The 115,343-nt window shown below is 48.8% G+C and carries 112 protein-coding genes and 4 pseudogenes (1 of these 116 running past the window's edge); 77 read left to right on the forward strand and 39 right to left on the reverse strand.

From position 1 onward, the window contains the following. Window positions 1–893, reverse strand: an 893-nt coding sequence (locus tag ACIFQM_RS16545) for an IS110 family transposase (RefSeq protein ID WP_430044608.1), incomplete at its 3' end; no start/stop codon positions are given. A gap of 744 nt (window positions 894–1,637) precedes the next feature. On the opposite strand from ACIFQM_RS16545, the gene ACIFQM_RS16550 reads away from it, so the two are divergent. The 4 genes from ACIFQM_RS16550 (at window position 1,638) to ACIFQM_RS16565 (ending at window position 4,591) form a co-directional block, all read left to right on the forward strand. Continuing rightward, entirely contained in the window at window positions 1,638–1,766 is a 129-nt protein-coding gene (locus ACIFQM_RS16550) for a hypothetical protein (protein ID WP_430040637.1), read from the forward strand. An 89-nt stretch (window positions 1,767–1,855) separates the two neighbouring features. Then, a complete protein-coding gene (locus ACIFQM_RS16555; RefSeq protein ID WP_430040638.1) occupies window positions 1,856–2,338 on the forward strand; it encodes a hypothetical protein in 483 nt (160 codons plus the stop codon). Between the two features lie 611 nt (window positions 2,339–2,949). Further along, window positions 2,950–3,462, forward strand: coding sequence for a hypothetical protein (locus ACIFQM_RS16560; protein ID WP_430040639.1), 513 nt, complete (start codon window positions 2,950–2,952; stop codon window positions 3,460–3,462). Between the two features lie 256 nt (window positions 3,463–3,718). Then, entirely contained in the window at window positions 3,719–4,591 is an 873-nt protein-coding gene (locus tag ACIFQM_RS16565) for a DNA-binding protein (RefSeq protein ID WP_430040640.1), read from the forward strand. A gap of 610 nt (window positions 4,592–5,201) precedes the next feature. Here ACIFQM_RS16565 and ACIFQM_RS16570 read toward each other — a convergent pair. Together ACIFQM_RS16570 and ACIFQM_RS16575 are read right to left on the reverse strand one after the other, a co-directional pair. Further along, entirely contained in the window at window positions 5,202–5,414 is a 213-nt protein-coding gene (locus tag ACIFQM_RS16570; protein WP_430040641.1) for a helix-turn-helix domain-containing protein, read from the reverse strand. A 35-nt stretch (window positions 5,415–5,449) separates the two neighbouring features. Next, a complete protein-coding gene (locus ACIFQM_RS16575; protein WP_430040642.1) occupies window positions 5,450–5,665 on the reverse strand; it encodes a helix-turn-helix domain-containing protein in 216 nt (71 codons plus the stop codon). Window positions 5,666–5,840: 175 nt separating this feature from the next. Between ACIFQM_RS16575 and ACIFQM_RS16580 the strand changes: the two genes are divergently transcribed. Beyond that, window positions 5,841–6,500: a hypothetical protein gene (locus ACIFQM_RS16580; RefSeq protein WP_430040643.1), complete on the forward strand. Its 660-nt coding sequence runs from the start codon at window positions 5,841–5,843 to the stop codon at window positions 6,498–6,500. A 261-nt stretch (window positions 6,501–6,761) separates the two neighbouring features. Here the strand turns inward: ACIFQM_RS16580 and ACIFQM_RS16585 are convergent, their stop codons facing one another. The 3 genes from ACIFQM_RS16585 to ACIFQM_RS16595 all read right to left on the reverse strand — a co-directional run bounded on the left by ACIFQM_RS16585 (window position 6,762) and on the right by ACIFQM_RS16595 (window position 9,388). Beyond that, window positions 6,762–7,502: a GTP pyrophosphokinase gene (locus ACIFQM_RS16585; RefSeq protein WP_430048988.1), complete on the reverse strand. Its 741-nt coding sequence runs from the start codon at window positions 7,500–7,502 to the stop codon at window positions 6,762–6,764. 113 nt (window positions 7,503–7,615) lie between these two features. Beyond that, window positions 7,616–8,425, reverse strand: coding sequence for a histidinol-phosphatase (locus ACIFQM_RS16590; RefSeq protein WP_430040645.1), 810 nt, complete (start codon window positions 8,423–8,425; stop codon window positions 7,616–7,618). A gap of 60 nt (window positions 8,426–8,485) precedes the next feature. Further along, entirely contained in the window at window positions 8,486–9,388 is a 903-nt protein-coding gene (locus tag ACIFQM_RS16595; protein WP_430065784.1) for a LysR family transcriptional regulator, read from the reverse strand. 425 nt (window positions 9,389–9,813) lie between these two features. Here ACIFQM_RS16595 and ACIFQM_RS16600 point away from each other — a divergent pair, with 425 nt between their 5' ends. From ACIFQM_RS16600 to ACIFQM_RS16620, 5 genes are all read left to right on the forward strand, one after another. Beyond that, entirely contained in the window at window positions 9,814–10,272 is a 459-nt protein-coding gene (locus tag ACIFQM_RS16600) for a chemotaxis protein CheX (RefSeq protein ID WP_430048986.1), read from the forward strand. 39 nt (window positions 10,273–10,311) lie between these two features. Continuing rightward, the gene (locus ACIFQM_RS16605) at window positions 10,312–11,091 is read left to right on the forward strand and encodes an SDR family NAD(P)-dependent oxidoreductase (RefSeq protein ID WP_430065786.1); all 780 of its coding nucleotides are present in this window, start codon (window positions 10,312–10,314) and stop codon (window positions 11,089–11,091) included. 153 nt (window positions 11,092–11,244) lie between these two features. Continuing rightward, the gene (locus tag ACIFQM_RS16610) at window positions 11,245–12,636 is read left to right on the forward strand and encodes a DEAD/DEAH box helicase (RefSeq protein ID WP_430040649.1); all 1,392 of its coding nucleotides are present in this window, start codon (window positions 11,245–11,247) and stop codon (window positions 12,634–12,636) included. A gap of 18 nt (window positions 12,637–12,654) precedes the next feature. Continuing rightward, a complete protein-coding gene (locus tag ACIFQM_RS16615; protein ID WP_025685414.1) occupies window positions 12,655–13,401 on the forward strand; it encodes an ABC transporter ATP-binding protein in 747 nt (248 codons plus the stop codon). A 2-nt stretch (window positions 13,402–13,403) separates the two neighbouring features. Beyond that, entirely contained in the window at window positions 13,404–14,627 is a 1,224-nt protein-coding gene (locus ACIFQM_RS16620) for an ABC transporter permease (RefSeq protein ID WP_430040651.1), read from the forward strand. 112 nt (window positions 14,628–14,739) lie between these two features. Here the strand turns inward: ACIFQM_RS16620 and ACIFQM_RS16625 are convergent, their stop codons facing one another. Next, the gene (locus tag ACIFQM_RS16625) at window positions 14,740–14,856 is read right to left on the reverse strand and encodes a YjcZ family sporulation protein (RefSeq protein WP_209440990.1); all 117 of its coding nucleotides are present in this window, start codon (window positions 14,854–14,856) and stop codon (window positions 14,740–14,742) included. Between the two features lie 149 nt (window positions 14,857–15,005). Between ACIFQM_RS16625 and ACIFQM_RS16630 the strand changes: the two genes are divergently transcribed. Then, entirely contained in the window at window positions 15,006–16,340 is a 1,335-nt protein-coding gene (locus ACIFQM_RS16630; protein WP_430065789.1) for an ATP-binding protein, read from the forward strand. A 118-nt stretch (window positions 16,341–16,458) separates the two neighbouring features. Here ACIFQM_RS16630 and ACIFQM_RS16635 read toward each other — a convergent pair whose 3' ends face one another. Continuing rightward, complete coding sequence (locus ACIFQM_RS16635; RefSeq protein ID WP_430040653.1) at window positions 16,459–17,757, reverse strand: aminotransferase class I/II-fold pyridoxal phosphate-dependent enzyme; 1,299 nt, start codon at window positions 17,755–17,757, stop codon at window positions 16,459–16,461. Window positions 17,758–17,937: 180 nt separating this feature from the next. On the opposite strand from ACIFQM_RS16635, the gene ACIFQM_RS16640 reads away from it, so the two are divergent. Continuing rightward, window positions 17,938–18,723, forward strand: a complete 786-nt coding sequence (locus ACIFQM_RS16640; protein WP_430040654.1) for a helix-turn-helix domain-containing protein — start codon at window positions 17,938–17,940, stop codon at window positions 18,721–18,723. A gap of 27 nt (window positions 18,724–18,750) precedes the next feature. On the opposite strand, the gene asd is transcribed toward ACIFQM_RS16640, so the two are convergent. Both asd and ACIFQM_RS16650 read right to left on the reverse strand, forming a co-directional pair. Beyond that, entirely contained in the window at window positions 18,751–19,548 is a 798-nt protein-coding gene (gene asd, locus ACIFQM_RS16645; protein WP_430040655.1) for an archaetidylserine decarboxylase, read from the reverse strand. 88 nt (window positions 19,549–19,636) lie between these two features. After that, window positions 19,637–20,764, reverse strand: a complete 1,128-nt coding sequence (locus tag ACIFQM_RS16650) for a YheC/YheD family protein (protein WP_430065791.1) — start codon at window positions 20,762–20,764, stop codon at window positions 19,637–19,639. A 223-nt stretch (window positions 20,765–20,987) separates the two neighbouring features. Between ACIFQM_RS16650 and ACIFQM_RS16655 the strand changes: the two genes are divergently transcribed. Both ACIFQM_RS16655 and ACIFQM_RS16660 read left to right on the forward strand, forming a co-directional pair. After that, complete coding sequence (locus ACIFQM_RS16655; protein ID WP_430040657.1) at window positions 20,988–22,148, forward strand: glycosyltransferase family 4 protein; 1,161 nt, start codon at window positions 20,988–20,990, stop codon at window positions 22,146–22,148. A 116-nt stretch (window positions 22,149–22,264) separates the two neighbouring features. After that, the gene (locus tag ACIFQM_RS16660) at window positions 22,265–23,017 is read left to right on the forward strand and encodes a WIAG-tail domain (protein ID WP_430065793.1); all 753 of its coding nucleotides are present in this window, start codon (window positions 22,265–22,267) and stop codon (window positions 23,015–23,017) included. Window positions 23,018–23,181: 164 nt separating this feature from the next. On the opposite strand, the gene ACIFQM_RS16665 is transcribed toward ACIFQM_RS16660, so the two are convergent. The 3 genes from ACIFQM_RS16665 to ACIFQM_RS16675 all read right to left on the reverse strand — a co-directional run bounded on the left by ACIFQM_RS16665 (window position 23,182) and on the right by ACIFQM_RS16675 (window position 29,519). Then, window positions 23,182–24,984 carry a M4 family metallopeptidase gene (locus ACIFQM_RS16665; protein ID WP_430040659.1) on the reverse strand — a complete coding sequence of 601 codons (1,803 nt, stop codon included), beginning with the start codon at window positions 24,982–24,984 and terminating at the stop codon, window positions 23,182–23,184. A gap of 510 nt (window positions 24,985–25,494) precedes the next feature. Then, window positions 25,495–27,210: a M4 family metallopeptidase gene (locus tag ACIFQM_RS16670; RefSeq protein WP_430040660.1), complete on the reverse strand. Its 1,716-nt coding sequence runs from the start codon at window positions 27,208–27,210 to the stop codon at window positions 25,495–25,497. Between the two features lie 533 nt (window positions 27,211–27,743). Continuing rightward, window positions 27,744–29,519, reverse strand: coding sequence for a M4 family metallopeptidase (locus ACIFQM_RS16675; protein ID WP_430040661.1), 1,776 nt, complete (start codon window positions 29,517–29,519; stop codon window positions 27,744–27,746). A 564-nt stretch (window positions 29,520–30,083) separates the two neighbouring features. On the opposite strand from ACIFQM_RS16675, the gene ACIFQM_RS16680 reads away from it, so the two are divergent. The 18 genes from ACIFQM_RS16680 (at window position 30,084) to ACIFQM_RS16765 (ending at window position 46,597) form a co-directional block, all read left to right on the forward strand. Continuing rightward, window positions 30,084–31,022 carry a glycosyltransferase family 2 protein gene (locus ACIFQM_RS16680; RefSeq protein ID WP_430040662.1) on the forward strand — a complete coding sequence of 313 codons (939 nt, stop codon included), beginning with the start codon at window positions 30,084–30,086 and terminating at the stop codon, window positions 31,020–31,022. Next, complete coding sequence (locus tag ACIFQM_RS16685; RefSeq protein ID WP_430040663.1) at window positions 31,019–31,954, forward strand: glycosyltransferase family 2 protein; 936 nt, start codon at window positions 31,019–31,021, stop codon at window positions 31,952–31,954. The genes ACIFQM_RS16680 and ACIFQM_RS16685 overlap by 4 nt, the downstream gene beginning before the upstream one ends. Then, a complete protein-coding gene (locus tag ACIFQM_RS16690; protein WP_430040664.1) occupies window positions 31,951–32,751 on the forward strand; it encodes a glycosyltransferase family 2 protein in 801 nt (266 codons plus the stop codon). The genes ACIFQM_RS16685 and ACIFQM_RS16690 overlap by 4 nt, the downstream gene beginning before the upstream one ends. Continuing rightward, window positions 32,748–33,479 carry a sugar phosphate nucleotidyltransferase gene (locus ACIFQM_RS16695; RefSeq protein ID WP_430040665.1) on the forward strand — a complete coding sequence of 244 codons (732 nt, stop codon included), beginning with the start codon at window positions 32,748–32,750 and terminating at the stop codon, window positions 33,477–33,479. Before ACIFQM_RS16690 ends, ACIFQM_RS16695 begins: the two co-directional genes overlap by 4 nt. A gap of 72 nt (window positions 33,480–33,551) precedes the next feature. Then, window positions 33,552–35,033: a glycosyltransferase family 2 protein gene (locus tag ACIFQM_RS16700; protein WP_430040666.1), complete on the forward strand. Its 1,482-nt coding sequence runs from the start codon at window positions 33,552–33,554 to the stop codon at window positions 35,031–35,033. 119 nt (window positions 35,034–35,152) lie between these two features. Continuing rightward, complete coding sequence (locus tag ACIFQM_RS16705) at window positions 35,153–35,440, forward strand: nucleoside-diphosphate sugar epimerase (protein ID WP_430040667.1); 288 nt, start codon at window positions 35,153–35,155, stop codon at window positions 35,438–35,440. A 29-nt stretch (window positions 35,441–35,469) separates the two neighbouring features. Next, window positions 35,470–35,802: a restriction endonuclease subunit S gene (locus tag ACIFQM_RS16710; protein ID WP_430040668.1), complete on the forward strand. Its 333-nt coding sequence runs from the start codon at window positions 35,470–35,472 to the stop codon at window positions 35,800–35,802. After that, window positions 35,802–36,101 (forward strand): hypothetical protein, encoded by a 300-nt coding sequence (locus tag ACIFQM_RS16715; protein ID WP_430040669.1) that lies wholly within the window; start codon window positions 35,802–35,804, stop codon window positions 36,099–36,101. The genes ACIFQM_RS16710 and ACIFQM_RS16715 overlap by 1 nt, the downstream gene beginning before the upstream one ends. Next, entirely contained in the window at window positions 36,098–36,457 is a 360-nt protein-coding gene (locus ACIFQM_RS16720; protein WP_430040670.1) for a hypothetical protein, read from the forward strand. The genes ACIFQM_RS16715 and ACIFQM_RS16720 overlap by 4 nt, the downstream gene beginning before the upstream one ends. Before the next feature lie 181 nt (window positions 36,458–36,638). Continuing rightward, window positions 36,639–37,730: a CgeB family protein gene (locus tag ACIFQM_RS16725; RefSeq protein ID WP_430065795.1), complete on the forward strand. Its 1,092-nt coding sequence runs from the start codon at window positions 36,639–36,641 to the stop codon at window positions 37,728–37,730. A 33-nt stretch (window positions 37,731–37,763) separates the two neighbouring features. Beyond that, complete coding sequence (locus ACIFQM_RS16730; protein WP_430040672.1) at window positions 37,764–38,882, forward strand: CgeB family protein; 1,119 nt, start codon at window positions 37,764–37,766, stop codon at window positions 38,880–38,882. 60 nt (window positions 38,883–38,942) lie between these two features. Further along, on the forward strand, window positions 38,943–40,622 hold the full coding sequence (locus ACIFQM_RS16735) for a glycosyltransferase family 4 protein (protein WP_430040673.1): 1,680 nt from the start codon (window positions 38,943–38,945) through the stop codon (window positions 40,620–40,622). 123 nt (window positions 40,623–40,745) lie between these two features. Further along, entirely contained in the window at window positions 40,746–41,837 is a 1,092-nt protein-coding gene (gene wecB / locus ACIFQM_RS16740; RefSeq protein WP_430040674.1) for a non-hydrolyzing UDP-N-acetylglucosamine 2-epimerase, read from the forward strand. Then, window positions 41,830–42,816 carry a polysaccharide biosynthesis protein gene (locus ACIFQM_RS16745; protein ID WP_430040675.1) on the forward strand — a complete coding sequence of 329 codons (987 nt, stop codon included), beginning with the start codon at window positions 41,830–41,832 and terminating at the stop codon, window positions 42,814–42,816. Before wecB ends, ACIFQM_RS16745 begins: the two co-directional genes overlap by 8 nt. Beyond that, window positions 42,813–43,670 carry a dTDP-4-dehydrorhamnose reductase family protein gene (locus ACIFQM_RS16750; RefSeq protein ID WP_430065797.1) on the forward strand — a complete coding sequence of 286 codons (858 nt, stop codon included), beginning with the start codon at window positions 42,813–42,815 and terminating at the stop codon, window positions 43,668–43,670. The genes ACIFQM_RS16745 and ACIFQM_RS16750 overlap by 4 nt, the downstream gene beginning before the upstream one ends. Beyond that, window positions 43,628–44,656 (forward strand): NAD-dependent epimerase/dehydratase family protein, encoded by a 1,029-nt coding sequence (locus ACIFQM_RS16755; RefSeq protein ID WP_430065799.1) that lies wholly within the window; start codon window positions 43,628–43,630, stop codon window positions 44,654–44,656. Before ACIFQM_RS16750 ends, ACIFQM_RS16755 begins: the two co-directional genes overlap by 43 nt. Beyond that, window positions 44,653–45,366, forward strand: coding sequence for a glycosyltransferase (locus ACIFQM_RS16760; RefSeq protein WP_430040678.1), 714 nt, complete (start codon window positions 44,653–44,655; stop codon window positions 45,364–45,366). Before ACIFQM_RS16755 ends, ACIFQM_RS16760 begins: the two co-directional genes overlap by 4 nt. 31 nt (window positions 45,367–45,397) lie before the next feature. Further along, window positions 45,398–46,597, forward strand: coding sequence for a glycosyltransferase family 2 protein (locus ACIFQM_RS16765; RefSeq protein WP_430040679.1), 1,200 nt, complete (start codon window positions 45,398–45,400; stop codon window positions 46,595–46,597). On the opposite strand, the gene ACIFQM_RS16770 is transcribed toward ACIFQM_RS16765, so the two are convergent. Then, on the reverse strand, window positions 46,594–46,971 hold the full coding sequence (locus tag ACIFQM_RS16770) for a hypothetical protein (protein ID WP_430065801.1): 378 nt from the start codon (window positions 46,969–46,971) through the stop codon (window positions 46,594–46,596). The two genes, ACIFQM_RS16765 and ACIFQM_RS16770, sit on opposite strands and share 4 nt — an antisense overlap. 174 nt (window positions 46,972–47,145) lie before the next feature. On the opposite strand from ACIFQM_RS16770, the gene ACIFQM_RS16775 reads away from it, so the two are divergent. From ACIFQM_RS16775 to ACIFQM_RS16790, 4 genes are all read left to right on the forward strand, one after another. Next, window positions 47,146–47,469 carry a hypothetical protein gene (locus tag ACIFQM_RS16775; RefSeq protein ID WP_430040681.1) on the forward strand — a complete coding sequence of 108 codons (324 nt, stop codon included), beginning with the start codon at window positions 47,146–47,148 and terminating at the stop codon, window positions 47,467–47,469. A gap of 181 nt (window positions 47,470–47,650) precedes the next feature. After that, window positions 47,651–48,160: a hypothetical protein gene (locus tag ACIFQM_RS16780; RefSeq protein ID WP_430040682.1), complete on the forward strand. Its 510-nt coding sequence runs from the start codon at window positions 47,651–47,653 to the stop codon at window positions 48,158–48,160. A gap of 29 nt (window positions 48,161–48,189) precedes the next feature. Then, window positions 48,190–49,410 carry a glycosyltransferase family 4 protein gene (locus ACIFQM_RS16785; protein WP_430040683.1) on the forward strand — a complete coding sequence of 407 codons (1,221 nt, stop codon included), beginning with the start codon at window positions 48,190–48,192 and terminating at the stop codon, window positions 49,408–49,410. 22 nt (window positions 49,411–49,432) lie between these two features. Continuing rightward, window positions 49,433–49,606 carry a hypothetical protein gene (locus ACIFQM_RS16790; protein ID WP_200893401.1) on the forward strand — a complete coding sequence of 58 codons (174 nt, stop codon included), beginning with the start codon at window positions 49,433–49,435 and terminating at the stop codon, window positions 49,604–49,606. A gap of 310 nt (window positions 49,607–49,916) precedes the next feature. Here the strand turns inward: ACIFQM_RS16790 and ACIFQM_RS16795 are convergent, their stop codons facing one another. Beyond that, a complete protein-coding gene (locus ACIFQM_RS16795; protein WP_430040684.1) occupies window positions 49,917–51,116 on the reverse strand; it encodes a macrolide family glycosyltransferase in 1,200 nt (399 codons plus the stop codon). 194 nt (window positions 51,117–51,310) lie between these two features. On the opposite strand from ACIFQM_RS16795, the pseudogene ACIFQM_RS16800 reads away from it, so the two are divergent. After that, a pseudogene (locus tag ACIFQM_RS16800) lies at window positions 51,311–51,490 on the forward strand (IS3 family transposase); the annotation flags it as partial. A gap of 66 nt (window positions 51,491–51,556) precedes the next feature. Here the strand turns inward: ACIFQM_RS16800 and ACIFQM_RS16805 are convergent. Together ACIFQM_RS16805 and ACIFQM_RS16810 are read right to left on the reverse strand one after the other, a co-directional pair. Then, window positions 51,557–51,979 carry a hypothetical protein gene (locus tag ACIFQM_RS16805; RefSeq protein ID WP_430040685.1) on the reverse strand — a complete coding sequence of 141 codons (423 nt, stop codon included), beginning with the start codon at window positions 51,977–51,979 and terminating at the stop codon, window positions 51,557–51,559. Window positions 51,980–52,004: 25 nt separating this feature from the next. Continuing rightward, window positions 52,005–52,352, reverse strand: coding sequence for a hypothetical protein (locus ACIFQM_RS16810; protein WP_430040686.1), 348 nt, complete (start codon window positions 52,350–52,352; stop codon window positions 52,005–52,007). Between the two features lie 205 nt (window positions 52,353–52,557). On the opposite strand from ACIFQM_RS16810, the gene ACIFQM_RS16815 reads away from it, so the two are divergent. The 5 genes and pseudogenes from ACIFQM_RS16815 to ACIFQM_RS16835 all read left to right on the forward strand — a co-directional run bounded on the left by ACIFQM_RS16815 (window position 52,558) and on the right by ACIFQM_RS16835 (window position 57,617). Continuing rightward, on the forward strand, window positions 52,558–53,205 hold the full coding sequence (locus tag ACIFQM_RS16815) for a DUF1796 family putative cysteine peptidase (RefSeq protein ID WP_430047803.1): 648 nt from the start codon (window positions 52,558–52,560) through the stop codon (window positions 53,203–53,205). Further along, window positions 53,198–53,824: a DUF1796 family putative cysteine peptidase gene (locus ACIFQM_RS16820; RefSeq protein WP_430040688.1), complete on the forward strand. Its 627-nt coding sequence runs from the start codon at window positions 53,198–53,200 to the stop codon at window positions 53,822–53,824. The genes ACIFQM_RS16815 and ACIFQM_RS16820 overlap by 8 nt, the downstream gene beginning before the upstream one ends. A gap of 126 nt (window positions 53,825–53,950) precedes the next feature. Continuing rightward, window positions 53,951–54,879 (forward strand): annotated as a pseudogene (locus tag ACIFQM_RS16825) (NAD-dependent epimerase/dehydratase family protein). Between the two features lie 145 nt (window positions 54,880–55,024). Continuing rightward, window positions 55,025–55,789, forward strand: coding sequence for a M15 family metallopeptidase (locus ACIFQM_RS16830; protein ID WP_430065803.1), 765 nt, complete (start codon window positions 55,025–55,027; stop codon window positions 55,787–55,789). A gap of 100 nt (window positions 55,790–55,889) precedes the next feature. After that, on the forward strand, window positions 55,890–57,617 hold the full coding sequence (locus tag ACIFQM_RS16835) for a methyl-accepting chemotaxis protein (RefSeq protein ID WP_430047800.1): 1,728 nt from the start codon (window positions 55,890–55,892) through the stop codon (window positions 57,615–57,617). 97 nt (window positions 57,618–57,714) lie between these two features. Here the strand turns inward: ACIFQM_RS16835 and ACIFQM_RS16840 are convergent, their stop codons facing one another. The 6 genes from ACIFQM_RS16840 to ACIFQM_RS16865 form a co-directional block, all read right to left on the reverse strand. Continuing rightward, the gene (locus tag ACIFQM_RS16840) at window positions 57,715–58,038 is read right to left on the reverse strand and encodes a PTS sugar transporter subunit IIB (protein ID WP_430065805.1); all 324 of its coding nucleotides are present in this window, start codon (window positions 58,036–58,038) and stop codon (window positions 57,715–57,717) included. Window positions 58,039–58,068: 30 nt separating this feature from the next. Next, the gene (locus ACIFQM_RS16845) at window positions 58,069–59,505 is read right to left on the reverse strand and encodes a glycoside hydrolase family 1 protein (protein ID WP_430040693.1); all 1,437 of its coding nucleotides are present in this window, start codon (window positions 59,503–59,505) and stop codon (window positions 58,069–58,071) included. Then, on the reverse strand, window positions 59,498–60,556 hold the full coding sequence (gene uxuA, locus ACIFQM_RS16850; protein WP_430047823.1) for a mannonate dehydratase: 1,059 nt from the start codon (window positions 60,554–60,556) through the stop codon (window positions 59,498–59,500). Before uxuA ends, ACIFQM_RS16845 begins: the two co-directional genes overlap by 8 nt. Window positions 60,557–60,645: 89 nt before the next feature. Beyond that, window positions 60,646–61,941 carry a PTS sugar transporter subunit IIC gene (locus tag ACIFQM_RS16855; RefSeq protein WP_430040694.1) on the reverse strand — a complete coding sequence of 432 codons (1,296 nt, stop codon included), beginning with the start codon at window positions 61,939–61,941 and terminating at the stop codon, window positions 60,646–60,648. Between the two features lie 18 nt (window positions 61,942–61,959). Beyond that, on the reverse strand, window positions 61,960–62,328 hold the full coding sequence (locus tag ACIFQM_RS16860; protein ID WP_430040695.1) for a PTS lactose/cellobiose transporter subunit IIA: 369 nt from the start codon (window positions 62,326–62,328) through the stop codon (window positions 61,960–61,962). Window positions 62,329–62,525: 197 nt separating this feature from the next. Beyond that, window positions 62,526–64,451 (reverse strand): BglG family transcription antiterminator, encoded by a 1,926-nt coding sequence (locus ACIFQM_RS16865; protein ID WP_430047796.1) that lies wholly within the window; start codon window positions 64,449–64,451, stop codon window positions 62,526–62,528. A gap of 163 nt (window positions 64,452–64,614) precedes the next feature. Between ACIFQM_RS16865 and ACIFQM_RS16870 the strand changes: the two genes are divergently transcribed. Together ACIFQM_RS16870 and ACIFQM_RS16875 are read left to right on the forward strand one after the other, a co-directional pair. Further along, window positions 64,615–64,992, forward strand: coding sequence for an ArsR/SmtB family transcription factor (locus ACIFQM_RS16870; protein WP_430065807.1), 378 nt, complete (start codon window positions 64,615–64,617; stop codon window positions 64,990–64,992). An 84-nt stretch (window positions 64,993–65,076) separates the two neighbouring features. Next, window positions 65,077–66,372, forward strand: a complete 1,296-nt coding sequence (locus tag ACIFQM_RS16875) for an arsenic transporter (RefSeq protein WP_430040698.1) — start codon at window positions 65,077–65,079, stop codon at window positions 66,370–66,372. A 127-nt stretch (window positions 66,373–66,499) separates the two neighbouring features. Here ACIFQM_RS16875 and ACIFQM_RS16880 read toward each other — a convergent pair whose 3' ends face one another. Continuing rightward, window positions 66,500–67,534, reverse strand: a complete 1,035-nt coding sequence (locus ACIFQM_RS16880; protein ID WP_430040699.1) for a glycosyltransferase family 4 protein — start codon at window positions 67,532–67,534, stop codon at window positions 66,500–66,502. 487 nt (window positions 67,535–68,021) lie between these two features. Between ACIFQM_RS16880 and ACIFQM_RS16885 the strand changes: the two genes are divergently transcribed. Genes ACIFQM_RS16885 through ACIFQM_RS16900 form a run of 4 tightly spaced genes read left to right on the forward strand, consistent with a single transcriptional unit; the run spans window position 68,022 to window position 72,116 of the window. After that, window positions 68,022–69,062, forward strand: coding sequence for an ABC transporter ATP-binding protein (locus ACIFQM_RS16885; RefSeq protein ID WP_430047820.1), 1,041 nt, complete (start codon window positions 68,022–68,024; stop codon window positions 69,060–69,062). Further along, entirely contained in the window at window positions 69,059–69,781 is a 723-nt protein-coding gene (locus ACIFQM_RS16890; RefSeq protein ID WP_430040701.1) for an ABC transporter permease, read from the forward strand. Before ACIFQM_RS16885 ends, ACIFQM_RS16890 begins: the two co-directional genes overlap by 4 nt. Before the next feature lie 5 nt (window positions 69,782–69,786). Further along, window positions 69,787–71,178, forward strand: coding sequence for a GldG family protein (locus tag ACIFQM_RS16895; RefSeq protein ID WP_430040702.1), 1,392 nt, complete (start codon window positions 69,787–69,789; stop codon window positions 71,176–71,178). Then, window positions 71,175–72,116 (forward strand): DUF4340 domain-containing protein, encoded by a 942-nt coding sequence (locus ACIFQM_RS16900; RefSeq protein ID WP_430040703.1) that lies wholly within the window; start codon window positions 71,175–71,177, stop codon window positions 72,114–72,116. The genes ACIFQM_RS16895 and ACIFQM_RS16900 overlap by 4 nt, the downstream gene beginning before the upstream one ends. Window positions 72,117–72,220: 104 nt before the next feature. Here ACIFQM_RS16900 and ACIFQM_RS16905 read toward each other — a convergent pair whose 3' ends face one another. Further along, complete coding sequence (locus ACIFQM_RS16905; protein WP_430040757.1) at window positions 72,221–72,418, reverse strand: hypothetical protein; 198 nt, start codon at window positions 72,416–72,418, stop codon at window positions 72,221–72,223. Window positions 72,419–72,609: 191 nt separating this feature from the next. Between ACIFQM_RS16905 and ACIFQM_RS16910 the strand changes: the two genes are divergently transcribed. Beyond that, window positions 72,610–72,972, forward strand: coding sequence for a sigma-70 family RNA polymerase sigma factor (locus ACIFQM_RS16910; protein WP_430040704.1), 363 nt, complete (start codon window positions 72,610–72,612; stop codon window positions 72,970–72,972). A 23-nt stretch (window positions 72,973–72,995) separates the two neighbouring features. Beyond that, window positions 72,996–73,127 (forward strand): hypothetical protein, encoded by a 132-nt coding sequence (locus ACIFQM_RS16915; RefSeq protein ID WP_252361499.1) that lies wholly within the window; start codon window positions 72,996–72,998, stop codon window positions 73,125–73,127. Between the two features lie 110 nt (window positions 73,128–73,237). Here the strand turns inward: ACIFQM_RS16915 and ACIFQM_RS16920 are convergent, their stop codons facing one another. Beyond that, on the reverse strand, window positions 73,238–74,818 hold the full coding sequence (locus tag ACIFQM_RS16920; protein WP_430040705.1) for an esterase/lipase family protein: 1,581 nt from the start codon (window positions 74,816–74,818) through the stop codon (window positions 73,238–73,240). A gap of 191 nt (window positions 74,819–75,009) precedes the next feature. Here ACIFQM_RS16920 and ACIFQM_RS16925 point away from each other — a divergent pair, with 191 nt between their 5' ends. Beyond that, window positions 75,010–75,984, forward strand: coding sequence for a YhcN/YlaJ family sporulation lipoprotein (locus ACIFQM_RS16925; RefSeq protein ID WP_430065809.1), 975 nt, complete (start codon window positions 75,010–75,012; stop codon window positions 75,982–75,984). Between the two features lie 98 nt (window positions 75,985–76,082). Here ACIFQM_RS16925 and nagA read toward each other — a convergent pair whose 3' ends face one another. From nagA to ACIFQM_RS16940, 3 genes are read right to left on the reverse strand one after another with little or no spacing between them, the layout of a single operon-like run. Next, on the reverse strand, window positions 76,083–77,303 hold the full coding sequence (gene nagA / locus ACIFQM_RS16930) for an N-acetylglucosamine-6-phosphate deacetylase (RefSeq protein ID WP_430040707.1): 1,221 nt from the start codon (window positions 77,301–77,303) through the stop codon (window positions 76,083–76,085). Continuing rightward, window positions 77,300–78,028, reverse strand: coding sequence for a glucosamine-6-phosphate deaminase (gene nagB, locus ACIFQM_RS16935; RefSeq protein WP_430040708.1), 729 nt, complete (start codon window positions 78,026–78,028; stop codon window positions 77,300–77,302). The genes nagA and nagB overlap by 4 nt, the downstream gene beginning before the upstream one ends. 2 nt (window positions 78,029–78,030) lie before the next feature. Next, on the reverse strand, window positions 78,031–78,897 hold the full coding sequence (locus ACIFQM_RS16940) for a MurR/RpiR family transcriptional regulator (protein ID WP_430065811.1): 867 nt from the start codon (window positions 78,895–78,897) through the stop codon (window positions 78,031–78,033). A gap of 556 nt (window positions 78,898–79,453) precedes the next feature. Between ACIFQM_RS16940 and ACIFQM_RS16945 the strand changes: the two genes are divergently transcribed. The 12 genes from ACIFQM_RS16945 (at window position 79,454) to ACIFQM_RS17000 (ending at window position 91,670) form a co-directional block, all read left to right on the forward strand. Further along, window positions 79,454–79,732, forward strand: a complete 279-nt coding sequence (locus ACIFQM_RS16945) for a phosphopantetheine-binding protein (protein ID WP_014277736.1) — start codon at window positions 79,454–79,456, stop codon at window positions 79,730–79,732. A 49-nt stretch (window positions 79,733–79,781) separates the two neighbouring features. After that, window positions 79,782–80,975, forward strand: a complete 1,194-nt coding sequence (locus ACIFQM_RS16950) for a radical SAM protein (protein WP_430040710.1) — start codon at window positions 79,782–79,784, stop codon at window positions 80,973–80,975. A 49-nt stretch (window positions 80,976–81,024) separates the two neighbouring features. Beyond that, entirely contained in the window at window positions 81,025–82,401 is a 1,377-nt protein-coding gene (locus ACIFQM_RS16955; protein WP_430040711.1) for a peptide ligase PGM1-related protein, read from the forward strand. Window positions 82,402–82,418: 17 nt separating this feature from the next. Then, window positions 82,419–82,664: an acyl carrier protein gene (locus ACIFQM_RS16960; protein WP_025682535.1), complete on the forward strand. Its 246-nt coding sequence runs from the start codon at window positions 82,419–82,421 to the stop codon at window positions 82,662–82,664. Next, window positions 82,657–83,787, forward strand: a complete 1,131-nt coding sequence (locus tag ACIFQM_RS16965; protein WP_430040712.1) for a hypothetical protein — start codon at window positions 82,657–82,659, stop codon at window positions 83,785–83,787. The genes ACIFQM_RS16960 and ACIFQM_RS16965 overlap by 8 nt, the downstream gene beginning before the upstream one ends. A gap of 82 nt (window positions 83,788–83,869) precedes the next feature. Next, the gene (locus ACIFQM_RS16970) at window positions 83,870–84,862 is read left to right on the forward strand and encodes an ABC transporter ATP-binding protein (RefSeq protein ID WP_430040713.1); all 993 of its coding nucleotides are present in this window, start codon (window positions 83,870–83,872) and stop codon (window positions 84,860–84,862) included. Continuing rightward, window positions 84,852–85,658: an ABC transporter permease gene (locus tag ACIFQM_RS16975; RefSeq protein ID WP_430065813.1), complete on the forward strand. Its 807-nt coding sequence runs from the start codon at window positions 84,852–84,854 to the stop codon at window positions 85,656–85,658. Before ACIFQM_RS16970 ends, ACIFQM_RS16975 begins: the two co-directional genes overlap by 11 nt. Window position 85,659: 1 nt before the next feature. Further along, window positions 85,660–86,472 carry an ABC transporter permease gene (locus ACIFQM_RS16980; RefSeq protein WP_430040715.1) on the forward strand — a complete coding sequence of 271 codons (813 nt, stop codon included), beginning with the start codon at window positions 85,660–85,662 and terminating at the stop codon, window positions 86,470–86,472. Window positions 86,473–86,564: 92 nt separating this feature from the next. Continuing rightward, window positions 86,565–88,058 (forward strand): hypothetical protein, encoded by a 1,494-nt coding sequence (locus ACIFQM_RS16985; protein ID WP_430040716.1) that lies wholly within the window; start codon window positions 86,565–86,567, stop codon window positions 88,056–88,058. Window positions 88,059–88,075: 17 nt separating this feature from the next. Beyond that, window positions 88,076–89,236: a UDP-glucuronosyltransferase gene (locus tag ACIFQM_RS16990; RefSeq protein ID WP_430065815.1), complete on the forward strand. Its 1,161-nt coding sequence runs from the start codon at window positions 88,076–88,078 to the stop codon at window positions 89,234–89,236. Beyond that, window positions 89,233–90,279 carry a Gfo/Idh/MocA family protein gene (locus ACIFQM_RS16995; RefSeq protein WP_430065817.1) on the forward strand — a complete coding sequence of 349 codons (1,047 nt, stop codon included), beginning with the start codon at window positions 89,233–89,235 and terminating at the stop codon, window positions 90,277–90,279. The genes ACIFQM_RS16990 and ACIFQM_RS16995 overlap by 4 nt, the downstream gene beginning before the upstream one ends. Before the next feature lie 29 nt (window positions 90,280–90,308). Beyond that, the gene (locus tag ACIFQM_RS17000) at window positions 90,309–91,670 is read left to right on the forward strand and encodes a type III PLP-dependent enzyme (RefSeq protein WP_430040719.1); all 1,362 of its coding nucleotides are present in this window, start codon (window positions 90,309–90,311) and stop codon (window positions 91,668–91,670) included. A gap of 139 nt (window positions 91,671–91,809) precedes the next feature. Here the strand turns inward: ACIFQM_RS17000 and ACIFQM_RS17005 are convergent, their stop codons facing one another. From ACIFQM_RS17005 to efeO, 3 genes are read right to left on the reverse strand one after another with little or no spacing between them, the layout of a single operon-like run. After that, window positions 91,810–93,624, reverse strand: a complete 1,815-nt coding sequence (locus ACIFQM_RS17005; protein ID WP_430040720.1) for an FTR1 family iron permease — start codon at window positions 93,622–93,624, stop codon at window positions 91,810–91,812. Window positions 93,625–93,648: 24 nt separating this feature from the next. Next, on the reverse strand, window positions 93,649–95,034 hold the full coding sequence (gene efeB, locus ACIFQM_RS17010; RefSeq protein ID WP_430040721.1) for an iron uptake transporter deferrochelatase/peroxidase subunit: 1,386 nt from the start codon (window positions 95,032–95,034) through the stop codon (window positions 93,649–93,651). Window positions 95,035–95,038: 4 nt separating this feature from the next. Beyond that, window positions 95,039–95,908, reverse strand: coding sequence for an iron uptake system protein EfeO (gene efeO, locus ACIFQM_RS17015; RefSeq protein ID WP_430040722.1), 870 nt, complete (start codon window positions 95,906–95,908; stop codon window positions 95,039–95,041). A 303-nt stretch (window positions 95,909–96,211) separates the two neighbouring features. On the opposite strand from efeO, the gene ACIFQM_RS17020 reads away from it, so the two are divergent. From ACIFQM_RS17020 to ACIFQM_RS17030, 3 genes and pseudogenes are all read left to right on the forward strand, one after another. Then, window positions 96,212–96,439, forward strand: a complete 228-nt coding sequence (locus tag ACIFQM_RS17020; protein WP_007431813.1) for a helix-turn-helix domain-containing protein — start codon at window positions 96,212–96,214, stop codon at window positions 96,437–96,439. Window positions 96,440–96,880: 441 nt separating this feature from the next. Further along, a complete protein-coding gene (locus ACIFQM_RS17025; RefSeq protein WP_430040723.1) occupies window positions 96,881–97,879 on the forward strand; it encodes a virulence RhuM family protein in 999 nt (332 codons plus the stop codon). 31 nt (window positions 97,880–97,910) lie between these two features. Continuing rightward, a pseudogene (locus ACIFQM_RS17030) lies at window positions 97,911–98,009 on the forward strand (helix-turn-helix domain-containing protein); the annotation flags it as partial. Window positions 98,010–98,173: 164 nt separating this feature from the next. Here the strand turns inward: ACIFQM_RS17030 and ACIFQM_RS17035 are convergent. Then, complete coding sequence (locus ACIFQM_RS17035) at window positions 98,174–98,422, reverse strand: hypothetical protein (protein WP_430040724.1); 249 nt, start codon at window positions 98,420–98,422, stop codon at window positions 98,174–98,176. 669 nt (window positions 98,423–99,091) lie between these two features. Here ACIFQM_RS17035 and ACIFQM_RS17040 point away from each other — a divergent pair. From ACIFQM_RS17040 to ACIFQM_RS17050, 3 genes are all read left to right on the forward strand, one after another. After that, entirely contained in the window at window positions 99,092–99,574 is a 483-nt protein-coding gene (locus ACIFQM_RS17040) for a hypothetical protein (RefSeq protein WP_430040725.1), read from the forward strand. A 136-nt stretch (window positions 99,575–99,710) separates the two neighbouring features. After that, on the forward strand, window positions 99,711–100,202 hold the full coding sequence (locus tag ACIFQM_RS17045; protein WP_430040726.1) for a hypothetical protein: 492 nt from the start codon (window positions 99,711–99,713) through the stop codon (window positions 100,200–100,202). Window positions 100,203–100,308: 106 nt separating this feature from the next. Continuing rightward, window positions 100,309–100,695 (forward strand): hypothetical protein, encoded by a 387-nt coding sequence (locus tag ACIFQM_RS17050; protein ID WP_430040727.1) that lies wholly within the window; start codon window positions 100,309–100,311, stop codon window positions 100,693–100,695. A 76-nt stretch (window positions 100,696–100,771) separates the two neighbouring features. Here the strand turns inward: ACIFQM_RS17050 and ACIFQM_RS17055 are convergent, their stop codons facing one another. The 3 genes and pseudogenes from ACIFQM_RS17055 to ACIFQM_RS17065 form a co-directional block, all read right to left on the reverse strand. Beyond that, a complete protein-coding gene (locus tag ACIFQM_RS17055; RefSeq protein ID WP_430040728.1) occupies window positions 100,772–102,127 on the reverse strand; it encodes a dipeptidase in 1,356 nt (451 codons plus the stop codon). Window positions 102,128–102,316: 189 nt separating this feature from the next. Next, window positions 102,317–102,493 (reverse strand): YjfB family protein, encoded by a 177-nt coding sequence (locus ACIFQM_RS17060; RefSeq protein WP_137060033.1) that lies wholly within the window; start codon window positions 102,491–102,493, stop codon window positions 102,317–102,319. A 37-nt stretch (window positions 102,494–102,530) separates the two neighbouring features. Next, window positions 102,531–104,516 (reverse strand): annotated as a pseudogene (locus tag ACIFQM_RS17065) (methyl-accepting chemotaxis protein). A 165-nt stretch (window positions 104,517–104,681) separates the two neighbouring features. Between ACIFQM_RS17065 and ACIFQM_RS17070 the strand changes: the two are divergent. After that, entirely contained in the window at window positions 104,682–105,098 is a 417-nt protein-coding gene (locus ACIFQM_RS17070) for a hypothetical protein (RefSeq protein ID WP_430040730.1), read from the forward strand. 160 nt (window positions 105,099–105,258) lie between these two features. Here the strand turns inward: ACIFQM_RS17070 and ACIFQM_RS17075 are convergent, their stop codons facing one another. Continuing rightward, window positions 105,259–106,386, reverse strand: coding sequence for a GDSL-type esterase/lipase family protein (locus ACIFQM_RS17075; protein WP_430040731.1), 1,128 nt, complete (start codon window positions 106,384–106,386; stop codon window positions 105,259–105,261). A 226-nt stretch (window positions 106,387–106,612) separates the two neighbouring features. Beyond that, on the reverse strand, window positions 106,613–107,326 hold the full coding sequence (locus tag ACIFQM_RS17080) for a GT-D fold domain-containing glycosyltransferase (RefSeq protein WP_430040732.1): 714 nt from the start codon (window positions 107,324–107,326) through the stop codon (window positions 106,613–106,615). Between the two features lie 202 nt (window positions 107,327–107,528). On the opposite strand from ACIFQM_RS17080, the gene ACIFQM_RS17085 reads away from it, so the two are divergent. The 5 genes from ACIFQM_RS17085 to ACIFQM_RS17105 all read left to right on the forward strand — a co-directional run bounded on the left by ACIFQM_RS17085 (window position 107,529) and on the right by ACIFQM_RS17105 (window position 112,613). Further along, window positions 107,529–108,236, forward strand: coding sequence for a glycosyltransferase family A protein (locus tag ACIFQM_RS17085; RefSeq protein WP_430040733.1), 708 nt, complete (start codon window positions 107,529–107,531; stop codon window positions 108,234–108,236). Window positions 108,237–108,255: 19 nt separating this feature from the next. Then, on the forward strand, window positions 108,256–109,236 hold the full coding sequence (locus ACIFQM_RS17090; RefSeq protein WP_430040734.1) for a polysaccharide biosynthesis protein: 981 nt from the start codon (window positions 108,256–108,258) through the stop codon (window positions 109,234–109,236). Window positions 109,237–109,238: 2 nt separating this feature from the next. Further along, window positions 109,239–110,588 (forward strand): nucleotide sugar dehydrogenase, encoded by a 1,350-nt coding sequence (locus tag ACIFQM_RS17095; protein WP_430040735.1) that lies wholly within the window; start codon window positions 109,239–109,241, stop codon window positions 110,586–110,588. Beyond that, window positions 110,581–111,411 (forward strand): class I SAM-dependent methyltransferase, encoded by an 831-nt coding sequence (locus ACIFQM_RS17100; protein ID WP_430040736.1) that lies wholly within the window; start codon window positions 110,581–110,583, stop codon window positions 111,409–111,411. The genes ACIFQM_RS17095 and ACIFQM_RS17100 overlap by 8 nt, the downstream gene beginning before the upstream one ends. An 89-nt stretch (window positions 111,412–111,500) precedes the next feature. Beyond that, window positions 111,501–112,613 (forward strand): tetratricopeptide repeat-containing glycosyltransferase family 2 protein, encoded by a 1,113-nt coding sequence (locus ACIFQM_RS17105; RefSeq protein ID WP_430040758.1) that lies wholly within the window; start codon window positions 111,501–111,503, stop codon window positions 112,611–112,613. Here the strand turns inward: ACIFQM_RS17105 and ACIFQM_RS17110 are convergent. Continuing rightward, a complete protein-coding gene (locus ACIFQM_RS17110; RefSeq protein ID WP_430040737.1) occupies window positions 112,605–113,483 on the reverse strand; it encodes a DUF72 domain-containing protein in 879 nt (292 codons plus the stop codon). The two genes, ACIFQM_RS17105 and ACIFQM_RS17110, sit on opposite strands and share 9 nt — an antisense overlap. A gap of 231 nt (window positions 113,484–113,714) precedes the next feature. Between ACIFQM_RS17110 and ACIFQM_RS17115 the strand changes: the two genes are divergently transcribed. Further along, window positions 113,715–114,458 carry a class I SAM-dependent methyltransferase gene (locus tag ACIFQM_RS17115; protein WP_430065819.1) on the forward strand — a complete coding sequence of 248 codons (744 nt, stop codon included), beginning with the start codon at window positions 113,715–113,717 and terminating at the stop codon, window positions 114,456–114,458. Between the two features lie 23 nt (window positions 114,459–114,481). Continuing rightward, window positions 114,482–115,343 carry the 5' portion of an MBL fold metallo-hydrolase gene (locus ACIFQM_RS17120; protein WP_430065821.1) on the forward strand. Its footprint extends 161 nt past the window's final position, so only the first 862 of its 1,023 coding nucleotides appear in the window; it begins with the start codon at window positions 114,482–114,484; the stop codon falls past the right edge of the window.

The following is a 115,343-nucleotide window of genomic DNA, read 5'->3' on the forward strand; positions in this document are numbered from 1 at the left end:
CCCGGCACGGTGAGCATCTCTTTGGTGCCTGGGATTTGCGAGAGGAGACGTTCCACCTCGGCCAGAATCTCTTCCAGTTGTCTGGCGAACATGTCGTACTGCTCCAGAAGCGTTTTAATTTCGATTTGGGCTGCGGGAAGCCCTTCGGTCAGACCAATCGAACTTCTCGCCGTTTCAACCAGCAGCTCGGCTCGCTTCGTTCCGATCGCTCGTTTCACGTCTTTCTTCCATCGCTGAGCGATGGCTTCTGCGCCAAGGGTTACAATCTCACTTGGGGTCGGAAATTCACCTAGCGTAATGAGTGAGGCTTTCCCTTCCCAGTCTTTAAATACCTGTGTATATTCCGGGAAAAAGCGGTCCTGCCAGTTCTGTACCCGCCGTTGTACCTGTCCGAGGTTCACCATGATCTTCTCTCGAAGGTTCATGAGAATCCGCAGATCGGCGTAGATATTCGTCGGCAATTTCGGTTCGCTGTACTTCCCGTTTCGCACCAGATCGGCAATGACCTTTGCATCTTTATAGTCATTTTTCGTGGGCGAGTTATCTTCTAGTTCTTTGGTTTTGTGTACATGATGTGGATTGACAATGACCAATGGAATGCCTTGCTGTCCCAAATACTCGGCCAAGGTGAACCAGTAGTGTCCGGTGGGCTCAATGCCGAAGAGGACGTCACTCTTGGCATGCTTCTGCTGAAGCTCCTTCATCCACTCCACCAGTTGCTCCAGTCCGGTGCGGGTATTGGAAAACACGCAATCCTTTCCAAGTTCAATCCCCCGAAAGTCGATGGCACGGGCCACGTGGGTTTCTTTGGCGATATCTGCGCCAACCACCAACGTTTTTTCGGAAATTCGTGTAATTCGTTGATTCTGTTTCTTCGATTGTTTATACTTCATAGTGAGCGTCCTCCTTTTAATTCGGGCAGTGAATGGTCCACATTCCATGACCCAGCATACAGGAGGCGCTTTTTTTGTTCAAACCTCAAATTAATTCATTACAGGAATGGCTCCTTAAGGGATTGGTTTTATTAAGGTAAACGGAATAACGATCTCAAAGGATACGGAACGATGGCTAGCATAATGTCATTGTGATTGAGCCCCATGATGAAGAAAAAAATCATATTGAAATCATCGTTTTTAACTATCCATTAAAAATACACTAATGTTCTCATGTATTATTTTTTTACACAGTTACTTATTCATTTTGGGCCGTTCTTCACTTTCTACCTAGTTCTTCTGATATTCCAGTTCATTTATGAACACTTCTGAAATACTAATTTTGTCCTATGCTAGCTTGGGTGTGCAACCCTCCCGGGCTGTTCCACAGTGCGGTGGTCGATCCCCCCGGCTGAAGACCACCTATGCAAGTTTAGTCATGTAGAGTTTCTGGTCGAGAGATCCTCGCCGCGTCGTAGGCGCAGACATCGCCAAGAACCGTGTGCCCGAGCCATCGACTACCGGGGGATTGAACTCGGAAAGGACTATAAGACGTTCGCTGTCGTCGATAATCTGTACGTTATCGGCCAGACTATGCGGAATGCATTCGTCCGGCCGTTAGGGAAACCGCACCGCATCTGGATGACTATCCGGATGGAACCCGCGTGGAGTTTATGATCCAATAATACGTACCGCGTCGGGACATTGATTACGGCTGCTGGTACGGAGCTGCTACCTGGTGCAAGCCGCCCAGCAGCCTGGATGTGGCGAAGCGGGTTGGACGCTGGTCTGTGGGAGCAGAATGTAGCCGGTCCGTTTGATCTGCATCTGTAACTCATCCGGACGTTCACCTACCGATGCGAATATGGTTCGCCGCCATCCAGGTATCTACTTGAGAACAAAATGATCAAGGGAGTATTATTATGACATTGGAAAACATAAAGAAAGGGATTAAGTATTTTTTAATCATCCTTTCCGCATTTTTGGGGACTTGGACCGTTTCTGCTTTAATTGCGTTTTATATTTTTAAGAAGTATGAATCCATTCCGGAATCTACTGTCGAAAGAATCAGATACATATTCAATGATCAGGATGAAGTAAATAGAATTCTGCTAAGTAAATCGTTTATTATTGGATATAAGATAGGAATCGTGGCAGTATTGTGTATTGTGGTGCTTGTCATATTGAAGAAAATGAATCTAAATAATTTAGTGGAAAAGTTGTTCAGTTTTACCCTTATGATAGTAGGTACCTTCAATATAGGTGCTTGCTTAGTCGGTCTTGTTGTTTTGGCCACAATTCATTTTGCTGAAGGGTTTAGTATATTGTTCTGGCGATGTCTTGCTGTGGAAGCTTTTCTAATCTGGTTAATGTTTGCTTTTAAGCGACTTCGCATATGGGAATGAATATTTTTGGAAGGTGAACTTCTTAGAGAGGGAGGGCTTCATAATGGGTAAGGTACCTGCAGATGGACAAGAAGGTATTCAGCGGGACATTTTACGGCTGATGAAATTGTACAGTTTATGAAGTTTAATCCCCATAACATGTTTGAAAACGTTGATCTGGAATAGAGCGAAAGAACTGCGAAATACGCTGCAATATGAAAACTTAGGTAATCTGCGTTTTGTCATTTCAGCTGTAATGGATCGCATATGACTCTGAGAGCAATTATTGCTATTTGTTTGTCCTTTGATCTCAATATGGATAGATATTGTAATTATATAAAACACGCAATTCCATGAAAAAAAGGGCGGCCTTGGTCGTCCCTTTTTTCTATTTTGCATCAGAGCTGCTTCAGCCTTGCAGACTGGCTCGGACCGTCTGTATTTGAAGCGATTTTTTAATAAGTCTTACGTGTGGACATAGGTAAATACGAACAATTAAATTCAGGATTAATATGGAATTAAATAATATATTTAATACTATATTACTATTTTTTTGTCGAAACATTACAATACGTGGAATCTTTTGGTATGATGAGGTGGTAGTTTTATACAAATATAAGGAGGAATAATCTGTGAAAAAGAAAAATTTATTGATTGCATCAGCCTTATCTGTTAGTTTGCTGGGGGCTGTTGCTTTACCAAGTGCGATTTATGCGGATTCAGATGTAACTGATTCTGCGAATACATCCACTACGGCGACCCAAGATGCTGGTACAACAACTACTGGTGATCATGTAGTAACTCCACAAAAAATCGGAAATTCTTTCGGCAGTAGAGTTCAAGGAGGAGCAACTGTCCAAAGCGCCTTTGAGATTCCTAAAGGCTATGGGCATGTTAAAATTACTCTGAAAAATAATGCCAGCACTCCAGTCAAGGTAAGTTTAACGCACAATGAGTCAGGTAAAGTATATATCGACGGATCTACAACAATTTACCGTGGCCAACCACTTGTTTGGAAAAGTACTTCTAAAGGTTTCTCAGATGGTTTGCGTTCGGGAAGCTACACCCTTCAATGGCGTGGTGCCAATAATGACGTTAATGCGGAATTCGATGGAATTGCCGGTTCAGATCCTGGCGACCTCTAATAGCTGAACAACACAAAGAGAGTTCCAGACCTTCATCGGCGGTCTGGAGCTTCCTTTGTGTTGTTGCTTAGGGTTCATTTTGTAGTTTGAACAAACCTAAATCATATCAAATAATTAAAAAAATAGTATTTATGTAAAAATTAATTGACCACAGGTAAATGAATGTCTATATTTGTAATAGATGACTCTAATTTCTGGAACTTGCATCTTAGCGTACATACTCCATAGCCCGAATAAAACAATGGGAGGAAGTAGGATGGAAGAAGTTTTGGAAGGGAAAGATGCTACTTATTTATTGACGGATCACCACAGGTTAGATAAATGCGTGGAATTACTGCATTTGAGATTCTCGCAACATGCCTGGGAAGAAATATCAACCATATCTGACTATCTACACAACTCGGTTGAAAAAATGTATAACGAAGCGCAAGAAGCAAGCTTTCAAAATTTTCCTTATCTCTTTAAGGCAGCACGGCCATTGGTATTCTATTACGGGTTCGGTTACCTGGCCAAGGGAACGGCTCTTCAAAAACTCGGTCTATACGATCAGGCCAGAGAATACATTTTGAAGTATTCGGAATTGGGCTGGTTTGCGGGACTAGATAAAAATGGACTTGAAGAAGTAGAGCGATTCAAATTTTTTGCTAAAGCAAATCTGTATACCAATGATTTGCTGTCCGGAGAATTGAGCGTGCTGCCTGAGTATGTTCAATTTTTAGAAGATAATCCGGAAGAGTTATTACCCGGACTCGTCACGATCATGGAGACTGCTTCGCTTCATTCGGTTAATGTAGATGAGCTACTTGAAAGATTCTCAGAAAAAATTGAGGATTTTGGAAATCTCGAAGATGCTACAAATAGAACTCACTATTTCAGATTCTTGTATCATCGGGCTACTTACTATGCTAAACATCAAAGGTATCAAGATTCTGTACAGCTTATTTTACTGTTTTTAACATCATATAATATGATTAATGATGCGGACTTCAGAAAGTTTGTTGTACTATTTGAAGTTTATCGGCAGTATGCTTCAAACGAGCAGACAGAGCAGTATCAAAATCTTTGTAAGGAGCTGTTGAAGCATGAAGAAGGCATTAGTATCTGTGATGGTGATATTCGCTCTTGTTAGTATTGTACCCCTAAGTAGTTTTACCAGCGGATCAATCACAACTTTTTCACCTTCTAATCACGGCTGGAACTAAATGTGATTATCTGTAATGAGAACCATCAGTGTTGGGGAAGTCCTCCTGACATCGATGGTTCTTTTATATTTGGGATGTTAAGCTCAAAGTGTTGAGATGGAGTGATTGGCCATGCGCCTAATCCGAGCCTTTATATGTAAATATAAGCGACCTCATTTATTTAAAGCTATAAGGTACTAAAGGGACGGGAATTCCTATTGTTCTTTACTGAAGTGAAATCGTGGAGCGTTTTTACTTCCATCAAGGTATGCGCCAAATGTATGTAACAGGCTATTTTCACATAAGAATAGAGAGGTGGACTCTGGACGTTTGAGCATTATTAGGCTTGCTCGTTGCAATTTGATTATTTTGTATTGAAGTTGTAATACATCATCATGCATGAAGACGTTAATAACTTTCAGAAGTATACATATAAGGTATCATGAGTTTTTATCATAGATGTAATGTTTCTTTAAACCTCATTCATTTAAATTCGGTCGTCTGTCCAAAAAAACATGGAGTTTTATCTAATCCTTCCAGTTTCCCTGTAGAATTTCTCTACTCTGTCTCATCGAATTGCATTAATTCTGATATGTCCTTAATATCTAAAGCGATGGCGATCCTTGTTAGCATAGCTAAATTCACTTCTTCCCGAGCATTTCTGCATAATTCCGATATTGCAGCTTGCCGGACATTTGCCATTTTTGCTAATTGTAACTGAGTGATGCCTCTTTCTTTCATAACGTCTTTAAGTTTTATGATCAGTTCCATCTTAGATTTTTCTCCTGACTTGAATTAAGAAGTCATTAGTTATCTTCTTCTAACTGAATTAATTCGGATAAGTCTGTGATCTCCAAAGCGTGAGCGATTTTCTCTAGCATGAGCAGGTTAACTTCTTGTCGATTACCGCTACAAAGAGTAGATATTCTGGATTGGGGTATTCCTGTCATAGCTTCTAAGTTTTTTTGAGTGATTCCTTTTGTTTTTAATACTTCCTTTAGCTTAATTTTGATTTTCAACATTTAAATAGATGCCTCCGGGATTTTTTTATTGATAATTTATATCTTCAAGAGTATATTTTATTTATAGCTATAAGAGTATATATTTACTATAAAATTCATCCTAAACAAGGAGATATGCTTCATATCCTTGGCTTTACTATTGCCATTTTACCAAAAAGAATCGGGGGAAATACATATGACTACACTAGGAAACAAAGTCAACAAACAATACATTCTGGACATTGTTCGCATGGAACCAGTTTGGCCGCAAGAAGTGGGAAGCGATGACCAAGTGATGCATTATTATCACATCACCGATGCTCTGAACCGTAAATGGCAAACGATTGGCTATAATGTCTCGGACGCTATTGAAGTGTTTGAGACAGGAAACACTAATGTGTGGACACGAATCATAGAGCTAGCCCCGTTTAACCCCAAATTGACCACGAACAATCTCATTCAAATGTTTCTTATCAGTCCCGAAGACGAGCACATCCGTAACGCTATGCAAATCATACTGAACTCGGTTGAAAGGCGCAATGAATTCATTGCCCGTTCTATTTATATTAACGAACAAGACACTTTTAATCTACTCTGCAATATGAAAGGTGAATATCTTCGGCAGCATCAGCTTACAGACAAGGAATTTATGGACTTGTATGCTGCAAATCCTGTTGAAGCCTTATCTGTATATTTTCTGGAGTCTGTAGACATTCATCTGTATTGGGAGTGGGCAGGGGCAGGAGGTACGTGTGAGAAGGCCATTCAATATAAACAGGAGGAACCTGAAATGCCCTTGATTCAAGCGATTGAGAAGGCTGAGGACGAAATCGACCGCTATGTATCCGGTTATTAACTGTTTACTAAGGAGGGGTGTGTATGTACAGAACGGGAAGATTAATTAACGGCAAACTGTTTCTAAAGACACTTTCAGGCGATTGGATCAGCCTACAGATGCTTATTGATAATCAATTTTATAGAGGTGTCGAATATGCGTAAGCGTTCGCCTTTGCACTGGGATTCTACCCTTTAAAGGGTTTATACCATCCTGAGAATCCCGTTGCAACAGCGAACGTAAGATCAAATCATTTGCGTAATGGTGGATCACTACATAATCTTACTCTCCGAGCAGCTTCAAAAAGTTGGCTGGCACCGAAAATTGCTGATTGTTAATGATAATTTTCCGAATCTCTTCAATAGAGTCATCTTCACCTTGGGCGTCTTTAATCTCCTTGATTTCACGGTGGAGACGCTCCATTTGGAGGTCAAGCGCATTGGCTGAATCTGCCGCATTTTTTAATTCGCGTGTCAGGCTTTCGGGAACGGACTGGTTGTATTTATAAAAGATTTTATGCTCCAGACTGGCCCAGAAATCCATCGCAATCGTCCGAATTTGTACCTCCACGCAGACCAGCTCCTGACAGTCGGACATGAATACAGGAACCTGGATCAGCAAATGCAGACTTTGGTAACCGTTTGGTTTGGGATTTTTGATGTAATCCTTGACCTCCAGCACCTTCAAATCACTTTGTCTCTGAAGCATGTTGCTGACATCATAAATGTCCGAAATAAAAGAGCAGGTAATGCGCAGTCCCGCGATATCCTTAATGTGAGCCTTGGCGGCAGCAAGGGAAAGCTCACTATTTTTACGAAGCATTTTGTTCATGATGCTCTCAGGGGATTTGAGGCGCGATTTGGTATGCTCAATAGGGCTATAATCGTGCAACGCCTGAAATTCCTGCTTTAGTATTTCAATCTTGGTTTCCATCTCGTCGAGCGCAAATTTATAGATCAGCATAAAACGCGTGATATCATGTTTTAGCTTTTTGATCTTGTCCATCGGGTCTTCCAGATACATATGTAATTCTCCTCACACATAGATGTCGTAAAATGTAAATCATATTTAAAATAATGGAGCCGTACAGTTTAAGGTGGTTGGCAGCGAAGAGCAATTCCCACCCTAAACAAATTTTAAAGCGGCACCGGAATTTTACGTTTTTGTTTAAAATAAACCCATTCACGGAAGCCAATATTCTTCAGCATAGCCTTTACATCGTCCCAATCTTCGCCTACCCGCGCAGGTTTATGGGCATCTGAACCAAAAGTGACCTCTACGCCAAAATGATGCGCTCTTTCCAAAATGGAGACTGACGGATACCACCCGCCACTGAGCTTGGTTTTGCCTGAAGTGTTAATTTCAATCGCCACACCAGACTCTGCAATCACTCTCAAGGTTTCATCAATCGCTTCATCGGCAGGAATATCTGAGAAAGCCGGGAAATTCCCCTTCATGGCGTCGATATGACCCAAGATCTGAAACATACCGCTCCGCGCAGATTCTTGAATGAGCGCATAGTAGGCTTGCTTGACTTCAATTTTGCGAGCATCACTTACATCGTTCCAACGGTTACGGTTAAAAATGCTGTCTCCCTCAACATTGTGGATCGACCCAATAAGGTAGTCAAACGGATAAGGGGCCAGGGTGGAACGGTATAGTTCTGCAAAAGCAGGGAAATAATCCGTTTCCAATCCGAGCAGCACATCAATACGGCCTTCATATTCCTTCTGTAGCTGCTGTACCTCTTCTACATACTCGGCAAGCTGTGATTTCGCCATATAAATGTTTGGAAAAGCCTGATCCTGCTCGCTGCATAAGTAGGGGGAATGGTCCGAAATACCAATAGCCTGTAAACCGGACTGAATGCCGGCTTCGATATAGTCTCGAATATTACCGTCTGCATGACCGCAGCGGAAATGATGGGTGTGCAGATCAAATTTCATAGGATTTCGTCCTCTCGTATTTAACGTTTGTATTTCGGATGGTGTTCCTAGCGGAGTGCACTATTCAGAACTGATAAAATTGGCCTCTGGCATACCTTTTAAATCGCTTAGAAACTGCTGCATGGCGGAATTCAGATATCGGCCGGATTTGTAAATGACCCCTACCGGATGGCTAACCTCTAACTCGGTAATGTGAATCATTTTCAACGTACCCGCGCGTAGCTCAGGAGTGACTGACAGCCTGGAGATAATGGCAGCACCAAGATTAATCTCGACCATCCGTTTGACTTCCTCGCTGCTGGACAACTCGATCACGACATGAGGCACAATTTGGTGTTTTTTAAATACATCATCCACGAATTTTCGTCCTACCGTATCGGGTGAGAGCAAAATAAGTGGAATTTCACGAAGGGCTTCAATGGTGGCATGCGGTTGGGAGGCCAATGGATGGGTGGGCGATACGACAAGCTCAAAGGAATCGTAATACAAAATCGAAGTGCTCAAATTTGGATTGCGTTCGATCAAGTAACCAATGCCAACATCAATAAGCCCGTTTTCCACCTGCTGATAAATCATGGAGGAAGCCATGGATTGAATGGAGGTTTTGATGAGCGGGAATTGATCCTGAAAGTAGGAAAGTACACGCGGTAAAATTTGAATGGCGATGGACGTTGTAGTGCCCAGTGCAATATGACCCTGTGGCGTTTCGTTCAGATCGTACAATTTTTGCCGTAGTTCTTCGACAACACTCAAGATCCGCTCTGCATGTTCCAAAAAAACAGCCCCTCGGTCGGTCAGGGTGACGGGTTGGTTGCGGTCGATCAGAATGGTCTTGAACTCGTCCTCCAGACTTTTGATTTGGGCGGATACCGCCGGCTGCGTCAAGTTGAGAAGTTCTCCGGCTTTGCGGAAGCTCATCGTTTTGGAAATCATGATAAGTGTTTCAAGTTGACTGATGTTCATGAAGTTCCTCCTCTCTTTTCTTAATTCTGTCGCAGCAGTACAGGCTGAGGATTTTCACAAATCCACATGCGCATATGTAAAACCATCGTTATGCTTATTTCATTAAATTATAGGTTATTCGAGCGGGAAGGGCAATGAATCGAAGCAGAACACTGTAAAGTATGGTATATTGGAAAATAAAGACTAAAGTCCTGCTATACATCAAAAGTAACCCATTCGAACTCGATGGCAAGCGATGGAATAGGACATTATTCACATTTTTTGTGATTCGGCTATAAAAAATTGCTGAATAGCTGTCGATAAGTGATAGAGAGAGTATTTTACTGAAGGTTGATTCGTTATGCATCATTTATTTAAAAAAATTCTAATTAAAATGGGACTTTTGTTGTGTGTCTAAAAGCCCATCGTAAAGGGGCGCAATGATCGTGAAGGCAGAAGTGATAAATCCTTTTTTGGAGTCGGCGCAGCGGGTCATTGAACAATTGATCCAAATCTCTCCCTCACCCGGCGATCTCGGTGTGAAAAATGTCGAGCTGGTGGATGACCATATTTGGATTATGATCGGGATGACCGGACAGCTTAGCGGAAATATTGTGTTCGGCCTGAATGAACAGGTAGCGTTGCGCATGGTATCGGCGATGATGGGCGGATTCGTTTTGACTGAAATTGATGAGATGGGCAAAAGCGCCATTTCTGAATTGGGAAATATGATCAGCGGTAATGCCAGCACGATTTTATCCAATCAGGGGATTGTAGTCGACATTACGCCTCCGCAGGTTATGAAGTCGGAAAACTTAACCTCCTTCGTACCTCAGCGTGCCCTTTATATTCCGCTTACGATGGAAGGTATTGGTGAGCTGGATATTCAGGTGATGATCTCTTAATATTAAAGAAGCAGGTTTCTTTAATATGGAGGGATGTCCATGAGTACATTGCAAAACAAGGTGGTTGTCATTACAGGTGCATCCAGTGGAATTGGTGCCCTTTGCGCACGGTTGCTGAGCGAAAAGGGCGCGATTCCTATTTTGACTGCGCGTTCGCAGGAACGGCTGGAGCAAGTGTCGGCGGGAATGAGTGGCAGGCATGAGCTGATCCCTCTGGACGTCACTCGTCAAGAGCAGGTAGAGGCCGTGGCTGCCCGTGTGCTGGAGCAATACGGACGGGTCGATATTTTGCTCAACAACGCAGGTTACGGGAAGTTTGATTATTTTCATGAGACAGACCTGTCGGAGTTTGAACAAATGATGGATGTAAACTATATGGGCGCTGTCCGCTGTATCAAGGCATTTCTGCCGCAAATGACAGCAAGAGGTATGGGGCAGATCGTCAATGTGGCATCCATGGCAGGCAAAATCGGGACAGCCAAATCGTCCTCCTACACAGCAACGAAGCATGCGCTGCTAGGGTTCAGCAATGCGCTTCGGCAGGAGCTGCGCGGGAGCGGAGTTACGGTAACAACGATTAACCCCGGACCGATTGACACGCCGTTTTTTGACCTCGCTGATCCTTCGGGCGGATATGTCCGTAATGTAGGCTGGTTTATGCTAAAGCCGGACAAGGTCGCGCAGCACATCGTGAGAGCGATGGAGCTTCGCAAGGAGGAGGTTAATCTGCCACGGTGGATATCTCCTTTTCTCAAGCTGTACCAGCTTGCTCCCAGACTGACCGACAGGCTGGGCCATGGCGTGATGAACAAAAAATAAAGGATGTCCCGCAAACCATGTGATGGTGGAGGGACATCTTTTTTGTCATTTTGTATTAAAGGGAGGTGGGACTAAAGATCTGCATTTGGTTGCAGGGCAGTTTTCGCATATAATGGAGAGTAACGAATTTACGTATAGGGGTTGGACCTTTTCATGACATTGAATTTTGAATCGCTCGGCGTTGAACAAGACCTGTTGACCAAGCTGGCTGAGCATGAGATTACGCAGCCTTCGCCAGTTCAGGCGCAGGCTATACCAGAAATGATCAAGGGCAGGCATGTATTGGCGCGTTCGCAGACCGGCACAGGGAAGACGCTGGCTTATTTGCTGCCGCTGCTGCAAGCCATTGACCCGCAGAAAAAGGCTACGCAAAAGCTGATCCTGGCTCCCAGTCAGGAGCTGGCAATGCAAATTGTACGCGAAGGCCAGCGTTATGGGGAGCATCGCGGCATCCGTGTGCTCGGCCTGATCGGTGGAGCGGCCATCAAACGGCAGATCGAGAAGCTGAAGGACCATCCGCAGCTTGTGGTCGGCACACCGGGACGTGTACGGGAGCTCATCGCTTCCAAGAAGCTGAAAATGCACAACATTACAACCATCGTCATTGACGAGGTGGATCAGATGTTCCAGCTCGGGGGAGCAGGCGATGTCACGAACATCTTGGGCACCGCCCAGCGTGACCGTCAGCTCGTATTTTTGTCCGCGACGCTGAACGACGAAATTCAAGGGCTGGCCAAGCGGGAAATGCAGGATTACGTGGAAATCGGGATTGATCCTGACCAGAAGACGGCCAGCGGTCTGGAACACTATTACTTTGTATCCGAAGAACGGGATAAGGTGGACATGCTGCGCCGACTGGTGCGTCATTTTAATCCGAGAAAAGCACTGGTGTTCGTCAATACCACCAATGCCATCGGGGAGATTGAGGCCAAGCTCAAGCATATGGGACTGACTACAGCATCCCTGTACGGTGATGCGGACAAAGTTACACGTACCAACGTGCTGGCCCAGTTTCGTGCGGACAAGCTCAAGGTGCTGATTGCTTCCGATGTGGCAGCCCGTGGTCTGGATATTGAGGGACTGGAAATGGTGATCCATTTTGATCCGGCTACGGACAGTCAGGCTTATGTTCACCGTGCAGGACGGACCGGACGAATGGGGCGCAAAGGATTGGTTGCGTCGGTTGTTACCGACCGTGAAACATTCATCATGCGTAAGTTTTCCCGTGAACTGGGCATCGACATTGCAGAGCGTGCGTTGCACGGAGGGCGGGTTGTCGTGCCGCGTCCGGTGGATGCCAAGCGTGCGCCTGTAAGGCCATCCGAAGCCAGACCTACTTCTGATGGAGCACCAGTGGAAAGCCGCAAGGCACCTGCCCGCGGTGAGAACGGTCGTCCTGGCAGAACTGCGGCAAATGGCTCGGCTCCAGGCAAGAGCAAAGGGGCAGCTTTGTCCAAAGCAGGGAAAGCGCAGCGCGAGCGTGATCGTAAAAACAAGGGAGCGCCAAGATGGCTGAAGGAAAAAGGGTCAAAACCGAACGGATAAGTGAGAAGAGGGGGAGCCATGGAACAACAGCCTGTATTGCAAATTAATGGACTGACAGGCGGATACAGCGCCAAGCGCCCGGTGCTGCACCAGATTTCTCTGGATGTAAAGCCGGGCGAAATGGTGGGGCTGATCGGTCTGAATGGAGCCGGGAAAAGTACGACGATGAAGCATATTTTGGGACTGATGACACCGCAGGCGGGAGAAATCCGCGTGCAGGGACATAAGCAGGCGGAAAATCCCGAGCAGTATCAGGGAGCCATTGCTTTTGTACCCGAGTCTCCAGAACTGTATCCCGAAATGACCGTGATGGAGCATATGGAATTCACCGCCAGAGCGTATGGAGTCAGTGAAGCTGATTTCCGCACCCGCAGTGACCAAATGCTGGACTTGTTCCGTATGCGGGATAAGAGCGGAAGCATGTCGATGCATCTCTCCAAAGGGATGCGTCAGAAAGTGATGATTATGTGCGCATTTTTGGCGGGACCGCCGCTGTATGTGATTGATGAGCCGTTTTTGGGTTTGGACCCGCTTGGTATTCGTTCCCTGCTTGATTTTATGCTGGAAATGAAGCGCTCGGGCTCGTCCATTTTACTAAGTTCTCATATTTTGTCCACGATTGAAAATTATTGTGATCGTTTCATTGTGCTTCATCAGGGTGCCATCATTGCACAGGGCACGCTGGACGAAGTGACAGCACAGGCAGGTAAGCCGGGCATGCCGCTGGAAGATGCATTTTATGAGCTGGTACAGGGCAGGGAATGAGCATGGATTTGCAACGTTTGCATAAAGAAAGACGTGTTGCGTTCTGGGGACAAGTGCTGCCTTATCTCGGCTATGTCATTCAGAGCGGCCTGGCGGTTGTCTTCGGCTTTGCGCTGATTGCCTTTGCCGCGTGGTACACGTCGCTGATTATGCATATCCCGCCGGATTTGCCCATCCGCTGGATTATGCTCATTGTAGCCGTTCCGGTCGCTCATGTGAGCTTCCGTACGTATTTGAATGAAGCCGATATCGTCTTCCTGCGCCCGCAGGAGCATGCGATGCACCACTATTTTAAGTCCAGCCGTATCCGTGGCGTGGTGTATAAAATATTCGGCCTGCTGTTGCTGCTAGTGATCGCGTGGCCGCTGTATATCCGCAGCGATACTGCGCCTAAGCCACTGCTGCTGACCCTACTGCTGTTCGTGCTGCTGAAGCTGCTGTTCAGCTATGGCGGCTGGCAGGAGCTGCGCATGGTATCGCGCGGCGCAAGTATGGGGTATCGTCTGCTTCGCTGGGCGCTGGCAGTGCTGCTGGTAGCCGCATGGCTGTGGCAGCCCCCGCTGCGCAGCTTGCCGTTTATCGTGCTGGTGGGTGTGGTGTACGTGCTTGTCCTGCGTTTTCCGGTCAAGCTGCTGGTGGCATGGGAAAACCTGATCCGTACAGAAGGAGTTCAGGCTGCCCGTGTGATGCGTACTTTGGGCTGGTTTGTTGATGTGCCGGCCCTTACGCAGAGAGTGACTCCGCGTCGCTGGTTGTCCTGGTTGGGTGGTAACATACCGTGGGACAAAAGGGGAGCTTATCGTTACCTGCTGTTCAAAACCTTTGTGCGCACAGAGCCTGTGGGGATGGTGATACGACTGGGTATCCTCGGCTTGTTGATTATATGGATCACGCATACGAGCTGGATCGGTATCGCTGTGTATATATTTTTTATATTCCTGATCGGCGTGCAGATTACTTCGCTAAGGCAGTACCACAAGGATTCGTTATGGCTCCAGCTCTATCCGCTTCCTGCACATACCCGCCGTGCGTCTTTCCTGGACTTTGTTGTCCGGCTGCTGTTGCCAGTTGCGGTCGTCCTGTGGCTTCCTTTTTTGTTAAGAGGAACTGAAGGGATGATCTCCACGCTGCTTACGCTGGCTGGTGGAACGTTGGTAGTATACCTGGTACGAGGCGCTCAGGCGAAGAAATGGCGCCTGGACGGTCAAGAGGAAGAAGAGGTTTAATCCTGTGTGGATAAAGCAAAGGTTATTCCGCAAGCAGCAAGGGCTGCTTGCGGAATAACCTTTTTTCGTGGGAAGCTGCATTTGTCAGCCGTGGGTGCAGATGTCCGTCTGCTTAAATGAAAATTGTTTTGCTGATGATCACTAACAAAATGAACAGCACCAGAATCGTTCCTGTGCTCGTAAATGCGCCGAAACCACCGTAACCGCCTCTTGTTTCTTCTGCTCCCATGCTCATTCTCCTCTCGGTCATCGTGATGTAGGATACACCGTATATTATGAAGCGCATTTTCGTATTGCGTGGGCCAATGTGGAGGTACATTGCCGGATCGCCTTATTTTTTTCAGCGGATAGGGAGGGATAGAGAGGAAAAGCCACGTTTTGTCGAGAATAGAAGAAGTACGTAATTATTATCACTTGGAAAGTGGGAACGACGAGATGCTGGTAGACAAGCTGCTCGTGAATATATTTCTGGTTTTTGTACCCTTGCTGGTGTATAGCACTTTATCGGATCATCGACATATGAAACATGCCTCATTGCTCATGGGAGGGGTGCTGGGTATCTCTTCTGTGCTTTGTCTTATTTTCTCGTATAGCTGGTACGGCTTTTTTTGGGATCTCCGATATGTTCCGCTGATCCTCTCCGTTTTATATTTTGGACCCGGAGCAGGACTGGTGAATATAACACTCATGGTGATGGCACGCATCTATGTTGGACCTGATTCCATCGGGGTGGGGCTGATTAGCATGGTGCTATGTTATCTTGTACCTCTCCTGGTGAGAAAAAGATTTATGCAGCTTAAAGGCATGCTGCCCCGGGTGTGGATAAACTTGCTCATGAGTGTATGGATGAATGTGATCATGCTGGTTATTCTTATGATGCATTCCTGGGCCAATGGCAGACTGGATGAGGATGAAGTCGAGCTGATCAAGGGAGTTCTCTGGTTTGCTATAATTCAATTGGTAAGTATCGGAGCTGCCTCTTGCTGGATGGAATTTAGCCTCGAACGGGAAGAGATGAGAAAAAAGATCAAGTATGCTGAGCGTCTCAATACGTTAGGGGAACTGGCCGCCTCCATGGCTCACGAAGTTCGTAATCCGTTGACAGTCGTTAAAGGATTCCTGCAAATGGCCCAGTCAGGGCTGGAAGGAAAAAACCGCAGATATATGGCGCTGGCGCTGGCGGAGGTAGATCGGGCTGAAAGAATCATTAGCGACTATTTGAATTTATCGAAGCCGCAGATTGGGAAGACAGAGCTGATGGATCTGTCCGGCATGGTTCAACAGATTGTTCTGCTCCTGAAACCGATGGCGGCCAAGCAAGGCGTAAGAATGCAGACGGAGCTGAGGGATGATATATATCTACATACGGATCGTAATCAATTGTTGCAGGCGTTAATTCATATCACGAAAAATGCGATTGAGGCTGCGGAAGATGGAGGCAAGGTATACATAAAGCTGGCAGTTCAGGAAGAGAAGGCATATCTGAATATCAAGGATACTGGAAAAGGCATGAGCCCGGAGCATCTGGAGCGGGTGGGCACTTTGTTTTTTTCGACCAAAGAAGTAGGGACAGGGCTGGGAACGGCAGTCTCCTTTCGCATGATTGAAGCGATGAACGGTAGCATACGATATGAGAGCGAGCCGGGAGCCGGTACGGAGGTTATCATTTTACTGCCGCTGGCACAACAATCTTTGCTGGTTGCTGAGGGATAAGTGCTTCGAGTTGTGAATGAATCGTTCGCAAGGGGGATATAAAACAACGGTATGCCGCAACATCCGGCACACCGTTCCATCAGCTATAAGTCTAACCAGTTCATACCGACCGATTAGATTAGGCGTTCAATAAGTCCTGCACACCACGATACACAATGTCGTACAAGTCTTCCAGATATTCTTCCTCGATACAGGAGAATGCGATACGGAGATCATGCTCACCCAGTGCAATCGTTCCCACCCCATATTGCTCCAGCAGATGTGTGCGCAATTGTTCTGCGGACAAGCCGTTCAGCTTGAGACACATGAAATAGCCCGAGTTGAAAGGATAGTAACTCCATACATCTCCGTATTTTCCGCTATCAAGTAATGCCTTGACCTTGTTGGCACGGCCTTTCATGATTTGGAACTTTTCTTCCTTCTGTTGCTCAAAATCCGGCGATTTGAGAGCATCCAGCACGAAGGTTTGCGACGGGTGAGGGCCGCTGGAAATCGTTGCCCGTATAATTCCCAGTGTTTTTTGCTCCAGTGCGCTCAGCACGTCCTGATGTTCCGAAGCAAAGGTAATAAATCCGACACGGAAGCCCCAAACGAATTCTTCTTTGGTAGCTCCGTCAATTTTGACTGGTAAAATTCTTGGATGAAGTCCAGCCAACGGACCGAATAGCGATTCATGCAGGGAGTCTTCGAAGAACAGGCCAAAATAAGCGTCATCTGTTACAACTACGACATTGATGCCTGCTTCCGCAGCTTCCTGAATGGCAGCAACAATGGCTTTGCCCTCTTCGATTCCCGGTGTATACCCGGTCGGGTTGTTCGGGAAGTTCAGTACAACGATGGCTTTGCCGTATTCCTTCTGCGCTAGCAGCGCTTCACGTAACCCCTCACTATTAAAACGTTGATCCTCTGTGAACAACGGGAAATTTACCAATCGTCCATGACGGCGAATACCGAAGGTCAGCTCATAATTTTCCCAGTTTTTGTCCGGATAAATGACAGCATCCCCTTCATCCGTAAACAGGTCGGCAACGATGCTCAAACCATGAGTCAGCGCGTTCGTAACCACAGGTAGGCCATAGCTTTTTCCAGCGAGCGACGGGTTTTCCTTCAGCATTTTTTCCCGCCATACACTACGCAGTTCAGGCTTGCCCGCAGGGGGGGCATAGGGGTAAAGGTCCTTGGGGCTGTATGCGGACAGCTTCTCCTGAATGACCTCCAAATGCATTGGGCCGCTGCCCTCGGTAGCAATACCAATCGTAGCGTTGTATTTCTTGGCAAGTTTCCCAGCCTCTGCTGATTGACTCAAAATTCCTTCTTTTGGGAAATAAATCTCTTTACCTAAAAGAGAAAGCATTTCATATACATGCTCGTTGCCTGCCTGAATGTTGCGGTTTAACTGCGCTGCAAGTGGATTCATTCCGGTTTCATCCTTCCAAGTCATTTTGATTACATATTATAGCATCACACACGGTAAGCGTCACGCAAAAGCGTCCATGAAAAAGAAGGCGTTATTTTTTTGCGTAATGGCTGTTCTGCGCTTATATTATAATTTAACAGGATCAGGGACAACGAAGAATAGCATAAGGAGGTGCAGATTTTGCTGGATACGTCTGCGTCATCGTTCATCCTGTTGTCCGCCTTTGCCAAAATTGTGTGCGAGCCGGGCTGGAAATGGCAGGTACGCGAAAGGCCGATGCCAAACTATGATTTATTTTATGTATGGAGCGGTGAAGGAACGGTTGTATTGAACGGGGAGTCCTATCCGGTAAGCAAAGGAAGCTGCTTCCTGTTCAAGCCGGGGGATGATACTCGTGCCACACATAACCCGCAGAAGCCGCTAGTACTTACCTATATTCATTTTGATCTTACCGAGCAGCCGGAGATCATCCCTGCAAGCTATCGTATGCTGGAGGAAATGGTCGAGGTGGAGCATATGCTTGCCAGGTACGTCCGTCTGCGCCTGGAACTCGCTTACGGGGCCGAGGAGGAGGGTAGGCTAATCCTGAAGCAGCTCATGATACATTTGCTGCGTGCCGACCGCAAGGAGCCGCAGGAGCAGCCGGCCAGCCATCAACTCACCGAGGTTATCCGGGAAACGGCCAATTATGTGCGCCAGCATCCGGGGCTTCCTCATCGCGTCGAGGATTTGGCGGCACGAGCAGGACTGTCACCGCGCTATTTTTCAATCAAATTCAAGGAGCTGCTGGGTGTTTCCGCTCAATCTCATATCATCAGCATGCGAATTGAGCGCGCACAGCATCTGTTGCTGCATGCCGGGATGAATGTGACTGAGGTGGCAGAGGCTTTGGGATACCGCGATATTTTTTTCTTCAGCCGCCAATTCAAGCAGTACACGGGGAAAAGTCCATCCGAGATCAGGTGAAGGAATGAACTGTGACAGCAAACTCGCTTATGCTTTGGGATTGTGCCGGAAGCAACCGAGACGCTGTCCCATTCTAACTACATCTCCCAGCTTCAGCGCAGGGTCAGGATCAAATGTGGCGCTTTCGGTCAACAAAACGACGGTTGATCCAAACTCGAAATAGGCGAGATCCTCGCCCTTTTCCCATGAGACAGCTTCATCATCGGTGTATCTGATGCTGCTTACATTCATCGCGCCAACCTTGACGACCGCCACCTCGCCGTATTCATGGGCAATGTACGTAATCTGTCGTTCATTGCGGCTCAGAACCGCTCTCATGTGCTGTAAGCCGAAGTCATTCACCGGATATACCTTGCCGCGCAAATGCTCCTTCTCCACCAGTGTACCGGATACCGGCGCATGAATACGATGATAATCGGTCGGGCTGAGATACAGCACAAAGGCATAGCCGTGCGTGTATTTCTCAAGACGCGGCGAACGGTTAAGCAGCTCATTTAGCGTATAGTCCTGACCTTTGACATTCAAAATCGTGCCGGACGTAATTGGGCCAGTGAACGTAATCCGCGCATCCACTGGACTGGTCATCACCTCGGCGTTCGCATCAATCGGGCGCATGCCCGCTTTTAATTTGCGTGTAAAATAGGCGTTCAGGGAACGGTATTCCTTCCATTCCTGTTCGGCCTCATGCGTCTGGATCTGGTACGTACGTATAAAGGTGGGGATAAAAAGTCGGCTTGCACCGCTTTGCGCGAAGGAACCCACAACGCGGCACACCCACTTGCGCGATGATAGCTCAGTCATGAGCCGCAGCCACTGTTTTGCCATTTCAAATCCCCCTTGTTCATTTCCGAGCCGTCTTGGCCGGAACATGTCCGGCCGCTCTGAACTATATTGACACAGAATGTGACGTAAATCAATACAGTGGACGGTCGAGTGAACGGGCGGTGTCCGCCGAGGGCATCCGTTCGAGAAGCCAACGTGCGTAAGCCATCGGCTGAGTGTACGTTTCCTTCCAGACATTGTTCATTCCCGCCTGGCTGAATCCGTAGCGCTGATCGCGGCCGTTGCATTCGATAAAAACAATCTTGCCTTCTTGCGTAATGCCCAGGTCCAGACCGACATCGGCGAGCCGGGGAAGTTTTTGTGCCAGCCTATGGACGATTTGCAACGCGAGCCTTTCCAATTCATTCATCAGACGGGCTGCGTTCATTGGCTGAGCCGTTTGTACCTGTGACAGCACCTCTGGCAAGAAACGGGCTGAGCCACCCTGCGCCACATTGGAAACGAAGGTGTGGGAGGGAGCAATTTTGGCAAACATGCCCGTTACGCTCCAAATGCTGCCATATCCGCGTTGAACCGTCACGCGAATATCAAAAGGGCGGTTGTTATACAAAGCGAGCGGTAAAGTTTCCTGCACGATATGAGGACTATGCAACAGCCGCTTGTGCAGAAATGAAGGCAGTTCTCCGGCATGCATGCGCAGTGTAGTCCAGCGATCGGGTACAGCGGGATGTGCGCATTGTAAAGTCCAGTTACCACGGGAATGTCTTAGGCGCATAATTCCTCTGCCGATGCTCCCGCTGCTTGGTTTGATGATGACATCTCCGGTCTGCTCCATCAAAGTACGAATCGAAGCCAGACTACCTTGTAGCGTTCGCGGAAGATGGGGGTGCAGCAGAGGGTCTTCCTGCAATATCGCATGTATGTGGTCCTTACGGAAACGGTTTTGTTCATTAAAGATATAAATTCCGTTCTGCACCAGTCTGTTGATTTCACGGGCGTTTTCGTTTTGCCGATAGAGAGTCCGATTGTGGATGACCCGTGGCAACGGGAGAGTCATCTGCTGATAGCCGTTACCGTATTTAACAAAAGCCCGGCATGTTCCAGTCGGTATATGAATTTTCTCCAAACGAAGAAAGCAGGGGATTAGCTCATGGCTCAACCCGGCGTCCACGTAATTGGCGAGTGATTCATATCCGGTCCTCATGGCGGGGATGCCCCGGTACGTTGCCGGGTTGAGCATGACGCCGACATGCAGCATAGGTATGTCCGCCCTTCCTTGTTGTGACTCCAACTGACAATTCAGTGGTTCTAGTCCATCATATGTATCCAAGATCGGCCAGGCATGGACGGTAGCCTTGCTGCTTGCCCAAAGTGAGGAGCCAGGCACCTTTCAGGCGGGGGAACGATATGATACACCATGAGTGTTGAAGAGAATTTGCAGGAGAGAGCTTGAATCAAAGAGGAAAGAAGGTGCAGGGCTGATGCAGAGGCCGAAGGTAGCAGTTATTACACCGGGCTCTTTTGTTATACCTTCGCCCCGCAGCAGCTCGGTGGAGCGGGTTATTGCCCATACGGCACCGCTGGCCAGCGATAAGCTTCAGGTACAGATATATGGCATACGGGGGGAAGAGGTACCGGATCACGCCGATGTGGACGGGGTGCCATGTATACGTTATAAGCAGGGGCCAAGTTATATTCCCGAGGTGATTGCTGACCTGAAGAGATGGTCACCTGCGGTGGTGGATGTACACAACCGCCCGGCTACGGCATATGCGATTCACAACGCTTTGCCCGATAGCCGGATCGTGCTAACTTTGCATTCGACCACTTTCATCCGGGAGCCGTACCACAAACGGAAGGAAGTGGATCGACTGCTGTTGCCGATGGAGCGGATCATCGTGAACAGCGCCTACATGCGATCAGTCGTAGCTGCTGACAGCTCTGATGCTGTCAGGCAACGCATCGCTGTAAATGAGCTGGGCATTCATCCCGGCGATTTTCTGCCGCGCTGGACACCTGCGGCAGAAGCGGTCAGAGCGGCGCGGTTGAACGATTACGGCTGGGCAGGCCGCCGGATCGTGCTCTACGCGGGCAGGCTGGTGCCGGGTAAAGGCGTTCATCGGCTGCTCAAGGCCCTGCCGCGCATCGTCCGTGCCTGCCCGGATGTGCTGCTGCTCATTGCAGGCAGTGCCTATTACGGTCAGAGTCGCCTCACGCCTTATTCGGCGTTGCTGCATCGGCAGGCGCGTAAGCTGAGATGGGGAAAGCACGTCAAGTTTCTCGACTATGTTCCCCATCCGGCCTTGGCCTCGCTGTATCAGTTGGCCGATGTGACCGTTGTTCCTTCTGTGGGAAGTGAGGCCTTCGGGCTGGTTAATCTGGAAGCGATGGCCGCAGGTGTACCCGTAGTTGCTTCCCATACAGGCGGCATTCCGGAGATTGTAAGGCACGGGGAGACGGGCTGGCTTGTTTCGCCATCTCCGGGGGAGCAGGAAATGGCCGCTGCCGTCATCGGACTGCTTCAGCAGCCTGAATTGCGACGGCGAATGGGAGAGGCCGGGCTTAACGAGGTGCGAAAACGTTTTTTATGGCAGCATTCAGCACAGCGCTGGGCGAAAATCATGCTGGATTGCGTAACGTAGTGACATGAGCCCAACTGTGAGCATAGGCTATCGTATAGGCATTAGCCATGATTCCCAGCCGGGTGAATGAAGCGGAGCGACCGCTGGTTCACTTCTGTGACAAAGGAGCGGTTATTATGAACCATAATAGTAAGGATAAAAGAACAGCGCGGCGTAACCCTTCCAACGCGGTTCCCTCCCCTCGAATAGACAAAAGTAAAACGTCTTCCGTATCTGGCAACGGCAAACCGATCCAGCGGGAAACGTCAAGTGTAAGGTCAATGGTGGATATCCATGCTCCAGCCCATGACCCTATCACTGTGGATGAAGCAGCATGGCGGAAGCATAAGCTTCCCAAGACACTGGAGGAAGCCATGCTGATGAACCGAGCGTCTGTACTGCTGTTGTCTGTGCCTGAGGCAGATATGGAACTTGGGACGGAATACGGCCCGACGTCTGTAACGTCCAGAGGTCAGTCAGAGCAGGAATCGTTGCTGGATTGCTCCATTACCAGTATCCACATAGCTGAAGGCAGGCATCGCCCCAAGCAGCAGGGGGTAGCATTGTCCGCTGACAAGCCTGTTGCTGCTTTTACGGATGATGACGGGCTTCCTCGTGAGCATACATTTAATTCAAGAGTGGCCTCAACTCGGTTTGGCAGTCTTTCTTTTTACATTCCCGCAGAAGCGGACAGGGATGATGTGAGCATTGTGTTTGAGCAGCCCTTCCAGGACGTGCGTTATGCAATCACAGGTAATGCGAGCATACCTGGGGTAATAGTATCTGTCACCAATTGTCAGAGAGATTCGTCGGTGTTCACTGTGGAACGCAGACACGCAGGTTCGGTTTGTGAAGGTGTGATTCTGTGGATTGCAATCGGGCACGATTAAAAGACCTCCGCACAGGATTACGAATGTGCATAAAACAAGAAAAAGGCGTCCCGATGAAGGGACGCCGTATACATGAGGGGGAAGAGGACACACTTGTAATGGTAATATCGCCCTCTTATTGTACATCCTAAGTAGAGCCAGAAGATTACTTGTTTAAGCTCAGCTTATTTCACACCTACAGCGTCAAAGGACTTGATGGCAGAAATGACTGCTATTGAATTTTCACCATAGCTGTCCTTGGCTGCCTGAATAACGGCGGCGCGTGCAGTGGAGAAGTTAGAGGTAGAGGTCAGGTAATTAGTAAAGGCGTTATAGTAAATAAATACAGCTGCATCACGTCCAATTCCATCTACCTTGACACCATGGAAGGTGCCACCTTGCGCCAGCAGATAGTAGGCTTTGTTAATAATGCCGCTATTCGTGTGGGTACCACCATAATCCTCGTTATTAGGGTCGGTATCAAAATTGCTGTAGTGATCGACCTGACCGTATTTGACAGGATTGGAAAGGGAGCGAATGGCGTCACCCTTAATGTTAGGTGTATAAGCGACTTTGCCAAAATCCCAGTTGGTACGCTCAATGTCGTTACCGATAATATCCGAGATGCTTTCACTCAGTGCACCAGATTCAGCGAAATACACCAAACCGGATGAATGCTCGGTCACGCCGTGAGTCAACTCGTGAGCAACAATTTCAAGGTCGCTGCTGAAAGGGGCAAATAACGTGCCGTCACCGTCTCCGTATAGCATATGGGTGCCGCCCCAATGGGCATTATTGTAGTTCTTTCCCCCGTAATGGACTGCCGAGGCAATAGTCATGCCACGTCCGTCGATGCTGTCGCGACCAAATTTTTCTTTATAATAATCATAGGTGCGAATGGCGTAAGCATGGGCATCCACCGCAGCCGGATCTTTCCATACGTTATCTGTACTTGTATAAAGGGTGCCCGGAAGCGTCTCGGTATTGTGAACATTGTAAGTTAAGATGCCTTTACCACGAGTCGTATCCTTTAATTGGTATTTTTTACCTGAGCCTGTTGTTTCGAACGTTTTGGTATCCCCGAATACACCACGGCCTGTGCCGATTACTTCATTGAGGATGTCATACTTGAACACGATTTTGCCGTCATTGGCATCAATAAAGTAACGTGTACGCAGTAGAGTAGGCTGCAAAATATTAACTTCCGTTACATAAACCAGACGTGTTGTTTCTCCATCGGGATAGATGTACAGCTCTGCCTTGGGGTCTACGCTTGGCTCCAGATTGGCGATTTTGGCAATAGATGCAGACGCAGGCTCTACCGTTTCCAATGTACTATTTTTCAGTTCAGCTTCTTTTTCCAGTTCCAGCTTATCCTTGTCAATAGAGGAATATTCTTCGTTGTTAGATGCTTCTGCGTAAGTGTCTTTACTTACACTGCTAACGTTCCCGGAAGGTTCAGAAACGCTATTAGCAGAGGAAGAGAGAGATTGAACGCGTGTAGCTGCATCTTCATACGCAGTATATACGGCCTCAGTAGCGCTGATTTTTGGCGTTGTATTTTCTTTAGCGTCGGCTTGCTGATCTTCTGAAATAACGGCTCCCAGATAAGAGGTGATTTTACCAGCCTTATTCACATGAATCGTCTGTTCAGCTCCAAATACGGGGATGCCGTCCACATACTGTTTTAGGCGATAATGCTGCGTACCGAATTTGTCACTGGTTCGATCCACGATCCGAAATTGCTCACGGGCACTGCTACCGCTGTTGGTGTTGTCCATACTCATTAATTTTTTCTGTTGTCGATTTAAAAAGCTCCAGACCAGATTGTCACCTGATACCGATAAAGGAGATTTCCAGTCCACCGTTTGAAATGTTGGCGTAAACTGAGTGGGCTCGGCAACAGAATTCTCTGCTGCGGCTGCTCCAGGTAGACCAGAGCCTAAGAGCATAGCTCCTCCAAGAAGTGAAACCCATACTTTTTTCATTAAATACTCACTCTCCCAAGTTCATGTGAGGATGAAAATCATCCTGTTGAATAGGCATTTTGCCATGTATGTAGGTCTTGTTGCTCCTTTGAAACGTGAAGATGATGGATAGAAATACGAAGAGAATGGAAAAAAATTACCTTATGCAAAAAAATGGGGATTATTTTTTTGCCATTCAATCTTCTAAGCTTTGATATTAGCACAGAGATTGTCGAACGAGAAGATATATCTTACAAATAACCCCAAAATGATTCGATAGTCCCAAAATATTAATGTATTTGTCAAATTTCGTCGAAATAGATCGAAAACCATATGGTTGAACAGGCACCACGTTGAGAAAAAGGGGCATCCCGTAGAACGAGACGCCCTAATTCAAGGAGGAAGGGGTACAGACTTACACTGCACCCCTATTTTTGCTCTGCTTATGAGTAGGATCAGATGATAGCCACACAACAGGCTTCTGTTCTGTCTACTGAACGAGGATCAATTGGGAGGAATATGGAATAGGATTTACTTGATTCCTACAGCATCAAAGGATTGAATAGTGCTAGTTACTGCTAGCGAATCAGCACCATAGAAATCCTTGGCCGCCTGTATAACAGCAGCCCGCGCGTTAGAGAAGTTGGAGGTAGAGGTCAAATAGTTCGTAAAGGCATTATAGTAGATGAATACAGCCGCTTCGCGTCCGATACCAGTTACCGTTATACCATGGGACGTACCGCCTTGTGCCAGCAGATAGTAGGCTTTGTTGATAATACCGCTATTCGTATGGACTCCGCCTTCATCATCATTGTTAGGGTCCGGGTAAAAATTGGAATAGTGATCCGGCTGGCCATATTTTGTAGGGTCGGATAGAGAGCGCAAAGCGCCATCCAGATTGTTAGGCGTATAAATGCCATCACCAAGAAGCCAGTTGCTGCCATCCATATCATTACCCATAATATCTGAGAAGGCTTCATTCAGCGCACCGGATTCGCCATAATACTCCAGATTGGAGGTGAATTCTGTGACACCGTGGGTGAGTTCATGCCCCACGACATCGGGATCACCGCTGAAAAAGGTAAATAATTTACCGTCGCCGTCGCCGTATGTCATTTGAGAGCCGTTCCAGAAGGCGTTGTTATATTTTTTGCCGTAATGGACAGTCGAGCGGATTTGCATGCCACGTCCATCAATGCTATCTCGACCAAATTTATTTTTATAATAATCGTAGGTTCTAATAGCGTAGGTATGGGCATCAACAGCCGCCGGATCCTCCCATACATTATCCGCATCCGTCAAAATCGTACCCGGCGTCGTCTGACGGTTGGCAGCGGTGTAGGTTACGATTCCGTTACTACGTGTCGAGTCTTTCAACTGATATCCGTTGCCGGAAGCTGTAGTCGTGAACGATTTCATTACACCATCCACGCCGCGTCCGTTGCCTGTTGCGTAGTTAAGGATGTCATACTGGAATACGATTTTTCCGTCTTTGGCATCAATAAAGTAGCGTGTACGCAAAGGTGCAGGCTCCAGAATATTAACCTCTGTCACATAAACCAGCCGTGTGGTCTCACCATCAGGATAGATGTATAGTTCTGCATTAGGCTCTACACTTGGCTCCAGATTGGCGATTTTGGCAACAAAAATTTGTTCCGAGATGGATATATCGTTGTTAGATGCCTCTTCGTAAGTATCTTTACTTACACTGCCTTGATCCTGATTACCCTCAGTAACGTTATCAGTGACAGAAAGGTAGGATTGAATCCGTGTAGCGGCTTCTTCATACGCGGTATAGACGGCCTGGGTAGCGCTAATTTTTGGAGTGGTGTCTTCAGTAGCATCTTGTTGTTGATCCTCCGAAATGACGGCGCCCAGATAAGAGGTGACTTTACCAGACTTATTCACATGGATGGTCTGCTCAGCTCCATATACGGGAACCCCGTTTACATACTGCTTCAATCGATAATGGTTTACACCGGATTTATCGCTCGTGCGATCAATAATGCGAAATTGCTCACGGACACTGGTGCTGTCTGCACCGAGCAGCGTTTTCTTTTGTCGATTCAAATAACTCCATACAATATTGTCACCCGATACGGATGAAGGAGCCTTCCATTGTTCTGTGTGAAAGGTTGGTGTAAGCTGAGTAGGATCGGGAACAGAATTCTCCGCTGCTGAGGCACCAGGTGCTACAGCCCCTAATAACATAGCTCCCCCAAGAAGTGAAACCCATACTTTTTTCATTAAAAACCACTCTCCCCAAATGTAGGTCAGGATGATGTGCATCCTGTTTTGTTTTTTAGGCATGGCGCCATGTATGTAGGTCTTGCTGCTTTTTTAAAACGTGAAGATCATGAAAAAATAAACTTATGCAAAAAAACAAGATTTATTTTTTTGTGATTACATCGTCTTGGATCTGATATTAGCACAGAGAATGTAGGACTAAAAGATGTATATTACAAATTACTCCAAAATGAGACTAAAGACCCTTATTTAGATTTTATTTGTCTTATTTAGTCGAAATTGATCGAAAATAGCCTTGTTGAAGTGTTCATGATTCCGCAATGGCAATGGCCATAACACACTGGTTTTAGAGCATCCTCTATGTAGACAACAAAGAGCGTCCCGCTGGGGGACGCCATACATAAGGGGGAAGGGGCGCAGACTTGTACACTGCACCCCTATTTTTTCGTCCATTTTATGAGCTGGGTTGGATGACAGCTGCACAACGACAATGGTCTATGGACGAGGATGAATAAGAGAATTGCAATTATGATTTAGTTAACTCCTACAGCGTCAAAAGATTTGGCGGCTGCGATTGCTTGCGCTGAATTCGCACCGTAAAGGTCTTTTGCAGCTTGCACCACAGCGGCGCGTGTATTGGAGAAGTTGGAAGTAGAAGTCAGGTAGTTCGTAAAGGCACTATAGTAAATTTGGACAGCTGCGTCGCGACCAATTCCACTTACAGTTACGTTATGGAAGGTACCACCTTGTGCCAACAGATAATATGCTTTATTAATAATGCCGCTGTTGGTATGAACGCCACCGTTATCCGAGCTGCCTTTATACAAATTGGAATAGTGGTCTGGTTGATTGTACAGGCTAGGGTTAGACATAGAGCGCAGAGCATCACCCGCAATGCTTGGCGTATAAATATCATCGCCTACAAGCCAGTTTGTACGCTGAATGTCATTGCCGATGATGTCCGAGAAGGACTCGTTCAACGCACCAGATTCCCCGTAATAATCCAAATTCGAAGTATACTCTGTAACACCGTGCGTGAGTTCATGACCAACTACATCGGGATCACCACTGAAAGCGATAAATGTGGTTCCGTCCCCGTCTCCATAAGTCATTTGGGAGCCGTTCCAGAAGGCGTTGTTGTAGCGGCTGCCATAATGAACCGTCGAACGGAGTTGCAGGCCACGTCCGTCGATACTGTTGCGTCCGAATTTATCCTTATAGTAATCATATGTTTTGGCCGCATAAGCATGAGCATCTACGCCGGCTGGATCATTCCATACGTTATCGGCATCCGTCAGGAGCGTACCTGGAATGGTCTGACGATTGGAGGCTGTGTAGGTCACGATTCCGTTACCGCGTGTTGTGTCTTTTAACTGATAGCTGCTTCCGGACTGTGTAGTGTTGAATGACTTGGTATCACCAAGCACACCTTTACCTGTGCCCGTCGCTTCATTAATGATGTCGTACTGGAATACGATCTTGCCATCATTGGCATCAATGATGTAGCGTGTACGCAGCGGCGCGGGCTCCAAAATATTAACTTCTGTTACATAAACCAGACGCGTTGTATCACCAGTAGGATAGAAGTACAGCTCAGCTTTAGGATCTACTTCAGGCTGTAAATTGGCGATTTTAGCGATGGAACTTTGTGCTTCTACAGCTTCAATTTTGCTGTCCTTCAAATCAGCAGATTTTTCAAGACTCAGCTTGTCCTTATTAATAGAGGTGGTTTGTTCGTTGTTAGCAGCTTCCGCGTAAGTGTCTTTACTTACACTGCTTTGCTCCTTAGCATCTTTAGAGATCGTATCGTCGAAGGAAGGGAGGGCTTGAATCCGTGTAGCGGCTTCTTCATAAGCGGTATATACGGCCTCAGTAGCGCTGATTTTCGGAGTTGTACCTTCCGTAGCTTCTTGCTGCTGATCCTCAGTAATCACGGCTCCTAGATAAGAGGTGACTTCACCAGACTTGGCCACATGAATTGTCTGTTCAGCTCCATATACGGGAATCCCGTTCACATACTGTTTCAGCCGATAATGACTTACACCGGATTTGTCGCTCGTGCGATCAATAATGCGAAATTGCTCACGGACACTGGTGCTGTCCGCACCTAGCAACGTTTTCTTTTGTCGATTCAAATAACTCCATACAATGTCATCACCCGATAACGATGAAGGGGCCTTCCATTGTTCGGCATGGAAGGTTGGCGTAAGCTGATTTGGCTCCGAAACGGAACTTTCCGCAGATGCACCAGACGCTACCGACCCTAATAACATAGCTCCTCCAAGAAGCGAAACCCATACTTTTTTCATGAAAAATTCACTCTCCCCGGTTAATGTCAGGATGAAGACCATCCTGTTAAGAAATAGGCATTGCGCCGTTTATGAAGGTCGTGTTGTCGTCTGGAACATGAAGAAAATGGAACGTGAAGAAGAAAAGCCGAAGTATCTTTCATCGAAGCGTGTGTGAAAAGAGGGTACTGCAATGTGAAGCGTACAGCCTGCAAAGGTAACAAACTCCTCCTTTCCTGTTATATAAGTGAAAGTGGAAAAAAGGTGGATAATGGAAAGAAGTTTTCTTATGCAAAAAAAGCAAATGCTGAATTTTTGAACTCCCATCATCTGGCTCTGATATTAGCACAGAGAATGACGGACGAGAAGATGTATGTCATAAATTTATCCAAAATGATTCTTTAGACCCTAATAACTGATTTATTAAATAGGATTAATAAGTTTTGTAAAATAAAGTCGAAACTTGCTTTGTCGAAAAGACTCCACGCTTGCCGTTACACACGGGTTTTAGAACGCATAGGTTATGTTGAACTGTCCTAATCATGCTGTCTATCCATACAGCAGCAAGGGAGGTGAGGCGGGAGCATGAGGAAGCAGACAAGATTTGGAATCAAGGCTTATCGCAGGCGGCATTCCAGTGCTAATAATCCCTACTCAAAGGTGTGGCTGCCTGTAGGAACGCCATCCGTGCATATCACCCCGTACCTTGTAACAAGAAGGGGACCAGGCACAAAAGCAGAAGCACAAACAGGTGAAGAACGGCCACCTGGTTCGTCATCGGCGGGAAAATTGCTGGTATCCGTCATCATTCCGGCTATGAATGAGCAAAAAACGATCGGGGCGGTTGTCCGTGAGGCACGTCATGTTCATCCACACACCGAGGTCATCGTGGTCGAGAACGGATCAAGCGACAGGACGGCCAAGGCGGCAAAAGCGGCGGGTGCGCGAGTACTTTCCTTTCCGCAACCCTTGGGGCATGATATTGGTCGCCGTATTGGAGCGGAAGCGGCTTCCGGGCAGGTGCTGCTTTTTCTGGATGGTGATATCGTTATTCCCTGCGTAAGACTCAAGCCATTCATACAAGCTGTATGTGCGGGAGCGGATGTTGCACTGAATGATTATCATGGACCAGTAGACCGTACGTCGGTGCATCCTGTGGTTGAAGCAAAGCATGTATTGAATATTTTGTCGAACCGTGCTGATTTAGGAGGGGCATCCATGACTGGAATTCCACATGCCATAAGTCGAAAGGCCTTGAATAAAATAGGTCTAAAGTCCTTGGATAAACCTCCCTTATTTCAGGCCATGACGATTACCTCCGGCTTGCGGGTGGTGACTGTTCGTGGAATAGCCGTGGGTAAAGTGAATGCGACCCGCAAAAAAATGAACGGCAGGGACCCGCTTGTGGATGTGGTCTTACAGGATCATCTTGACGCGATTGCCTGGCTTACATCACATTTGGGAACGCGTGCAGGATATACGGATTTGAAGCGCAAACGGATCAGAAACGAGGTGAGGCCGTGAGCAGAATGTATCGAAAAGGGAGGCGTGATGACCGAAGCCGGGGTATACGACGTGTACAACGTAGACATGGAACGACGACTATGATGGATAGCCGCAGGGTGAGGAAACCCGCGCCCCGGCGGGGGAAAATGACCGAAGCAAATCCGCTGGAGGTACGGGCATTGCCCGGGGATATGCTGCTGCGGGGGACAGCCGCCGCAGTGGTCAGCGCCTGCAACGAGGAATCTACGATTGGCGTGGTGCTGAGCGAGCTGGAAAAGCTGCCTCTTACGGACATCATCGTCGTATTGAACGGTTGCACGGATGACACGCGTTCTATAGTAGCGAAGCATCATCCGGGTGTGACTCTCGTCAGCGTGCCGGCTCGGCTCGGGCATGATGTCGGACGGGCGGTAGGCGCACGTATGACGCAGGCTGAAATCGTATTGTTCGTGGACGGGGATCTGCCGATTACTGCGTTTGACTTGCTGCCGTTCCTCTATGCAGTGGATCAAGGAACGGATGTGGCACTTAATGATCTGAGCAGACATTTGCCACCTTACTTCCGGCAGGACAGCGTGACCCGGTGCAAAGGGTTCCTGAACCGCGTGCTGCGCAGGCCGGATCTGGGAGCAAGCTCCTTGACCGCTGTGCCGCACGCGTTATCACGACGTTCGTTGGAGCTGCTCGGCCCTGCTATGCTCGCTGTTCCGCCGAAAGCCCACGCTATGGCGATACTGCACGGTATGAAGGTGACGGCAGTACATGCCGTAGACGTTATTGGAACGAACCGTAAGCGGACTATCAATATCGGCAAAGGGAATGTCATGGAGCAATTGATCGTCGGCGATCATGCTGAGGCACTGGCTGCGGTGTTTCAGGTAGCCGGAGCTTTCCCGTTGGGTCCTGTTCCAACACGGGCCGACGTCGCCAAAGGGAGGAATGCACGATGAGTCTGACGACCATTATTATTCCGACCTATAACGGTTTGCACCTGCTCAAGCCGTGTATTGAGGCGATTCGGGCACATACGACAGATGTGCCTTATGAAATTATTATTGCAGACAACGCTTCAAATGACGGAACGGATGATTTTTGTGAAGCCGAGCGGCTGATCAGCATCCGTCTCCCCGAAAACCGAGGTTTTCCAGCAGCTTGTAATCAAGGGCTTCGGCTGGCTTCGGGTGATCAGCTCCTTATTTTGAACAATGATGTGACGGTTACACGGGGATGGTTATCCAATATGCTGGTTGCATTGCATAGCGAAAGCACAGTGGGACTGGTAGGACCGGTGACGAATTATGCTAGCGGTATTCAGCAGATTGACAGATTAGCAGGGGATCTGGATAGCTGTCTCCAGTTTGCAGAGCAGAATAATGCAAGTAATCCGTCCAGATGGTATGAGGTCAAGCGGCTGGTTGGGTTTTGTCTGTTGTTCCGACGTGAGCTGATGGAACGGATCGGATTGCTGGATGAACGGTTTAATCCAGGACATTATGAGGATGACGATTATTGTCTGCGCGCGCGCGTACATGGCTACAAGCTGTTGATGTGCAACGATTGTTTTGTTTATCACCAGGGAAGTGCGAGCTTTTCACGCTCGGAATCTGCCTGGGTCGAACAGTTGATTGAGCGGAATTATCGTTTGTTTATGGATAAATGGAACATAGATCCCAGAGTGTTTATTGAGACTGGAAATAGCGGAGCTTTAGGCACCGAACATGCTGTCGAAGGAGGAAGGAAGATATGAAAGGGGTTATTCTCGCAGGAGGAACTGGATCGCGTCTTCATCCGTTGACTTCATTACTCAACAAGCATCTGCTTCCGGTCGGCAAGTATCCCATGATCGTGTATGGTATCGAAAGACTGCGACAGGCGGGAATTACCGATATGCTTCTTATTATTGGCAAACAATCGGCCGGGCTGTACACCGATTTTCTGGGTAGTGGCAGCCATTATGGTGTCCAACTGACGTACCGGATTCAGGAAAAGGCGGGCGGCATTGCGGAGGCACTGGAACTGGCGAAAAGCTACATGGAGCCAGGAGAAAAATTCACTGTTTTGCTGGGTGATAATTTGTTCAAGGAAGATCTGGGACCTGTTATTGAACGGTTCGGACAGCAGCCTCCGGGGAGCGCCAGAGTATTGTTAAAAAAGGTGGCAGATGCCCATCGCTACGGAGTACCCGTGTTTGATCCCGAGCGGCCGGAGAGCATTGCGCGGATTGAAGAAAAGCCGCAGCATCCCCAGTCCAGATATTGTGTAACTGGCATCTACATGTACGATACCACCGTGTTCGATAAGATCCGGCAAATTACGCCTTCGGCGCGTGGTGAGCTTGAAATCACGGATGTTAACAACTGTTATGCGGCTGAGGGCAAGCTTGAATACGATATTTTGCGGCGGTATTGGAGCGATGCGGGGACCTTCGATTCCCTTCAGGAAGCCGGGGCAAAAATGAAAGGGCTTCTGCCCTGATCTCAGCGATACACCATCCGGCCGGGCTAGGCATATAGTATGGACATAATGCCACCCGGAGGAGTGAACGGCATGAAACGCCTGAGTATAAAAAGGAAACACAGCAAGCGGCTCAGTAAGAAAGGCTATTGGGCGGGATATAAAAGGGGTCGGGAGCAGGGCAGCAGATTGGGCCAGGCTTCGTTCGGCAAAGTCTTTGAAGGCGTCAGTATTATCATTCCGTCCTATAATCAGCTTCATCGGCTTCGCACCTGTATTGATCGTATTGAGGAAAATACAAGCTGTCCGCATGAAATCATCGTGGTGGATTGCGGCTCAACGGACGGGACACGCACCTATCTGCTGCGTAAAAGCATCGCTGTGCGTTACGCGCTACTCCAAAAGGATATCCATTTGACAGGCAGCTTGAATCACGGACTGATGATGGCGAAAGGCACGACCATTGTGGTGCTGGACCCAAATGCGCTGGTAACGCCAGACTGGCTGGATCGACTGCTAGAGTGCTTGTACAGTGATCCACGTATTGGTGTCGTCGGACCTGTAACGAATGGTCCGTTCGGAGAGCAACAGATTGAGTCACCTTATACGAACGAAAATGAAGCACGTCTTTTCGCCATTTCTCATAATGTTTCCAATCCGGCTGCATGGCGGGAAACCAAAAGCCTGGCCGGATTTTGTTTACTGCTGAGCAGAGAGACGCTGGATAAGACGGGGTACTGGGATGAATGCTGTCACAGCGGTCAGGAAGCAGATGCAGATTGGCTGCTGCGTGTACGCTTGTTGGGGACACGTCTGGCCATTGCGGGAGATGCTTTTATCCATTGCACGGAAAGTGATCGGGATACGGCTTATGCCTCTCCCCAGACGACCGGAGAAGGCGGTTTGATGGAGGAAAGCAGCCGGAACCGATCCTTTTTTGTACGAAAATGGGGGGATGCGGATAAGCTGCGCCACAGCCTGAAATTTGGCACAGCAGCAGAGCTGGACAGCCAGATATCGCCAACCAAGGCCAGACACGTGTCGGCGGCAACCTTTTATCCCATTGGAGCGCTCGTTCAGGGACCGTCTGGTGCAATATATCGGCTGGAGCCGGGGGGAAGGCGGCTTCTGCATGGAGTCAGGGATGCAGGAGGCGAAGACGTTGCCCCGGTCAGGGTATCACAGCTTGATCTAATGGCGCTTCCGTTGGTGCCAAAGCCAGAGGTTACAATTCCCGGCGATTATGATCCTGTAAACGGGATTTCGCCTCCCGCATCCCTTGTGCCAGAGGAACCAGTTCCAGTGCTGGCGGCTCCGGAACTGGAGAACATGCCCATATTGCCCACACTTAATATCCCGGCTCAACGCATGCGATGGATTGAGGTCCTTTATGTCGAAGGCGGGCAACTGTATCAAATCGGGAAAGACTGGAAAAGGCCGTTCCTTACCCCCTATGCCGCCATGAGCTGGCTGGCGGCTGATTACCAGATTCGGTTGGTGTCCCCCGAAGATTTGGCGGATTTGGTAGAGGGGCATCCCATTATTGCGCCACCTGTGCTGCACGGTCATTTGTAATGATCGGAATAGGCGCTTTTAGGCGGAACCGACTACTCGTTACGGCATACGCTGTAGTAGCGGAAAGCCCGTAGGCAATTCGTGCGTTCCGCACGGCGGAGCACATAAAGGAGGGGCTTATGCATAACCAGGTAGATGATTTGCTGATCCATATTTCGCACTCGCAGCAGCAGATGTCAAGGCTGTTGGATGCGGAACGGCAGGTGGTCGTGCGCATGTCGCAGATCATACATGCACTCCCGGACGAAGAGCCGCGTTTTGATGGAATTCCAGGCATTCTCGACAGCTCGGGACAAGTAAACAAAAGCATTGTTGCCTACTTGAATGGTATTGCCGATCTTCAGGAAGCAATGGCTGAAATGCTCGTTCGTGTCGTGAAAGAGACGGCATACCCGGACGAGGAGTAACGTACCAACCGAGGGCAGGGAGTGAACACATGAGTAGGGAAAAAGCAATGATTCATATGCTGGACGCAGCTTCCAAAATGCAATGGAATGTGTCCATGATCCTGGAGGCCAAGGCGGTAGAAGCCGAAAAAATGCGTAATTGGACGCTGAACCATCTGGAGCCTCCCACATTTGACACGGATGAAGAACAATTGGGACGGCCTTTGGAAATTCATGAGCAGATGGTGGAAATGCTGGAGGGTTTAACCCGGCTTCAAACCGGACTGTGCAGTAATCTCAAGGCATTACTGGATCAGGATGAGCAGCAGGGTGGCGGATTGGAAGGGATGATGGGAGGAATGGGACCGGGGGATATGAACTAATGAGCATGAGGCGCGAACGTGAGATCAAGCTGGATATGATGGAGTCCATTGCTGCCAGCCAGCATGCCGTTGCCCGGATGCTGAGCAGTCTTGCGGACTTGACGCCCCATGCAGATATGTCCGCTACCCGTCTGGAGGAAACCATTCGTATGCTCAGCAACTATCAGGGGGAAATCACGCAGATGTTGGCGGGCATCCCACTAAGACGGCAGGTGTATGGTAAACCGACTCAGCCGTGGCTCCAACTGCCTGTTCCAAAAACGCAACAACGACGAGGAACTAAGGAGGAATGGGAATGAGAATACGGTGGGAACGCGTTACGCGGGGAACAGCCCGCAAAAGACGAAAAAGCACCCGGCGTTCGAGTATCCGAAGATTAAAGCTGAGAAGAAAACGCCTGCTTGCTTTAAGAAGGCGTAAAAGAGGGCTTCATTCCACCCGTAGAAGTCGTCATCATCTGCGTCGGAAGAAAAAACCTCAGCTCACCCCGGCGACAGCCCCTGCTGCGGAGAATCCACAGCCCGAGCCTATTGTGCTGGAGCATGATCCACAGGCATTCCAGCAGGGATATGATGCTTCCTATAACGAGGGCTTCAATTCAGGCTTTGCCAAAGGCTACGAAGATGGACACCAAGTCGCATACAAGGCCCAGTAAACCGTGAACATCATCTATTGCTGCTAATCCCCCGAAGCTAACAGCCTCGGGGTTATTTGTTGTTTGGCAGATGGACGGGCAAACGCCAATTTTGTCCGGGCAGTGGCAGTCGTCCATGATGCGTTTGACCCCTCCGCATATAGTTTAGGAGTGACAGAAGTTTATCCTATAACAGGACAGGGTGAAGGATGTGAATGATCAACGAAGCGGGAATGAACGAGAAGCCTATAGATGTGGCTACCGGGAAGGACGCAGAATGGGGGGGTGTACGGCTGCTCTGTCACAGGTCGTGGCCACGGTGCCTGCTGTTCGCCATTTGAAAGTGCTGTATATTCCGCAAGGCTTTGCCGCAATAGACACAGGGGTACAAGAGGCATTAAGCCAAATATGCAGTGAATTCGTCATCGGTACTCCTGCCAGAATGCTGGCTGATGCTGAAGCACATCGACCCGAGCTCGTACTGGTCATGAACGGGCTGCATGTTTTTCCACCGGATCATCTGGAGCAGGTGCAGCAAATACGGGGCCTGGGTATTCGGACGGCCATATGGTTTGTTGATGATCCTTACTTTACGGAGGATACGGCGTTGATATGCCAATCCTACGATGTTGTATTTACGCACGAGATGTCATGCCTAGCGTTTTATCGAAATCAGGGAGTGGCACAGGTATATTATTTGCCGCTTGCTGCGTCAGCCCGGATCTTTTATCCCCAGCGGGTGGAGAGGGAGCACCAGCATGACATTTGCTTTATCGGGAATGCCTTCTGGAACCGCGTAAAGTTGTTTGACCACCTTGCTTCTTTTTTGGCGGATAAAAGGGTGCTGATCGTGGGTGGAAGCTGGGATCGGCTGACCCGTCGGGATGTGCTGGAACGATTTATCCGTCCAATCTTCATGGAGCCGGAGGAAACAGCCAGATATTATAACGGCTCCAAAATTGTTATCAATCTGCATCGTCCGACGGACCCCGGACTGGATAACCGGAATACACATCAGCTGTCAGCGGAGTCCATTAATCCCCGGACCTACGAAATTGCTGCCTGTGGCACGCTTCAGATGACGGACATTCGGAAGGATCTGAGCCGCTATTACCGACCGGGCTATGATATTGAAACCTTTGGTGGAGTAGAGGAGTTGAAGGTTAAGCTGGACTACTATCTCAAGCATGACTGGGAACGTGAACGCATGGCTTGGCGCGGGCTGCACACCACCATGCAAAAGCATCTGTACACCAATCGTATGGAAGAATTGCTGGACAAGGCGATGGCCTAAAGTAAACACCAAAAACAGTGAGGAGTGAAAGTGATGACGATATCTACGACAGGACCGTTTGACCCGGCTGCAACCTCCTGGGAAAAGGGGAGAGCTGCGGGAATCAGTGACGGCTACGACGAAGGCTATTTGCGTGGACGCGCCAATGCGATTCTTACCCGGACAAAGGCGGTCTTCCCTTTTCGGCAAATTCATGTGCTGTATGTAACCTCCGGTAAAGGTCTTCCTTATTCTCCACTGGATGAAGCGGTGATTACCACATTGCAAAGTATGACAGCTCAGGTTACTGTAACCGACCCGCGTCAGCCAGTAGGTGATATAGCTGCTCAGCTCCGTCCAAATCTGGTGCTGGCGCTGGATGGGATGGAGCTTCCGCTGGAGCAGGTGAAAGCAGTACGTCAGTTGGGTATTCCTACGGCCATCTGGCTAACGGATGATCCCTATTACACGGACACGACGACCCAAATTGTCCCGCATTATGACCATGTGTTTACGCTGGAGCTGAATTGCATCGAAATGTACCGTCAGCTCGGCTGTGGATCTGTACATTACTTGCCCTTTGCGGCATTTCTAACTCAATATTTCCCGCTTAGCTCCCCCACTTCTGTACGGCGTGAAATCGGGTTTACTGGCTCGGCCTACTGGAATCGCATCTATTTCTTTAATCCGATTATGCCGCAACTCATGGCTCGTAATATTAAAATCAACGGAATCTGGTGGGATCGGCTCCCTGATTATCAATCGTATGGCGATAAAATCGAACTGGGTCGCTGGATGTCTCCGGCTGAGACAAACGATACGTATAACGGCAGCAAAATTGTCATTAATCTTCATCGTTCGCATCAGGATGATTCAGTGAATAACAATGCGCTGAAAATGCCGGGGGCGTCGCCGAATCCGCGTACGTTCGAAATTTCTGCCTGCGGCACCTTGCAACTGACTGACACACGGGATGATCTGGCTCGTTTTTACAAGCCGGGAGAAGAGATCGAGACGTACAGTTCCCAACAGGAGCTGCTGGAGAAGATTGAGTTTTATTTGACACACGAGAAGGAACGCCGTGAGATTGCCTTGCGTGCTCTGGAACGGACACTGCGTGAGCACACGTATGGTCACCGGATTGACCAGCTGCTGTCGATCGTATTTGCATAATTCGGTTCATACGCCCGATGGTTGCTACTTTAAAGGAGGTGAACTCCGATCAAACCGAAAATGATGCTATTCAGCCATGTCAGCAATGTCCGCAGCATTACGGGAGCGGAGAAGCTGTTATTGCAATTTTGTGTAGACATTCGTACGTACTTCGACTGCATTCTGGTGACGCCCGGTGAAGGACGGCTGACCACGATTGCTCGCAAGCGCGGGATTACCGTCCAAATTCAGAACCTGCCCATGCTGCACGGCATGTATACCCCGTATGAGGGATTGGCGCAGGATGCGGAGAATTTGCGAAGCCATGCTTCGTACGCACCGTTGCTTCAGTTGCTACAGCAAACGCGTCCAGATGTGGTGCTGGTCAATACCTGTGTGAACGTCATGCCCGCGATGGCTTCCCATGAGTTGAATATTCCAGTGGTCTGGAAAATAACCGAAGTCATTAACCAGAATGAGCATACACCTGTCTCGGTCTCCATCATCGAGCGTTACAGCCGATGGGTCATCGGTATTTCGCAGGCCGTCTTGCGGCCTTTGCACGGGGCGGGGCTGACACGTCCGCATACGGTGTTGTCTCCTTGTCGGGATATGGATATGCCGCCGCACAAAGAGCATGTACTGCAACGGAAACGCAAACGTGAAAAGCTGGGGTTGAAGGAATCACATATCTGTATTGGTTATATTTCTTCCTTTATCTACGAAGCCAAAGGACTGTTGCCTTTTGTTCAAATGGCTCTGAAGCTGTGTGAAACGAATTCGAGCTGCCGCTTCTGGATCATCGGCAGCTCGGTGGACTCGGAATATTACGTGAAATGCGTTTCTTTAATCCGCAAATCCCGTTACAGCCGCCGATTCCAGTTCAGCTCATTTGAGGAATCTGTATCTACTGCATATAGCGCGATGGATATGGTTGTCATCCCGAGCATGGTGGAGGAAGGCTTTGGTCTGACAGCACTGGAGGGGCTGGTTTACGGAAAGCCGGTTGTAGCCTTTGCACAGGGTGGACTGGTGGAGCTGATGGAGGCGACCGGAAATACTGAGTTTTTGGTAGAGCCGGGAAACAGCGATATGCTGGCGGAGAAAGTGGGCTATCTGCTTAATCATCCCGAGGAAGTGGAACGGATTGGTGTACGGAACCACAGCGCGGCTGCACGTGTGTATGGATCTGATTCCTACCAAAACAACCTGCACGTCATGGTCAGTCAATGGGTGTGTCATGATCCACAGTGGTTCCCGCTAATTCAGCAGCCGGGTGGTCCGGTATGGTTGCGAGAGGGAGAAGGGCTACGTCAGGTCACCGCTATACCGGAGGCATGTACCAGCACTATTCGAGAATTTCCTGAATCGCTGGTTGGCCAACTGCTTGTGCTCGGTCTGCCACCTATCGAGTATGCGGCCATTCCGGGCTTGCCACAGCCCCCCCCTCCTGTACCGGAGCTACAGCCAGACCTGCATCATGGCAAGCGTGGCATTCGAGCGAGAGGGCCTGCGGCCCGCAAGCATAGTAGACCTCGCAAGCGCAAGGGTAAGAGCAACGCCAGTAGCAGGAGCTATCGCATTCACTGGTTTCCGCTGTCAGGGCTTCTGCCGAAATCCAAGTCCAGACAGAAATCCCGGTTGAAGCGGAAGCTCAAACGAAAACTCAAGCTCAAGCCTGTGTCGAGGTGTCTGCATCCGCACAAGCGGAAGCGGCTAACGCTCGAGGCTGGACGTCACAAAAAACAACGGTCCGGGTGAAAGCACGCCGGACCGTTGAGGTGAACGCTTAGCTGGAGCACAGACAGTTTGCTGGATGGCTATCTCACTCATTAAACACCACAGTTTAATGAAACAACGACAGCAAAGGTGGGTTCCAACACAATGAAAATATTGACCGTGCTCGGCACAAGACCGGAAATTATACGGCTCAGCCTGATCATTCCGAAGCTGGATCGCTATGCAGACCAGCATGTGCTTGTGCATACGGGCCAAAATTACACGGAAAGCCTGAGCGGGCAATTCTTCCGCGAGCTGGGGCTGCGTTCCCCGGATTATGTGCTTCAGGAGAAGGCGGGAACGCTGGGTAAACAGTTGTCTGCCATGTACTCGCAGATGGAGGATATTTTAAACAAGGAGCGTCCAGATCATGTGCTGCTGCTCGGTGATACGAATAGCGCCCTGTGCGCCTTGCTTGCGGAACGTATGGGCTACCCGGTGGTGCATATGGAGGCGGGTAACCGCTGCTACGATCTGGATGTGCCAGAAGAGAAGAATCGCCGCATCATTGACGCGATTTCTACGATTAATATGCCGTATACAGAGCAAAGCAAGCAGCATCTGATACGGGAAGGCTTTCCGAGCCAACGAATTATATTGACCGGAAACCCGATTTACGAAGTGATGCAGCATTACGAGAAAGAGGTGTCCAGCAGCAACATTTTGAAAAAGCTGGGACTGTCGCAGGGGCAATATTTCCTGGTGACCGCCCACAGAGCTGAGAATGTCGACCATCCGCCACATTTGCTCGCTATTCTGGATGGCCTGAATCGGGTAGCACAGCAGTCCGGACAGCGGGTCATTTGCAGTATTCATCCTCGCACCGCCGCTCGTATCGCGAGCCATCCGCCGATCCAGCTTGATCCGTTGGTGGAATTCCACGAGCCGTTCGGTTTTTTTGACTTCGTACTGCTGGAGCGGCATGCCCGCTGCGCTTTGACGGACAGCGGCACCGTACAGGAGGAATGCTGCATCATGGGTGTGCCGACGGTCACGATGCGCCGGACGACGGAACGGCCGGAAACCGTAGATTGCGGCAGCAATATCGTGTCCGGGCTGGATGGAGAGGTTATAGCGAACGCGGTAGCCTTAATGATCGGGATGAAGCATAAGTGGCAGTATCCCGCAGGATATCTGGCGGAGGATGTGTCAGATAAGGTAGTCAAATTTTTGCTTGGAGGGAAACGGCATGTTTGAAAACCAACGTATCTTGGTTACCGGCGGTACCGGCTCCTGGGGACATGAGCTGGTTACCCAGTTACTGCCGCGTAATCCCAAAGAGATCATTATCTTTTCGCGCGGAGAATCGAGTCAGGTTGCAATGAACAGGCAGTTTGAGGATGAACGACTTAGCTTCTGCATCGGGGATATTCGAGATAAGGATGCACTGGTTACCGCCTGTCAGGGTGTGGACTATGTATTTCATTTGGCGGCTCTCAAGCATGTTCCTGTATGTGAAGACCAGCCCTATGAAGCACTAAAAACGAACGTGGTAGGCACCCAAAACGTGATCGAAGCCGCTGTCATCAATCAGGTCAAGAAAGTCATTTATATCTCCACTGACAAGGCTGCGAATCCATCTAATTTTTACGGCATGACCAAGGCGATTGGTGAAAAGCTGATCGTCTACGCCAATCTGCTGAATAGCGATACACGATTTGTGACGGTGCGTGGCGGTAACGTATTGGGCACGAACGGAAGCGTAGTGCATCTATTTCAAAGCCAGATTCGCCAAAAGGGTACCATTTCGATCACGGATATGAACATGACCCGTTTTTTCCTGACCCTGCGTGATGCGATTAGTTTGCTGTTCAAGGCATCGGTGGAAAGCATCGGCGGCGAAATATTTATCATGACCATGCCAACCTGCCGCATTTTGGACTTGGCAGAGGTGCTGATCGAGGATTCGGGTGTGGAAAATGTGAATATTGTGGAAAAGGGTGTCCGACCCGGCGAGAAGATTCACGAGATTTTAATGAGCGACTTTGAAAGCCTGACGACGGTCGTGTACGACGAGCAATATTTGATCATTCTGCCAACGCTGAATATCCCCCAACTAAAGGATCGCTATAAGCAATGCCCTCCAGTGTCGTTCAGCAGCTTTAGCTCGGAGTTCAATCTGATGTCCAAAGAGGAGATTCGAAGCATTCTCCAGAGCGGGGGGTTCATTAAATGAAGCTGCTTATTTTGGGCGGTAACGGCATGGCAGGCCATGTGCTGGTCGATTACTTTCAAAAGCAGGGCGGATATCATGTGTTCTACACCACGCGGGATCCCAAGAATAAAGGAGGGCTGCTGCTGGATGTGAACGACAGCTTTATGGTGGAGCAGCTGGTGCGGAGTGTGCGGCCTAACGTCATTATTAACGCGGTGGGTGTGCTGAACCAGTATGCCGGAGCGGATCAGATTACAGCATATCAAATTAACGGCCTGCTGCCGCACCTTCTCCAGCGGACAGCGGACAGCATCGGTGCTCGGCTTATTCATATCAGTACGGACTGTGTATTCGAGGGGACACGGGTACCCGGTTTATATGGAGAAACGGATCAACCTGACGGGACAAGCGCCTATGCATTGACGAAAATACTCGGGGAAGTAAAAGCGCCGGGCCATCTGACGATCCGGACCTCCATTATCGGCCCGGAAATCCGGCCGGGGGGCATTGGTCTGCTGAACTGGTTCTTGCAGCAGAGTGGGGACGTTGCTGGGTATCGCGGCGTCTTTTGGAACGGAGTTACAACACTGGAGCTGGCTAAGGCTATACAGGTGTTGATGAATGAGCCGCTGGACGGACTCATTCATCTGGTTCATCCTGAACCGATCAGCAAGTATGATCTGTTGCTGTTGTTCAAGAACATCTGGAAGAGGGAGGATATTCGGATCGTGCCGAAGGATGAGCCGGTGCAAGACCGGACACTTCGTTCTACCCGGGCCGATCTGCTCTATGATGTTCCTCACTACAGCATCATGCTGAAGGAGCTGCTGGAATGGACAGAAGCACAGCGGAACAACGTCGGCCCGTCATTGTAATTACCGGAGCGGCAGGCTATACCGGGATACACGCCTGTCGCCATTTTGCAAAGCTCGGCTGGAAGGTAGCGGCTCTGACCCGTACGGCTGCTTCCGCCCGGGAGCTGATCTTGCAGTTTAACGGTGATGAGAACGTCGGCACAGATTCTGGCACCAGCTTTTACATCACGTCTTATGTATGCGATTTGCTCGACAAGGAGCGTCTTCGCGAAGTGATTGGCCAGATTGCGCCGGATTATGTGCTTCATCTGGGTGGAAAAAATTCGGTGCCAGAATCATGGCGAAGCCCGCTGCTCTACATGGAATCCAATGTGCTGTCCACGCTGTATCTGCTGGATGCGCTGCGTTCTTTTCCAAAGGCCCGGATTGTCGTGGCGGGTTCCCGGCTAAAGGCAATTTTGCAGGCTCCGTATCATCCATCGCATCCATATAGTCTTAGCAAAAGTCTTCAAGAAGCAGTCGCCCTCTCATGGAGCACGTTGTTTGACCAATCCGTCATGCTGGCAGAGCCTTGTAATCTGATTGGGCCGGGTCCATCCACCGGCTTTTGCGCATTGCTGGCGGGTCATATTATCCGTACGGAGCGCACGTACACGGAGCCAGCAACCGAATCAGCATGTGAGCCTTTGCCCGCACTCGAACCCGCACCGTTCCAGGTATCGTCCCGGCATGCGAAGCGTGATTTTCTCGACGTGCGTGATGCCGTTGGGGCATATGGTGTGCTGCTGGAGCAAGGGGTGTCGGGGCAGGTTTACCCGGTTTGCACAGGCCGCATCGTGGAGCTGGGAGATATCGTGGAGCGTATGGTTGCAATGGCAGAGACACCTGTTGCCATCGAATGGGGGGACGCGGCAGAGTCAGCGTATATGGATGCATACCGGGCCAAGGAACTGGAGGACATGGGATGGAGGCCGATCATATCGCTGGGACAATCGCTGGAGGATATGATACGATACCGCCGAGCCAGAAAGGAAGGAACGATATGAGACCGAGTGTAACGATCGTCATTCCATTTTATAACTGTGGATACGTGAATCAGGCTCTGCAAAGTGCATTAGAGCAAACCTACGGTCCGCTTGAAATTATTGTTGTCGATGACGGGTCCACGACACATACGGGGATGCTTCAGCCTTATCTTCCGTATATACATTATTTAGGTAAAGCGAATGGTGGAACAGCCAGCGCACTGAATCATGGCATCCGGCATGCTAGCGGCGAGTACATTGCGTGGCTCAGCTCAGATGATATCTATCACAAGGACAAAATTAACAACCAGGTATCCTTTATGGCGGAACAGGGGGCATATATCTCTCACACCAATTTTAATCTTATCAATCAATACAGCCAAATCACGAACCCGCAGGCGGCAGCTGTATTTCCGTCCATACCGGAGTTTTGCCGTTTTTTCCAGCAAGGGAATCCAGTAAATGGATGCACCGTCATGTTCAAAAAGGAACTGTTTACGCATATCGGTCTGTTCGATGAATTGCTGCCGTACACCCATGATCTGGATATGTGGTACCGAGTGATGCTGGCGGGATACCCATTTCCCTTTCTGAACGAACCGCTGGTCAACTACCGTTGGCATGATGAAATGGGAACCCAAAAGCATTGGACGGCCGTTGAGCGGGAGTACAGCATAACTCAAGCACGGTATCGAAATCGCTTCAGTCAGTTGTTGAACGGTTTTTCCTAATAAAGCCGGAAGTCTGTCAGGGGGGATTGATATGGTAGATACAGGTATTGTGATGCCGCTATACAAACAGGATATCGGCTATCTGCAAGCCGCGATTTCATCTGTGCTGGCTCAGAGCTATAGGGAATTCCGCCTTATCATCGTTATTGACGGAGCGCCGGAAATGGTGGGATCAGCGCTCCACGCAGCAGCGGGAGACCCGCGTGTCCAGTTGATTACACTTCCTGAGAACAAAGGAGTATCTAGTGCCCTCAACCGGGGGTTTGACGAGTTGTTCCAAGATCCTGCGATCACATATGTGACCTGGGTATCCAGTGACAATGTATATTATCCCGGCTTTATAGAACGACTGCGACGTGAGCTGAACCACGGGCCGGATTTGCTCGGCCTTGTATTCTCCACCTTCCGCCAGATTGATGCTTCAGGAAGCCCGTTGTATGATGAGCAGCATCAACAAGCGCTGATCTGGTATCAGAGTCAGTCGCATGAGGAACTGCTGAACGCCAGCATTGTTGGGGTTTCATTTATGTACAAAAGCAAATATGCCCGCCGGATCGACGGCTATCGGTTGCAACCCGTGGAGGATTATGATTACTGGCTGCGACTGACCGAGACGTGCAGCATGAAATTCATCCCGGAGGTCCTTATGGATTACAGGGTGGATTCCGCATTTAGTGTATCGGCCAGCTTGCACAGCCAGAAGGAGCATCGACGCTGGCGGCACGCATTTCAAGTCGCCAAGCATGAGACGAGAGCGCGCCGGGGTATCCCGCTTGAAATGACTATTTTGATGCCCGTTACAGATATGACTCAGGCTGAGTCGTTGCTGGACCAGCTGCTAGAGCAGCATTACAGCAATTGCTTGGTGCGGTTGCTGGATCTTACGCCTGAACAGGGCGCCTCTTCCTTCCTGCCGATGATGCTCGACCCTCGCCTGATCGTAACGCCCAGACCGCATTATTCTGTCACGGAAGCACTGATTCAGGCCATTGGGGAAACGGTGACCCGCTTTGTTGTATGCTACGGGGTTAAACCTTATATCGCCGTGACGGATTTGCTGTATCTGACGAATTTACTCCGCCCACTGCCGAATACCCACGTTTTTTCCTACTATACAGATGATCACTCTACCATAGGCAGCGGGTGGGAAGTCACCGCTGTACCGCCGGAATGGAATTACGTGTATTACACTCATCGAGTGCATCAGGCGCTGGAACAGGGTCGCTTTTAGCTAACTGGAGACAGGGCCGCAATCGTGGTCAGCTCCGATTGAAGGACACGATGCTCCTGCACAACATTGCCAAACTGGTCCAGACCGAAGTTGGAAAGAACCACATTGGATGGAACAGCGGCGGCCACGTTGTATTGCACTTCATAGGCAAGCACACCTTGTATAAAGAAGGTGCGCCGGGCAATGGAGTTTGCAGGTACGTTAACCGATGTCACGTACAAGGGGATCTTAGTATCCGGTACGAGCGAGAAAAAAATTTGTATGGTCACGGTTGCTGCGTTTACCGTATCCTCATTCACCAGATTCACAACGACATTGGAGCAGGCCGTACCAAAATCTCTGGTATTTGTCATATAGCCGGTTGTAAAAGCCAAATGAATCATCCTTTCGAAAACAGAATATTGGAAAACCCCCGAAGGGATGCTCCTATACTATGAATCTACTGAATAGAAAGCTTGTATGCTTGTCGGTAGGCTATGCCGAAAAAAGGTACATTTTGGAGGTACCCCTTCCATGATTACCAATTTGTAATGAAAGGAATGCTCGTCATGCCCTTTAATTTTCAGGTGACACCCAGCGGGTTACCCAAGTTTGAGCCAAGTGTGGCCGTTAATTTGTTGAATCCGAATATTGTGGTGGCTGTCGCTGTTGATTTTAGCAGCGGGCCCCCTCTCATTGGTCTTTACCGATCATTGGACGCAGGGGCGGACTGGACCGATTCTTTACTGCCGCTTCCGCCGGAGCCAGCCCCTATCTCGGGCATGTCTATGTCAGCTGGATTCGTACGGGCCCGCAGACACCGGCTTATTTTATACGGCGATCCTTTGATGGAGGTGCTACCTTTAGCGGGGATATTCTCGTATCCAACATAACGCTGCGTGAACAGCCGCCTGACGATTTTTGCCGGTGTACCGGGAGGTGGAGCCTGATGCCGAACGTACAGTTCACGCAAAGCGGAAGGCTGGCGCAAGAGCCTAGTGTCGCTTTCAATCTGCTCGACGGTACTATTGTGTCTGCGGCTATCGAGTCTACGACAGGACCGTCGTAGACGGTTTGAACGGTACCATTGCTACTTACGTGTCCAGAGACAATGGCAATACATTTGATCCGCCCGTGATTGCCCAGCGGGGGTATGGGACATTTGTCAATAATGTTGAGGTCAGCGTGAAATTTGATACTTCTCAGGTCAGCTCCTATACCGGAAGCATCTATTTATGTTATACGCATCAGTACAATCCCGATTTTTTCGGCGGCTCGGTCATGTTTTTCCAGCGATCACAGGATGGAGGGATCACGTGGGGGGAAATCACCGTGAACATTACAGGGGTGATTTATGTCGGGTACATTGTGACCAATCCTGTTAATGGATACCAGGTCATTGTATCCTTCAATGGGGGGACAGCGTTCAGTTCTTCGCTACCTGTGTCTTCTGTTGTCCCGGTTCCAGTCGTCACGATCGGTAATTTTATTGATGTGACTATCGTGCCAAATAGCGGTTTTTTTGCGGTATGGACAGATGCATTGTCGGGCTTTCAGCAAATTTACGGAAGCGACGGAACATAAATGTACTAGACGGGGGAGGTGAGGCTGTTGTGAAAATTTTGTTGGCTACCTACTGGCCGATCCCTCATTTGGGAGGCGTGTGGCCGTTTATGCTACAAATTAAAAGACGACTGGAGCTACAGGGTCACACTGTGGACTTGATGGGCAACGGGCCGGATATACCCAAATACCATATTGTTTTTGAAAATAGGGAACTGCTGAAAGATCAGTTGTTGCCCATGCTGAACACGAAGCTGAATGAGGCGGCTGTACCTGTATTACACAAGGACTCTTGGGTGCAGACGGTGGAAAAGGACCGATATTGCATGGAACTGGCGGCGGCGTATTTTGGAGTTGAACAGTATGATGTCATTCATACACAGGATGTCATTGCGACACGTGCCCTAAGCCGAGTCAAACGTAAGGATAGCGCACTCGTGGCCAATATTCACGGCTCGTTGGCCCGTGAAGTCATGATGGCGCTTGAACGAGATCAGGAGCCGGGATATCGGGAATCGTTGATGTGGAAATATTATTGGGCGCTGGAGCACTATGGGGCGCTATCTGCTGATATTACAATAACGTCTACAGAATGGATGAAACAGACGCTTGTTCGTGAGTTCGAAGTGCCTGAGCAACAGATTGCTACTTTCCAATATGGCCTGGATACTGAACACTTCTGGGAAGTCCAGGAAAAGGGAACGGACATGACACGACCCGCAGGAAAAAAGGTCATTATTTGTCCTTCACGGCTGGTATATATTAAAGGGTTGCATTACTTAATGAGCGCTCTTAGTTTGCTAAAAGATCGGCGTACAGACTGGGTTTGCTGGATTGTCGGAGAGGGAGACAAAAGGGAAGAGCTTCAAACACAGGCTGAGGAGCTGGGGCTGAGGGAAGAGGTGGTTTTTCTCGGGCATCGTGAGGATGTGCCTGCCCTTTTGCAACTGGCAGATATTTTTGTTCATCCGAGCATACAGGATAATCAGCCGTTTTCGGTTATGGAGGCGCAGGTTTCGGGGCTTCCGGCAGTGGTATCGGATGCAGGTGGACTTCCAGAAATGGTGGAGCATGAACATACTGGACTGGTTTCCCCGGTTGGCGATGTGGAGGCGTTAGCAGCTCATTTGCAGCAATTGCTGGCTCAGGATGACGTGCGTATAGCTATGGGGAACCGTGCCAAGACATGGGGAACTGCGCATTGGTCTCTGGATGTCATGATTGCACGGCTCATCAATATTTACGGGCAAGCGCTCAATCAAGTACGTTGATTCGATAGTGAGGAGGGGGAACATGACTTTTCCTGTAGTTGGAGACTTGTACAACCGTATTTTTGAAATCGAGCAATCGCACCCGGATTTTGAGGTGGATTATGAAATATGGAACCGGATTAACACCTCGTTACCGGAACATTATAAGCTACCGGACACTGAAATTCTGGGACGTCTCAAACAAACTGTGCCATGAGAACGACAGTAATTCTGAATTGGGACGTCCGTAATGCATATGAATATTCGACTGTTTCATTACATTTGGAGCAAGTGTAAAAGGCAGGCCGGAAATCACTGAACTGCCCCCCAATTGTTAGTCACGAATAACATTTGGAGGTGCAGTTTTTTCATGACTAAATTTAATTTAGAACAGAAAAAGGATGCCGTTCTGAGATATCAAGCAGGGTACGACTTGTATCAGAGATGCTGGACAAGGCATTCGTAAGGTTAGCTGAAGAGCCCTCATTCTCATTCGACTTCTTTCCCTCATATTCGAAAGTGACATTTTAATCATCATAGCTTGTCTCCTCTTTTATCTCATTAACAGCTTGATGATACCCACCTGATTCTCGAAAGGATTCCCTAATATTTGCAACAGCTTTCTTGAAAGATGAGTGGCTTAACACATGATCTACAGCTTCACGTAGTTGATTTGCAGTCAAGCTTTGCATTTGTAATTTAATGCCTGCTCCGATATTGGCGACTTGCCCCGCAATGATCGGCTGATCCGCGCTTTGTGGGATTACAATTAGCGGAACCCCATAATAGAGACCTTCATTGGTACTGTTCATTCCACCATGTGTAATAAATAATTTAGTGTAATGCAGTACATCAGTTTGTGGAACATAATTTTTTACGATGAAGTTTTCAGGAATTTCCCCTAAATCAAAGATTTGGGTTTTATTCCCAATAGACATGACAATAGTATGATCCGTATTCCCCAATGCCTCAAAACAAAGCTTATAGAAATCAATTGCTTGGTTAAAGACAGTACCCAGTGAAATGTAAATTGGGTTTTTCCCCTTGATTGCAGTAAAGTCGAAGTTTTCTTGAATTAATCGTGAAGAGATAGATGGACCTACAAATTTATAAGTTTGGTCGAATGCTTCTCCATAAGGTTGAAACTCCCTTGTTGTATAAACGATTGTAAGTGGTGCAGGATTACAAAACACTTCGTAAGGAGAATGGATCTCCACATCATATTTTTCTTTCACCATTTCCGTCAGGCTTTGAAATTTATCGATTATAGGTTTAACAATTTCTGTAGGGACTTTTATAGAAAATTGTTCCAACATTTTATCAAATGATACTTTTGTCTGTGCAAAAGAAGTACAAGAATTGATTGCAGGAAGCTTAAGCATTTGAGCGAGTAAACGTCCACAACCAAACATGGAATCATGGATGATGTAATCAAAATGCTCTCCTTTGATCTGTTCAAGAACGCTTGGTATGACTATATCTGCCGTAAGTAAAAGACCGTTGATTCTTTCGAGTAAATAATCTCTTCCACCTGAGATAAAGGCTTTTATAAATTTTTGATCGTCAAATGTTCGTACTGAAGCTCCCGTCTTCTCGATACGCTCCCGAAAAGCTTCTATAGAAAAGTACACCACTTCTTCTCCACGCGAAATAAGCTCTTGCACAACTCCAATAGTCGGATTGATATGTCCCTCTGATCCACCATTAATAAATAAAACACGCGCCATTTCTACCACTCCTTAGGTATACTGTTCTCTAAATTGTGTAAGAGTAAGGGGCACTGTCCCCTACGATTGCTCGAATCAATTAATGGAATCAAGTTTATCATAGTACAATTCGTGAAAATCTCAAAACTTTAAATAACCATATTATACCAATATTATACCCGTTAGCTTAATGACGTATTGTCAGTCTACAACTTAATTTCAACGGTCTAATACTTCATTTTATTCTTCTATATCTAAAAGAATTTGACAACATGGAGTACTTCAAGCAAGAACTGGAGAAGTATATGGATTACTATAGTCACAAACGTATCAAGGCCAAATTAAAGGGTATGAGCCCCGTACAATACCGAGCCCATACCCAACAAGTTGCCTGAAATAAATTGTCTAACTTTAAGGGGGCACTTCATCACATCCCGGCCTGCCTTTTGGATGATTTCGGATCATGTTCCGTCCGGGTTTTCATTAACCGAATCTTCGTAGACCGAGCCTTGGATCACGAGTGGACCCGTGACAACGGCCCTGCGGTCAGCCGATTGCACGGTCACGCAATATACATATGGCGCTGACTGTCCCGCAGATTCCTCATACCTTAGCTCGGCAAAGCCCTCCTGATAGCAGAAATCCTGCAACCAGTCCAGCACGGGACCCTGCCCATCGTTGCGACGCAGCCGGATAACCAGCTCTCCGATATCCCAGTTGAGCAGCGGATTTTCCCATGCCAAGGAGGTTTCAATGACAATACTCCCTTCAGACTCACTCGCAGGAATGATCAACGTAGATAGCACGCTCTCCTGTTCGGTGACCTGAAAAGGCAGCGCATGTGTGCCTGCTTCGGCTTTGTTTTGTACCGAATATTTTAGCATACCTTCTTCCTCTCCTGTCCGTGGTTTAGGGCGTCACGGTAAAATGACTGGCTGTACGCATAGCGACCACGTTCCCGTTCTCTACAAATTCAGCCAAAATAAATAACGTTTCCGGATTGCATATACTTGTGACCACCCGCAGGTAAAAAGGATTTTGGGCTGTCTCCATATCCTTGAGCTGTACTACGGAGCCAGCTTCGGGAGAAGTGCTCAGGCTAAGTAGCTGCCGTCGGAAAACACCGCTATCATTCCCTATTTCCAACAGTACATCGACAGGTCTCTTTTCACGATTGAACAGGGTCACATGGCAGCTCTGTATACTGGCGCTGTGATAAGTGAGGTGATGATCAGCAGATAAAAGAAACACGGACATATCATGTAGCCTCCTTGAATTCTGTTGTATACCAGCCCTATATCATATGAAAAATGGCCGTGTCTGGACTGGATAGTTGTACGCCTTTTTTGACAAAATACGCGCCGGGGTCCAACCCTTTTAGCCGAGCTGTGCATGTAATGTAGAGTGGAACAACCTGCGGCCTGAGGAAAGGGTTGGGTCGCTTTAAAAAGGAGGCACGGCTATGAGACTTGCACAGCTGGCAGGGGAATATGATGCGGTCTTCAGTTTGGGGCAAAACTGCACGCCTGCCATTCAATTGGAAAGAAACCGCCTGCGGCCGTTTGCCGGGGTGCTGGATTGGATGATGTCTGACACGCTGTCCGATGTGAATCGCTTGCTGGAAAACCGGTTTGCCGGGTTTATGGATTTGCCCAATTTAAGTGTCGTTGGTACGAGCCAACTGAACTATATGGTCAGGGATATCGATTATAACGTGATCTCGGTACATGATTTCCCGCAGGAACGCAATACTTCCGCAGATCTGGCGACTTATCCAGAGTTCAGGGAGAAGATAGACCGCCGTATCGAACGTTTTTTTGCTAAAACGCAGAAGGCGCAGCGCAGCTTGTTCGTCCGTATGCTGGGAACCTATGCAGAGGTAGAGGAACTGGAGCGCATCTTGTACGGCATGATGGCGCATGAATTTCGTCTGCTCATCGTTAATTGTTCCGGTGTAACAGAGTTGACCGAGTTGGACTGGCAGCTTGCGAATGTATGCGCGGTGGAAATGCCTTTTGCCGATGTATGGAATTACCAAAGTGATTCGCACTGGCGTACGCTTTTTCAGGGAATGTCCCTATCTTCGGAAAGGGGAGGACAGCGTGCTTGAGCGATTGCAGGGGGATTATGACGCTGTATTCAGCCTGGGAGGACATTGCCTGCCTTCCATTCAGCTGGATAAAAACGGACTGCGTCCATACGCGGGACCGCTGGATTGGATGATTTCCGGCAACTTGTCGCAGATCAGTCGCTTGCTGGATGCCCGTTTCGCCGGATTTATGGACTTTGCCAGCCTGCGTGTCACGGGGCATGATTATGGCGAGTATAACTTCATGGTCGAGGACGCGTCGTATGAAATTACAGCGGCACACCATTTCCCTGTTACCCTGAATACATCGGAACATCTGACTTCTTATCCTGCATTCAAAACGACGCTTGATCGCCGAATTGCACGTCTATTGGAGAAATCTGCGCTTGCGTCCCGTTTGCTGCTGGTTCGTCTGGGGGGCAGTCGGGATCAGGCGATAGAACTGCACACCGTATTGTCACAGATGATTACCCACGATTTTCGCTTGTTATTCGTGGATTATACAGGGGCTGCCGATGTGACTGAGCTGGATTGGGGACTGGAGCGGCTGGTTTCAGTGTCGCTGCCGCCTGAGGATATTTGGAGCGGGCAGGATGAGATGTGGCGCTTTATGCTGGCAAACGTCAGGCTACACGTCTGAACAACGGGGAGGTACGTCTTAGATTGTCTTTGGTGCCTGTGCTTGTGCCTGCGCCAAGCTGTAGAGCGCCGCATAACATGATGGGAAAGGAAGAAACTTGCTTCGGTTCAAAAGGAGGGTGCGCTAGTGAAGGTTTTGGTCACCGGGGGAGCCGGATTTATTGGTTCCCATCTGGTGCGTGCGCTTGCTGATTCGGGCATCAGGGTGCATGTGCTGGATAATCTGACGACCGGGAATGTCGCAAATGTGGACCCGCGCGCGGTCATGCATATGGCGGATATCCGCAGCTCCGAGACCCGGACGCTGCTCATTCGGGAAAGCCCGGATATTGTGTTTCACTTGGCGGCACAGGCCGAAGTCCAGCAATCCATCCATCGACCGGATGAGGACGCAGATGTGAATGTGCTGGGGACAATTCATCTGCTGCAGGCTTGTCATGAAGCCGGTGTATCCAAACTGATATTTGCGTCCACATCTGGCGTATACGGTGAACTGCAAAAGCAATGTATTCAGGAAGACGATCCCTTGGAGCCGATTTCGGGCTACGGGCTTTCCAAGCTGACCGCAGAATCGTATATCCGGCTTTTTCATCGGGTATATGGCATGAATTACACGATTTTGCGTTACGGCAATGTGTATGGTCCCGGTCAGGCCGCGAAGGGAGAGGGCGGTGTAGTCGCTCTTTTTATGGATCGGCTGAAAAAAGGGAGCCCCTTGCTCATTCACGGCGACGGAACGCAAACCCGCGATTTCGTGTACGTCAAGGATGTAGTCAGAGCGAATATGGCGGCTATACGTGCAGCGGATCAACGTACAGTGCATGTGAGTACGGGACGACAACGTCCATCAATCGGCTGGCCTACGATTTGCTGAAGCTGCACGGTTCGTCCGTTCGGCCTGTGTATTCAGCTGTGCGGGCGGGAGACATTCACCATAGCTGTCTTAGCAACGCAGTCGCGAGACATTGGCTTCGATGGGAGCCACTATATGGCATCTCTGCCGGATTGAAGGAAACGTATGTGAGCAGTATGGGTTCAGGAAAAGAAGGCGTGTAGCGAGAAAGCGTGCGATTCAGGAAGGGGCTGGAGGATCAGCCTCTTTTTTATGGATAGCCGGGCAGCTGCTTATAGGAAAAAATGTCCTCACCTGATACAATGGTCAGCAGTAAGCCAACCAGTTTCACAAAGGGGAGTCTGATCTATGTTGAAAAAGTCTTTAAGAAAAATCGGCATCGCACTGATTACATATGCATTTTTGCTAAATGCAGGTCCTTTTTCTACTGTTGCTGCCGGAGCCTCGGACGTAACTGCGGATAGCAGTACAACGCAAAATTTGACCATTGAGAAGAAAAATAAATTGCCCAAGGGCTTCGTGTATCTGGATGAAGTGATTCCTGAGGCGCAATATGAAATCCGCTATTATAGTGAAAATAACTTTGTTGGCAGACGAATTGATGGATATAAGGGGCCTTTTGCGATCATGACCCATACAGGTGCAGCCGCTTTAAAAGGGGTCAGCGATGATCTGGCAGCCAAAGGATATCTGTTGAAAGTATACGATGCCTATCGTCCGCAAAAAGCCGTGAATCATTTTGTCAGATGGTCGCAGGATAGCGGAGATATGAAAATGAAGCAGCAATATTACCCGAAGCTGGATAAGTGCAATCTGTTCAAGCTGGGCTTCATCGCCAGGAAATCCGGCCATTCGCGGGGGAGCACCGTGGATTTGACGCTAGTACACATCAAAACGGGGAAGACTGTCGATATGGGGAGTCCGTTTGATTTTTTCGGTGATATTTCCTATTACAACACGAAGCTGATCAGCAAGACACAGCAGGCGAACCGAAAAATCCTTAGGGATGCTATGGTGAAGCGTGGTTTCAAGCCTTACAGCAAGGAATGGTGGCACTTTACGCTGATGAAGGAACCTTATGCTAAAACATACTTCAATTTTGATGTGGAATAGGAAATATGGGACGTTTTAACTAAAAATGATAGGCAGAAAGACATGTATAATATAAAATGATGTAAATACAAGTTGGATTATCCAAAGGAGCGTTGGCGGGTTGAACAGTCTGTTGTCACGTATGGTGTTGTTTTTTTCGGGCCTTATTGTAATCGGTGGAGCCATTCTGGGTTTTACCTTGTATCAATCTTCGAGCGAACTGGTGGAAAACTCCATGGGCCAGCAGGCCAAAGCGGTGGCCAAAAGGGCCGCAGCCATGATTAATGTGGACAAATATACAGACATTAAACCCGTTGCCGGGGGAGAGAATGCTTATTTTAATGAGCTGCGCGATCAGCTTAACGAGCTGAAGGAAGCTAACGGCTTCAAGTATTTATACACGCTGGGGAAAGTGGAAGACGGAGGCCAAACGAGCTATGTGTACATCGTTGATGGCGTGGCTGCTTCCACCGCTAAAGAGGACTATTCGCCGCTGGGCACTCCCGAAAACAATGCGTACCCGGGGATGCTGCATACTTTTGAAACGGGCGAGGCTTCCATAGGCGATCTGACAAAGGACGAATACGGAGCAACCGTCTCGGCTTACGTTCCCATTAAAGGCAAGGACGGCAGTATCACAGGGGTTGTCGGGGCAGATCTGGATGCTACAGAGGTATACAAATTAATGGAAACATCCAGAAGAACGATGCTGATCGTAGCTGCGATTGTGCTGGTGGTATGTATTCTGTTGGTCTTTGCACTAGCCAAATATTTGACACATCCGTTATTAAGGTTGACCCGAGACGTCGCCAAGGTTGGGGAAGGCGATCTTACGGTCGTTATTGATACGAATCGTAAGGATGAAATTGGCCGTCTGGCTTCGGCTTTTGGGGTCCTCGTAACGGATACAAGAACGGTAATTGAGGGCATTGGCAAAGGCTCGGACCAGATCCTGTCTTCGTCCGGGGATGTGTACAATCATGCCCATGTTACCGCAGAAGCCAGTCGGGATATTTCCATACATATTAAAGAAGCTGCCGTGGGGGCAGAAACCCAGGTACTTCAGACCATGGAGATGAATAAAGGCATGGAGGACATGACCTCCAGCATGCATCGAATTGCACAATCTGCTGCGATTGTAGCGGACTTATCGCAGGAAACTACCGAGAATGCGCTTCAGGGTAATGAAGCCATTGTCAGGGCTGTGGATCAAATGAAATCCATTGTAGACTCTACAGCGGCGATGGCTGCCGCCACCAAACAATTAGAGGAGCATTCCGTGGAGATCGGAGAGGTACTTTCCCTGATGACGGATATTGCTGGACAAACCAATCTGCTCGCGCTGAATGCAGCGATAGAAGCGGCTCGGGCCGGAGAGCATGGGCGTGGTTTTGCCGTGGTAGCCGAGCAGGTAAGGAAGCTGGCGACTCAATCCCAGTCGTCCTCGGCGGTGATCGCAGGCATTATCACCTCGGTTCAGCAACAGACTTCCGAGCTGTCCATACGGATGGAGGGAAGCGCCCTTGAAGCTAGGGTGGGAATGGACATTGTAAATGTGGCTGGACAATCCTTTGGCCATATTCATTCCGGTCTGGAACGGATCACGACACAATTGCAGGAGGTATCGGCTGCCTCGGAGGAGATCACTTCTGTTTCTGAGGAAGTCGCAGCTTCCGTGGACCAGATGGAGGGAATTTCACGGCATGCAGCCGAACACTTCCACCTGATTGCAGAAGCCTCGGATGGGCAGCTAACCTCCATGGAAGGCGTCAGCCAATCGACGGAGAGTCTGAAAGGGATGTCCGCTGAGCTGCATCAGTTGATTGGACGGTTTAAGGTGACGGGATAATCAATATCAATATGGTTACCAATATACGGAAAAGCGGCAGTTTCCTGATGGGAGACTGCCGCTTTTTGCTATTCATCTAAAAATGTCTATATGCTTATTATGATTCGCCAGCCAGCTTCAAGGCTTGATCCAGCACGGCGGCACCGTTGGCTCTACCGTAAGCGATCATATCAATGACATCCACCGGGATGCCATAGGGAGCTGCAATTTCGGCAATCGGCTTTTTACGCATCCGTACTTGAGGACCAAGCAAAATAGCAATTACAGAATCTTTAATGCCTTCCAGCTCTTCCTTAATGGCACTTTCGGGGATGGCTTCGATGTTAAGCACTATGGATCTTGCTTCGGCTTCTTTTTTCATCTTGGAAACCAGAATGGATGTGGACATACCCGCAGCACATGCCAGAATAATTTTTTTCATATTTGAGCGCCTCCAGAAATAAATTTTTAATTATTTATACTCTTCATCCAGATCAGCAACAAACGAGCGTTCTTTGATGGCAGCTTGATACCAGTAGCCGGACTTCTTCAAATGCCGACTTCGATCATTCTCCAGGTTAATTTCCACCAGTCCATAGCGATTTTTAAAAGCATTCATGGGCGAAACGTTGTCTGTAAAGGCCCACAGCATATAACCTGTACAGTTCGAACCATCCTCTACAGCTTGTAACGTGTAGCATAAATGCTCCGTTATAAAGCCAATGCGATAGTCGTCCTGAATGATGTGCTCCTCATTTTTGAAGACAACTTCATTCTCAATGCCCATGCCATTTTCCGCGACAAACCACTCGATATTGTTATATTCATTCTTAATACGCATTCCCATATCGTAAATAATCTTGGGATAAATCTCCCAGCCCCGTGACTTGTTCATTCTTTTACCCGGAAGATCGAAATGCTCATAGTAGTAAGAGGGATGAAAGGGAATGTTTTCATTCCAGGCTTTACTCTGCGCCTTGACCCGGTGTGGATAATAGAGATTGATGCCGACGTAGTCCACAGTATGGCCCTTAATTACTGTCAATTCTTCCGCTGTAGCTTCAAATGCAATATCATGCTTGCTCATGAGATCGAACAATTCTTGCGGGTATTCGCCTTTAATAAGCGGGTCCAGAAATACTCGATTATAAAATAAATCATACACATGTGCCGCATACTGGTCATGAGGGGCGCTGGATCGGGCATAGGTTACTTCAGGATTCAAAATAACGCCTATTTTAGCCCCGTTCTGGCTATAGCTTTTGGCCTTGAAGAGCTGTACGCATTTTGCAGTAGCCAACGTTTTATTATAATTCCATTGCATCCACTTCCGCGTATTTTGTTCATAGGGATAGCGAAGGGCATCCAGATAGACACGAGTCTGTACAACAATGGGCTCATTAAATGTAAACCAGTGTTTTACCCGATTACCGTAGCGTTCAAAAACCTTTTCTGCATATTTCACAAACAGTTCCACCACATGCTTGGAAGACCAGCCCTCATATTTGTCCAGCAAATAAGCGGGCACCTCGTAGTGCTCCAGACAAATCATGGGCTCGACCCCGCTGGCAATCAACTCGTCAATGACCCGGCCCATATAATCCGCATACGTTTCATCCACGATAACATTCTCATAATCCGTTAAGAAGCGGGACCAATTAATAGAAGTACGGTAATGGGTCAGGCCAATCTGCTTCATCAGCGCAATATCCTCAGCGTAACGGTTATAAAAATCGGTTGCCCCCGCAGGTCCATATCCATTGTGCCAGACATAGCGGTCATTTTTGTACCATTGGTCGAGAAATGAGTCCTGCCCTTCCTTTTTACCGCTCCAGCCCTCTGTCTGCCAGGCGGAAGCCGCAGCACCCATGATGAAATTCGATGGAATTTGTATCGTATGTTTAGCCATTACATGCTTCTCCTTTTCGTACTATAGATTCCCAAAGGCCCGTTAAGTAGGCCGCTCCCAATGCACGGTCATACAGTCCATAGCCGGGCTTTCCTTGTTCTCCCCAGATCATTCTCCCGTGGTCAGGTCTTACATACCCTTCAAACTGATGACGATGCAGGATATGAATCAGCTCCGCCATATCTATGCTACCCGATTCGGACAGATGCGCGGACTCTTCAAAATCACCGTTAGGATAACGTTTGACATTACGTAGATGAACAAAATGGATCCTTTTCTGCGCGGCGTATTTGTCTAACATTCCGGGTAAATGATTGTCTGGTGAGCTGCCTAACGAGCCGCTGCAAAAGGTAATACCGTTATGCACGCTAGGCTGAAGCTCCAGCAGACGGTCCAAATCTGCTTCCTTGCTAAGAATACGCGGCAGACCCAAAACAGGCCATGGCGGATCATCTGGATGGATCGCCATTTTCACGCCGACCTCTTCCGCTGCGGGAATCACTTCCGCCAGAAAATAAGCTAGATTTTCCCAGATTCCTTCGATTCCCAGTTCTTTATACTGCTTCCTTAAAGCAGGAAGCTCTTTCTTTGGATATGATAAATCCCAACCCGGAAGCGTAAAATCAGCAATGTTCGGCTCAATCTTTTTCAGTTCTTCCCCCGAGAAAGCCAATGTCAACGATCCGTCGGGAAGAGGCTTGTCAATGACGGTACGAAACCAGTCAAAGGCAGGCATGAAATTGTAGCAGACTACTTTTACCCCGGCATCACCCAGCCTTCTCAGCGTTTCTTTATAATTGGCAATATAGTTGTCCCTGGTGGGGAGTCCCAGCTTGATCGCTTCATGTACCGGAACGCTTTCCACGACTTCAAATGTAAGTCCCGCTTCCTCGATTTGCTGCTTGAGAGCAGTGATACGGTCCCAAGGCCATACCTCTCCAGGTGGAACGGTATAAACCGCGCTTACAATTCCTTTGATATAGGGGACATGCCGGATGTAAGAGAGTGGAATGGAATCCTGCTCGCCATACCACCGAAAAGTCATTTTCACCATGATCAGCTTCTTCCTTTAAAGTTGGCGTTAACCTGAATCCATTAAGAATACGCTTTCAATTAGGGGTATATTTCTATAGTAGCGCATTATTCAGTCGTTCGCTTGTTGGCAATTTTGACGAACGGGAAATAAATGATAATCGCTACCACAATACAAATGATCTGAGTTACGACGGCGCCAATGCTTCCACCTGTAGACAGGTAGGCATTAATAATAGGCGGAGTAGTCCATGGAACCATGACGACGGCCTTACCTGCAAATCCAAGCAACGTCGAAAAGTAGCCAATCGTTCCTGTGATAAGCGGAGTAATAATGAAAGGGATAGCCATCAATGGATTCAACATAATCGGAAGTCCGAAAATGACAGGCTCGTTAATATTAAACAGGCCCGGTCCAAACGAAAGCTTGGTAATTTCCTTCATATCCTCGCGCTTGGAAGCAATCATAATACAAATCAAAAGGGCCAGCGTAATCCCTGAACCACCGATACTCATGTATACGTCCCAGAAAGGCATCGTAATAATGTTCGGAATCGGCAGTCCTTGCTCATAAGCAGTCATGTTGACCGTAATCGCTCCAAGCAGCAGAGGTTCACGAATCGGTTTTACCATTTGGTTCCCGTGAATGCCGATCACCCAGAAGATTTGCGCAACCAGCATCAGTACCAATATACCCGGCAGTCCTTGCACCACGGTCTCCAGCGGTTTTTGCACCACATTATAGACGGCATCATACAGGTAGAGACCTGTAAATTTATGAAAAAAGAATCCAAGCATCGAGAAGACAGTCACCGTAATGATGGTTGGAATGAGTGCCGAGAAAGAAACAGCCACATTGCTGGGAACACTTTCAGGCATTTTAATTTTTAGCTTATCGGACTTGCCCAGTTTGCTGTACAGCTCAACGGATAGAATGCTTATGAAAATACCTAAAAACAAGCTCTTGGTATCCGTAAACTGGCGGGCAATGACATCCGTTACTTTCTGCATTTCCCCGTTAACCATCAACTCTATCGTGGTTGGCGTCACAGATATAAAGCAGATTACAGCGAGTAGTCCTGGGAAGAAGTTTTTCTCCCCGTTGATTTTTCCTAGCTCCAGACCAATCATGAAAATAGCCAGGATGGTAAGGATATTCAAGCTGGCATAGTTAATGCCTGAGAAAATCGGTTTGTACTCTGCCAGGAAGGAGAACGGCTTAAAATGGGCCAGACCATTTACCGGGTCCATCACCATATTGGAAATCAGTACAGCAAAGGCACCGACAATGATGACAGGCATTAATGTGATAAAGGCTGATTTGATCGCTATAATATATTTAAAATTGTTGATTGCATTTGCCACTGATGTGAGGCCGTCGACTAGCTTGTTTTTAAAAGCCATGGGATAGCGCCCCTCCCTCTACGATTTGGGTACGAATTGATCAATACGTTCATACAGGTCTACAAACTCTGAGGCCATATCTCGAATGGTGATGGCATTCATCAAATGATCCTGAGCATGTACCATCATGACCGACATCTCTGTTTTTTCACCCGCTGCTTCCTTATTAATGATTCTGGTTTGAATTTTGTGGGAGGACACCAGTTCTTTTTTAGCTGAGGCTAATTCTTCTTTGGCTTCCTGAAACCTTCCCGCCTTTGCAAGCTCAATCGCCTCCATGGCCGAGCTGCGTGCATTCCCAGCGTATAATATAATTTGGAATACAATTTCTGTATCATCCATGCCCTCCATACTCACGTCGTGCTCTGTAGTTTCATCATTATTCATGTTTTTTATCTCCCTTCAAAAGCTGTCTTCTTTAGCATTATAATTTGAAATCGCTTTCAACATAACGCACATTATTTCCTCTTCTTAACGGAAATAAATCGTTCTTTTTACATGATATCTCCATCACTACGCACAAAAAAGGAGAAACCCTGGCCATATAGGCTTCAGAATTCTCCTGTCTTTACACACTTCTATGTTCAGCTATTTTTATGCAGCACTTCTACGAATTCCGTGTACGTTTTGCAGCGGATAAGCTGCTGGACGAGCTTTTCATTATTTAAAATTTCAAGCAAAATATGATACATACTCTGTAAATCTTCTGATTTGGTGCGCTGTATGCAGAGCATACAAATAAACTGTACTGGCTTGCCATCCCAATCAATAGCTTTTTGTAATGTACAGATGGCCCAAAACGTGGAATCAGCGAAAGGTTCCATCGGATGCGGGATCGCGACAAAATTGCCAAATGAAGTAGGGGAAACGGCTTCACGCTCTATCACAGATTCCAGCAGGGGGCCTTTCACAAGATCGGCTTCGTGTATTTTTTTGGCTATAAATTCAAGCACCTGGAGTTTGTTTTCAAGCTTCTGCTGAAGAAAGACCAATTTTTTGCGTACATACTGCACAGCAGGGAGTCTTGCCTCTGAGATTGCTTGTTCAATTTTAGTGATATCGGAACCGCCCAAAAATGTATTCACATGTATCATGGGTACAGAAAGCGGTTCTGAAATGGGGATCGTGCTAATGACAAAGTCCACAGTATCCAACGGCATTTGTTTAAGCTTATAAAATTCAGTAGTTCCCACGATATCCAATCTGGAACCGAAGACCGATTGAAGCTTATAATACAGCAGCTTTGCGCTGCCCAGTCCAGAAGCACATACGATTATGCACCTTTTGGGTGCGTCCTCCATTTTCTTTCTTTCCATCGCGACTCCGATATGAATGGCTAAATATCCAATTTCATTTTCCTCGATGTGTATATGAAGTCGCTGCTTGATGACTTCCGAAGCAATGATACCTGCTTCAAAGGCAAGCGGGTAATTGGCTTTGATCTCATCCAGCATAGGATTACGCAAATTCATCCCGTATTGATAACGGTTAATGACCGGTTTGAGGTGAAGACAAAAAGCAATTAGTAATTCCTTGTCGTTGTGAATGTTCATTTTCAACTGTTGATCAATTTGGTCTAGTATTTCAATAGTTAGCTCGTAGATATCTTTATCAATGATCTTTTTAATCTCGACTTCATCCAAATGGGCACTAACGACTGTCCTTACACCCAGCAGGTGCACAGCAATGTACGCAACTTCAACAAGTGGAAAGGAGTGCTTCATTTTTTGTTCCAAAGCGGATACGATCTCAGTCGCCACCATAAACTCTTTCTGCGCTTCAATTTTTTTCATTTCTTGAGGATAATACGAAACATACCTTTCTTCACGAATGCGCTTACATGCTATAGCAATATGAATGACCAGATTGTTCAAGGCAATGTCCGACAACTGAATATCATTGAATTCAATGCGGTCCAGAATCACTTCTCTGATGTATTCCATCTCTTCGTTAGAAATCAGAGGAGGGTGGGACGTCTGCTGCTCGCCTATTTCATCTGTTCTACTAAATATATAGTCGGAAATGCAATAACGCAGCTTGGCCTCGCTACCTTTGACTCGAATACCATGATACGGTTTGTTCTCCAGGGATAGTCCGTAGGTTGCCATTAGCTTGCGCAGTTCTTTGAGGTCATTCTGTAAAGTAGATCGACTAACATACAGGATCTCAGCTAAATCATCAAGTTTGATATATGCATGGGTGAGCAGCAGCTTTTTCATTAAAACACGATTTCTGGCTTCAGAAGAATTCGCTAATGGATAGGGCACATGATTTTCATAATCCTTTAACTGCTTCAGCAGATGATGAAATGCTTGTTCGTCCCGAATTTCTAACTTGTAGCCCATTCCTTTAAGGGGTTTGACGGCTGCTCCATGCTTCGACAACAGCGCCCCCAATTCCTTTAGATCTGTTCGTATGGTTCGAGAGGATACCTTCAATACATTTGCCAAGTGTTCTCCGTTGACCATCTGTTCTGCAACCAATATACGAAGAATATCAAAAATACGCAAAATGAGCCTCCTTCCATAGCAGTTCTGAAGAACAGTATACAACGGTAGATGGGTATGAAAAAGTGAAAAATTTGATTATACGATTGTATTGAAAAAGAGTGGTGTTGAGTATACGATTAAGATATAAGCAAATGATTATATATAGAGAGAAGAGGTGATCATATTGGACCAACTGGCTTATGTAGCGGAGCAATTAAAGCTATTGGGTGATAGAACACGGCTGACGATGCTCTCTTTGCTCAAAGAGAGGGAATGGTGTGTGTGCGAATTCGTCAAGGTTTTTGATATTTCGCAGCCGGGTATCAGCCAGCATCTAAGAAAGCTAAAGTCTCAAGGGATTGTAAAAGAAGCTCGACGCGGACAGTGGGTGCACTATTCTCTCAATGTGGAGGACAAGCCTCATATTCAAGCGGTCCTTCAATGTATGCCAGATGAGCAGCAAATTTTGAAGCTTTTAAATAAAGAAGAACCAGCCGCTGCTTGCGGACCTAATTCGGCTTCCGCTCCTGCTAAAGATTCGATGGAAAAGTTTCCTCTGTGAGCATAGAAAATGATGCCCGATATATAAGTATATGCTTATAAAATGATTTAACATGATGATACATCTTGGATCGGAGGTTTGAACGTGTTATCGGTTTTCTTGTCATGCGCTATTTTCCTGTTCACTTTGACGCTGGTGATCTGGCAGCCCAAGAACCTGTCTATTGGATGGTCAGCCTCCGCAGGAGCAATTTTGGCTCTGCTTGTTGGCGTGGTTCATATTCAAGATGTGTGGGAAGTAACCCGAATCGTGTGGAATGCCACGCTGGCTTTTGTAGCTATTATTCTCATTTCATTGGTGCTGGATAAGATCGGACTATTCGAATGGGCCGCTTTACATATGGCGAGGGCTGCACAGGGAAGCGGGATCCGTCTGTTTATGTATGTGACTTTGCTGGGAGCGGTAGTAGCTGCTTTTTTTGCAAATGATGGTGCCGCTTTGATCCTGACTCCCATTGTGCTGGCGATGGTACGGGCGCTCAAGTTTGAAGAAGCTAGGGTGTTTCCTTTTATCATAGCCAGCGGCTTTATTGCAGATACGGCTTCGCTTCCGCTCGTCGTCAGCAATTTGGTTAATATCGTGACCGCCAATTTCTTCAACATCACATTTATGGAGTATGCAGGCCGCATGATTATTCCAAATTTTTTTTCTATAGCTGCGAGCATGTTAGTGCTGTATCTCTTTTTCCGTAAAAGCATTCCAGGGAAGTTTGATGTTGCTCATGTAACGGCTCCTGCTGAAGCGATTAAGGATGCGAAAATGTTCCGGCTTTCCTGGATCTTTCTGACTCTCCTGCTTGCAGGTTATCTAATCAGCGAATTTTTCAACATTCCGGTTTCGGTAATTGTGGCAATCATTGCTGTTATTCTCTTATTCATAGCTAGAAAAAGTCCTGTAGTAACTGTAAAAGAAGTCATGAAAAGTGCGCCATGGGCCATCGTATTTTTCTCCATCGGGATGTATGTCGTAGTGTATGGGCTGCGTAATGTGGGTTTGACAGATTTGCTAGCGCATCTTATTCAAGCGGCAGCAGACGAGGGGATGTTTGTAGCTACGATGGCTATGGGTTTTATGGCTGCCGTCATTTCGTCGGTGATGAACAACATGCCTACGGTCATGATTAATGCGCTGGCGATCCACGCTACAAACGCAACAGGAATGATCCGGGAGGCACTTGTATATGCCAATGTAATCGGGTCGGATTTAGGACCCAAGATGACACCTATCGGCTCCTTGGCTACGCTGCTATGGCTGCATGTGCTTACTTCTAAAGGCGTAAAGATTCGTTGGGGAACCTACTTCAAAACAGGTGTAATACTGACCTTACCTACGCTTTTTTTCACACTTTTGGGTTTGTATTTGTGGTTGACGATATTATGACTTAAACACTAAAGGAGACGATCATCATGGATAAAAAAGCGAAGGGTACCGAAGAAGAAAAATGGGCCGCCTGCCCGGCGGCTTTATTCTAGAATCATATAACTTCTGCTCCACTTAAAATAATAGCTTACCCCACGCCCAGCGCATTCATCATTTGCCGGAAGGATTGCACATATTTATCTGGTGCTAACAGGTCGACGATCCTTGTCAGCCCCTTCTGGCGAATGGATTCGCGGTTGGACGTGTTGTTCATCAGATCCAGTCCTTCCAATATCGCCTGCGAGATATCTCCTTGCGCATAAAATTTACCCGTTACGTTGTGATCGATGAAGGCTCGCACCCCGTCAGAATCAGAGCTGAGCACGGGACAGCGGCAAGCCATGGCCTCAGCTACGGCGTATCCAAATCCCTCTACCAGTGAAGTGGACAACAGATACCCTCCCGAATCGCCAATCATGGAGTAATACAGAGGCATTTTAGCATGGGGCACGTTTTTGAAACGTTCTACAATGGAGGACAAGCCAAGCTGTGTAACCATGCTCTCGAATTGTACCTTATCCTCTGGCTGCGAAAGGGTATTATCATAGAACATCCAGATGCGAAGATCCGGGCGGTTTTGCAGCATCCAGTAAGAAATATCGATAAAATGCCTCCAGTTTTTGTTCGGCTCCAGTCGCCCAACCCATGCAATGACCGGATGGATCGGAGGAGTGTTAGGCACATAATTAAATACGCTGGTATCCAGTACGTTTGGAAACACGTAACGCTTAAGCCATGGACACATGCTGGAAAATAGTTCGACCAGATGCGTAGTGGTGGGTAGCAGTACTGCATTGGCGTATCTTTGAAGAAACGGTGTGGCTTCGCCTACTATCAATGCAGCCTCCACGTGCGGACCGAAGCCCTGTGATTCATAGATTAGCACACCCTGATAGCCCAACATGCGCAGTTTTGCGAGCATCTGGTAATCCGACGAGACGACGATGGCATCGTAACGGTGAGTGTGTATCAGACTAGAAATATCTCCCTCGGAAGAAGTCATAAACACGGGAATATCTCCATGTAAGTTTTGCATCCCCGTACCCTGCTGATAGTAGAGAATATGGCATTCAATCCCATCTTGGCTAAGCACCTTGCAGCGTTGGCGGTTCAAGGTTTCCACGCCGCCGCTGGGTATATAAAAGGTAAATAGAACTTTGATCTCAATAACCCCCTTCAGCCAATCGAAAGCTTCTTATATACCAAGGTATTCCAGCAAAAGGACAGGGTGTGGGTATCTATGGAAGCCTAGATGGAATCAGCATAAAATTGTGGCTGATGCGGGATGCAAATGAATGTTAGGGCGAACCGTACAAGTTAACGAGTGTAAAAGCACATTCATTCGTTCACATTTTAGACATATTATTTTAAGCTTATATTTAAGTGACTTTAAGCTGGAGTTATATGTGTGGGATTAACATTAGAGTTTAAAAGTGTTGCATGAGGTGCAGATGAGCCGCTCCGCGAAGGATTTGAGCTTTCGATCAGGCGAGCGCTAGCGCTTCTCCAGCTTCAAATCCTCCGCTACGCAACATTTTGGATGTGTGAAAAGGGAATAGAGCTGTTTGGACGAATGGGTAGTTTACAGTGAAAGACTACGACTTTGCAATATGATAAAAGAAGGGGTGAAGCGTGTGCTCAAGGTGCAGCAGGTGAGCAAGTGGTACGAGGGCAACCGGGGCGTACATAAGCTGGATTTTGAAATGCAGCGTGGTGAGATTGTCGGGTTTCTGGGCCCGAACGGTGCGGGCAAAACGACGACGATGCGCATGATTACAGGGTATCTCCAGCCGAATGAGGGAGTGATTACGATTGATGGCATCCCGATTCAGGAGCAGGGCAGACAGGCTCGTTCCAAAATCGGTTATTTGCCGGAAACGCCCCCTCTGTATGGAGATATGTCTGTTCGATCCTATTTAAAGTTTGTGGCGAGCATTCGAGATGTGCCTGCAAGAGAGCAAAAGCTGCGGATTTCCGAGATGATTTCCAGGCTTGGGCTAAACGGACGTGAAAAGCAGCTGGTACGCAGTCTGTCCAAAGGGTATAAGCAGCGTTTGGGGCTGGCGGGGTCGATTATTCATAATCCGGATTTACTGGTGCTGGATGAGCCGACATCAGGCTTGGACCCGAATCAGATTTTGGAGATTCGCCAGCTCATTCAGGAGATTGGAGAGAATCATACGGTGCTGCTCAGCACGCATATTTTGCCCGAGGTGGACGCCTTGTGCAATCGGGTTCTTATCATTCATGAGGGTGAATTGGTGCTGGATGGACGGCCTGATGCGCTCGGCGGTTCGATGGAAGACGGATTTAAGGTAAAAGTCGAGGTAAAAGGCGGCCGTGAGCAGGTGTTGGACGTTCTTCGTGCCTGGGGGAAAGTAGAGGTAGAGCTATTAACATCTGGCTTGTCTCAAGCTGACACAAAGCCGACTGCAACGGAACAAGATTTGACCGGGCTGTTACTGACAGGCGCTTCCAGTGAGGATTTCCGCGAGGAGCTTTTTTATGTGCTGTCTGGTGCGAAGCTTCCGATTATAGAGTTGAAAAAAGAAAGCCTCAGCTTGGAAAATATATTCCAGCAGTTAACCACTCGCGAGCCAAAAACGGATGAGGCCGGGCAAGATAAGAGTGCAGGAGGTGAACGGCCATGAGGCGCTTGTTCGCGGTTTGTCAAAAGGAGCTTCAAGCCTATCTATGGACGCCGACAACGTATTTTGCGCTTGCGGTGTACATGCTGCTGACGGGGTTGCTCTTTTACACAAATTTTGTCATGTATCAGCCAAGCATCTTGGATTATCGGCTGGTACTCGGTGATACGCTGTCCATGCTGGTGTTTGTCGTCCCATTGCTCACGATGAGGCTGGTTGCGGAGGAATTCAGGCAGGGTACGGATGAACTGTTACTTACCTCGCCAGTGAGTGTGACAGAAATGATTGTGGGTAAATTTTTGGCGTCACTGGGCATGCTGCTGATTTTGGTGCTGTGCAGTCTGGCGTACCCGGTCGTGATGTCCTTTTACGGATCGCTGGACTGGACACTGGTATGTACGTCCGTGGTCGGTTTGTTTATGCTGGGTGCAGCCATGATGTCCATTGGTCTGTTCGCTTCGACGCTTTCACAGCATCAGATGATGTCGGCGGTCGTCAGCTTTATTATTTTGCTCGTGTTTTGGATGCTGGATTCGTTTGGTGGCCAAACGGGCGCATCTGCGACCTTGCAGCAATGGCTGGAGCCTTTTTCACTAACCGCACGGTTTGACAGCTTCACCAAAGGATTGCTGAACGGAGCCGATGTGCTGTATTACGTGACGGTGGCGGCGCTCTTTTTGCTATTCAGCATTCAGGTGGTCGAACGGAAACGGTGGAGGTGATGAACATGAAAAAATGGCTGGGTCATACTAACAGTGTGATATTGTCGGTAGCTGCTGTAGGTATTTTTATTTTGCTGACGTTGTTTCTGCGTTCGCTGGGAGGCTTTCAGCTGGATTTGACGGCAGGCAAACAGTATACGTTGTCTGATCAGACATTGACAGCTATTCAGGGAGTGAAGGAAGATGTACAGCTGATTGCCTTTAGCGTATCGACTTCGCAAAATCAAAAGCTGAACCGGGACGTTACGGATATGCTGAGTGAATACGCCAAGCATAACAGCAAGCTCAAGGTCGAGCAATATGATCTGAATCAGGAGCCGTTGCTGGCTAAGGAATACGGTGTCACCGAAGCATCCATTGTGCTGGTTCAGGGTGAGAAGAAACGTGTTATTGATATAGGTAGTCTGTTTACGCAGGCACAGGGAAGTAGCGAGGGGGCGTACCAGTTTACAGGGGAAGAAAAGCTGACCAGCGGACTGCTTGGGCTATCGTCTACCCGCCAGGGAAAAGTCATTTTCCTGACCGGACATGAGGAAATCCCCTTGTCCCAAATGACCGGATTGAGCAGCTCACTGGCACAGGATAATGTGAAAACAGAAGAAGTGCAGCTCAATCAGGCCGGTAGCGTGCCTAAAGATGCATCGGTGCTGGCTATTGTGGGGCCACAACGAGATATCAGCGCGACGGAGTTGAAAAGCATTCGCACCTATTTGGAGGGTGGTGGAAAGCTGTTTCTGGGGTTGGGCTTTCATCCGAACATGCAATCGGACTGGAAAAATCTTGACGCATTGGCGGCGGATTACGGTGTGAAGGATACACATGCGATCGTGGTGGATCAGGAGCAGACGAATACACTTGGGCCTCTGTTTACAGTGCCCACCTTTGGCAGTCATGCGATTACGGATAAGCTGGCGGCCTCCAATCTGTACCCGGTGCTTTCGCTGTCTATTGCTTTGCAAGCGGGGGAGCAGAGGAATTGGAAGACTACGACCTTGCTCAAATCCTCTGCCGCCAGCTATGGGGAAACGAATATTCAGGGGTTGCTGAACAACGAAACACAAAAGGATGATAAGGACCCGCAGGGGCCGCTTGCTCTGGGTTACGCGGTAGATGGCAAGGATGGCAAGCCTAAAGCCATTATTCTCGGAACGTCGGCCCTTCTGAGCGACACCGAGATCAGCACGGGAGGCAATCGGGATTTTGTGCTGAACAGTCTGAATTATGTACAGGAACAATCTGACGGGCTTACCATTCGTCCTCGTCAGGAGCAGGATTATAAGGTGGTTTATTTGACTCCTGTGCAAGCGAAGACGATATTGACCCTATCCGTGATTGGATTGCCGTTATTGTTTGCGGCAGCCGGAATCTTATTGTGGTGGAGGCGAAGAAGAGCATGAGAAAATGGATACCCACCGTGCTGCTGTTAGTTGTATTGGGAGCGGGTATAGTCTATGCCAAGAGCCAAAACTTTTTTCGTGAACAAGCTCCTGCTGCTCGCCAGCTGGTACAGCTTACGCAGGGGAATATTACATCTTTCGCTATAATGGGGAAGAACGGCAAGCCAGTGGAGCTTAACCAACGTGATGGCAAATGGAGCATGAGCAAGCCGCAGTCTTATCCGTTAAACGGTTATACGATAGACAATTGGTTAGTCGCTATTCAAAATGTGAAGCTCGGTGAGGTGGTGGAATCTTCTCCAAAAGACGTAGCCAAATATGGAATCAGCGCCACCGACAACCAAATTCAGATCAAGACCAAGGGTGGAAGCGAGCATACCTTTGCTTTTGGCGAAACGTTGCCTTCTGGAGATGCTGTTTATGTGCTGTCAGATAAAAAAGAAGTAGCTACTGTACCTGTGGATACCCTTTCCGGGTTGTTACTGGGTGCAGCCGATTTTACGGATACGACCCCGTTTGGCTGGGATGATGACAAGCTGAGCGGACTGGAGTGGGAAGGTCAGTCAGCGTCCTGGATGCTCAAGTCATCCGGTGACGTGGGAACCGGGGAAAGCTCTTCCACAGCTTGGACGCTGAATGGAAAGTCGGTAACCAGTGATACGGCGACCTCCTTATCTCAGCAAATCAAAAATCTGGTCAGCAGCCAGTCCTTGCGTAAAGCCTCCGAGCTGAACCATCCTGTTCACCGCTTTACGCTGAGCGTATCGCTGGGCAAGCAGGATGAATCGCAGCAGGTGTATCAGGGCTGGATGATGAACGGTGAACCGGATATCGTATGGGTCGTGCCTCCGCAAAGCAATTGGGCGTATGGTCTGTCTGCATCTGACGTGAAGCGTATTGAACAGGCTGGACATGACCAGGCTCAAGCTGGAAAATAATCATCTGAACATGATCAGATCCGCAAGCAAACAAATTTTCTGGTATGAAACGAACAAAGAGGCTCCATCGGCGAGGATCGTCGGTTGGAGCTTCTTTGTGTTCGTTATTCATCAGGCTTGCTGCTTTTGGAAGAATCACGGTTCCCATCGTTTAATTCCTTAATGACCTCAATCAGCTCATGGAGCGAGAGATCGAGCTTATCCAGTTTTTCTTCCATGGTGTGCAGGATGTGCCGCAACAAAATAAAGCAAAGACCTGCCGGAAAGCCTACGTTGGTTATGATAGAAAGAGCATCATCCATCTGCAATGGTTTCCCTCCTTTTTAGCCGTATATAAAGGAAGGTAAATCAAAAGAACCGTATACAACCGACTCAAAAAATAGTATAATAAATAAGAACAAATGTTCTGTTTTGGTTGTAAAATGTGTTCTCAAATTACCCTATAATATGAGGATTTAGAAAAGCCAAATCCAAAGAGAAAGGGTGGTTTATGATGAATCAATATCAGCTAACATTGGTTGAACAATATCGTAAGAAGCTGTATCGCATTGCATGGAGAATCCAGTATCGTGCCCGGGTACAAACCAATCATGAATTTGTCATGGAAAAGAACGAAGCCGTCGCTACTCCATCTTTTACAGACTCTGCAAATTCTAAAATGTACATTCTACAGCTCATTAACTCTCTACCATCTGAGATCGGAAAAGCCATCATCTTTGACCTTTACATACTAGACAAAACCGAAGCACAGATTGCAAGAGAGCTGAAGCTATCCCAACAGGCGGTGAATAAATGGAAAAAGAAAATGCTGAATCAATTATCTCAGATGCTGAGTTCATCAAACTCCTCAAATTAGCACGAAACGGAGATCAGGAAGCTATGAGCAGTATACTTCATCTGTTCGAGGAGGATATTCAGAAAACCAGTCGATATATCCGAATGTCCAGGGAAGATGCCGTTCAAAGTATTGTGACTGATTTTATAGAAGATTTGAAGCGTGACGATATATGAAGTGATTAAACCGGATGCCATTATTATGATACACAAAAGAAAAGGTGCAGGCTTTTGAGGGCCTCCACCTTTTTATTTTAGTGAATGATATAAATGATTACGTGGGGAGCTTAATCAACATACTTATTCCCGTCAGCGTCAATGTAAATGGACTGAACAGCTGTACGGCGGTATGGATAGCCTGCCTTTGTAGTTCCCTCGATTTCATAGGTTATGGAATAAATGCCGGGCTTGTCCGCTTTGGACAGCTCGATTTGTCCGGTCGGGTTAACTGTTTTTTGTTGTACCGTCAGACCTTTGGACGCGGGAGTCATTCCTTGCTGTGGATCACCGTAATATTGAACCTGATACGTGACTTGTGCAACGCTTTTAGGGGAATCCTGTGGTTGCAGATTCAGCTTCGGGCCTACGGCATTCAGATTATATTTCAGCTCAGGAACCTGAGCGGCCTGATAACGGGCAATCAGGAGATATGCTCCTGTATCAGGAATCGTGGCATTCAGTTTATAGATACCCGGTTTTGGATTTTGAATGACGGCGTTATGATGCCAGGCACCAGCAAAAATGTCGTCATCGTAGCCTGCTTTCAGATGAATGATCTCGTTGGTACCGTCAGGCTGGGTCAGCTCCAGTTTACTCACACGTTTATCGCTGATCCAATCCAGATTAATGGATTGAACACCATTTTCAACGGTGAGGATTTCGGAGGCTTTTCCGTTATAGTCTCCGCCACGGATAAAGTATGAATTGTCGATCTCGCTATAGGTGGATGTTAAAGCGGAAGCAGGCAAGGAAGATGCTGCTGAAGGTGCTTCAGTTTCCTGATTCAAGGCTGGAGTGTTTGCTAGGAGGTAAGGTTGAATCAGGGGGAAGACGTAAGAGCCGGTACGAACTTTGGCATGATCCCAGGGGCCGACTTTGACTACACGTCCACCGGGAAGCTTGGCATTGTCGACTGTGACTAGTCCATCATTTTTGCCAAAGGATGAGAGGTAAAGTCCGCCCAGTATGTAGGAAGCGGTGCCGTCGGACCATTTATCACCAGCAAACGTGAAGAACGGAATTGTAGTCGCGTTGCTGAGTGCATCGGTCTTGGATCGGAAATACTTCATATAAGATGTCTGTAAAGTGGAGGTACCTGGATTTTGTGAGCCGACAATATCTGCCAGCCATCCGGCCCAGCTACTGTAAGCAAGATCTGCAAGCTGTGAGCCATGATGGGGACTGCTGAGGGTGATAACACGTTGTACATAGGGAGCGGCTCCGTTATATACGAGAGCAGTTTGGGTATCCACTCCACCTTTGCTGTGGGCGATGATAATGAGCTTTTTGCCAAAGTGATTACTAATGACCTTTATTTTGTCGGCTAAAAGCTTACCATTGTCCCACATATCCTGTGATGTGCCATTTGCATCGTACAGATTAATGGTGGCCGTCTGGTATCCGGCGTTACGCGCACGCTGAAGTATATCATTGTTATTTTTGGTCCAGACTTCAGCGCTACTGTTCAAACCATGTACAAACAGTAACGCAGGTTTAGCAGGATCAACCTGATTAGGTGGCGGGCCTTCTACCCAACTTCCAGCAGGTGCTTTCGGGGCTTCGGGTGTAGTGGAGCCTGCAAAAGCGCCGACGGGGACAAGAGTGACGGACAACAAAAAAATGAGCATCAAAACTGTGATCTTTTTCAAGCTTGAAATCCTCCTTTGTAAAATAAAGTATTTCCCATCCCTTATTATACATGCCATCTTGTAGTAAATCATCAATTGTATTTCATATTTACATTAAAATTTTATTTAGTCATTTTTTAGTCAGCATAGCCCTGAGAATCATAGCGCATCCTAATCTCGTCACACATTTTATATGTATGGAGGATGAGTTCATGCCAGGGACTAAGAAGGTAATCAGTTTAACGATTTCTGCTGCTTTGCTCGCCAGTATGGCTGCTTTGACAGGGTGTGGGACTGCGAATCATAATGTCCGCACGAACACTACCCGCTATAACGCGCAAAGTACACATCATATGGATGGTGTGAACCGTTTCGGAGTTAAGTCCAACGGTATGGACGGGATGCGTTTAAACCAAAATGCCAATGGAACTGGACACCAAATTGGTAATCTGCAAGTCGATCGCAATTTGTCCAAACGTATATCCGAGTTGCCGGATGTAAAATCTGCGACAGTGCTGGTTGGTAATCGTAATGCTTATGTAGCAGTTTCCTTGAAGGATCAAGCCAACGGAACAGGAACAGGAACAGGAACAGGAGCAGGCATTGGCACTTCAAGTGTTAAAGGTACTGAACATCGCATGAATACACATGGCATGACTACGCATGGGGTGGATGGTACAAGAGGCAACTATACCACCGATGGGATAGCGCCGGGAGTTACGGACAATGGAATGAGCGGACCCGTAACACCTCCGCGTCGTGGTGACGGATTGTACGGCACGATGGGTACGGGTTCTTATGGTATGATTCGTGGCTTGGCGGACGGTACCCGTACGGATATCGGACGCACGGATGGCACCACAGTGGAAGGCGCAAGAACTGCGTATGAGCCTAGTACGTTGACCGAAGCCGTCAAAAGTCGCATCGCCAACAAGGTAAAGCAATTTGCACCTTCGATTGAACAGGTATATGTATCGGCTAACCCGGATTTTGTAAAGCATACCACTGACCTTACACGCAGTGTGCAAAACGGTCATCCGATCAAAGGAATGAGTACCCAATTGGCAGATATTATTCAACGGGTATTCCCGACTCCTGCTGCTGGTGCAACTCATCCAACCAATGAATCAACAACCGCACCAACTCGTCCACAAAATCATACTCCTGCACCTATGAATCATCGCTAATTCACCACATATATGTGTAATGCCAAAGAAAGAGCTATCCATCTCGGCGAAATCGCTGAGGGATAGCTCTTTGGTTTAGGGGGAATCATAAGAAGAAATTATCTTCGTATTCCTTTAATCCATACGCCTTGCAGCTTTAAGTCCGCATCCAGTAACAGAACGTCTGCTTGTTTGCCTGCTGCAAGCGAGCCTGTTCGATGCGCAATACTCAAGGACTTAGCCGGGTTCAGGCTGGCGGCTTGTGATGCCTGGGGAATGGTCAGACCTATATGACGAACCAGATATCGGAAGCCTTCAATCATCGTCAGTGTACTTCCTGCCAGAGTGACGCCATCCTCCAGTCGTGCCACGCCGCCTTGCACGATTACTGGTAAATCGCCGAGTGTGTAACGTCCGTCCTCCAGCCCGGTGGCAGACATGGCATCGGTGATCAGAATAAGATTGTGCTCACGTTTCAGCTTGGCGAGCAGGGAGACAGCAGCGGGATGCACGTGGATACCGTCCGCAATAACTTCCGCTTCAATGCGCGGATCGGCAAGCACGGCTCCGACAGCTCCCGGCTTGCGGTGATGCAGCGGAGTCATGGCATTGAACGTATGCACCGCATGGTTCAGACCCGCTGCCGCGGCGCGTTCCACCTCTTCATATGTGGCATCCGTATGACCGAGAGCCGCAGTAATGTTATGGCTGCGTAGCCAGGTAATCAGCTCCAGCGCGCCTTCCCGCTCCGGCGCAAGCGTCAGCTGGCGGACAAGGCCCGGATAGCGCTGCTCCCATTCCTTCGCCCAGGCCAGATTCGGCAGTTGAATATGCTCCGGGTTTTGCGCTCCCGGCCAGTTCGGGCTAATAAAAGGCCCTTCCAGATGTACGCCCTCCAGTTGTGCATAGGGCATAGGCTGCGCCATATAGGCGTAAACCTCACTTAGCACCTGGTCGATTCGCTTTTTTGGTGCGGTCATGGTGGTAGCCAGCATGGCGGTCGTTCCTTGTGAGCCGTGAAAAGAGGTAATCGTATTCAGTACCTGCGGATCGGCGTCCATAAAGTCCTCTCCGTGACCGCCGTGAACATGAATATCAATAAAGCCTGGCAGCAGGTAGCCGCCTTCCAATCGCACGATGTTTGCCCCCACCGCTACCCCATCACCCTGATTTTCCACTGCGGCTGTAATTAGATCAGCAGGCAAATCATCCTCTGCACCAGCATATACGATGGATTGCCCCTCCATAGCGACAACCCCTTTTTCAATCATGTGATCCCCAATGACGACTTGTCCATACAGTAGTTGGGTTAAATCACCATTCGTTTCATCCGAGTTCAATTCAACCAGCCTCCCGCTTCCTGATCCAGTAAAATCAGCACGTTGGGATGACATTGCAGCAGGGAAGCCGGACATTTTGTGGTTACAGGTCCAGTGAAAGCCTGCTTTACAATGTCTGCCTTATCCACGCCAAAAGCTACCAGTATAATTTGCTTCGCTTTCAGAATCGTGCCTACCCCCATGGTGACGGCTTGCTTAGGTACATCATCTATATTGCCAAAAAAACGGGCATTCGCTATACGCGTCCTCTCTTCCAAATCTACCACATGTGTGGCTCCGGTCAGTCCGTGCCCGGGTTCATTAAAACCGATATGACCATTGTGACCAATGCCGAGCAATTGGAGATCCACGGGGCCGTGATCTAGCATTGCCTGCTCGTGGGCCGCACATTCTGCTGCCAGATCAGCCGCATTACCGTCAGGTACGCGTGTATGGGCAAGAGGAATGTCGATATGCTGAAACAAGTGCTCATTCATAAAGCTGCGGTAGCTTTGCGGATGCTCCGGGGGAAGACCAACGTATTCATCGAGATTCACGGAGTAGGCTCGTGCAAAGCTCACCTGTCCCTTACGGTACATTTCTACAAGATGACGGTAAATGCCGATAGGTGTACTTCCGGTAGCGAGCCCAAGCATGGCCTGAGGCTTGTTCAGCAGTAAACTGGCGATCACAGCGGCAGCAGTAGCATTCAGGTCTTCACGGCTGTTCAACATACGTATGTTCATCTTTAGTGGCCCCCTGGTTGTTTTTTGAGCTTGTTTACTTGTTGATACGAACCTTCCAGTCTCGGAATATATTTGTCAAAATCCGCGCTGACCATACCTGTAAACAGGATATCTATGATATGAAGCTGGGCAATGCGGGACGCCATATCTCCACGCCGCATCCCTTCCTCCAGCGAGGAGGAAAATAGCGCAATATCCGCTACATCTGCCAGCGTGTTATTTCCGAAGGAGGTCAGGGATAATGTTCTGGCCCCCTGTTCCTGTGCACAGCGCAGAGCCGAGATGGTTTCCTGTGTTTCCCCCGAATAGGAGACGGCAAAGGCGACATCTCCCGGCCCAAGCGAGGAGGCAGAGGTAATCTGCATGTGCGAGTCCGCGAAGGCGGTACTATTTTTTCCAATTCGAATGAGCTTTTGATAAAAATCCTGTGCCACAATCGAGGAGGTCGCCATGCCGTACAGATCAATGCGGCTTGTGGCGGCCAGCCATGCAATCGCCTGCTCCAGCTTGCTGAAATCCAGCAGTCGGGTTGTATCCGCAATGGATGCGGTATGATTCGCCTCTATCGCTTCCACGATACGAGAGAGCGAATTTCCGGCGACGATGTCCTGATAGGAGGCTTCGCCGTCACTATGAGAACGGGGCAGCTCGGCGGCCAGCTTCATTTTGAAATCGGGATAGCCTTTAAAATGCAGTGATTTGCAAAACCGCGTAACGGTCGCCGGACTCACACCACAACGCTCCGCCAACTCCCGAATGCCCAGATGCAGCACATCTCCCGGAGCTTGCAGAATGGATTCCGCCAGCTTGCGCTCTTGGACGGGAAACTGCTCCAATCTGTGGGTTAATGTATGAAGAATGGGGGACATGAGCTGCGCTCCTTTGGCTGTAGAGTATTTTACATGAAAATAAATATCGTAAAAACGAACATTAAAAAGAAAATTATTTTCATGTCTATTGTAAAATAATCCTGTCGCACTTGCAAGCAGTTGGAGGCAAGATGTGAGCTAAATGCCAAACTGAAAATGTACATGGTGCGCCACTACGCAGGCGGATGGTGCTTCCCATCGCTGTTGCCCCCAGATTTCCTGAATGAACGCACAATGGTAGAAATCTGGGGGCAAAGGCGACCGCTATCGCTTGTCCAGCACCATTCCGCCTACTCCGTTTTCCATGTAAGATTTTCGAATTTAGCTTATATAAAATAATGAATTAAAAATGAATAAAAAAGATAGCGAAAATTGTAGAAAATAACACACATTAATTTACATATTGTGCGATATATTTACAAAACAACCTATTGACTTGTCTCTTAAATGAAGGAGTATAATTGAATAAAGTTCCAGTGTAGGAATTTTTCGAGGAGCTTTGCAGATGGCATTGTCGGGCGGAACGAATAGAATCACTCACAAGGAGGAGTTTGCTATGCAAAGCCAAGTGATTGAAATGATCAGCGCGGTCAAGGAAGATCCTGAGCTGGTCGGTAAGCTGGATGGACATTCGGACATTATTCATGATGCAGGACTGGATTCGTTACAGTTGGTTCACTTCATGCTGCAAGTGGAGGATGCGTTTGACGTGGAAATTGATTTTGATTCCTTTGAGCTGGAGCATTTGAGCTCGGTAGATGCGTTTTGCAGCTACATTCAGGGGATCAGCGATGCGGAAAAAGCGCCGCATCCGGAGGGAATGGAGACGGTCTGACGTACAGCTTGGTACATGTGCCTGAAAATCCATTAAACGAGGTGTTAGCATGCAGCCCAAAAGCAATGTGCTGATTGATGAGAAAGCGTTCAAGCTCATTAAGCGCAACCTGAAAAACGCTTCTGTATCCTACCGTAACGCAACACAGGACCCTGCCTTCAAAACGGACATGCCCCAGACGATCGGCATTAAGCTGACCAACCGCTGCAACCTGAGATGTACGCACTGCTTTGAATGGAACGAGGAAGGCTATCATCATCAAATGGACAAAGAAGAGCAAAACATGGATCTTGCCCCGGATATGCTTCGACAAATTTTGAGCGAGACGAAGGAGGCCAAGTCCCGGCTGTATATGTGGGGCGGAGAACCGATGTTTCATCGGCGTTTTGACGAAATTTTGGACGTGCTGGCCGAAGATCGGCGCGAAATGACCTTTTGTACCAATGGACTGCTCATTGATAAATATTTGGACCGGATTTTGGATTTATCTGAAAATCTGGAGTTGTTAATAGCGATTGAAGGCTTTGAAAGAGAACATGATCTGATTCGCGGTAAAGGCACCTTTCAAAAAACGCTGCGGCAGATGGATAAGCTGATTGAACTGCGTGACCAGGGATTGTACAAGGGACGGGTGACCGTCCACGCTGTCATTAACGATAACATGATCGGACGGATGTACGAGTTTCTGCAAATGCTGGAGGACAAGAGGCTGGATCTGGTGCTGCTGACGTTCCCCTGGTACATTTCCAAAGAAACCTCCCTCAAAATGGATGACTATTTTACACAAAACTTTTCTTGGCTCCGACAACTGGAGGAAAAAAATATTAGTAGCTGGCATGCTTTCAAATATAAAATCAACCCGGATAACATCGATCCTTTGATGGAGGAGCTACAGCGGATTAATGAGCGGATGTGGAACATTCGTGTGCGCTATCAGCCCGGTCTGGACTATGAGGAAATCGACAAATTTATACATGGCGATGAAATGGTCAGTCGTTGCTCCAATCATTGCCTGGCGCTCACCTCCAGAACGGATATTTTGCCGGACGGAAAGGTGATGCCTTGCAAATTTTTTAGCGAATTCACGATTGGAAGCTTGCGAGAGCACAGTCTGAAGGAAATCTGGAATTCGGATGCGTATGAGAAAACACGCCAAACGATTAATCACGAAGGATTAACGCCGGTGTGCTCCAAATGCAGCGTATTGTATCTGCACGGAGCTGGCTCCCTGAAATATATTTAGTTTCGATCGCAGTTGTTTCTTACTGGATGGAAGAGAGGGATGACAGGACGTGACGACTAAAACCATTAACCTCGTGGAAGCGCTTGCCCATGAACGCGATCATGGAGTCCTGATTTGGCTGTTTAATATTGGCGCAGAGCAGGTATGGCATCCGTCCCCCCGTAAGGGGGGGATGGCAGATCGTGATGAACAGCAGGTGGTAAATCGAATGGAGGAAATGAATCTTCTGTTGTGCCGAAGTCAGGATGTGATCGTGCTGCGAGAACAGCCGGATCAGGCTTTTCTGGACATGCTTCAGCGGTTGGGTTTTAGCCTGCCGCGTATTGAGGTGCCGGAGCCCTCTGATCCGTTAACGCCGATTGCGGAGCTGGTGCTGGCGGACGAGGCACTTTTGGCACGGCTGCGAGTGGTTGCGGAAGCAGGCCACAGTAGTAGCCGTCCCAAAGCGTGGCTCGTTCCGTATGCGGTTACCCCGCAGGAGGAGGCGATTGCGGAGCGCTGTGGACTGGAGCTGATCGGCGCTCCGTCCTCTGTCAGCGCCCAGGTGAATGATAAAATATTCAGCCGCCTGACTGCGCAAAAGCTCGGTTTTGCCGTCAGTGAGGGAGCCGTATGCGCGGACGAAGCGGCGATCCGCAGGGAGTGCGGCAGACTGGCCGACTTGTCGGACGGGCCTGTGAAGCTGATCATCAAGCAGCCGCATGGCGCATCGGGACAAGGCATGTATATGCTGGACGAGCTGTCCAAGCTGGACACGCTGCTAAGTGTGATGAAACGCTTTGGCGGCTCGTCGCCTTCTTCGGGAGGCTGGCTGGTGGAGCGCTGGCATAACAAGCAGATGGATCTGAACTATCAGCTCTGTATTGACGAGGGCGGTGGGGTGACAATGTTTTCATTGAAAAGGCAAAATGTGGACGGCACGGTGTACACCGGGTCCCGCGTTCCGGCTGAGCTTGGCGCTGCGCTGGAAGAAGAAGTGAGACGCTGCGCCTACCAGTTGGGAACGTATCTGTATTCCATCGGTTATACAGGCATGGCTTCCATTGACGGTTTTGTCGATGAAGGAGGCTTGCTGGTTCCGGTGATCGAGATTAACGGCAGGTTTACCCTGTCTACCTATATTTCGTTCCTGTCTTCGGTCTTGGGAGAGCAGCATAAAACGCTGTCCCGCTACTACCGCAACGTTACCGCCACACCGCTGACCTACAGCCGCTTGTGCGGCTTGCTCGCAGAGGAAGGCTTGCTCTACACGCCCGAACGCCCCGAAGGGGTGTTTGTTTATACGGCAGGTACGTTGTCCGGTACGCCGGTGAAGCGGGGGTATGTGAATCGGATTTTCACGCTGATTATGGCAGATAGCTGGCAGGAAGCCGAAGCCTATGCGCACAGGCTGGAAGGTGTCATTGCGGGATTGGGAAGCTCATAAACCGGGAGGAATTTAGGATGAAAACAGATGTGTACCACGTAGTACCTTTGCTGGAAAAGGTATTGAAGCTGGCTCCAGGTGAACTGGAACAATTGACGCCGGAGCAGGATTTGCGAACCTTGGGGCTGAATTCCCTATCCGCTGTTGAATTGATTGTAGAGCTGGAAAATGAGCTGGATATTACGATGGAGGACGACGATCTGGTGCTGGAGCATCTTTCTACACTCCAAGGCATCGAACGTCTGCTGGGCAAATATGCATAAGGGGGCGGCAGAGATCAGACCTGTGCAGATATCCGGCATGGAGGATGTTCATGACTCCGTTGACGATTACGCTGCTAAAGAAATTATAGATGCTCCTCCAGGCAAGCACTGTGTATATTCATCCCTGCGCACCTCGCTGCGGCGATATGGCGTGAACATGGCAGAATCCGAGCTGTTCATGCTGTGTGGCAGTATGTGCGCGGAGTATAGCGGGGATTTGAAGCGCTTCGGTCCCGAGAAATATCCGGAGCAGCTTCAGGAAATGGCAGCCAGCGGTGGTCCGGTGATTCGGGTTGAGCCATGGATTACTGGCGTAAGCGATGAAGCCCATCTGCTTCTGGCGCTGACAACTGGCTACGGTACGATGCTGCACACATCGAGTACCGCTTTAACCTACCACGACGTGTATGTGAAAAATTACCCAAGGGGCCATGTCATTGAACTGTCTGGACTGGACTTGCAGGAGCGAACAGCACAGGTAAATGACAGCTTCCTGCTGGATTCTTCGGGCCATGCCATGACTTACGTCGGTTCGGCCCGGCTCGACGACCTGATGCAGGGCATTATTGAATATGCTTGGCTGGTGGAACAGCCCGCGCCGATTTCGCCAGGCGAATTGCATGCGGCGTGTGCATACCATATTCGTCAATATGTGACTGGACATGAAGCGGTCTGGAGAGGTGTACCTTCGTCCATTGACCCGGGAAATAACCCCGGAAATGTCGCAGTTGGCAAACAGGTCAAGCGGGGAGATGAGGGCTACCGGGCCTTTGTCGAGGACTTCCGCCTGTTGACAGACATGGAGGATGCGGACTTCCGTACGTACTGCCATGAAATCTATTACAATCTGCGTTTGGGCAGTGCCCTTCATCTGACCGATTACACAGCGGATTATTGCATGCTGCATGAAGCCACATTGGGACCGCGAGCGCAGCATGTGGTGGAATTGGCACAGTCATTGAATGCGGAATGGCATAAGCTCAATCTGCATATTTACAAAACAGGTCTTCAACTGCGCAAGCATCGGATGCCTGACATTAGCGAACGCGCCCTCGGCCTGATTGACAAACAGCGGCATATGCTGGAGGAATTGATGATTTTAGCCGAGCAAGCAGCCCAGTAGTTCAGGCATAACGTATCACGTAAATCATATCAGGAACGGCTCACCAAGGTGTCACGGACAGATGAAAGAGGAGGAGAATTGAATGCCGTCCATTACATTGAATCAATTGTCGAAAACGTTTACGTACTATAAAAAGGAGCCGGGCGTGCGCAAATCATTACAAAACCTGTTCAGGCGGGAAAAGCTGACCAAGGAGGCCGTACGGGATGTCAGCTTCACCATTGAGGAAGGCGAAATCGTCGGATTTCTCGGTCCGAACGGTGCGGGCAAAACAACGACGCTCAAAATGCTGTCCGGCATTCTTCATCCTAGTGAGGGGGAAGCCTCTGTACTTGGCTTTACCCCGTGGAAGCGGCAAAAGGAGTTTAAACGGCAGTTTTCCATCGTGATGGGACAGAAAAACCAGCTCTGGTGGGATTTGCCTGCCAGCGAGTCGTTCGAGCTGAACAAGCTTATTTACGAAATAGATGAAAGTCGTTACAAAGAGGCGCTGGACGAGCTGGTTACCTTGCTTGGGGTAGAGGAACAGCTTCATGTTCAGGTTCGGCGCTTATCTCTGGGCGAGCGTATGAAAATGGAGCTGATTGCCGCGCTCCTGCATCGTCCACGGGTCATTTTACTGGACGAGCCGACCATTGGACTGGATCTGGTTTCCCAGCGGCGAATTCGCGAGTTTTTCAAAGCCTATAACCGGACACACCGGACAACCATCCTGCTGACAAGCCATTACATGAAGGATATTGAGGACTTGTGCAGCAGATCCATCATTATCAGCGGGGGAAGACTGGTGTATGACGGGGATTTGAACAAGGTGAATGAGGTGATCGGCGCCCGCAAGCTGCTCAAGGTTCGACTGGAGACCCCTGTGCCTAACCTGACGTTGGCGGGACTTGGCAAGCTGCGCTCCAACTCGGAGCTGGATGCGGTATTTGAGCTGGATGCAGAAGATACTCTGACCTGGTCCAAAAAGATTTTGGATGCGCTGCCTGTCGTTGATTTTACGATTGAGGACGTCCCGTTGGAAGAGGGGATAGCCAATTTGTACGATGGAGGCAGGCTAGCCGATGCGAAATAACAAATATATGAAGGTGCTCCAGCTTGGCATGCAAAACGAAATGGAATACCGGGCCAATTACTGGCTCCAAATGGCGGGGTTCATGCTGCCGATCATGACGCAAATTTTTCTCTGGCTTGCGGTATTCGGTTCTTCGGGACAAGCAAGGGTGCTGGGATACTCTTTGCCAGAAATGCTGGTGTATGTAGTCATGGCAGGGGTAACCGGGAAGCTGATCGCCACGGGGTTTGAATACGAAATTGCTACAGACATCAAGGAAGGCGGACTGGCCAAATTCATGGTGCAGCCTGTACATTATTTTGCTTACCGTTTTTGTCGGTTTATTGGAGGCAAGGCGGTACAGTCCGCAGTAGTGCTGCTGGCGGCTGCGATTTTGCTGCTGTGCCTTAGCCTGGAAGGACAAATCAGCTTCAGGCTGTCGTATATCCTGCTTTACATATTGGCGTTGCCGGGGGCGCTAGTGCTCAATTTTGTGGTCTATTACGCGCTGAGCGGCATAGCCTTTTGGGTGACGGAATCGGCGGGACTGTTTTACACGTTGTCGCTCGTCATTTATGTAGCTAGTGGCACGGTGTTTCCGCTGACGATTTTTGGAGACGTTTTGGCCCGCATGTTCAGTTTGCTCCCGTTTAGCTACACCGTATTTTTTCCAGTGAACGCATTAACAGGCAAGCTAACCATGCTGGAAGCCGCTGAAGGCATTGGCGTACAATGGCTCTGGATTGTAGTACTGGCGGCCGTATCGCGCCGGGTGTGGCAAGCCGGGGTCAAACGCTTTGTCTCGGTAGGAGGTTAGCATGAAAAATGTTATCCGAAACGCTGGACGTTATATCCGGCTGTACTGGAAGTTCGTCCAGTTTTCCGTCATGTCGCAGATGGAATACCGCATTAATTTCATTACTGCTTTTCTGGTCGAAACCGCTTATTTGCTCATCAAGCTGCTGTACGCCTCGGTTCCATACCGGGCCGGGACGGATATTAACGGCTGGTCTCCTGACGCGGTGCTATTATATATCGGCGTATTTACGATGATGAGCGGTTTTTACAGCGGCTTGTTCTACAGCAATTTTACAAGTCTGCCTGACAAAATTCGTACCGGTTCATTGGATGTGCTCATGACCAAGCCGGTGTCCCTGCAATTTATGGTGACGCTGCGGCAATTTGAGCTGGGCTACACCATTCCCAACGTAGTCGGCGGCGGAATCATGACGGGCATTGGCTGGTATAAGCTCGGTCTGCCGTTTAACTTTGAAACGGTCGGGGGCTTTTCTGTGTTACTCGGTTGCGGGGTGTTGACGGCCTACTCCGTGTTTTTGCTGCCCCAACTGCTAGCCTTCTGGATCATCCGCACGAACGGGGTGACAGAGCTATCCAACAGCATTTTCGATACGAACCATGTGCCGATGGCGGTGTATAGTAATCTGATCCAGCGTATTGGCTTGTTCGTGCTTCCGGTGTTTGTAATTTGTAATTTTCCACCGATGTTTATTCTGGGCAAAATGGAACCCGGCTTGATTCTATGGGCATTCCTCGCTCCGGTCTGGCTACTGGCGGTGATCCGCTTTATATGGCAGTTTGCCTTGCGTGATTATACAAGTGCAAGCCAGTAGCGTTACTGTCATATATGAGTTGAAGATGTACATGGAAAGCAGAGTATTTGGGATGGTGCTGTACAAGCGAAGTAGGAAAGGAAGCGAATCATATGAATGCGATACCAAACCAGCGTCATTTGTATATGGGAACGTTCGAGGCGGAGGCTTACTGGCGGGATGTCCAGTTAGCTTCCTTGCCCGCCATTCCTGACCGAGCTTCTTCTGCGATTGTGGCGGCTATGGATGAGCTGCTGTTCAGCTTTTGCCAGCCGGGAGACGCGTTGTTGACCCGCTATGCGATTTCGCCTGTGCATCGTCAGTATATTGCGCAGTTGGGCTTTCGCCCGGCGGTGAATGAACGGGATTTGACTGACGGAACGGAGCAGGCGGGGAATGTGTCAGCGGCTTCTGTTTTTGAACTTCTGGGCAGTCGCAAGGCCGATGCCAGTACAGGGTTTCCGCAACTGGAGGGATGTGTGCTTAGCCCATTTGCAGGTTTGCCTCATGTGGAGGAGGCTGCACGCGCCTGGGGTATTACGCTGCATCAGCCGCCGCTGGAAACGATCCGCAAGGTGAATGCCAAAACCTATTCTTCCGATTTAAAACGCAGTCTCGGACTGCGCCATCCCGGCTATATTGTGACCTCGTTTGCGGATGTAGCCGAGGCGGGACGAAAGCTGCTGCGGGATGGAAGCTTTTTAATCAAGGATGATTTTGGCGTATCGGGCAAGGGAAACCTGCACATTACCTCAACACAGATGCTGGACCGGATTGTATCGTATTTACGTGGACAGGAACGAAAAGGCAAACGGGTACTGTTCCTTCTGGAGCCTTTTCTGGAAAAGGAGCAGGATTTTTCATGCCAATTTACGATTGGTGATAACGGAAGTGTCGATATCCTGTCTGTGCAGTGGCTGGCTAACACCCAATTCTCCTACCGGGAATCGTTGTCGCCGGATGAGGCTTTTATGGAGCGGCTGGAGCGTGAGGGCTATTTTCGCTTAATGCAGGATGTAGGGAAGCAGCTGTATCAGGACGGTTATTACGGCGACGTCTGCATTGACTCGATGACACTTCGCGGCGGGAAGCTGGAGCCTATTATTGAAATTAATGCCCGTAAATCCATGAGTCTGATCAAGCACCAATTGGACACTTTTTTGGCTAAAAAAAATATGCGTGGCACGCTGACGAATTATTCGCTGTCCCATGACGGCAGTTTGTCCTATGAAGAATTGCTGGAAGAGCTGGAATGTGAAGGACTGCTGTTCACAGGTGAACGTGAAGAAGGCGTCATGCCGCTGGGCGCCAATACGCTATATGTGAACACGGGCGGACGAGATGGAGAAAACAGGAATGCAGGCCATAAAAGCACGCCAAGCAGAAAAACAACGGAGCGCGGGGGCAGGTCGTCTGCCAAGCAGGCTCGTGTTAGCGGGATTAATAGTGGTGACGGTCCTTCCGTGTCCGGTGGGCCTGAAGGTGTAGCACGTGGAAAAGGTCGTCTTTATTTGGAACTGGTTGCCGCGGGTGATAAGGAAAAAATGCGTCTGACTGCGAAGCTGGAGCAATTTTTGGCGGAGCATCATTTTACAGTGCTGAATTAAACGGGAGGCGTATGAGCATGAGCAAGAGTGTGCATCAGAGTATGAAGGTAACGATTTTGTGTTCCGGTTTCGGATTAGGCTTTTATACTCCCGGCTTGCTGATGCAAGCGGGTCTTCGCAGGCTGGGTGTGGAGACGGCGATTCATGTATTTGAAAATGTGCTGCCCGGGTCGGCCCGTCTCAAGGTGGACAAAAACCGCAAAGCGTACCATGATAATTTCGCTGTGGCCTTAATGTCACAGAAGGTTCCGCAGGATATGCGAAATTCGCTTGATCTCGCTGCCATGGAAGTGCTGCTGACCCGATGGATGGAGGAGGACCGACGGCATTTTATATGCTTGTCCGGCCATTGGATGTATGTGCTGGAGGAGTATCGCAAGCGCAGGGAGCCGGGATCGGTGTATGTGGACATTGTATACATGGACTCGACGCCTTCTCCTTCATGGAAAAATCTAGCCAAGCATAACCCCCATTTTGCCGATGGGTGTGGAGAAACGACTTTTTTTGAAAATGACCAAAATAGAGTCAGCCACTATATTGATGTCCCCGCTGTAGAGCATGTTCCCCTTGAGGCCCGGAAATCCCGCTTATTTGTGCATGGCGGCGGTTGGGGTATGGGCACGTACCGTGAAAAGGTCGGACGGTTGGAAGAAGCGGGCTGGGAGCTGGATTTGCTGCTGTATGATCAGGATCAGCCGGATGAGCAGCGGGACGGCATACGCTATTTCCGAATGGACCCGCAGTGGAGAACATGGCAACGGAATGAAGCCGGGGAGCATACCTTTCCGCCTTTCGGTGAGGTGAAGGCTGGCGAGGAGACGTTGTATGAAGCCGGGCCAGATTACCATAGCATGCTGGACCAGGCATGTCATGTCCAGGCCATTGTCAGCAAGCCCGGCGGGGGTAGTTTGACAGATTCGTTCGCCACAGCCACTCCACTCATTATGCTGGAGCCGTTCGGTGTGCATGAAATGCATAATGCGGACCTGTGGGAACGGCTGGGAATGGGGATACGGTACGATACGTGGATGCAAATCTATGGTGGCAGCGCTGAGATTTTGGAGGACATGCACCGGAGGATCGTGGAGTTGCGTAGTCAGACACCACGCTATGTGGAGTCATATGTGAGGAACGTCCAGGTGCAAGCAAGCTCAGCGGGATTGGAGAAAGGGTCATGAACACCGCCGCAGCCGCACAAGAGCCTGCGGTACGGGATATCCGCTTTGGCCTCATTGGCTGTTCAGCCATTGCCCCTCGTGCGCTGCTGGAGCCGATCCGTTACGTTGCCGGGGCCCGTGTAACCGCGCTTGCGAACCGGACTGTTGCCAAGGCAGGAGATTTGGCGGACCGTTTTGGCGTTAGTGTCGTTTATCGGCATGCCGAGGATATGCTGAGCGATCCGGAGATTGACGCCGTGTATATTGCACTGAGTAACGATCTGCATGCGGAATGGATCGGTAAAGCCCTACAGGCTCACAAGCATGTGCTTGTGGAGAAGCCGTTATGTCTGAATACGACGGAGCTGGCTCCCCTGGAAGCGGCAGTCGGGCAGAGCAACGCTCACCTGCTGGAAGGAGTCATGGTGCAGCATCATCCTTGGCAGCGCGAGCTGCGCAATATCGTGGATTCCGGTCGCTATGGTTGTTTGCGCTCTATAGCGACCAGCCTGTGCATTCCCGCAAAGGATGGGCATGCGGAGAATTATAGATCCCGACCGGAGCAGGGCGGGGGATGCTTTTGGGATTTGGGCGTGTATTGGCTCCAGTTTCTTCAAGCAGTCGTTGGACTGGAGCAGGTGGAGTTCCGCAGTCAATCGGATTTCGATGGTCCTAACGGCTGTGACTGGACATTTCGTGCACAGGCCCGCTATCCGGGGGGATTGGAGGCATCCGCCCTCTTTTCATTCGAGCGTCCATACCGCTGCGCTCATGTATTGACCTTTGATTCAGCGGTAGTTACTTTGCAGGACTGCTTTCGGGCGAATCTGGGCTTTTACAAAATAACGATCAAGACGGAAATAACGAAGGATACAATGACAGACTCCAAAATTAAAACAGCTTTCGAGCCGATGAATTATTACGTCAATCAGTTGGAGGCATTTTGCAATATCATCCGGGGAGTCGCGGAGCCGATTCCGTTTCACGAGGCCGCCGAGCGCGTCAGATTGCTGGCAGCTATTCATGAGGCCGCCCGATCAGGCACGACGATCTATGCGGTATAGGAAAAAGAAGAAGGGGGGAGATTCAGCAGATGGATAAAAAGGACGAAGCCTTGCTGGAACGCTTCGGCGAACATCCGACGCCATTTTACTACTACGATGGCGACGCGCTGCATGCACATGTCAGCTCGCTGCTATCCCGTCTGCACCCGGCTGTGCGTGTGCATTACGCACTCAAGGCTAATGGCAACGTAGCCTTGGCGGGATTGCTTCGCACGTTAGGCTGCGGCGTCGAAATCGCTTCGGCCGGGGAAATGTTCGTCGCGATGGAGGCCGGGTATGCCCCGGAAGACATGCTGTACGCCGGGCCGGGAAAAACGGTAGCCGAACTGAGCGAGGCGGTAGCCTGTGGAATCGGCTGCATTCATGTCGAGTCGGTGCGGGAGCTGCGCTTGCTGGAGGACATTGCCGCCCAAGCAGGCTTGTTTGTCCGCGCTGCAGTTCGTGTGAATCCCGATAACGATTTGTCGGGATCGACGATCAAAATGGGCGGCGTTCCTCGTCCCTTTGGTGTGGACGAGGGGCAGTTGGATCACTTTTTTACGGTGCTGGAAGATTGTCCACATGTATATTTCCAGGGCATTCAGGTGTATACAGGCACGCAAATGCTGAAAGCGGATCAGATTTTAGCTTCATTTGCGAATACCCTTCAATTGGCAGAACGGATACAGGATCAGTATGGTGTTGCGATGCATACGGTAAATTTGGGCGGCGGGTTTGGTGTTCCTTATTTTACTCATGAGCAGCCGTTGGATATGGGACAAGTGATCGACGGACTGAACGCGATGGCAGAGCAGACTCGATCCCGTCTGCCAGGTGCTACGCTGATTATCGAAAGCGGCAGATATCTGGTTGCTCAGGCAGGAATGTATGTCTGTCGGGTATTGTATACGAAGGAATCCAAGGGAGAAAAGTTCGTTGTAGCTGATGGCGGTATGAACCATTATGCCTCGGCTGCCTTTCGAGGACGTCGGATTAGGGACAACTATCCGGTGCGAATTATGCGCGGGCAAGGAGAGGGGCAGGACATGCCTGTTCAAGAGGCTGCTGCTGTCGAGCTGAAATTAGGGAAGGCCGCAGACCGGATCGGGGAGCTTCGGCCAGAAGCAACCATGAAACTGGAAACCGTAAGCATTGTCGGCCCGCTTTGTACACCCGAGGATTGTCTTGTGAAAAAAGCGCAGCTTCCTCCGATTCAGGAGGGTGATTATATTGTCATTCCGAATGCAGGAGCTTATGGACTAAGCTATAGTCCGGTGCATTTTCTGGGACATGCTACGCCGGCAGAGCTGCTGGATTTTCGCGGTGAGGTACACGTGATTCGCGAGCACGGTGACCGTACAGACTTACTCCATCACCAGCGTATGATTCCTTTGCTGGAGGATATTTTCTAATCGTAAAAATCAACACTCGCTTGTCGGGACTAAAAAAACGCCAAAACCGTCGGCCGCTAGAGAATGGGCCTGCGTTTTGACGTTTTTTTCGTTATTTTTGCATTCAGGAATTTGCAAAATTCGATTCCAATCGCTGACTTTAACGTTGCTTGGAGCTGCGCATTTCCTGACGTACAAGCTGCCACACCATGAAGATCAGCACAGCGACCTGTGGGATAAACGTTTCCCAAGTCGGATACATACCCAGCCAGCTAATGGATGGCAGCGAGGAGGCCGTATGCCCCGGAAGCTTGCCAGCCACCTGAAGCGAATGAATACTTTCGCCCAGAAACCGGAATACGAGATAGTAAATCAGTATGGTGGCTGTCAGGAAAAAGGAGCGGATCGGCAATCGTACGCTAAACTTGATGATCGCCAATGCCAGCACAACCAGTATGACAGTTGCCGAGCCAATACCAATCAGCAATTGAGAGGTTTCGATAGCCGGGGCCATACCGATATAAAAGATAGCCGTCTCGGCGCCTTCACGCAAAATCGCCAGCGCAGAAACGGCGAACAGCGACCACAGGCTGCCACGCGCCAGCGCGTTGTCTACGCTGTTCTCGACAAAGCGGTTCCACGCGGCAGCATTGGATTTGGTATGCAGCCAGTTACCGACGGTCAGCATCAGCACAACCGCGACCAGTCCAGTCACACCCTCCAGCAGCTCACGCATGCTGCCCGATGCGGCGGCCGCGACCAGTGTGGTGAACAGCACCGCCAGGATTCCGCTCAGCACCAGCCCCGTTCCGGCACCAGCCCATATCCAGCGACCAGCCACAGCTTGGCCGCTTTTTTTGGCATACGCCAGCAGAGCCGCGAGTACCAGAATGGCTTCCAGCCCCTCACGCAGCAAAATAAGTGCCGCATCCCAAGCGGTGTAGGAACGCTCTTCCGTCAACGGACGAAGCCTTTTCAGCATCTGATCCAGGGTCTGGATCGCTTTGGCCGTGTTCGGTGGAGAAGACAGCAGATAACCGGAAGTCTCGGTCATTTCATTTTCAATCGCGGTATAGGACGCCGGATCGGAAATTTGCACATGTCCTTCGACCGAAGGCCACAGGGCGATGAAACGCCCTACCTTGTCAGCCGCTTGCTCAGGCTGATGGGCTGTCGCATCCTGTCGTGCGGATTCGAGGAGCTTGACCGCATCACTTAGCGAGGCTACTGAGCCATTAGCTGCGTTGTTTGCACCAGCTTTTTGACCCGTATTCACCAGTTTTCCTTGACTGTAATCCGACAACAAAGCCGTTAGCTCCTGCATTTCCTTGAGAGCCTGTTCTTGTCGTATGGGCTCGGCTTGCATGGAAATGCGAATCAGGCTGATTTTAGTTTCCAGCGCACTGTATACCGGAAAATGGTCCGAACGAATCGGTGTCTCCACCTGATACCATGCTTTTACGATCCGGTCGTAATCAGTGCGGGCCGCAGTCCAGTCGCCTTTTTGCATGGCAGCCAGACTACCCTTCGCCATGGGGAGCAGCTTTTCTGCTGCTTTGGCTCCAGCCGGGGCGGGTTTGTCGCCTTCCGCAGCAGCCACAAATTCGTTGACCGAGCGGGCCAGTACGGACAGTGCGGCTTTCGCCGGTTCTCCGCCGCTGCTGGCAAGCGCCTGCTCTGCATCCGCGAGAGCCTTGTCCACCGCTGCGATATGGGCTGTATCACCGCCGTTTGTTTTGGCAACTTCCCACAGCGTACGGAATTCTTTGACGTCCCTGGAAGCTTCCGCCCATTGGGATTGTCCTGCCTCCACCAGTGCGCCACCCACCACAGGCATGAGCTGATCATTGGAAACAGCTTTGGCATCTGTTTGTGCGAAAGCGACCGACCCGGAGCCGGATATGAACGGAGTTGCTGTCAGCAGCAGAGCCACCAGCAGAAACACCCATCCCAAGCTTTTATTGCGCCGATTCATATAAATCCCCTTCCTGGCCTGCTGCTAAAATAACGTATCCCCGATGTAGCCGCCTTGCGATACACCCGGGAAGCAGGCGAACACCGCACTGCCTTTGTGTACAATGTATTCGTTCAGCTTGTCATTGCGCGCAAGCTTCTCCTGAATATGGACGAACTGCTTGAATAGATCACGTTGGTAGCTGATGAACAGCAACCCGGCATCGAGCTGTCCTGTTTGCTTGTCCAATCCGCTCGAATAAGAATAAGACCGCCGCAAAATATTAATGCTTCCGTCTCCATGAGCCAATGCCACATGAGAGGTGGGAGGCGTGATCGGCTTGCCTTCTGGACTTGCGGCCGCCAGATCGAGTTTGTCGAACTCCTTGGCCTTGCCCAGTGGGGCCCCGCTGCTGCGATGGCGTCCAAAGGTATCCTCTTGGTCGCCCAGTGTCGAGCGATCCCATACCTCCACCCGCATTCGTACACGCCGCACAGCCATATAGCTGCCGCCGCCCATCCACGCAGGACCGTCACTGGCCTGTGTCCATACCAGTCGGTTCATCTCGTCAGCCTTGGAGGTATCCGGGTTCCCCGTACCGTCCTTGAAGCCGAGTAAATTGCGCGGCGTGCTTCCCGCCGGATCGGCCTGTGCTGTCCGCTGGAAGCCTTCCTGTGTCCAGCGAAGCACCGCTGTTCCTCTGGCGATACGCGCCAAATTACGCAGGGCATGGAAAGCTACCTGCAAATCATTGGCGCATACCTGTACCCCGATATCGCCACCACACCATTGGTCGTCCAGCGCATCTCCTTGAAAACGGGGTAGCTCACGGAGTCCGGCAGGTTTAAGCCCTGCCAATCCATAGCGTCCATCAAAAAAGGAAGGACCCACACCAAAGGTAATCGTCGTCCGTGACGGCGATAATCCCGCCGCTTCGCCCGTATCGGATGGAGGCAGGTTGAGGTTTTCGTTATCGTTGCCGATCAGCGCGCCAGAAGTCATCGTAGCAGTGGCTTCTGTCCAGGCTTTAAACAGGCTGCGTACCCGTTCCTTATCGCTCGTCGTCAGATCGAAGGCGGCGAAGCAGATGAAATCCTGGGCCGGAGTCACGATACCCGCCTGATGCTTCCCATAAAAAGGAACCACATCCTTGGTATCCGCATCCGTCATCATGCTTTCGAGCCGTTGGCTGGCTGTCAGCACAGCCCCCACGCCACCGCCGCCGAGCAGGAGCCCCAGTCCCCCGACCCCGGCCAGCTTCAATAGATCCCGGCGTGATACAGATTTACTCTTTGCTGAACGCACATCATTTTCTAGCAGAACATCCTCTGACTTAGCCCCCTTTTTGACCAGATCAACCTGTTCTTCACGGGAATCTGTACGCTGCTGTAGTTCCTGTCTCGTTCCCTTTTGCCGCTTGAAGCCTTTCATATCGTTACACTCCTAACAATTTTCCCATTTGGGACAATGGCTCTGCCAGCGCATCAAGGTTTTGGCTCAGCTTTTTAATTTCTTCTGGTTTCAGCTTCGTATAAGATACATAGCCTTCGCCTTCCTTGAAAGGAGCCAATTCTTTCTGCAATGCCTCAAAGCGCTCGCCAATTTGCATTTCCAGCGCCGCATCTTTTTGATTCAGGTCTGTTTTCAAAATCTCATATATTTTTTGTGCGCCCTCTACATTGGCTGCAAAGTCGTATAAATCCGTGTGGGAATATCGTTCCTCTTCACCCGTCACCTTGGAGGTGGATACTTCGTTCAGCAGCTCGACTGCACCCGTTACCATCAGGCTGGCGTCAATGTTGACCGTCTCCACCTTGGCACGCAGCAGCTTTGCATCACTCAACAGGCGGTCGGAAAACTCGTCCAACCCTTTGGTGGTGTTTTCTTCCCACAACGTTTTTTCAAGCCGGTGAAAGCCGCGCCAGTCCGCTGCATCCACATCACCGTCACGCGCATCAATATTCGGGTCAAGATCGCCCAGCGCTTCCGCAATCGGTTCAATCCGTTCATAGTACATACGTGCAGGAGCATACAGCGCCTTGGCTTTGTCCAGCTCGCCAGCTTTGACCGCGTTCGTGAATTCTTCTGTCTTTTTCACAAACGTATCGCATTGCTGGGTAGCATAGGCACGGTAAGCGGCTACCGCTTGATCAAAATTGGGGGCAGAGGCCGCAGGAGTCGTAGTTGCTTCCGCATCCTTGGTCGTTGCAGCGGGCTGCTGAGTAGCAGTTCCGGTTTGTCCGCAACCTGCGAACAGAATAGAAGAAACCAGCACTCCGGCTGGTACAGCGTAACGTAATTTCATAATCAATGAACACCCTTTCTGGCCAAGCGGCCATGAGCAATAATCTGTTGCGCGATATCTATATCGAATTATTATTTGATAATGATTATCAGTCGCGGTTTTCTTATCATAAGGCTGCCCCATATGCCTGTCAATACATAAAATTAGACACAGAGTTTAACGATTCAGTAAAGGTGGAAAATAAGTGCCTAGGCCCATTTTTATACGCATATTGAACCATACCTGAGTACATGACATAAAATGTGTTGACTGTATCCCTTAACCTTGTTACACCACACAAAACCCGAGCAAGGAGGGGTGAAATTGACGAAGGGTAACGACCACAAAAACAAGTTTTTGTTAACTCACCGTGAACGTGAAGTATTTGAACTGCTTGTGCAGGACAAAACAACACGTGACATCGCCGGACAACTATTTATTAGTGAGAAGACGGTGCGCAATCATATTTCCAACGTAATGCAAAAATTGAACGTAAAAGGTCGTTCACAGGCGGTCGTGGAATTAATCAGGCTTGGCGAATTAAAAATCTGACCTCTTGTTCCTTGCGGGGTGCAAAGTCTTCTCGATGATCCTTCAAAAGTGAAGGCTGGTCGGGAAGGCTTTTGTTTTGCAAAAATGCAGAAAATATATTTTATTTCTAAAAAAATACAACTCTCAGGCAAACATAGCTGCGACAAATCCTACATCATCTCCAGATGCCAAATATACGTATTACAAAAATGGTCTACTGGATCAAACGGTTTCACTAAGCGGTTTGAACCATCGCGATTCTTAGTGCTGAGATGGAAGCTTCGTTAAGTAAATTGGAGTGAAAAAAATTTAAATGGCTGTGACATATGTTAAATATAGATAAAAAAAGGGCGAGGATTGTAAAATAGGAGACTTTATTGTCAATGTGTTTACTTCAAATATGTTAAAATAAGAACGTATGATTCCGTAAGCGTTAGTTGGAAAGGAATGGGAGTTGAGAAATTGAACAATCGTACAGATATCTTAATGTACCAGACAGAAGATGGTAATACCAAAATAGACGTAAAGCTGGAGAATGGAAACGTTTGGATGACTCAGAAGGCAATTGCAGAGTTATATCAGACAACGTCTCAAAACATTACACTTCACATTAAACACATCTATGTAGAAAATGAACTAGCTTTTGATGCAACTTGTAAGGAATACTTACAAGTTCAAATTGAAGGTTCAAGAGAAATAAAACGCAAGGTCAAGCATTACAATCTTGAAATGATTATTGCTGTCGGGTATCGTGTCCGCTCGCACAGAGGCACGCAGTTCAGACAGTGGGCAACCGAGCGGCTTAATGAGTACCTTGTCAAAGGCTTTACAATGGACGATGAGCGTTTGAAAGATATGCGTCACTTTGGACAAGACTACTTCGATGAATTGCTCCAGCGTATTCGTGATATCCGTGCATCGGAGAAAAGGTTCTATCGCAAGATTACGGATATCTACGCCTTATCGGTTGATTATGACCCCCATTCCAATGTGTCCAAAGAGTTTTTCGCTACTGTACAAAACAAACTTCATTTTGCCATCCATGGTCATACCGCGGCAGAGCTGATTGCCGAGCGAGCAAGCGCTGATAAAGACAATATGGGATTAACGAGTTGGAAAGGCGACAAAGTAAGGAAGAGCGATATAACCGTAGCCAAGAACTATTTGACCGATAAAGAAATACAGGCGTTGAATCGCATCGTAACGATGTATCTGGACTATGCGGAAGATCAGGCGGAACGTCAATCCCCGATGTATATGAAGGACTGGACCCAGAAGTTGGACTCATTCCTGAAATTCAATGAGCGAGATATTCTGATAAATGCAGGAAGTATTTCGCAAGAGATTGCAGAGAAGTTGGCGACAGCAGAGTACAACAAATACAATCGACAAAGATTGGTTATGGACACAAGTGATGATTTTGATGAATTTATCAAGCAAAATCAATGGGATAAAAAGTAGTGCCCTTTTACCTTAACAACAAACTTGGTGTGTTTCAAACCCCATCGCGAACGTAATGCAAAAATTGAACGTAAAAGGTCGTTCACGGGCGGTCGTGGAATTAATCAGGCTTGGAGAATTAAAAATCTGACCTCTTGTTCCTTGCGGGGTGCAAAGTCTTCTCGATGATCCTTCAACAGTGAAGGATGGTCGGGAAGGCTTTTGTTTTTGTGGGATGACCTTGCTAAGTGACCCAACGTAAAAACAAGCGATTGTCACAAAAAAGGACATTCGCTTGTTTTGATCATTTGTAGTTTAAAAATCATAATCCAGAAGCTGTTCCTGACAGTTAGCTATTCTTGATAACTCCGATTTGGGATAGCCAAGTCGATTTGTTTTTTCACTGCACATCCAGCAGGAACAATGAATTTTCCCTTTGGAGAATGCACCGTCGAATTTGGCGACCCAACCCCGGTGTGCTGAAAGTCGCTTCTTACGCTGAATAACTCGCTTTCTGTGATGTCTAAAATAGGCTTGATTACGTTTTTTTCGGTTAGGCTTCATTACCATCACGCTCCCTTGGGCAAAGGCTCAGCCCGCAGGAGAAACCAAGGGTATAATCAATACTTCTGCGGGCTGAGCGTGATGGTCATCTGATTTATATGATTACGCATGCGTCACCTGCCTGGAGTTATTTAAGTGAAAATGGGGAGTGAATCCATGAAAAGAATTCTTCAACGATTTGTACATCGGTTCGACTGGTATGAAAGACATGGGGCAGAGAATCGGAGTGTTCATACACCATAACACTTTTTCTTTCCAAAATGGATTCGCCTCCCTAAGAGCAAATATATCACACGAATGAATTCAAAAAAAACGATTACACCGCTGAAATATGTAGGAATTTGTGCAAAAGTGTTGTAATATATAAGGAAGGAAGAAACTACCATTAGCTCATCCGCCAACTCGCATGAATGATTAATGTAGAAGACTGTACCACAAAGTGATAAAAAGATAAAAATGCATTTTGTGATAGTCTAAGGAGGCGAGTATAGATCCCTGCGAAATCAGTGCTCAGGATATAGACAAAATGGAAGACGGCTCGGGTTTTGAGTTATACTTGTATTAAAAGGATCACAAGGCAGAAAAGCTCGTTGCTTCAGGTAGCAGTAAGTAGCTTTTGCTTAGGTCTACCTGTGGTATATTCTTGATCGGAGGTGAACGGGGAGACATATGACACAAAACGAACATTTGATGACCTATACGCTGAACAGCGGCATAAAGGGAACAGTCGACCTATCCAGTAAGCAGGTTCAGGAATGGATAAAAGCATATCGAATTGGCAGCAAGTTTGTAACGGTAGTTGGTAAACAGTATTTTGGTTTGAATCCTGAATTGGTAGCAGATTTTAAGGTACATAATGAATACTCGGAGCAGCGGGATCATATATCCATGATACAGCCTGCGGTGGTAAGTAAAGCTGTAGACGTAGACCCGTTGGCAGAGGCGTACAGCCAGTATAAAACATGGATTCAGGTAGAGTGCAAATGCGGAGCTTCCTATATAGAAGAGTCGCCGCATAAAAGGACCAAGTGGTCCTGCAAGGAATGCAATAACATTGTGTTCCTAGATCGCAAAAAGGGCATGGTGGATACGGAAAAAGGCAAGGCATGGTATATGACCAACAAATACTATGTGGAAAGACAAAGCAATTGACCTAGGTCAGTTGCTTTTATTCTATATGTCCATTTTCTGAACGTTATAAATCAGCTATAACCTTTTGCCAAATAATAAAATTGATGTTTTTTGCGCTTTGTAGTACATTATCAAGTGTATTATAAGGAGGCTTCTCATGTACGGACATAGACAAGATGATACTTTATACATCATGACTTACACATTAAATAGCGGTATCAAGGGCACGGTGCCTTTGTCTAATCAACAGATACAGGAATGGCTTGAGTGTTACAGAATCGGCAAGAAATTTGTAACCGAGATTGGCAAAGAGTACTTTGGACTACATGCGGAACTGGTGGCTGATTTTAAAGTTCATAATCAGTATTCAAGCTATCAGGAAGTCATTATCCCGGTTCAACAGCCGGTTACAGGCTTGAAAGAGCTGTCCCAAGCTTACAAATCAACAGAGACCTTGATCAAAGTAGATTGCAAATGCGGCACATCCTATGTAACGGAATCTCCCTTTATGCGGACCAAGTGGTATTGCACCAAATGCCGGGAAATTGTTTTTCTCGACAACAAAAAGGGAATGGTCGACACTTCCAGAGGCAAGGCTCACTTTATGACCAATAAGTATTTTGTGGAACGGGAAACAACTGGCGTATAAGCCGGTTGTTTTTTTGTATATGATGGAAGCATACCGATAAAAAGATAACGATATTCAGGTGGTGAACGTCATCCGGGAAAATGATATGAACGGCGCAAGGAATCGCATGAGGACGAATAATGTGTACATAAACGAAACGCTTCAACTGGAACAAATCATAAGTGATCTGCGGGTGATGGGCTATGTGGCTTTTCATCATCATCCGCAAATTACAGGTGAGCTTAAAGAACTGGAAGAACTGAAAAAGCAACTATTGTCGTTTTTTCAACAGCATCATGTATTGTGGATTGAGCTTGACCCGCTAACGCAATATGCCGTGGTGAACAACATGGGGAAGGCCACAGTGTCGAAACTTATGGGTCGGAAAATGAACCTGCTGCGTAATCTGAGAGCGAACGCTGCTATGGCCGGGCAACCGCTTCACGAGTTGGATCGGGAAATAGAGCGGTTGAATCGGCTGGTTCATCTGTTGCGCTACACCCGTTTTTCTTAGTCGACGGCAGCCAATGTAAAAAAGCATCCACGAAGCATGGTTGATCACATGCCGTGAATGCTTTTTTGGTATCAGCTTACACAGATTTCAAAAACTCCACGATGGTTAGCAAACCCTTATCGAAATTTTCCAAATTAAAATGCTCATTCGGCGCGTGTAAGTTCTCATCCGGCAAGCCGAAGCCCATCAGTACGACTGGAGCGGTTAGCACACGCGAGAAGGTTTCCACGATTGGGATGGAGCCGCCGTCCTTGGTAAACAGGGCGCGTACACCATATACCTTTTCAAAAGCATCCGCCGCTGCTTGCAGAAATGCGTGTGACGGGTCGATGTTAAACGCATTTGCTTTTTCACCCTGCTGGATGATCAGCGTGGCACCTGTCGGAACATGGGCGCGCAGATGGCGCTCGATTTTGTCCAGAATGTCCTGCGGATTCTGGTTGGCAACCAGGCGGCACGTAATTTTGGCGTGAGCTTCCTTCGGAATGACCGTCTTCGTGCCTTCGCCCTGGAAGCCGCCATACACGCCGTTCAGCTCCAGCGTTGGACGTGCCCCGACACGCTCGACGAAGCTGAATCCCTCTTCGCCGTAGAGGGATTCAAGCGCAAGATCCTTTTGCAGCTTGCTCTCATTAAAATCTTGCTTCACGAATTCTGATCTCATCTCAGCCGATAGTGGCGCAACATCGTCGTAGAAGCCGTCGATGCTGACGCGTCCCTTGTCGTCATGCAGCGTTGCCAGCAAGGATACTAGAGCATGCAACGCGTTCGGCACCCCGCCGCCAAAGGAGCCAGAATGCAGATCCGTATTGGCGGTGTGGATCGCAACTTCCAGTGAGCACAATCCGCGCAGACCTGTGCAAATCGCAGGCTTGCCTTTTTCGATCAGGGAGGTGTCGGATACCAGTACAGCGTCGGCAGCCAGACGGTCTGCACCTGTCTGCAAAAATTCAAGCAGGCTCGGGCTGGACACTTCTTCCTCGCCTTCGATGCAAAATTTAATGTTCAGCGGCAGCTTGTCTTCCTGCTTCAAAATGGCTTCGACCGCCTTAATGTGCAAGAACACCTGACCCTTATCGTCTGTAGCTCCGCGCGCATACAGCTTTCCGTCGCGGATCGACGGCTCGAACGGTGGAGTTTCCCACAGATGAAGCGGGTCGACCGGCTGTACATCATAGTGACCGTACACGAGGATCGTCGGTTTACCAGGTGCGTGCAGATAATCCGCATACACCAGTGGATGGCCTTTAGTCGGAATGATTTCAACGTTTTCCAATCCGGCAGACGTCAGTTTGGCGGCAAGCCAATCGGCTGCTTTGTTAATGTCTCCCTTGTGCTCGGATAATGCGGAAATACTCGGAATGGACAACCAATCCTTCAGCTCATCAAGCTGCTGCTCTCTGACCTTTTCGAAATATGCAGAATAACTCATGATTTATGTACCCTCCTCTTTCATTGTGCGTTTTTTGCTCTATCCTCCGAACCAAGGCCGTGGACGATATGTATAGTTTACTACGTTTTGCGCTGAACGAAAAATCGCGATGGTAGATGTGTTAAAAAATGGGCGATCTGCTCCGGCCCGTTTAGAACCGAACAGAACGCCCGTCGAATAGCGGTGAAGCTACGCCCGAAGGTCCAGTTGACCTCCGAGATGAGGCTGTACGCTTTTTTCCATCATCTGGATTAGTGCTTGTCCCTGTTCACCTGCTTGATCCTTAGCCATACTCAATACTTTCACGCTCACGGCTTGCGCCAAGCTGGCCTGGCTCATACCCGTTGATAATGCTGCGATATCCATGTTTTCATTCCTCCTTTGTGATGAAGACTCATTCTATTTATCGGTCAGAAGGGTCATTTGTTTCATCCAATTGGAATTGTGTTAGCAAATCTTGAAGCTGTTCTGCCAGACGGGTCAAATCTGCGGCAGACGAACCGATCTCTTCCATGGAGGCGAGTTGTTCCTCTGCGGCTGCGGATACCGTCTCGGTATGGGATGCTGCTTCTTCGGCAATACGAGTAATTTCCTCCATGCTGCCGACCACTGCATTCGTGCCATCTGCTACTCCGGCTGTAGAGACTACCACGTTGTCGAGCTGCTTCGCGGATTTGACGATCGCTCTACGAATACGGGAGAAGGAGCGGCCGGATAGGTCAACCGAATGGATGCCTTCGCTTACGCGTTCTTTGGCAGATTCCATCGCGGTCAGGGCCTCGGAGACGCCGTTTTGAATCCCTTGAATCTGCTCACGGATTTGTTGTGCCGAATGAGCGGAGTTTTCCGCCAGCTTGCGGACTTCAGTCGCTACGACAGCAAAGCCTTTACCATGCTCCCCGGCGCGTGCTGCTTCAATAGAAGCGTTCAGGGCAAGCAAATTGGTCTGGCTGGCGATTTCTGTAATGACGGTGACAATGGTTCCGATTCGCCCGGAACGTTCACTCAAGGCGCCGATAATCGCATCCAGCTCTTCCACTGTAGTACGAATGCCATCAATGGAAACGACACTATTGCCGATATGCTCACTGCCTGCATCCGACGCTTGAATGGCCTGTGAAGAGTAGGTGGTCATTTCAGTCATAGCTTCGGTCATGGCTGCGATATCTGTTGACATGCCTGACACACGATCCTGATTTTCTTTGGCGCTGTTGGCTTGTCTTTCGCTGCCTGCGGCTACATCCTGAATGGCTTCGGTCACATGCTCAATCGCATGGGTTGTTTGTTCTGCACCTGCGGCGAGCTCTTGCGAGGAGGCCGATAGATTGCTTGTCATGGCTTGGATTTCTCTGATCATGTTACGCAGATTATCTACCATTTGCTGAAAATATCTCGATAATTCACCGATTTCATCCGTGCTGGTCGTAGCCACATTAATGGAAATATTACCTTGGCTGATAGCATCCATAGAATTACGCAATCTTTGGATTGGTTTGAGTATACTGCTGATTAGCCACAGCGCCAGCACACCGATAATGATAGCTGAAATGACCAGCACCACGATGGTCGTGATGAGGATCGGCTTGGCGGAGGCACTCGTTTCCGACTTGTCCATCGTTCCGGCAATTTTCCAGCCTGTCAGAGCATTGGTTTTAAAAATCAGGTTTTTGGAAACGCCATTCAGATCATAATTAAGGCTGCCTTCCTTGGAGGCAAACAGTTACGACAGTTTTTCCCCCAATTGGGTACTTCCGCTGACTTCTGTCGGGTGAGTAACGATACGCTTGGTGTTATCCAATATCATGACATATCCTTGCTGCCCGATTTTTAAATTTGTAATTTCCTTTAAATTATTCAGGTTCAGGGAAAGACCGAGAACACCGCTATTGTCAGGAAGCGTACGTGAAATGTACACGACAGCGACCTTGTTCGAATTGAGTCCGACAGGGCTGATCACCGTTTGTCCGGGTTTCTCCATGGCCTGTTTGTACCACGGACGCTCACGAGGGTCAACGTTCAGTCCTGTGGCTTTGCCAATGATGAGTTTTCCTTCGGGAGTTCCTACGAACATATCGAGGGCTTCCGCATGCATTTTCAAATAGATTTGCAGCTCCGTCAGGAGTGCTGCATCTGCATCTGGAGTGTTGTCACTGGCTGTCATCGTAGTAGCGTAATATTCGATATCTGCAATTTTGGCTTGAATCGTCTGGGTGACTGCGCGGTCGGCTGCGGTAACGCTAGTCGTCGCACTGTCCATTAATTGCTGGTCTGTCTGGTTATACGCTGCCTGATAAGAAAAAGAGCTGACAATAATGCTAGGAACAAGCATGACCAGCAGGAATGCTGCTGTCAATTTTTTGCGAAGCGTTAAAGTTTTCAGTTGTTTCATCAAACCCCCTGCTTTCTATCTACATATTCATTTCCAGTGCTTATATCATATGTATTTACTATCGGTTATTTTAAGCTGAATTGATAGATTTATTGCTAATTTGTCCAAGTCGCTTAAGAATTTCTCGCATATCATGGAGTATCTTGCAATTTGGAGGGATAAGCAATGGGTTTTTTTCTGGATATGAGAAGTTCAACAAATTCATCAAAATCAGGTGAGGGTCCCGATGTCCAGCTGGGTCCTGAACCGGAGCGGTTTGGTTTGATTACCCTGCGAACTTTTCTTGTACCGGGTCCGATTGTGACCTTTAGCGGTTCCATGGGTCTGATTGGTGAACTGGGAGATACGTATGCGGTTGAAATCGTACGTGGCACCGATTATGACCCGAGCGAGGTAGTCTACCGAGCCGAAGGGGTATTGGGAGCTACAGGGGCTAATGAAACACAAGCTTTTAATGCACAGGATCTTTCCGCGCCATGGGCGATACAAACGGTGTATTCCTCTTATATTTCGGGGGTATCGACGACCGTTCGTAACGGTCCAGAGGTATTTACTGGCATCGCTTCGACTCCTTTTTTTTAAATATATCAGACGAGAATTTCCTTATGAAGAACTTGCCGACTGTTCATGGTTCTCCTATGATGGTCAGCAACAACACCCAGAGCACAAATATCCTGGGTGTTGTGATGTTATGTTTACTTCATGAGCGTGGTTCAACAGAGTTGATTCTACTTCATGGATTCTAATTCTTTAAAATTTCTCGCAAATACCCTGTCAACACATTTGCCGCTTGGGTATGGGCGAGAAGCCCTGGATGGCTGCGAGACCCTATCGTTTCTTCCATCGTGTTAGGCAGTTGGAACACGGACACATTCCGATCCCTCGTACTTTTCTTGTACGCGTCTACCGCCCGGTAAATCGCTGGCATTATCGGAGTACCAAGCATCCCATAGGCCCAAACAATATGGGCAGCGGGATTACAGGTACGAAGCTTGACAAGAAAATTTGTGGTAGCGTTTTCAAAAGCTTGTGAATCTTCTTCATTGAATGTGCCATCCTCGTTCAAGCGTTGCTTGTACACTTTCCCACTTACGGGGTCCGTCCATGCAGGAGAATAAAAGGCTCCCCCGTCATTAGTCCCCAAATTCACCACGACCACATCCGGCTGCCATGAGGTAAAATCATGATCGGAAAATGCCCCTAATGCTTTATTTCGCTCTCCAGTGAGCACACCACATACCTGCTCATAATATGCCGGAATGTTCGCATGCGGATTATTATCCCAGCTTGTTAGGACACCCCATCCGCTTTGTGATAACACTCGGTAGTCCGCATTCAGTGCTTCGGCAGCTATGGCTGTATAATTGCGTAGTGCCGTGAACAGCATGGGGACCCAGTCTGTCTCCTCCTTTGCTCCAATCGTTCCTTCTCCTGAGGTAATGCTGTCACCGATAAATTCCACCTTGTGGGGCTTATCTGTGACAGGCAGCAATTTACCGTCAACCCTCAGGGCATGAATTTGCAACAAGCAGCGCGAGTCCGAGCTCATAGGCTGGACATCCTTGACCACCCGGACATTTTTAACCATGTCAGGATTCATTCCTCTCAAAAGACAAATCCAATGCCGTCCTGCCGTCACCATCAAGCGACTCATCGGGGCACCATTGATGACAATACTGATCCAGTGCTCATACACCTGGTAATCGGCCTCCATTTCAATCCACAGCTCCGAGCCCTTGATATTCAATTCAATGCCGCTGCCTGTCCAAAATAGAGTTAGTGGTGTAAGTGTTTGCGTAGTTCGACCGTGAACCTTTACATGCTTAGCTTTGGTAAGTGGATATGTCTTCAATTTCTTGTTAGGTGTCATTTCTAATCTCCTCCTTATAATCTCCAAATTTAACTCTAGTTTCTATAATATTGTAAAATAAGTGACGGGAAATCTCAAAGTCTATTTTTAAGCAAGTAAGGTTTCATGGCTTTAAATAGATATTCCATGCGACCACGGACTTTAGGACGGTTTGTAATAGCTAAAAGCACCAGCAAATCTTGAATGTGCTGGTGCTTTTCTTGATAAGAGAAGCCAAGGCTATCCATTAATTCGCTTTGCCGAACATCACGATGTTAATCGCCTTGCCGAAGTCTATCCCTACCTTGCCAGTGAGTTCTGCCGTTTTTTGCGCCAGAACGACCGCATTGACCCCGCAGGAGAATAGCGCAATCTCAAAGTCATCTTTATGCGCTGTGATCCACTGGAGCGTTTCATCCATTTGTTCATATTGATGAAATGCAAGCGTGTGCGGGATATGCAGCTGATACGGCTCAGCTTCAAGGACGGGCTTCACTTCGGCGGCTGTTCGGGTGACGAGCAGGATGCGTCGATTTTTCAGCATGTCCCAGAAAGCGGGTGTCGCAGCCAAATACCGGTTCAGGCAGGCATGGCAAGTTAGCGCAGGAGAGAGGCCGTAGTGAGTAAAAACCTGGTCAGTCAGCTCTCGCTTCATATAGGATGGCGCTTTGATAGATTCGTCATCGTAAGGCAGGATGCCAGCAATGCTGGCTTTGCGTACTGCCTCGGCCACCGCATCTCGCAATTCCGTATTCGGCAGAAACAGTCCCTTTTGTCCGAGATTGGCCTTGACCGCCCATCGTTCCTGCAACACCTTTTTCATCGGCCAGACGGTATCCTGAGACAAAATCAAATTTTCGCCATCCCCGATCCGAATGAGCGAAAAGGGCTGCTGTTGATCCAGTGCCAACTTCAAATGATTCAGTACCTCGTCGATCTCCAGATACTTTGGCTTAGTCATATATGCTTCCTCCCTGTCTATCTTTAGAATGGTGCAAAAAACTCTGTATTCTATCATATGTCGAAAGCGGCAAGGTTTTTGTATGATCGGCTATTCATTTTTGGATTCTACCTATTTATTGTAAGAGTTGATGCATCTGTACGTGCCGTTTCTCTAGCAGTTCCATAACTTGTGAAGAGACGGTTGAAAGGGAGGAAGCTGAATGAATCGCAAGATTGTCATTGAGATTAATTTTAATAACTACGGGATGAATCCCAATCGGCTGACACGGGAGTGGATCAGCGAGCGGCTGGATGTATTCAGAACCTTTACGCTGCGCAGCTTGCTCAGTCAGACGAATGCGGATTTCTTGTCTGTCGTCAAGCTGGCGGGAGGATGCAGTGACATCGTGGAGGATGAATTAGCCAAGCGTGAGCCGATTCCCGACCATATCCGCTTTGGTACCAGCATCGAAAGCAAGCGCCGGATTCATGCGTATATCGAAGCTGCGGACGAACTGCTGATTGCTCGAATTGATTCCGACGATTTGTATCACCAATCGTTTGTACAGCAGCTGCATGATTACGAATTTCAGCCGGACACGGTAGCGCTGGTGAATCAGATGGGTTACCTGTGGGATGCCGTAGAAGGTCAGATGGCACCGGTGTTTCACCGTTCGCCCTCCTTTTATGTGTTCCGCTATCAAGCGAAGGATTATCTGGAGGATTATCGTGTCGTCATTCCCGGCAAGGGCACGCATGGATATGTAACGGAGCTGCTGCATGAGGTGATTTCGCATCGCAACTACGTGAACGTCATTCACTCCGCAAATACTTCCGTAAAAAAAGTGCCAGTGAAGGATCGGCTGACAGAGGATGACATGAAGGCTGTGCTGGCTGAATTTCTGGGAACAGGCGCCGCAAATTCGTAACGGTCAGGAGGAGATTATATTGTTCAAAGGAAAAAAACTGCTGGTGACCGGAGGGACGGGATCTTGGGGGCAGCGTCTGACGGCGGAATTACTCAAGGAAGGGCCAGCGGAAATACGTATTTTTTCACGTGGTGAATTTGCGCAGATTGCCATGCAGCGTCAATTCCAATCTGATCCCCGGTTGAATTTCGTTATAGGTGATATTCGGGATCTACAACCATTGCAAGAGGCATGTCGCGGGGTGGACTATGTGTTCCATCTGGCGGCGTTGAAGCATGTCCCCGTGTGCGAGAGACAGCCAGAAGAGGCTTTCAAGACGAACGTATACGGTACGCAAAATGTAATCCGGGCCAGTATTGAGCAGGGAGTCACCAAGGTTATTGACGTCTCTACCGACAAGGCAGTAGACCCGGTGAATGTATATGGCATGACAAAGGCGATTGGCGAAAGACTGATGATTCGTGCCAACGATCTGAGCGAGCGCACCCGTTTTGTGTGCATTCGCGGCGGCAATGTGCTGGGTACAAGCGGAAGTGTTGTGCCGTTGTTCAAGCGCCAGATCGCGGAAGGGCAGGATTTGACGCTGACCAGTCCTGATATGACCCGTTTTTTCCTCACGCTTGGTGAGGCTATTGGCTTGCTGCTGAAGGCTTCTGTGGCGGCGATTGGTGGAGAGACGCTGGTTATGAAAATGAAGGGCTGCAACATTGCAGATCTGGCGGAAGTGATGAAGGAGCAGGCGGGCCAGCCAGCCTTGAAAGTAAAAGAAATCGGCATTCGTGGTGGGGAAAAGCTGCACGAAGTGTTGATTTCTCCTTATGAGGTGCCGCACACGTACCGCTATGATGATCGTTATTTTGTCATTCTCCCACAGCAGGCAAACAAGCGATTACTGAGCCAATATGGCGGGCTGGAACGGGTGAGCTTTGATCAATACCGCTCGGACGATGAGTTAATGGACCGCGCAGGCATTGCTGAGCTATTGCGAGGTATGGAGTAACGATGAAAGAGGTGGGTATTTTGCAACTTATGGAAAAAATAAGTAAAGGCACGGTAAAGGTTGCGGTGATCGGCCTCGGTTACGTGGGACTGCCGATGGCTGTGGAAATGGCACGAGCTGGTTATGACGTGTATGGTGTGGATTCCGATCCGACCAAAGTAGCCAAGCTGCTTCAAGGACAATCGTACATCATAGATATTGGCGATGATGCATTGGAGGGGCTGATCGGGCAGCGATTACATCCGGTTGCGGATATCCAGGTGCTGGAGCATTCGGATATCGTCGTCATCTGCGTGCCTACGCCACTGACGGATGACCATCAGCCGGATACGTCCTATATCGAAACGGCTATCGACCAGGCTATTCCCCATTTGCAAAAACAGACGCTGCTCATTCTGGAAAGCACCACGTATCCGGGAACGACGGAGGAACTGATCCGCCCGGTGATTGAACAGCGCAGGGGTTGGACGGTAGGTCAGGATTTTTACGTGTGTTTTTCACCAGAACGTGTCGATCCGGGCAGTGTTCATTTTAACATTCGGAACACGCCCAAGGTGATTGGCGGCTGTACGCCGGATTGTCTGGCAGCAGGAGTAGCCTTTTACGGCTCCTTTCTGGAGCAAATGGTTCCGGTCAGCTCGACAACAGTCGCAGAAGCCGCAAAGCTGTTCGAGAATACGTTCCGCAGCGTCAACATCGGGATGATCAATGAGCTGACAGCGGCCTGTGAGAAAATCGGCATCAACATATGGGAGGTGCTGGATGCGGCGGCGACGAAGCCCTTCGGCTATATGCCGTTCTATCCGGGGCCTGGGATCGGGGGGCACTGTATTCCGGTCGATCCGCTGTATTTGTCATGGAAAGCCGAGCAGCATGGGTTTCCACTGGAATTTGTGGATTTGGCAGACCGTATGAATCGGCGTATGCCGCTGTATATTGCGGAGCGAATTGAAACTCTGCTCGCCCAGGAAGGTAAAGCCGTGAACAAGGCCGAGATCGTTCTGGCGGGCGTTGCCTACAAAAAAGACATTGATGATGTTCGGGAATCCCCTGCTCTTGTCCTGTTTGAGCACTTAAAGGAAATGGGTGCTCTGGTGAGCTTCACCGACCCGTATGTAAAGAGCTTTAAGCTGAACGGCGAGGTCATCCCATCTCGTGCGGCGAACACCCGGCTGTGGGAAAGTGCAGATATCGTCGTGATCACGACCGATCATTCTGTGCTGGATTACCAGCATTTGGTCGACCATGCGCCACTGGTGTTCGATACACGCAATGCGACGGTGCATTGCACTGGTGGGCATGTTGTGATACTGGGGCATCCCGGTATTGGAGGGGGCGCCGCTGTTGGCTAACCGTGATCAGGTAAATGAGCGCTATTACGGGCAGATTAACTCGGAAGAATCTCATGAGGCTACCCGCAACCGAATCCACTGGATTTGCCGCCATGTGCAGGGTCATACCGTGCTGGATGCTGGATGTAGTCAGGGGATCACGTCCATTTTGCTCGGGCGGGAAGGCTTTGAGGTAACGGCCATTGATTTGGAAGAGAGCAGTATTTCATATGCAAAAAAAGAACTTCGACAGGAATCTGCACCTGTTCGTGGAAGAGTTCATTTTCAGTTAAAGGATATTGCTCAATTCGAACGTCCGCCCGGCGGATTTGACACGATTATTTTAGGCGAGATTTTGGAGCATTTTGCACACCCTCATACATTGCTTGCTCACGCCTACCGTTTGCTTCATAAAAGAGGGACACTCGTCCTGTCTGTCCCCTATGGATATCATCCGTTTCACGATCACAAGCGGACCTACTATGCCGGGAGCCTGTCCGGTGTGCTGTTTCCTTATGTTGATGAACAAGCGCTGGAGGTGCATCACAAATATTTGTGTTTCGCAGGCCGTAAAAAAGCGAAAGAGCTGCGTGAGGCCAAGCCGGGGGCAGAGCATCTGGCCCGCTGGATGGAGCTGGACGAGGAACAATTCCGGCTGGTGGAGCAGCAGCATGTTCGCAAAATGAATCAGCGCAAGGCAGCGCTCGACAAGGCAGTACAGCGAATTCGACACATGGAGGAGCGGGCATTGCCACCGGAGAGGGCTGCATGTCCTGAGGAGGCAGGCAAGGTGCAGCATGAAGGGAAAGGTGCATATACTGATGGCGGGTCTACCGGAAAATAGACCGGGAACACAGCCAACGGTAAAGGGGATGGCGTGAAGTCATGACGACGGAAATGCCCAAAACGCATAGCTGTAGCTCAGAAGGCTCTATAACTAAACCTCCCGTCACCATCAGCTTGTGTATGATTGTGAAAAACGAGGAGCAGACACTTGTCCGCTGTCTGGATTCGGTGGCGGACCTGATGGATGAAATCATCATCATGGACACAGGCTCCACGGATCGGACGAAGACCATTGCAGCCCGTTATACGGACCGGGTGTATACATTCGACTGGAACGACGATTTTGCCGCCGCCCGCAACGGATCGTTCGGCAAGGCGACTTGTTCCTATATTCTGTGGCTGGATGCGGACGATCTGCTGCTGGAGCCGGATCGGGAGCGCCTGCGTTCCTTGAAGCGGCATTTGTCTACGGACATTGACGCGGTGGTGATGCCACTCCATCTGGCGGAAGGTGATCGGGGGGAGCCATTATTCACCTCGCGCCGTATTCGTCTCGTAAAGCGAGAGCGGCTATACCGCTGGGCAGGGCGTCTGCACGAGGATCTGGTGATACCCGAGGGGCGAATCGCCCATTCCGATGTGGCTGTAACACACCGTCGCATGGAAAATCACACGCTTCGTAATCAACGTATCCTTGCCCGCTGGATCAGCGAAACTGACAAGCTGGAGGGACGACTGCTGTATTTTCACGCGAATGAGTGCTTTGATCGCAAGGAATATGCCGAGGCGGCAGAGGCGTTCAATCTCCTGCTGGGTGAGCCGAGCGGCTACCGGGAAGACCGGATTACCGCTTGCGTACGGTTGGCGGAATGCTATCTTCATCGCGGGGAGCCGGAGCAACAGCTGGATAGTCTGCTGCGCTCCTTCCGATATGATGTGCCGCAAGCGGACCTGTGCTGCATGATCGGTGACTGGTTTTTCACACGAAAAGAGTGGAGCATAGCCGCCTATTGGTACGAAAAAGCACTGGAGCAGCAGGGTGTGTCTGGTTTGCGAGCTGTTCTGCTGCCCTGCTACTCCTGGCTGCCGCATGTACGACTCAGTCATTGCTGCGCCAATCTGGGCAAGCTGGACGCTTCCAATGAGCATAACCAAAAAGCTTTGCGATACTTGCCTGAGGACCCGCATTTGCTGGATAACGAACGCAAGCTCAGGAGTGCTATTCAAAACCGTTCATCCTCAGCTCGTCCTTCAAAATAGTTCAAGCTGTTCCGGTTCATTGTTCTCTTCGGGCGGCTTGCGGGGTGGAAAGGGTTTAGGCTCCATGCCGAGCATGGTCATGAGCTGCTTGGCATTGGCGGCGGCATCTCCACCTGAGTTGTTGTTGAAAATAACGCACACCTCGCGGCTTTGCTGCTCCAGCTCCAGTAAACGGTCCTTCCATTCGGCCAGCTCACTCTCATTATACCGATACAGGTAACGAATCTCTCGCCAGTTGGGTGCGGAGCTTTGATTCCAGCCGGACACATTCCGTCCGTGGAGACGTACCACTGTCATATTGCTGTCCGTAGCCTGCGGCACAATCGGGACGGACCCCAGTCCCGCCTGCGGCTCGTCGCATACGCTGTGTATCCAGCCTTCCTCACGCATAAATGCCAGCGTTTGCTTTCGAAACTCGGGTGTGAACCAGCTTTGATGTCTGAATTCAAGTACGGATGGGACATCTCCCATCCTTTTTTTCGTATCACGCAGCACGGCGACGTTCTCACGTGTACAGTCGAACCAGGGAGGATACTGGAACAGCACAGCCTTGAGCTTGCCCGCTTCGCGGAGAGGCTGTATAGAGGTATGCAATGCTTCGTACATGGCATCCGTTGTTTTGAAATAAGGCTGTTTGCCGCGCGTATGCCCGGTCATGCCCTGATAGGCTTTGACGAGAAATGAAAACGAGTCAGGGGTTTCGGTCGCCCAGCGTGCCATACGATCCGTAGGCTGTACGGCATAAAAAGAACTATCCATCTCCACCACCGAAAAATGGCTTCCATAGACGCTTAATTTTTGATTGGCTTTGGTGCCGACCGGATACAGATCATCGTGATCGCCCCAACCCGTCAGTCCGATTTGAATCATAACGTTGCCGCTCCTTTCCTTCATGAATAGTATCAAAAGGCGTTCCCTTGATTCATTTTAATGATAAAATGGGGTGAATCGCATGAAGCTGGTATGAAGTTCCTATGAATATTTAAGCATAAATATGGTTATTGTAACATGTTGCTTAATCGTAATGTTTTTGGGTTTCCAGTTTAAAAAAGCTAATATAGTATGTAATAGAGCGAAATGAGTTCATGGAGGAGAAGGAATATGACAGAATGGTATGAGCAGAGCTTTGGGGAAGATTACTTATTAGTATACAAGCATCGCGATTTTCAGGGAGCCTATCAGGAAGTGCAGAAAATGATCTCCTGGCTCAAATTGCCGCAGGGCTCCAGCGTATTGGACCTGTGCTGTGGCATGGGACGTCATTCTCTTGCGCTCGCAGATGCCGGCTATAAGGTAACGGGCGTGGATTTGTCCGGTGTGCTGCTGCGTGAGGCACATGCTTCCGATCCTGAAGGACGGGTTAGCTGGCATCAGGGCGATATGAGAGAGGTGCCGCTGGAGGAAAGCTTTGATGCGGTGGTAAATTTGTTTACTTCCTTCGGCTACTTTGAGGAGGACGCGGAGCAGCTTAGAGTATTAAAAGAAATTTATCGGCTGCTGAAGCCGGGCGGACGTTTTATTATAGATTATCTGAATCCTGCGTACGTAGCTGCTCATCTGGTGCCGCATTCGTCACGGGAGGATGAAGGAAGTCAGATTGAGGAGCATCGGGTTATCGAGGACGGATTTGTGAAAAAACAGATCGCCATTCGTCCAATAGTAGTAGCGGGTGAAGAGCCTGCACGTGTGTATCATGAGCGCGTCAAGCTGTACCCATATGAAAAATTCCGTGCTTTGCTGGAGGAATCCGGACTGTCTGTAGAGCAGGTACATGGAAGCTATAACGAAGATAAATATATTGAAAATGCATCGCCCCGAATGATTTTTGTCGGCGTGCGTGCTTGATACGGAAAGGCGGATAGGAAGCCATGAGGATGCCAGAGCTGACGCCGTGTGAACGAATAGATGGAGGCTTTCAGGTCAAAATATCCATGTCCTTTCCACTGCGTTGGGTGAACAGCTATGTCCTGAAGGGGCAGGACGGCTTTACGATCGTAGACCCCGGCCCGCGCAGTACGGATACGGAGGAAGAATGGGCGCATGTCTTCCAGGAGCTAGGAATGTCCTTTGGTGATATCTCGGACATTGTGGTGACTCATCATCACCCGGATCATTACGGCTTGGCGGGCTGGATGCAGCAGCAAGGTCAGGCTCGTGTACATATGTCAGCGCGAAGCCATCAGGAAGCGATGATGATGTGGGGCCACACAGATGCGCAAGCGGATATCTCTATGCCGATGGAGCAGAGGCTGCCAAGCTTTTTTGTCCGTCACGGCTTTCCTGTGGAGCAGGTAGCGGCCTTGGAGCTGCACATGCAGCAGGCTCATCTGCAAGTGAATCCACAGCCTGACATCACTGTTATTCCTGCCGGGGAGGATGCCCGTCTGGAATGGGGTGGACGTAGCTGGCTGCCCATTGAGACAGGGGGGCATGCGCCCGGACATGTCTCTTGGTATGAGCCGGATAGCGGCGTTATTCTGTGCGGTGACGCAGTTTTGCCAAGGATTTCGCCTAATATCAGTCTGCTGCCGGGGAGTGATGCCCAGCCCTTGCAGTCTTTTTTAGACGGCTTGCAGCGTCTTGGCGAGCTGGAGGTAGCGTGGGCATATCCGGGGCACCGTAATCCGTTTGGTTATTTTCGTGAACGGACGCAGGCGCTGCTGGAGCATCATGAGGAACGACTGGACAAGTTCCATGAATTGATGCAGCCAGAGGGTAGTACAGCCTATG

It is taken from the genome of Paenibacillus sp. NRS-1782, assembly GCF_050467685.1.
Classification (GTDB): Bacteria; Bacillota; Bacilli; order Paenibacillales; family Paenibacillaceae; genus Paenibacillus; species Paenibacillus terrae_A.

Excerpts from the sequence above, each read along its gene's own strand:
- ACIFQM_RS16555 (WP_430040638.1), top strand. The coding sequence starts at position 1,856 with ATGACATTGGAAAACATAAAGAAAGGGATTAAGTATTTTTTAATCATC.
- ACIFQM_RS16565 (WP_430040640.1), top strand. The coding sequence starts at position 3,719 with ATGGAAGAAGTTTTGGAAGGGAAAGATGCTACTTATTTATTGACGGAT.
- ACIFQM_RS16570 (WP_430040641.1), bottom strand. The coding sequence starts at position 5,414 with ATGGAACTGATCATAAAACTTAAAGACGTTATGAAAGAAAGAGGCATC.
- ACIFQM_RS16575 (WP_430040642.1), bottom strand. The coding sequence starts at position 5,665 with ATGTTGAAAATCAAAATTAAGCTAAAGGAAGTATTAAAAACAAAAGGA.
- ACIFQM_RS16580 (WP_430040643.1), top strand. The coding sequence starts at position 5,841 with ATGACTACACTAGGAAACAAAGTCAACAAACAATACATTCTGGACATT.
- ACIFQM_RS16585 (WP_430048988.1), bottom strand. The coding sequence starts at position 7,502 with ATGTATCTGGAAGACCCGATGGACAAGATCAAAAAGCTAAAACATGAT.
- ACIFQM_RS16590 (WP_430040645.1), bottom strand. The coding sequence starts at position 8,425 with ATGAAATTTGATCTGCACACCCATCATTTCCGCTGCGGTCATGCAGAC.
- ACIFQM_RS16595 (WP_430065784.1), bottom strand. The coding sequence starts at position 9,388 with ATGAACATCAGTCAACTTGAAACACTTATCATGATTTCCAAAACGATG.
- ACIFQM_RS16605 (WP_430065786.1), top strand. The coding sequence starts at position 10,312 with ATGAGTACATTGCAAAACAAGGTGGTTGTCATTACAGGTGCATCCAGT.
- ACIFQM_RS16610 (WP_430040649.1), top strand. The coding sequence starts at position 11,245 with ATGACATTGAATTTTGAATCGCTCGGCGTTGAACAAGACCTGTTGACC.
- ACIFQM_RS16615 (WP_025685414.1), top strand. The coding sequence starts at position 12,655 with ATGGAACAACAGCCTGTATTGCAAATTAATGGACTGACAGGCGGATAC.
- ACIFQM_RS16620 (WP_430040651.1), top strand. The coding sequence starts at position 13,404 with ATGGATTTGCAACGTTTGCATAAAGAAAGACGTGTTGCGTTCTGGGGA.
- ACIFQM_RS16625 (WP_209440990.1), bottom strand. The coding sequence starts at position 14,856 with ATGGGAGCAGAAGAAACAAGAGGCGGTTACGGTGGTTTCGGCGCATTT.
- ACIFQM_RS16635 (WP_430040653.1), bottom strand. The coding sequence starts at position 17,757 with ATGAATCCACTTGCAGCGCAGTTAAACCGCAACATTCAGGCAGGCAAC.
- asd (WP_430040655.1), bottom strand. The coding sequence starts at position 19,548 with ATGGCAAAACAGTGGCTGCGGCTCATGACTGAGCTATCATCGCGCAAG.
- ACIFQM_RS16650 (WP_430065791.1), bottom strand. The coding sequence starts at position 20,764 with ATGCTGCATGTCGGCGTCATGCTCAACCCGGCAACGTACCGGGGCATC.
- ACIFQM_RS16655 (WP_430040657.1), top strand. The coding sequence starts at position 20,988 with ATGCAGAGGCCGAAGGTAGCAGTTATTACACCGGGCTCTTTTGTTATA.
- ACIFQM_RS16660 (WP_430065793.1), top strand. The coding sequence starts at position 22,265 with ATGAACCATAATAGTAAGGATAAAAGAACAGCGCGGCGTAACCCTTCC.
- ACIFQM_RS16665 (WP_430040659.1), bottom strand. The coding sequence starts at position 24,984 with ATGAAAAAAGTATGGGTTTCACTTCTTGGAGGAGCTATGCTCTTAGGC.
- ACIFQM_RS16670 (WP_430040660.1), bottom strand. The coding sequence starts at position 27,210 with ATGAAAAAAGTATGGGTTTCACTTCTTGGGGGAGCTATGTTATTAGGG.
- ACIFQM_RS16675 (WP_430040661.1), bottom strand. The coding sequence starts at position 29,519 with ATGAAAAAAGTATGGGTTTCGCTTCTTGGAGGAGCTATGTTATTAGGG.
- ACIFQM_RS16680 (WP_430040662.1), top strand. The coding sequence starts at position 30,084 with ATGAGGAAGCAGACAAGATTTGGAATCAAGGCTTATCGCAGGCGGCAT.
- ACIFQM_RS16690 (WP_430040664.1), top strand. The coding sequence starts at position 31,951 with ATGAGTCTGACGACCATTATTATTCCGACCTATAACGGTTTGCACCTG.
- ACIFQM_RS16695 (WP_430040665.1), top strand. The coding sequence starts at position 32,748 with ATGAAAGGGGTTATTCTCGCAGGAGGAACTGGATCGCGTCTTCATCCG.
- ACIFQM_RS16700 (WP_430040666.1), top strand. The coding sequence starts at position 33,552 with ATGAAACGCCTGAGTATAAAAAGGAAACACAGCAAGCGGCTCAGTAAG.
- ACIFQM_RS16705 (WP_430040667.1), top strand. The coding sequence starts at position 35,153 with ATGCATAACCAGGTAGATGATTTGCTGATCCATATTTCGCACTCGCAG.
- ACIFQM_RS16710 (WP_430040668.1), top strand. The coding sequence starts at position 35,470 with ATGAGTAGGGAAAAAGCAATGATTCATATGCTGGACGCAGCTTCCAAA.
- ACIFQM_RS16715 (WP_430040669.1), top strand. The coding sequence starts at position 35,802 with ATGAGCATGAGGCGCGAACGTGAGATCAAGCTGGATATGATGGAGTCC.
- ACIFQM_RS16720 (WP_430040670.1), top strand. The coding sequence starts at position 36,098 with ATGAGAATACGGTGGGAACGCGTTACGCGGGGAACAGCCCGCAAAAGA.
- ACIFQM_RS16730 (WP_430040672.1), top strand. The coding sequence starts at position 37,764 with ATGACGATATCTACGACAGGACCGTTTGACCCGGCTGCAACCTCCTGG.
- ACIFQM_RS16735 (WP_430040673.1), top strand. The coding sequence starts at position 38,943 with ATGATGCTATTCAGCCATGTCAGCAATGTCCGCAGCATTACGGGAGCG.
- wecB (WP_430040674.1), top strand. The coding sequence starts at position 40,746 with ATGAAAATATTGACCGTGCTCGGCACAAGACCGGAAATTATACGGCTC.
- ACIFQM_RS16745 (WP_430040675.1), top strand. The coding sequence starts at position 41,830 with ATGTTTGAAAACCAACGTATCTTGGTTACCGGCGGTACCGGCTCCTGG.
- ACIFQM_RS16750 (WP_430065797.1), top strand. The coding sequence starts at position 42,813 with ATGAAGCTGCTTATTTTGGGCGGTAACGGCATGGCAGGCCATGTGCTG.
- ACIFQM_RS16755 (WP_430065799.1), top strand. The coding sequence starts at position 43,628 with ATGGACAGAAGCACAGCGGAACAACGTCGGCCCGTCATTGTAATTACC.
- ACIFQM_RS16760 (WP_430040678.1), top strand. The coding sequence starts at position 44,653 with ATGAGACCGAGTGTAACGATCGTCATTCCATTTTATAACTGTGGATAC.
- ACIFQM_RS16765 (WP_430040679.1), top strand. The coding sequence starts at position 45,398 with ATGGTAGATACAGGTATTGTGATGCCGCTATACAAACAGGATATCGGC.
- ACIFQM_RS16775 (WP_430040681.1), top strand. The coding sequence starts at position 47,146 with ATGCCCTTTAATTTTCAGGTGACACCCAGCGGGTTACCCAAGTTTGAG.
- ACIFQM_RS16790 (WP_200893401.1), top strand. The coding sequence starts at position 49,433 with ATGACTTTTCCTGTAGTTGGAGACTTGTACAACCGTATTTTTGAAATC.
- ACIFQM_RS16795 (WP_430040684.1), bottom strand. The coding sequence starts at position 51,116 with ATGGCGCGTGTTTTATTTATTAATGGTGGATCAGAGGGACATATCAAT.
- ACIFQM_RS16805 (WP_430040685.1), bottom strand. The coding sequence starts at position 51,979 with ATGCTAAAATATTCGGTACAAAACAAAGCCGAAGCAGGCACACATGCG.
- ACIFQM_RS16810 (WP_430040686.1), bottom strand. The coding sequence starts at position 52,352 with ATGTCCGTGTTTCTTTTATCTGCTGATCATCACCTCACTTATCACAGC.
- ACIFQM_RS16815 (WP_430047803.1), top strand. The coding sequence starts at position 52,558 with ATGAGACTTGCACAGCTGGCAGGGGAATATGATGCGGTCTTCAGTTTG.
- ACIFQM_RS16830 (WP_430065803.1), top strand. The coding sequence starts at position 55,025 with ATGTTGAAAAAGTCTTTAAGAAAAATCGGCATCGCACTGATTACATAT.
- ACIFQM_RS16840 (WP_430065805.1), bottom strand. The coding sequence starts at position 58,038 with ATGAAAAAAATTATTCTGGCATGTGCTGCGGGTATGTCCACATCCATT.
- ACIFQM_RS16845 (WP_430040693.1), bottom strand. The coding sequence starts at position 59,505 with ATGGCTAAACATACGATACAAATTCCATCGAATTTCATCATGGGTGCT.
- ACIFQM_RS16855 (WP_430040694.1), bottom strand. The coding sequence starts at position 61,941 with ATGGCTTTTAAAAACAAGCTAGTCGACGGCCTCACATCAGTGGCAAAT.
- ACIFQM_RS16860 (WP_430040695.1), bottom strand. The coding sequence starts at position 62,328 with ATGAATAATGATGAAACTACAGAGCACGACGTGAGTATGGAGGGCATG.
- ACIFQM_RS16885 (WP_430047820.1), top strand. The coding sequence starts at position 68,022 with ATGATAAAAGAAGGGGTGAAGCGTGTGCTCAAGGTGCAGCAGGTGAGC.
- ACIFQM_RS16890 (WP_430040701.1), top strand. The coding sequence starts at position 69,059 with ATGAGGCGCTTGTTCGCGGTTTGTCAAAAGGAGCTTCAAGCCTATCTA.
- ACIFQM_RS16895 (WP_430040702.1), top strand. The coding sequence starts at position 69,787 with ATGAAAAAATGGCTGGGTCATACTAACAGTGTGATATTGTCGGTAGCT.
- ACIFQM_RS16900 (WP_430040703.1), top strand. The coding sequence starts at position 71,175 with ATGAGAAAATGGATACCCACCGTGCTGCTGTTAGTTGTATTGGGAGCG.
- ACIFQM_RS16905 (WP_430040757.1), bottom strand. The coding sequence starts at position 72,418 with ATGGATGATGCTCTTTCTATCATAACCAACGTAGGCTTTCCGGCAGGT.
- ACIFQM_RS16910 (WP_430040704.1), top strand. The coding sequence starts at position 72,610 with ATGAATCAATATCAGCTAACATTGGTTGAACAATATCGTAAGAAGCTG.
- ACIFQM_RS16915 (WP_252361499.1), top strand. The coding sequence starts at position 72,996 with ATGAGCAGTATACTTCATCTGTTCGAGGAGGATATTCAGAAAACCAGT.
- ACIFQM_RS16925 (WP_430065809.1), top strand. The coding sequence starts at position 75,010 with ATGCCAGGGACTAAGAAGGTAATCAGTTTAACGATTTCTGCTGCTTTG.
- nagB (WP_430040708.1), bottom strand. The coding sequence starts at position 78,028 with ATGAACATACGTATGTTGAACAGCCGTGAAGACCTGAATGCTACTGCT.
- ACIFQM_RS16940 (WP_430065811.1), bottom strand. The coding sequence starts at position 78,897 with ATGTCCCCCATTCTTCATACATTAACCCACAGATTGGAGCAGTTTCCC.
- ACIFQM_RS16945 (WP_014277736.1), top strand. The coding sequence starts at position 79,454 with ATGCAAAGCCAAGTGATTGAAATGATCAGCGCGGTCAAGGAAGATCCT.
- ACIFQM_RS16950 (WP_430040710.1), top strand. The coding sequence starts at position 79,782 with ATGCAGCCCAAAAGCAATGTGCTGATTGATGAGAAAGCGTTCAAGCTC.
- ACIFQM_RS16960 (WP_025682535.1), top strand. The coding sequence starts at position 82,419 with ATGAAAACAGATGTGTACCACGTAGTACCTTTGCTGGAAAAGGTATTG.
- ACIFQM_RS16965 (WP_430040712.1), top strand. The coding sequence starts at position 82,657 with ATGCATAAGGGGGCGGCAGAGATCAGACCTGTGCAGATATCCGGCATG.
- ACIFQM_RS16970 (WP_430040713.1), top strand. The coding sequence starts at position 83,870 with ATGCCGTCCATTACATTGAATCAATTGTCGAAAACGTTTACGTACTAT.
- ACIFQM_RS16975 (WP_430065813.1), top strand. The coding sequence starts at position 84,852 with ATGCGAAATAACAAATATATGAAGGTGCTCCAGCTTGGCATGCAAAAC.
- ACIFQM_RS16980 (WP_430040715.1), top strand. The coding sequence starts at position 85,660 with ATGAAAAATGTTATCCGAAACGCTGGACGTTATATCCGGCTGTACTGG.
- ACIFQM_RS16985 (WP_430040716.1), top strand. The coding sequence starts at position 86,565 with ATGAATGCGATACCAAACCAGCGTCATTTGTATATGGGAACGTTCGAG.
- ACIFQM_RS16990 (WP_430065815.1), top strand. The coding sequence starts at position 88,076 with ATGAGCAAGAGTGTGCATCAGAGTATGAAGGTAACGATTTTGTGTTCC.
- ACIFQM_RS16995 (WP_430065817.1), top strand. The coding sequence starts at position 89,233 with ATGAACACCGCCGCAGCCGCACAAGAGCCTGCGGTACGGGATATCCGC.
- ACIFQM_RS17000 (WP_430040719.1), top strand. The coding sequence starts at position 90,309 with ATGGATAAAAAGGACGAAGCCTTGCTGGAACGCTTCGGCGAACATCCG.
- ACIFQM_RS17005 (WP_430040720.1), bottom strand. The coding sequence starts at position 93,624 with ATGAATCGGCGCAATAAAAGCTTGGGATGGGTGTTTCTGCTGGTGGCT.
- efeB (WP_430040721.1), bottom strand. The coding sequence starts at position 95,034 with ATGAAAGGCTTCAAGCGGCAAAAGGGAACGAGACAGGAACTACAGCAG.
- efeO (WP_430040722.1), bottom strand. The coding sequence starts at position 95,908 with ATGAAATTACGTTACGCTGTACCAGCCGGAGTGCTGGTTTCTTCTATT.
- ACIFQM_RS17035 (WP_430040724.1), bottom strand. The coding sequence starts at position 98,422 with ATGAAGCCTAACCGAAAAAAACGTAATCAAGCCTATTTTAGACATCAC.
- ACIFQM_RS17040 (WP_430040725.1), top strand. The coding sequence starts at position 99,092 with ATGACACAAAACGAACATTTGATGACCTATACGCTGAACAGCGGCATA.
- ACIFQM_RS17045 (WP_430040726.1), top strand. The coding sequence starts at position 99,711 with ATGTACGGACATAGACAAGATGATACTTTATACATCATGACTTACACA.
- ACIFQM_RS17050 (WP_430040727.1), top strand. The coding sequence starts at position 100,309 with ATGAGGACGAATAATGTGTACATAAACGAAACGCTTCAACTGGAACAA.
- ACIFQM_RS17055 (WP_430040728.1), bottom strand. The coding sequence starts at position 102,127 with ATGAGTTATTCTGCATATTTCGAAAAGGTCAGAGAGCAGCAGCTTGAT.
- ACIFQM_RS17060 (WP_137060033.1), bottom strand. The coding sequence starts at position 102,493 with ATGGATATCGCAGCATTATCAACGGGTATGAGCCAGGCCAGCTTGGCG.
- ACIFQM_RS17070 (WP_430040730.1), top strand. The coding sequence starts at position 104,682 with ATGGGTTTTTTTCTGGATATGAGAAGTTCAACAAATTCATCAAAATCA.
- ACIFQM_RS17075 (WP_430040731.1), bottom strand. The coding sequence starts at position 106,386 with ATGACACCTAACAAGAAATTGAAGACATATCCACTTACCAAAGCTAAG.
- ACIFQM_RS17080 (WP_430040732.1), bottom strand. The coding sequence starts at position 107,326 with ATGACTAAGCCAAAGTATCTGGAGATCGACGAGGTACTGAATCATTTG.
- ACIFQM_RS17085 (WP_430040733.1), top strand. The coding sequence starts at position 107,529 with ATGAATCGCAAGATTGTCATTGAGATTAATTTTAATAACTACGGGATG.
- ACIFQM_RS17095 (WP_430040735.1), top strand. The coding sequence starts at position 109,239 with ATGAAAGAGGTGGGTATTTTGCAACTTATGGAAAAAATAAGTAAAGGC.
- ACIFQM_RS17110 (WP_430040737.1), bottom strand. The coding sequence starts at position 113,483 with ATGATTCAAATCGGACTGACGGGTTGGGGCGATCACGATGATCTGTAT.
- ACIFQM_RS17115 (WP_430065819.1), top strand. The coding sequence starts at position 113,715 with ATGACAGAATGGTATGAGCAGAGCTTTGGGGAAGATTACTTATTAGTA.